Annotated in this window: 114 protein-coding genes and 1 tRNA gene (1 of these 115 only partly in view); 61 read left to right on the forward strand and 54 right to left on the reverse strand. The window is 66.2% G+C overall.

The genetic code is table 11. The features are described 5' to 3' along the window. Positions 1 to 154: the 3' portion of a DUF2200 domain-containing protein gene (locus tag LSI54_RS08885; RefSeq protein ID WP_241465085.1), read on the forward strand. It extends 197 nt beyond the left edge of the window; only the last 154 of its 351 coding nucleotides appear in the window; its start codon lies off the left edge, out of view; the stop codon is at positions 152 to 154. Here the strand turns inward: LSI54_RS08885 and LSI54_RS13280 are convergent. The 9 genes from LSI54_RS13280 to LSI54_RS08925 all read right to left on the reverse strand — a co-directional run bounded on the left by LSI54_RS13280 (position 45) and on the right by LSI54_RS08925 (position 10521). After that, positions 45 to 503 carry an aldehyde dehydrogenase family protein gene (locus LSI54_RS13280; protein ID WP_446740424.1) on the reverse strand — a complete coding sequence of 153 codons (459 nt, stop codon included), beginning with the start codon at positions 501 to 503 and terminating at the stop codon, positions 45 to 47. The genes LSI54_RS08885 and LSI54_RS13280 overlap by 110 nt on opposite strands. 16 nt (positions 504 to 519) lie before the next feature. After that, a complete protein-coding gene (locus LSI54_RS08890) occupies positions 520 to 2415 on the reverse strand; it encodes an FAD-binding monooxygenase (RefSeq protein ID WP_241478175.1) in 1896 nt (631 codons plus the stop codon). 10 nt (positions 2416 to 2425) lie between these two features. Next, entirely contained in the window at positions 2426 to 3211 is a 786-nt protein-coding gene (locus LSI54_RS08895; RefSeq protein WP_241476156.1) for an HpcH/HpaI aldolase family protein, read from the reverse strand. Then, on the reverse strand, positions 3196 to 3981 hold the full coding sequence (hpaH, locus tag LSI54_RS08900) for a 2-oxo-hept-4-ene-1,7-dioate hydratase (RefSeq protein WP_241478176.1): 786 nt from the start codon (positions 3979 to 3981) through the stop codon (positions 3196 to 3198). Before hpaH ends, LSI54_RS08895 begins: the two co-directional genes overlap by 16 nt. 63 nt (positions 3982 to 4044) lie before the next feature. Beyond that, positions 4045 to 5154: a 3,4-dihydroxyphenylacetate 2,3-dioxygenase gene (gene hpaD / locus LSI54_RS08905; RefSeq protein ID WP_241464695.1), complete on the reverse strand. Its 1110-nt coding sequence runs from the start codon at positions 5152 to 5154 to the stop codon at positions 4045 to 4047. A 48-nt stretch (positions 5155 to 5202) separates the two neighbouring features. Further along, on the reverse strand, positions 5203 to 6708 hold the full coding sequence (gene hpaE, locus LSI54_RS08910) for a 5-carboxymethyl-2-hydroxymuconate semialdehyde dehydrogenase (protein ID WP_241464694.1): 1506 nt from the start codon (positions 6706 to 6708) through the stop codon (positions 5203 to 5205). 15 nt (positions 6709 to 6723) lie between these two features. Continuing rightward, on the reverse strand, positions 6724 to 7386 hold the full coding sequence (locus tag LSI54_RS08915; protein ID WP_241464693.1) for a GntR family transcriptional regulator: 663 nt from the start codon (positions 7384 to 7386) through the stop codon (positions 6724 to 6726). Further along, the gene (locus LSI54_RS08920; RefSeq protein ID WP_241478177.1) at positions 7383 to 8870 is read right to left on the reverse strand and encodes a fumarylacetoacetate hydrolase family protein; all 1488 of its coding nucleotides are present in this window, start codon (positions 8868 to 8870) and stop codon (positions 7383 to 7385) included. The genes LSI54_RS08915 and LSI54_RS08920 overlap by 4 nt, the downstream gene beginning before the upstream one ends. Positions 8871 to 9039: 169 nt before the next feature. Further along, positions 9040 to 10521 (reverse strand): APC family permease, encoded by a 1482-nt coding sequence (locus LSI54_RS08925; protein WP_241478178.1) that lies wholly within the window; start codon positions 10519 to 10521, stop codon positions 9040 to 9042. A gap of 293 nt (positions 10522 to 10814) precedes the next feature. On the opposite strand from LSI54_RS08925, the gene LSI54_RS08930 reads away from it, so the two are divergent. Both LSI54_RS08930 and LSI54_RS08935 read left to right on the forward strand, forming a co-directional pair. Continuing rightward, positions 10815 to 11813, forward strand: a complete 999-nt coding sequence (locus LSI54_RS08930; protein ID WP_241478179.1) for an AraC-like ligand-binding domain-containing protein — start codon at positions 10815 to 10817, stop codon at positions 11811 to 11813. A 27-nt stretch (positions 11814 to 11840) separates the two neighbouring features. Continuing rightward, entirely contained in the window at positions 11841 to 12458 is a 618-nt protein-coding gene (locus tag LSI54_RS08935; RefSeq protein ID WP_241478180.1) for a TetR/AcrR family transcriptional regulator, read from the forward strand. A 40-nt stretch (positions 12459 to 12498) separates the two neighbouring features. Here LSI54_RS08935 and LSI54_RS08940 read toward each other — a convergent pair whose 3' ends face one another. After that, positions 12499 to 14496, reverse strand: coding sequence for a primary-amine oxidase (locus tag LSI54_RS08940; protein ID WP_241478181.1), 1998 nt, complete (start codon positions 14494 to 14496; stop codon positions 12499 to 12501). A gap of 74 nt (positions 14497 to 14570) precedes the next feature. Between LSI54_RS08940 and LSI54_RS08945 the strand changes: the two genes are divergently transcribed. Together LSI54_RS08945 and LSI54_RS08950 are read left to right on the forward strand one after the other, a co-directional pair. Beyond that, positions 14571 to 15182, forward strand: coding sequence for a hypothetical protein (locus tag LSI54_RS08945; RefSeq protein ID WP_241478182.1), 612 nt, complete (start codon positions 14571 to 14573; stop codon positions 15180 to 15182). After that, positions 15179 to 16588: an aldehyde dehydrogenase family protein gene (locus tag LSI54_RS08950; protein ID WP_241478183.1), complete on the forward strand. Its 1410-nt coding sequence runs from the start codon at positions 15179 to 15181 to the stop codon at positions 16586 to 16588. Before LSI54_RS08945 ends, LSI54_RS08950 begins: the two co-directional genes overlap by 4 nt. A gap of 155 nt (positions 16589 to 16743) precedes the next feature. Here the strand turns inward: LSI54_RS08950 and LSI54_RS08955 are convergent, their stop codons facing one another. From LSI54_RS08955 to LSI54_RS08965, 3 genes are read right to left on the reverse strand one after another with little or no spacing between them, the layout of a single operon-like run. Further along, a complete protein-coding gene (locus LSI54_RS08955) occupies positions 16744 to 16911 on the reverse strand; it encodes a zinc transporter permease (RefSeq protein WP_241464685.1) in 168 nt (55 codons plus the stop codon). Next, positions 16904 to 17242, reverse strand: coding sequence for an ArsR/SmtB family transcription factor (locus tag LSI54_RS08960; protein ID WP_241464684.1), 339 nt, complete (start codon positions 17240 to 17242; stop codon positions 16904 to 16906). Before LSI54_RS08960 ends, LSI54_RS08955 begins: the two co-directional genes overlap by 8 nt. A gap of 40 nt (positions 17243 to 17282) precedes the next feature. Next, positions 17283 to 17621, reverse strand: coding sequence for a biopolymer transporter Tol (locus tag LSI54_RS08965; protein WP_241464683.1), 339 nt, complete (start codon positions 17619 to 17621; stop codon positions 17283 to 17285). Between the two features lie 100 nt (positions 17622 to 17721). Here LSI54_RS08965 and LSI54_RS08970 point away from each other — a divergent pair, with 100 nt between their 5' ends. The 7 genes from LSI54_RS08970 (at position 17722) to LSI54_RS09000 (ending at position 25646) form a co-directional block, all read left to right on the forward strand. After that, positions 17722 to 19107 (forward strand): cryptochrome/photolyase family protein, encoded by a 1386-nt coding sequence (locus tag LSI54_RS08970; RefSeq protein ID WP_241478184.1) that lies wholly within the window; start codon positions 17722 to 17724, stop codon positions 19105 to 19107. 281 nt (positions 19108 to 19388) lie between these two features. Further along, positions 19389 to 20732: a DEAD/DEAH box helicase gene (locus tag LSI54_RS08975; protein ID WP_241469454.1), complete on the forward strand. Its 1344-nt coding sequence runs from the start codon at positions 19389 to 19391 to the stop codon at positions 20730 to 20732. A gap of 124 nt (positions 20733 to 20856) precedes the next feature. Beyond that, positions 20857 to 22002 (forward strand): PP2C family protein-serine/threonine phosphatase, encoded by a 1146-nt coding sequence (locus LSI54_RS08980; RefSeq protein ID WP_241478185.1) that lies wholly within the window; start codon positions 20857 to 20859, stop codon positions 22000 to 22002. Further along, complete coding sequence (locus LSI54_RS08985) at positions 21999 to 23957, forward strand: glycosyltransferase family 2 protein (protein WP_446740425.1); 1959 nt, start codon at positions 21999 to 22001, stop codon at positions 23955 to 23957. Before LSI54_RS08980 ends, LSI54_RS08985 begins: the two co-directional genes overlap by 4 nt. Next, complete coding sequence (locus LSI54_RS08990; protein WP_241464680.1) at positions 23954 to 24286, forward strand: STAS domain-containing protein; 333 nt, start codon at positions 23954 to 23956, stop codon at positions 24284 to 24286. Before LSI54_RS08985 ends, LSI54_RS08990 begins: the two co-directional genes overlap by 4 nt. Next, a complete protein-coding gene (locus tag LSI54_RS08995) occupies positions 24279 to 24695 on the forward strand; it encodes an ATP-binding protein (RefSeq protein ID WP_241478186.1) in 417 nt (138 codons plus the stop codon). The genes LSI54_RS08990 and LSI54_RS08995 overlap by 8 nt, the downstream gene beginning before the upstream one ends. A gap of 207 nt (positions 24696 to 24902) precedes the next feature. Continuing rightward, the gene (locus LSI54_RS09000; protein WP_241478187.1) at positions 24903 to 25646 is read left to right on the forward strand and encodes an MBL fold metallo-hydrolase; all 744 of its coding nucleotides are present in this window, start codon (positions 24903 to 24905) and stop codon (positions 25644 to 25646) included. A 33-nt stretch (positions 25647 to 25679) separates the two neighbouring features. Here LSI54_RS09000 and LSI54_RS09005 read toward each other — a convergent pair whose 3' ends face one another. Then, positions 25680 to 26165 (reverse strand): TetR/AcrR family transcriptional regulator, encoded by a 486-nt coding sequence (locus LSI54_RS09005; RefSeq protein WP_241478188.1) that lies wholly within the window; start codon positions 26163 to 26165, stop codon positions 25680 to 25682. 165 nt (positions 26166 to 26330) lie between these two features. On the opposite strand from LSI54_RS09005, the gene LSI54_RS09010 reads away from it, so the two are divergent. Next, the gene (locus tag LSI54_RS09010; RefSeq protein ID WP_241476164.1) at positions 26331 to 27890 is read left to right on the forward strand and encodes an APC family permease; all 1560 of its coding nucleotides are present in this window, start codon (positions 26331 to 26333) and stop codon (positions 27888 to 27890) included. Next, complete coding sequence (locus LSI54_RS09015) at positions 27890 to 29122, forward strand: saccharopine dehydrogenase family protein (protein ID WP_241478189.1); 1233 nt, start codon at positions 27890 to 27892, stop codon at positions 29120 to 29122. Before LSI54_RS09010 ends, LSI54_RS09015 begins: the two co-directional genes overlap by 1 nt. A gap of 37 nt (positions 29123 to 29159) precedes the next feature. On the opposite strand, the gene LSI54_RS09020 is transcribed toward LSI54_RS09015, so the two are convergent. Beyond that, entirely contained in the window at positions 29160 to 29717 is a 558-nt protein-coding gene (locus tag LSI54_RS09020; protein WP_241464674.1) for a flavin reductase family protein, read from the reverse strand. Between the two features lie 107 nt (positions 29718 to 29824). Here LSI54_RS09020 and LSI54_RS09025 point away from each other — a divergent pair, with 107 nt between their 5' ends. Continuing rightward, on the forward strand, positions 29825 to 31348 hold the full coding sequence (locus tag LSI54_RS09025) for an acetyl-CoA hydrolase/transferase family protein (RefSeq protein ID WP_241478190.1): 1524 nt from the start codon (positions 29825 to 29827) through the stop codon (positions 31346 to 31348). Continuing rightward, a complete protein-coding gene (locus LSI54_RS09030) occupies positions 31345 to 32739 on the forward strand; it encodes an ASCH domain-containing protein (protein ID WP_241478191.1) in 1395 nt (464 codons plus the stop codon). The genes LSI54_RS09025 and LSI54_RS09030 overlap by 4 nt, the downstream gene beginning before the upstream one ends. Here LSI54_RS09030 and LSI54_RS09035 read toward each other — a convergent pair. The 4 genes from LSI54_RS09035 to LSI54_RS09050 form a co-directional block, all read right to left on the reverse strand. Then, a complete protein-coding gene (locus tag LSI54_RS09035; protein ID WP_241464672.1) occupies positions 32732 to 33106 on the reverse strand; it encodes a hypothetical protein in 375 nt (124 codons plus the stop codon). The genes LSI54_RS09030 and LSI54_RS09035 overlap by 8 nt on opposite strands. 5 nt (positions 33107 to 33111) lie before the next feature. Then, complete coding sequence (locus LSI54_RS09040; protein ID WP_241469457.1) at positions 33112 to 33759, reverse strand: hypothetical protein; 648 nt, start codon at positions 33757 to 33759, stop codon at positions 33112 to 33114. Positions 33760 to 33907: 148 nt separating this feature from the next. Then, a complete protein-coding gene (locus LSI54_RS09045; protein WP_241478192.1) occupies positions 33908 to 34792 on the reverse strand; it encodes an EamA family transporter in 885 nt (294 codons plus the stop codon). Next, positions 34789 to 35220, reverse strand: a complete 432-nt coding sequence (locus tag LSI54_RS09050; RefSeq protein WP_241464669.1) for an RDD family protein — start codon at positions 35218 to 35220, stop codon at positions 34789 to 34791. Before LSI54_RS09050 ends, LSI54_RS09045 begins: the two co-directional genes overlap by 4 nt. A gap of 238 nt (positions 35221 to 35458) precedes the next feature. Here LSI54_RS09050 and glnA (LSI54_RS09055) point away from each other — a divergent pair, with 238 nt between their 5' ends. Further along, positions 35459 to 36883, forward strand: a complete 1425-nt coding sequence (gene glnA / locus LSI54_RS09055; protein ID WP_241464668.1) for a type I glutamate--ammonia ligase — start codon at positions 35459 to 35461, stop codon at positions 36881 to 36883. Here the strand turns inward: glnA (LSI54_RS09055) and LSI54_RS09060 are convergent. Then, positions 36880 to 37971 carry a site-specific integrase gene (locus LSI54_RS09060; RefSeq protein WP_241478193.1) on the reverse strand — a complete coding sequence of 364 codons (1092 nt, stop codon included), beginning with the start codon at positions 37969 to 37971 and terminating at the stop codon, positions 36880 to 36882. The two genes, glnA (LSI54_RS09055) and LSI54_RS09060, sit on opposite strands and share 4 nt — an antisense overlap. After that, positions 37971 to 38774: a helix-turn-helix domain-containing protein gene (locus LSI54_RS09065; RefSeq protein ID WP_241478194.1), complete on the reverse strand. Its 804-nt coding sequence runs from the start codon at positions 38772 to 38774 to the stop codon at positions 37971 to 37973. The genes LSI54_RS09060 and LSI54_RS09065 overlap by 1 nt, the downstream gene beginning before the upstream one ends. Positions 38775 to 38887: 113 nt before the next feature. Between LSI54_RS09065 and LSI54_RS09070 the strand changes: the two genes are divergently transcribed. The 11 genes from LSI54_RS09070 (at position 38888) to LSI54_RS09120 (ending at position 44558) form a co-directional block, all read left to right on the forward strand. After that, complete coding sequence (locus LSI54_RS09070) at positions 38888 to 39103, forward strand: helix-turn-helix domain-containing protein (RefSeq protein WP_241478195.1); 216 nt, start codon at positions 38888 to 38890, stop codon at positions 39101 to 39103. Beyond that, on the forward strand, positions 39100 to 39381 hold the full coding sequence (locus LSI54_RS09075; RefSeq protein WP_241478196.1) for a hypothetical protein: 282 nt from the start codon (positions 39100 to 39102) through the stop codon (positions 39379 to 39381). Before LSI54_RS09070 ends, LSI54_RS09075 begins: the two co-directional genes overlap by 4 nt. 104 nt (positions 39382 to 39485) lie before the next feature. Next, positions 39486 to 39779: a hypothetical protein gene (locus LSI54_RS09080; protein ID WP_241478197.1), complete on the forward strand. Its 294-nt coding sequence runs from the start codon at positions 39486 to 39488 to the stop codon at positions 39777 to 39779. Between the two features lie 223 nt (positions 39780 to 40002). Further along, a complete protein-coding gene (locus LSI54_RS09085) occupies positions 40003 to 40242 on the forward strand; it encodes a hypothetical protein (protein ID WP_241478198.1) in 240 nt (79 codons plus the stop codon). Beyond that, positions 40239 to 41669: a DUF3631 domain-containing protein gene (locus LSI54_RS09090; protein WP_241478199.1), complete on the forward strand. Its 1431-nt coding sequence runs from the start codon at positions 40239 to 40241 to the stop codon at positions 41667 to 41669. Before LSI54_RS09085 ends, LSI54_RS09090 begins: the two co-directional genes overlap by 4 nt. Beyond that, the gene (locus LSI54_RS09095) at positions 41662 to 41910 is read left to right on the forward strand and encodes a hypothetical protein (RefSeq protein WP_241478200.1); all 249 of its coding nucleotides are present in this window, start codon (positions 41662 to 41664) and stop codon (positions 41908 to 41910) included. Before LSI54_RS09090 ends, LSI54_RS09095 begins: the two co-directional genes overlap by 8 nt. Positions 41911 to 42060: 150 nt before the next feature. Beyond that, complete coding sequence (locus tag LSI54_RS09100; protein ID WP_241478201.1) at positions 42061 to 42384, forward strand: hypothetical protein; 324 nt, start codon at positions 42061 to 42063, stop codon at positions 42382 to 42384. After that, positions 42381 to 42695, forward strand: coding sequence for a hypothetical protein (locus LSI54_RS09105; RefSeq protein ID WP_241478202.1), 315 nt, complete (start codon positions 42381 to 42383; stop codon positions 42693 to 42695). Before LSI54_RS09100 ends, LSI54_RS09105 begins: the two co-directional genes overlap by 4 nt. Beyond that, complete coding sequence (locus LSI54_RS09110; RefSeq protein ID WP_241478203.1) at positions 42692 to 43138, forward strand: hypothetical protein; 447 nt, start codon at positions 42692 to 42694, stop codon at positions 43136 to 43138. The genes LSI54_RS09105 and LSI54_RS09110 overlap by 4 nt, the downstream gene beginning before the upstream one ends. Positions 43139 to 43297: 159 nt before the next feature. Continuing rightward, positions 43298 to 44128, forward strand: coding sequence for a phage major capsid protein (locus LSI54_RS09115; RefSeq protein WP_241478204.1), 831 nt, complete (start codon positions 43298 to 43300; stop codon positions 44126 to 44128). A 277-nt stretch (positions 44129 to 44405) separates the two neighbouring features. Next, entirely contained in the window at positions 44406 to 44558 is a 153-nt protein-coding gene (locus LSI54_RS09120) for a hypothetical protein (protein WP_241478205.1), read from the forward strand. Between the two features lie 235 nt (positions 44559 to 44793). Here the strand turns inward: LSI54_RS09120 and LSI54_RS09125 are convergent, their stop codons facing one another. Next, on the reverse strand, positions 44794 to 45552 hold the full coding sequence (locus LSI54_RS09125) for a hypothetical protein (protein WP_241478206.1): 759 nt from the start codon (positions 45550 to 45552) through the stop codon (positions 44794 to 44796). Between the two features lie 476 nt (positions 45553 to 46028). After that, complete coding sequence (locus tag LSI54_RS09130) at positions 46029 to 46460, reverse strand: VOC family protein (protein ID WP_241464667.1); 432 nt, start codon at positions 46458 to 46460, stop codon at positions 46029 to 46031. Positions 46461 to 46519: 59 nt separating this feature from the next. Here LSI54_RS09130 and LSI54_RS09135 point away from each other — a divergent pair, with 59 nt between their 5' ends. From LSI54_RS09135 to LSI54_RS09145, 3 genes are all read left to right on the forward strand, one after another. Then, positions 46520 to 46930: a hypothetical protein gene (locus LSI54_RS09135; protein WP_241464666.1), complete on the forward strand. Its 411-nt coding sequence runs from the start codon at positions 46520 to 46522 to the stop codon at positions 46928 to 46930. 440 nt (positions 46931 to 47370) lie between these two features. Then, the gene (locus tag LSI54_RS09140) at positions 47371 to 48402 is read left to right on the forward strand and encodes an LLM class flavin-dependent oxidoreductase (protein ID WP_241464665.1); all 1032 of its coding nucleotides are present in this window, start codon (positions 47371 to 47373) and stop codon (positions 48400 to 48402) included. A 55-nt stretch (positions 48403 to 48457) separates the two neighbouring features. Then, the gene (locus LSI54_RS09145) at positions 48458 to 49138 is read left to right on the forward strand and encodes a type 1 glutamine amidotransferase domain-containing protein (protein ID WP_241469463.1); all 681 of its coding nucleotides are present in this window, start codon (positions 48458 to 48460) and stop codon (positions 49136 to 49138) included. A gap of 76 nt (positions 49139 to 49214) precedes the next feature. On the opposite strand, the gene LSI54_RS09150 is transcribed toward LSI54_RS09145, so the two are convergent. Continuing rightward, a complete protein-coding gene (locus LSI54_RS09150; protein WP_241478207.1) occupies positions 49215 to 52331 on the reverse strand; it encodes a bifunctional [glutamine synthetase] adenylyltransferase/[glutamine synthetase]-adenylyl-L-tyrosine phosphorylase in 3117 nt (1038 codons plus the stop codon). Positions 52332 to 52333: 2 nt separating this feature from the next. Then, positions 52334 to 53674, reverse strand: coding sequence for a type I glutamate--ammonia ligase (gene glnA, locus LSI54_RS09155; protein ID WP_241464662.1), 1341 nt, complete (start codon positions 53672 to 53674; stop codon positions 52334 to 52336). Between the two features lie 103 nt (positions 53675 to 53777). On the opposite strand from glnA (LSI54_RS09155), the gene panB reads away from it, so the two are divergent. Next, positions 53778 to 54596, forward strand: coding sequence for a 3-methyl-2-oxobutanoate hydroxymethyltransferase (gene panB / locus LSI54_RS09160; protein ID WP_241464661.1), 819 nt, complete (start codon positions 53778 to 53780; stop codon positions 54594 to 54596). Between the two features lie 298 nt (positions 54597 to 54894). Here the strand turns inward: panB and LSI54_RS13285 are convergent, their stop codons facing one another. Next, positions 54895 to 55647, reverse strand: coding sequence for a LamB/YcsF family protein (locus LSI54_RS13285; protein ID WP_446740426.1), 753 nt, complete (start codon positions 55645 to 55647; stop codon positions 54895 to 54897). Positions 55648 to 55897: 250 nt separating this feature from the next. On the opposite strand from LSI54_RS13285, the gene LSI54_RS09170 reads away from it, so the two are divergent. Beyond that, on the forward strand, positions 55898 to 57382 hold the full coding sequence (locus tag LSI54_RS09170) for an amidase (RefSeq protein WP_241464659.1): 1485 nt from the start codon (positions 55898 to 55900) through the stop codon (positions 57380 to 57382). A 180-nt stretch (positions 57383 to 57562) separates the two neighbouring features. Here LSI54_RS09170 and LSI54_RS09175 read toward each other — a convergent pair whose 3' ends face one another. Continuing rightward, a complete protein-coding gene (locus tag LSI54_RS09175; RefSeq protein ID WP_241464658.1) occupies positions 57563 to 57742 on the reverse strand; it encodes an SPOR domain-containing protein in 180 nt (59 codons plus the stop codon). A gap of 76 nt (positions 57743 to 57818) precedes the next feature. Between LSI54_RS09175 and LSI54_RS09180 the strand changes: the two genes are divergently transcribed. The 8 genes from LSI54_RS09180 (at position 57819) to LSI54_RS09215 (ending at position 64019) form a co-directional block, all read left to right on the forward strand. After that, positions 57819 to 59063 carry an MFS transporter gene (locus LSI54_RS09180; protein WP_241478208.1) on the forward strand — a complete coding sequence of 415 codons (1245 nt, stop codon included), beginning with the start codon at positions 57819 to 57821 and terminating at the stop codon, positions 59061 to 59063. Positions 59064 to 59073: 10 nt separating this feature from the next. Next, positions 59074 to 59976 carry a type I methionyl aminopeptidase gene (map, locus tag LSI54_RS09185; RefSeq protein WP_241478209.1) on the forward strand — a complete coding sequence of 301 codons (903 nt, stop codon included), beginning with the start codon at positions 59074 to 59076 and terminating at the stop codon, positions 59974 to 59976. A 41-nt stretch (positions 59977 to 60017) separates the two neighbouring features. Further along, positions 60018 to 60881: a polyphosphate--glucose phosphotransferase gene (gene ppgK / locus LSI54_RS09190; RefSeq protein ID WP_241469471.1), complete on the forward strand. Its 864-nt coding sequence runs from the start codon at positions 60018 to 60020 to the stop codon at positions 60879 to 60881. Positions 60882 to 60948: 67 nt separating this feature from the next. Continuing rightward, positions 60949 to 61021, forward strand: a tRNA-Val gene (locus LSI54_RS09195). 180 nt (positions 61022 to 61201) lie between these two features. Next, positions 61202 to 61816 (forward strand): hypothetical protein, encoded by a 615-nt coding sequence (locus tag LSI54_RS09200; protein WP_241464654.1) that lies wholly within the window; start codon positions 61202 to 61204, stop codon positions 61814 to 61816. Between the two features lie 193 nt (positions 61817 to 62009). Further along, complete coding sequence (locus LSI54_RS09205; protein ID WP_241478210.1) at positions 62010 to 62666, forward strand: GyrI-like domain-containing protein; 657 nt, start codon at positions 62010 to 62012, stop codon at positions 62664 to 62666. 23 nt (positions 62667 to 62689) lie between these two features. After that, positions 62690 to 63154 (forward strand): DUF2243 domain-containing protein, encoded by a 465-nt coding sequence (locus LSI54_RS09210; protein WP_241464652.1) that lies wholly within the window; start codon positions 62690 to 62692, stop codon positions 63152 to 63154. A 31-nt stretch (positions 63155 to 63185) separates the two neighbouring features. Next, positions 63186 to 64019, forward strand: coding sequence for a cytochrome c oxidase assembly protein (locus tag LSI54_RS09215; protein WP_241478211.1), 834 nt, complete (start codon positions 63186 to 63188; stop codon positions 64017 to 64019). A gap of 34 nt (positions 64020 to 64053) precedes the next feature. Here the strand turns inward: LSI54_RS09215 and LSI54_RS09220 are convergent, their stop codons facing one another. The 4 genes from LSI54_RS09220 to LSI54_RS09235 are packed head-to-tail and all read right to left on the reverse strand — an operon-like array spanning position 64054 to position 66493. Then, positions 64054 to 64473: a DUF302 domain-containing protein gene (locus LSI54_RS09220; protein ID WP_241469486.1), complete on the reverse strand. Its 420-nt coding sequence runs from the start codon at positions 64471 to 64473 to the stop codon at positions 64054 to 64056. A 60-nt stretch (positions 64474 to 64533) separates the two neighbouring features. After that, positions 64534 to 65529 carry a M56 family metallopeptidase gene (locus tag LSI54_RS09225; protein ID WP_241478212.1) on the reverse strand — a complete coding sequence of 332 codons (996 nt, stop codon included), beginning with the start codon at positions 65527 to 65529 and terminating at the stop codon, positions 64534 to 64536. Then, on the reverse strand, positions 65526 to 65915 hold the full coding sequence (locus LSI54_RS09230) for a BlaI/MecI/CopY family transcriptional regulator (protein WP_241464648.1): 390 nt from the start codon (positions 65913 to 65915) through the stop codon (positions 65526 to 65528). The genes LSI54_RS09225 and LSI54_RS09230 overlap by 4 nt, the downstream gene beginning before the upstream one ends. After that, positions 65912 to 66493 carry a hypothetical protein gene (locus tag LSI54_RS09235; RefSeq protein WP_241469490.1) on the reverse strand — a complete coding sequence of 194 codons (582 nt, stop codon included), beginning with the start codon at positions 66491 to 66493 and terminating at the stop codon, positions 65912 to 65914. Before LSI54_RS09235 ends, LSI54_RS09230 begins: the two co-directional genes overlap by 4 nt. 95 nt (positions 66494 to 66588) lie before the next feature. On the opposite strand from LSI54_RS09235, the gene LSI54_RS09240 reads away from it, so the two are divergent. The 5 genes from LSI54_RS09240 to LSI54_RS09260 all read left to right on the forward strand — a co-directional run bounded on the left by LSI54_RS09240 (position 66589) and on the right by LSI54_RS09260 (position 70551). Next, entirely contained in the window at positions 66589 to 67374 is a 786-nt protein-coding gene (locus tag LSI54_RS09240; RefSeq protein ID WP_241478213.1) for a DsbA family protein, read from the forward strand. Further along, on the forward strand, positions 67374 to 68246 hold the full coding sequence (locus tag LSI54_RS09245; RefSeq protein ID WP_241464645.1) for a cytochrome c biogenesis CcdA family protein: 873 nt from the start codon (positions 67374 to 67376) through the stop codon (positions 68244 to 68246). Before LSI54_RS09240 ends, LSI54_RS09245 begins: the two co-directional genes overlap by 1 nt. Further along, complete coding sequence (locus LSI54_RS09250; RefSeq protein WP_241478214.1) at positions 68243 to 69514, forward strand: hypothetical protein; 1272 nt, start codon at positions 68243 to 68245, stop codon at positions 69512 to 69514. The genes LSI54_RS09245 and LSI54_RS09250 overlap by 4 nt, the downstream gene beginning before the upstream one ends. Before the next feature lie 27 nt (positions 69515 to 69541). Then, positions 69542 to 70165 (forward strand): class I SAM-dependent methyltransferase, encoded by a 624-nt coding sequence (locus LSI54_RS09255; RefSeq protein ID WP_241478215.1) that lies wholly within the window; start codon positions 69542 to 69544, stop codon positions 70163 to 70165. An 83-nt stretch (positions 70166 to 70248) separates the two neighbouring features. Further along, complete coding sequence (locus LSI54_RS09260; RefSeq protein WP_241464642.1) at positions 70249 to 70551, forward strand: rhodanese-like domain-containing protein; 303 nt, start codon at positions 70249 to 70251, stop codon at positions 70549 to 70551. A 121-nt stretch (positions 70552 to 70672) separates the two neighbouring features. Here the strand turns inward: LSI54_RS09260 and map (LSI54_RS09265) are convergent, their stop codons facing one another. Both map (LSI54_RS09265) and LSI54_RS09270 read right to left on the reverse strand, forming a co-directional pair. Further along, positions 70673 to 71458 carry a type I methionyl aminopeptidase gene (gene map / locus LSI54_RS09265; RefSeq protein WP_241464641.1) on the reverse strand — a complete coding sequence of 262 codons (786 nt, stop codon included), beginning with the start codon at positions 71456 to 71458 and terminating at the stop codon, positions 70673 to 70675. After that, entirely contained in the window at positions 71455 to 71769 is a 315-nt protein-coding gene (locus tag LSI54_RS09270) for a hypothetical protein (protein ID WP_241464640.1), read from the reverse strand. Before LSI54_RS09270 ends, map (LSI54_RS09265) begins: the two co-directional genes overlap by 4 nt. Before the next feature lie 121 nt (positions 71770 to 71890). Between LSI54_RS09270 and LSI54_RS09275 the strand changes: the two genes are divergently transcribed. Together LSI54_RS09275 and LSI54_RS09280 are read left to right on the forward strand one after the other, a co-directional pair. After that, on the forward strand, positions 71891 to 72592 hold the full coding sequence (locus LSI54_RS09275; RefSeq protein ID WP_241464639.1) for an ion transporter: 702 nt from the start codon (positions 71891 to 71893) through the stop codon (positions 72590 to 72592). Between the two features lie 53 nt (positions 72593 to 72645). Next, positions 72646 to 73413 (forward strand): NYN domain-containing protein, encoded by a 768-nt coding sequence (locus LSI54_RS09280; RefSeq protein WP_241464638.1) that lies wholly within the window; start codon positions 72646 to 72648, stop codon positions 73411 to 73413. 38 nt (positions 73414 to 73451) lie between these two features. Here LSI54_RS09280 and LSI54_RS09285 read toward each other — a convergent pair whose 3' ends face one another. The 3 genes from LSI54_RS09285 to LSI54_RS09295 all read right to left on the reverse strand — a co-directional run bounded on the left by LSI54_RS09285 (position 73452) and on the right by LSI54_RS09295 (position 75484). Next, the gene (locus LSI54_RS09285; protein ID WP_241469509.1) at positions 73452 to 73658 is read right to left on the reverse strand and encodes a hypothetical protein; all 207 of its coding nucleotides are present in this window, start codon (positions 73656 to 73658) and stop codon (positions 73452 to 73454) included. 171 nt (positions 73659 to 73829) lie between these two features. Beyond that, positions 73830 to 74627: an SDR family NAD(P)-dependent oxidoreductase gene (locus LSI54_RS09290; protein ID WP_241465081.1), complete on the reverse strand. Its 798-nt coding sequence runs from the start codon at positions 74625 to 74627 to the stop codon at positions 73830 to 73832. Between the two features lie 80 nt (positions 74628 to 74707). Beyond that, positions 74708 to 75484: an SOS response-associated peptidase gene (locus LSI54_RS09295; RefSeq protein WP_241478216.1), complete on the reverse strand. Its 777-nt coding sequence runs from the start codon at positions 75482 to 75484 to the stop codon at positions 74708 to 74710. Positions 75485 to 76383: 899 nt separating this feature from the next. Here LSI54_RS09295 and LSI54_RS09300 point away from each other — a divergent pair. From LSI54_RS09300 to LSI54_RS09325, 6 genes are all read left to right on the forward strand, one after another. Continuing rightward, positions 76384 to 77487 (forward strand): ATP-grasp fold amidoligase family protein, encoded by a 1104-nt coding sequence (locus LSI54_RS09300; RefSeq protein WP_241478262.1) that lies wholly within the window; start codon positions 76384 to 76386, stop codon positions 77485 to 77487. A 54-nt stretch (positions 77488 to 77541) separates the two neighbouring features. Further along, a complete protein-coding gene (locus LSI54_RS09305) occupies positions 77542 to 77778 on the forward strand; it encodes a hypothetical protein (RefSeq protein WP_241464634.1) in 237 nt (78 codons plus the stop codon). A gap of 95 nt (positions 77779 to 77873) precedes the next feature. Further along, positions 77874 to 78845, forward strand: a complete 972-nt coding sequence (locus tag LSI54_RS09310; RefSeq protein ID WP_241478217.1) for a DMT family transporter — start codon at positions 77874 to 77876, stop codon at positions 78843 to 78845. Between the two features lie 160 nt (positions 78846 to 79005). Then, a complete protein-coding gene (locus tag LSI54_RS09315) occupies positions 79006 to 79185 on the forward strand; it encodes a hypothetical protein (protein ID WP_241478218.1) in 180 nt (59 codons plus the stop codon). 33 nt (positions 79186 to 79218) lie between these two features. After that, positions 79219 to 80943, forward strand: coding sequence for a DNA-3-methyladenine glycosylase 2 family protein (locus LSI54_RS09320; RefSeq protein ID WP_241478219.1), 1725 nt, complete (start codon positions 79219 to 79221; stop codon positions 80941 to 80943). Next, a complete protein-coding gene (locus tag LSI54_RS09325) occupies positions 80930 to 81526 on the forward strand; it encodes a methylated-DNA--[protein]-cysteine S-methyltransferase (RefSeq protein WP_241478220.1) in 597 nt (198 codons plus the stop codon). The genes LSI54_RS09320 and LSI54_RS09325 overlap by 14 nt, the downstream gene beginning before the upstream one ends. On the opposite strand, the gene LSI54_RS09330 is transcribed toward LSI54_RS09325, so the two are convergent. Together LSI54_RS09330 and LSI54_RS09335 are read right to left on the reverse strand one after the other, a co-directional pair. Then, the gene (locus LSI54_RS09330) at positions 81444 to 84749 is read right to left on the reverse strand and encodes a DNA polymerase III subunit alpha (protein WP_274617592.1); all 3306 of its coding nucleotides are present in this window, start codon (positions 84747 to 84749) and stop codon (positions 81444 to 81446) included. The two genes, LSI54_RS09325 and LSI54_RS09330, sit on opposite strands and share 83 nt — an antisense overlap. Further along, positions 84746 to 85096 (reverse strand): hypothetical protein, encoded by a 351-nt coding sequence (locus LSI54_RS09335; protein ID WP_241464628.1) that lies wholly within the window; start codon positions 85094 to 85096, stop codon positions 84746 to 84748. Before LSI54_RS09335 ends, LSI54_RS09330 begins: the two co-directional genes overlap by 4 nt. Positions 85097 to 85373: 277 nt before the next feature. Here LSI54_RS09335 and LSI54_RS09340 point away from each other — a divergent pair, with 277 nt between their 5' ends. Further along, a complete protein-coding gene (locus LSI54_RS09340; RefSeq protein WP_241464627.1) occupies positions 85374 to 85883 on the forward strand; it encodes a DUF805 domain-containing protein in 510 nt (169 codons plus the stop codon). On the opposite strand, the gene LSI54_RS09345 is transcribed toward LSI54_RS09340, so the two are convergent. From LSI54_RS09345 to LSI54_RS09365, 5 genes are all read right to left on the reverse strand, one after another. Continuing rightward, the gene (locus LSI54_RS09345; RefSeq protein ID WP_241478222.1) at positions 85866 to 86189 is read right to left on the reverse strand and encodes a hypothetical protein; all 324 of its coding nucleotides are present in this window, start codon (positions 86187 to 86189) and stop codon (positions 85866 to 85868) included. The genes LSI54_RS09340 and LSI54_RS09345 overlap by 18 nt on opposite strands. Before the next feature lie 95 nt (positions 86190 to 86284). Beyond that, positions 86285 to 86797 (reverse strand): flavodoxin family protein, encoded by a 513-nt coding sequence (locus tag LSI54_RS09350; protein WP_241464626.1) that lies wholly within the window; start codon positions 86795 to 86797, stop codon positions 86285 to 86287. Between the two features lie 279 nt (positions 86798 to 87076). Next, positions 87077 to 88567 (reverse strand): NCS2 family permease, encoded by a 1491-nt coding sequence (locus LSI54_RS09355; protein ID WP_241464625.1) that lies wholly within the window; start codon positions 88565 to 88567, stop codon positions 87077 to 87079. 64 nt (positions 88568 to 88631) lie between these two features. Next, positions 88632 to 89906 (reverse strand): ion channel protein, encoded by a 1275-nt coding sequence (locus LSI54_RS09360; protein WP_241478223.1) that lies wholly within the window; start codon positions 89904 to 89906, stop codon positions 88632 to 88634. 50 nt (positions 89907 to 89956) lie between these two features. Then, positions 89957 to 90361, reverse strand: coding sequence for a phage holin family protein (locus LSI54_RS09365; protein WP_241476188.1), 405 nt, complete (start codon positions 90359 to 90361; stop codon positions 89957 to 89959). Between the two features lie 201 nt (positions 90362 to 90562). Here LSI54_RS09365 and LSI54_RS09370 point away from each other — a divergent pair, with 201 nt between their 5' ends. After that, positions 90563 to 91828, forward strand: coding sequence for a phospholipase D-like domain-containing protein (locus LSI54_RS09370; RefSeq protein WP_241464622.1), 1266 nt, complete (start codon positions 90563 to 90565; stop codon positions 91826 to 91828). A 4-nt stretch (positions 91829 to 91832) separates the two neighbouring features. Here the strand turns inward: LSI54_RS09370 and LSI54_RS09375 are convergent, their stop codons facing one another. From LSI54_RS09375 to LSI54_RS09385, 3 genes are read right to left on the reverse strand one after another with little or no spacing between them, the layout of a single operon-like run. After that, positions 91833 to 92726 (reverse strand): oxidoreductase, encoded by an 894-nt coding sequence (locus LSI54_RS09375; protein WP_241478224.1) that lies wholly within the window; start codon positions 92724 to 92726, stop codon positions 91833 to 91835. 55 nt (positions 92727 to 92781) lie between these two features. Then, on the reverse strand, positions 92782 to 93516 hold the full coding sequence (locus tag LSI54_RS09380; protein ID WP_241464620.1) for a response regulator: 735 nt from the start codon (positions 93514 to 93516) through the stop codon (positions 92782 to 92784). Further along, positions 93513 to 95141 (reverse strand): ATP-binding protein, encoded by a 1629-nt coding sequence (locus LSI54_RS09385; protein WP_241464619.1) that lies wholly within the window; start codon positions 95139 to 95141, stop codon positions 93513 to 93515. The genes LSI54_RS09380 and LSI54_RS09385 overlap by 4 nt, the downstream gene beginning before the upstream one ends. A 204-nt stretch (positions 95142 to 95345) precedes the next feature. On the opposite strand from LSI54_RS09385, the gene LSI54_RS09390 reads away from it, so the two are divergent. Further along, entirely contained in the window at positions 95346 to 96821 is a 1476-nt protein-coding gene (locus tag LSI54_RS09390) for a CitMHS family transporter (protein WP_241476191.1), read from the forward strand. A 43-nt stretch (positions 96822 to 96864) separates the two neighbouring features. On the opposite strand, the gene LSI54_RS09395 is transcribed toward LSI54_RS09390, so the two are convergent. Beyond that, positions 96865 to 97422, reverse strand: a complete 558-nt coding sequence (locus LSI54_RS09395) for a dihydrofolate reductase family protein (protein WP_241464617.1) — start codon at positions 97420 to 97422, stop codon at positions 96865 to 96867. A 178-nt stretch (positions 97423 to 97600) separates the two neighbouring features. Here LSI54_RS09395 and LSI54_RS09400 point away from each other — a divergent pair, with 178 nt between their 5' ends. Both LSI54_RS09400 and LSI54_RS09405 read left to right on the forward strand, forming a co-directional pair. Beyond that, the gene (locus LSI54_RS09400; protein ID WP_241478225.1) at positions 97601 to 98029 is read left to right on the forward strand and encodes an ArsR/SmtB family transcription factor; all 429 of its coding nucleotides are present in this window, start codon (positions 97601 to 97603) and stop codon (positions 98027 to 98029) included. Then, on the forward strand, positions 98026 to 99672 hold the full coding sequence (locus tag LSI54_RS09405) for a SulP family inorganic anion transporter (RefSeq protein WP_241478226.1): 1647 nt from the start codon (positions 98026 to 98028) through the stop codon (positions 99670 to 99672). Before LSI54_RS09400 ends, LSI54_RS09405 begins: the two co-directional genes overlap by 4 nt. Before the next feature lie 28 nt (positions 99673 to 99700). On the opposite strand, the gene LSI54_RS09410 is transcribed toward LSI54_RS09405, so the two are convergent. Beyond that, on the reverse strand, positions 99701 to 100981 hold the full coding sequence (locus tag LSI54_RS09410) for an MFS transporter (protein ID WP_241464614.1): 1281 nt from the start codon (positions 100979 to 100981) through the stop codon (positions 99701 to 99703). 7 nt (positions 100982 to 100988) lie between these two features. Beyond that, entirely contained in the window at positions 100989 to 101462 is a 474-nt protein-coding gene (locus LSI54_RS09415; RefSeq protein ID WP_241464613.1) for an Lrp/AsnC family transcriptional regulator, read from the reverse strand. 464 nt (positions 101463 to 101926) lie between these two features. On the opposite strand from LSI54_RS09415, the gene LSI54_RS09420 reads away from it, so the two are divergent. Then, a complete protein-coding gene (locus LSI54_RS09420) occupies positions 101927 to 102709 on the forward strand; it encodes a LysM peptidoglycan-binding domain-containing protein (protein WP_241478227.1) in 783 nt (260 codons plus the stop codon). Positions 102710 to 102801: 92 nt separating this feature from the next. Then, positions 102802 to 104277, forward strand: coding sequence for a glycoside hydrolase family 26 protein (locus tag LSI54_RS09425; protein WP_241478228.1), 1476 nt, complete (start codon positions 102802 to 102804; stop codon positions 104275 to 104277). A gap of 53 nt (positions 104278 to 104330) precedes the next feature. Here LSI54_RS09425 and LSI54_RS09430 read toward each other — a convergent pair whose 3' ends face one another. The 5 genes from LSI54_RS09430 to LSI54_RS09450 all read right to left on the reverse strand — a co-directional run bounded on the left by LSI54_RS09430 (position 104331) and on the right by LSI54_RS09450 (position 111765). Continuing rightward, positions 104331 to 105959 carry an esterase/lipase family protein gene (locus LSI54_RS09430; protein WP_241478229.1) on the reverse strand — a complete coding sequence of 543 codons (1629 nt, stop codon included), beginning with the start codon at positions 105957 to 105959 and terminating at the stop codon, positions 104331 to 104333. 1291 nt (positions 105960 to 107250) lie between these two features. After that, complete coding sequence (locus LSI54_RS09435) at positions 107251 to 107691, reverse strand: SRPBCC family protein (RefSeq protein ID WP_241469549.1); 441 nt, start codon at positions 107689 to 107691, stop codon at positions 107251 to 107253. 287 nt (positions 107692 to 107978) lie between these two features. Continuing rightward, entirely contained in the window at positions 107979 to 108158 is a 180-nt protein-coding gene (locus LSI54_RS09440; protein ID WP_241469553.1) for a hypothetical protein, read from the reverse strand. Further along, positions 108155 to 109762 carry an FGGY-family carbohydrate kinase gene (locus tag LSI54_RS09445; protein ID WP_241478230.1) on the reverse strand — a complete coding sequence of 536 codons (1608 nt, stop codon included), beginning with the start codon at positions 109760 to 109762 and terminating at the stop codon, positions 108155 to 108157. The genes LSI54_RS09440 and LSI54_RS09445 overlap by 4 nt, the downstream gene beginning before the upstream one ends. Before the next feature lie 23 nt (positions 109763 to 109785). After that, positions 109786 to 111765 (reverse strand): glycoside hydrolase family 127 protein, encoded by a 1980-nt coding sequence (locus tag LSI54_RS09450; protein WP_241469557.1) that lies wholly within the window; start codon positions 111763 to 111765, stop codon positions 109786 to 109788. Positions 111766 to 111789 lie beyond the last annotated feature (24 nt).

The raw sequence follows: 111789 nt of genomic DNA on the forward strand, positions 1-111789 counted from the left end.
CATGAACCCCTCGCGCTCACTGATCACCGGGGTGATCTGCGGAGTCAGGGTGGAGGAGATCGAGGAGCCGCTGATGCGCGAGATCCGCTACCTGGACAAGCTGATCGACGAGATGGCCCGGGGCAGGGCGATGGAGAAGGTGCTGCGCGGGTGAGCCCGACCATGCCGGCCTCGAGCCGCTCGGCGATCTTCGTCGCGGTCTGCAGCTTCCCGGCATAGACGTACCCGGAGAGCCGGACCTCGACCGCGTTCGCCCGCCCGATCACCGCGTCCAGACCGGTCCAGGCCACCACCGGCGCGACCGGTCCGAAGCTCTCCCCGCTGCGGATCTCCGCATCCACAGGCACCCCGGTGAGCAGGGCCGGGGCGAGCAACGCTGCATTCGTGCCCTCCGGCAGGGCAGCTTGCGCGGCCGCGGCGTCGGTCTTGGACTTTCCGTTCCCGGCAACGATCAGATCGCGCAGCCGCTCGGCCTGCTCCTGCATCCGGAAGTACGCGGCCATGAGCACCTCGAACGGTTCATCGGGTGGCCTCCAGGAAGATCGGGGCGAAGAACTCTGCCAGCGCGGCGGTGTCGGTCAGCGGCAGAACATGCGCCACGTACTGATCCGGTCGCACGACGACGACGCAGCCGTCCCGGCTGATCCCGCGCTCGCTGAAGATGTCATGCTCGGGGTGGGTGCCGAAGATCCGATCCCGGGCGGTGAGTCCGAAGGGCCCCACCGTGGGCAGGAACGCGCGCGGCGCGTGGGTGACGTCGAACTGGTCATGTGGCTGCTGGTAGATGACCTTGATGTCGAAGAGCGTGTCCTCGTCCTCGCCTCGCGGGGTGTGGCGCAGCACCGGTGAGCCGGGGTCGGTGTGAAGCCAGTGGGCCCAGTCGGCCAGCGCCGAGGGCTCTCCGGCGGCCGGGGCATCAGCGAAGACGTAGATCCTCCAGCGGCCGTCGGCGGTGGCCAGGTGTCCCAGCTGCAGCGGGTTGCCGTCACAGACCCGGGAGGCCAGCGCTGACTTGAACCGCTTGCCCACCGGGTATCCGGTGGCGAGCTGCTGATGGGTGGCCTCCCCGGTGACCAACGACGGGGTGTACTCGGTCATGAATCCAGCGGGGAATTCGATGGTCTTGACGTAGAAGTCCTCCAGCGCAGACGGGTCCTCCATCTCTTCGGGCTTCTGCGCCATCAGCGTGGACCACTCCTTGTCGAAGTCGATGAGATTCTGCGCGATGACCTGGCGTTCGCCGGAGTAGGTGTCCAGAAGCGCCGCCGGACTGCGGCCGGCCAGCACCTGCCCGAGCTTCCAGCCCAGGTTGAAGCCGTCCTGCATGGACACGTTCATGCCCTGGCCGGCCTTCGCGCTGTGCGTGTGGCAGGCGTCCCCGGCGATGAACACCCGCGGGGTGCGCTGACCGGTGAGCTCGGCGGGCACGTCGTCGAACTTGTTCGTGACCCGGTGCCCGACCTCGTAGACGCTGTGCCAGGCCACGTGCTTCACGTCCACCGTGTAGGGGTGCATGATCCGGTTGGCGTTCTCGATGATCTGCTCGATGGTGGTGCTGCGGACCTGTGCGCCCTCACCGGGCTGGACCTCACCGAGGTCCACGTACATCCGGAACAGGTGTCCGCCCTCGCGCGGGATCAGCAGGATGCTGCCGCCCGAGCGTGACTGGACGGCGCACTTGCGTCGGATGTCGGGGAAGTCGGTGACGGCCAGGACGTCCATCACGCCCCAGGCGTGGTTGGCCCGGTCCCCCTCCATGGTGCAGCCGATGGCGGTGCGCACCCCGCTGCGCGCCCCATCGGCGCCGAGCACATATTTGGCCCAGACGGTGCGCTCCTGGCCCGCCTCATCGCCGGCGGCGCGGCGCAGGGTGACCTCCACCGGGTGCTCCCCGGTCTCGTGCACGGTGAGGCCGAGGAACTCCCAGCCGAAGTCCGGGGTCATCCGGGAGGGAGAGTTCTCCATAGATTCCGCGAAGTAGTCCAGCACCCGGGCCTGGTTGACGATCAGGTGCGGGAATTCGCTGATCCCGTGCGGGTCATCGGCGGGACGGGCGGTGCGCACGATGTTCTCGGGCGCCTCCGGGTCGGGCTTCCAGAAGGCCATCTCGGTGATGTGGTACGCCTCGTTGGAGATCTCGTCGGCGAAGCCGAACGCCTGGAAGGTCTCCACGCTGCGGGCCTGGATGCCGTCGGCCTGACCGACCTCGAGTCGGCCGTCGCGCTTCTCGATGATCCGAGTGTGCACCTGCGGGAACTGGGCCAGCTGGGCGGCGGCGATCATCCCCGCCGGGCCGGTGCCCACGATGAGCACGTCCATGTGCTCGGGGAGCTCCTGCGGGCGGTCGAGTCCGACGCCGGCGGGCGCCTGGACACGAGGATTCTTGGAGACGTAGCCGTGATGGTGGAACTGCATGGATGACTCCTCAGTGAGCGGTGCGTGGGATGAAGTCCGCGGCGAGCTTCTCCGAGCCGCGCGCCACGAGCGAGACGTCGGCGCCCACGAGCACCCAGGACGCTCCGGCGTCGAGGTAGTCACGGGCGGCTGCCGGGTCGAAGGCGTTGACGCCGGCGGTCTTGCCGGCGCGGGCTGCGGCGGTGAAGGTGGCCTTCACGGCGTCGACCACCTGGGGGTGGGTCTGCTGACCGAGCAGCCCCATCGAGGCGGAGAGGTCGCTGGGACCGGCGAAGATCCCGTCGATGCCCTCCACCGCGGCGATCGCCTCGGCGTTCTCCACACCCTGGACGGTCTCGATCTGCAGGTGGATGCTCACATGCGAGGCGGCATCGTCGAGGTAGTTCGGCACCCGGTTCCAGCGTCCGGAGCGGGCCAGCGCGTTGCCGATCCCGCGGCGCCCCGCGGGCGGGTACTGCGTGGAGGCGGCGACCTGGCGGGCCTGCTCGGGCGTGGAGATCATCGGGATCAGCAGGTTCTGCACGCCGAGGTCCAGCACCTGCTTGATGGTCACGGGGTCGTCGGAGGAGAGCCGGACCAGCGGGGTCACCGGGTACCCGGAGAGCGCATGCAGCTGGGCGAGCACGGATTCAAGCCCGTTGGGTGCGTGCTCCATGTCGATGAGCACCACGTCCAGCCCCGAGCCGGCCATGATCTCGGCCATCACCGGGGACCCGGAGCAGACCCATCCGCCGATCAGCGGGCGGTCGGCGGCGGCCAGGTCCGCGCGCAGGGTGGGGTTCAGTTGAAGCGGCATGTCAGGGTTCCCAGCTCTCCATAGTCACAGGTGACGGTGTCTCCGGGCTCCACCCACATCGGGCGGGTGAAGGAGCCGGCGAGGATCAGCTCCCCGGCCTGCAGGCTGTCGCCGTGCTGGGCCAGCTTGTTCGCCAGCCAGACCACGCCCATGGCGGGGTGGTTGAGCACGGCGGCGGCCACGCCGGACTCCTCGATGGTCTCGTTGCGGTAGAGCAGCGCGGAGACCCAGCGCAGATCCACCGCGTCCGGGGCCACCGGGTTGCCGCCGTAGACCATGGCGCCCATCGCGGCATTGTCGCTGATGGTGTCCACGATCGTGCGGCCCTGCATCTCGATCCGGCTGGAGAGGATCTCCAGCGCGGGCACCACGTAGTCGGTGGCGTCCAATACGTCGAAGATCGTGACTCCGGGGCCCTTCAGCGGCTTGCCGAGCTTGAAGGCGAGCTCCACCTCGATGCGCACGTTGGAGAAGCGGCTGTGCTCGATCACCGAGCCGTTCTCGAAGACCATGTCGTCGAAGATCGCCCCGTAGTCGGGTTCGGTGATCCCGGTGGCCACCTGCATGACCTTGGAGGTGAGCCCGATCTTGCGGCCCACCAGCCGGCGTCCGGACGCCACGGCGCGGCGTCGCCATTCGTTCTGCACCGCGTAGGAGTCCTCGATGGTCATCTCGGGGTGGCGGGTCGTGAGCCGCGGGATCATGCTGCGCTGCGCCTCGGCTTCGGCGAGCTCGTCGGCGATGGTGGTGATCTGCTCTGGTGTCAGCATCGTGCTCTCCGGATCATGGCGCTCCTGATCATAGGTCTCCCGGTCATAGGTCTCTGGACAGCCTCAGAGCTGGTGGCCCAGCTTGTACTCGCCCTGTTTCCAGGAGGGCATGGAATCCTCGTCGTCCTTGCGGGTGTAGGAGAACCCGTCGGCGCCGATGGTCACGTCCATCTCGGAGCTCTCCGTGCGCTCCACCGAGGGCACCGGGCGTCCGTGCAGGTCCAGCACGGTGGAGGCCTCGGTGTACCAGGACGGGACCACCGGGTTGCCCCACCAGTCGCGGCGCTGGTTGTCGTGCACGTCCCAGGTCACCACCGGGTTGTCCGGGTCTCCGGTGTAGTAGTCCTGGGTGTAGATCTCGATCCGGTGCCCGTCGGGGTCACGGATGTAGAGGTAGAAGGCGTTGGAGACCCCATGCCGGCCGGGGCCGCGCTCGATGTGGTCGGAGAGCCGCAGCGCGCCGAGCTTGTCGCAGATCGCGAGCACGTTGTGCTTCTCATGGGTGGCGAACGCGACGTGGTGCATCCGCGGTCCCGCGCCGCCGGTCATCGCGGTGTCATGGACGGTGGGCTTGCGCCGCATCCAGGCCGCGTAGGTGGTGCCGTGCTCATCCTGGATGTCCTCGGTGACCCGGAAGCCGAGGTCCTCCATATAGGCCACGGCCTTGGGCACGTCCGGTGTGACCTGGTTGAAGTGGTCCAGCCGGACCAGGGCGCCAGGGGTGTAGAGGTCATAGCGCCAGGCCAGCCGCTCCACGTGCTGCACATCGTGGAAGAACTCGTAGGGGAAGCCCAGCGGGTCCTGGACCCGCACCGAGTCGCCGATGCCGCGGGTGAAGCCCTCCTTGCGCCGAATGACCTCGCAGCCGAGCTCGCGGTAGAACGCCTCCGCCTTGTCCAGGTCCTCCGGTGCGCGCACCCGGTAGGAGAAGGCGGCCACGGCGGCCTGCTCCCCGCGGCGCAGCACCAGGTTGTGGTGGATGAACTCCTCCATGGAGCGCAGGTAGATCGCGTCCTCGTCTTCGGCGGTGACCGTGAGGTCGAGGACATCCACGTAGAAGTCGCGGGAGCGCTGCAGATCGGTGACGATCAGCTCCATATAGGCGCAGCGCAGGATGTCCGGCGCCGGTGAGGAGGGGGTGGGAATCCGACCCGGGATGGGGTTGTCATTCATCAGAAGCGTCCTTGCTCGATGGTGGAAGGTGTGGGGTGCGGTGAAGCCTCAGTCGGCCTTGCCGAAGACCGGGTTGTGGACCTCGCCGAGGTTGATGTGCACGGCCTGCTGGTCGGTGTAGAAGTCCAGTGAGCGGTAGCCGCCCTCGTGGCCCAGTCCGGAGGCCTTGACCCCTCCGAAGGGGGTGCGCAGGTCGCGGACGTTGTTCGAGTTCAGCCAGACCATCCCGGCCTGGACCGACTGGGCGAAGTTGTGCGACCGCTTGAGGTCATTGGTCCAGATATACGCGGCCAGCCCGTACTTGGTGTTGTTGGCCAGTTCCAACGCCTCGGCGTCAGAGTCGAAGGGAGTGATGGCGACCACCGGGCCGAAGATCTCCTCCTGGAAGATCCGCGCCTCAGGCGCGACGTCGGCGAAGACCGTGGGTGCCACGAAGTTCCCGCTCGGGAACCCCTCCGGGCGACCGCCGCCGGCAAGAAGCCGCGCCTCGGTCTTGCCGATCTCGATGTAGCTCATCACCTTCTCGAAGTGCTCGGGGTGCACCAGCGCGCCGACCTCGGTGCCGGGCTCGTGCGGCAGTCCGACCTTGACCCGCTTGGCCTGGGCGGCGTAGCGCTCGAGGAACTCGGGGTAGATGCTGCGCTCCACCAGGATCCGGCTGCCGGCGGTGCAGCGCTCGCCGTTGAGCGAGAAGACCCCGAAGATGGTGGCGTTGACGGCCGCCTCAAGGTCAGCGTCGGCGAAGACGACGGCGGGCGATTTCCCGCCGAGCTCCATGGAGAGGCCCTTCAGCGCCGGTGCCGCGTTGGCGAAGATGGTCTGCCCGGTGCTTGATTCACCGGTGAAGGAGATCAGCGGCACGTCCGGGTGCTTGACCAGGGCGTCACCGGCCTGCTCACCGAGCCCGTTGACCAGGTTGAACACGCCCCTGGGCAGTCCGGCCTCTTCAAAGATCCCGGCCCACAGGCTCGCCGAGAGCGGGGTGAACTCGGCCGGCTTGAGCACCACCGAGTTGCCGGCGGCCAGGGCGGGAGCCAGCTTCCAGCTCTCCAACATGAAGGGGGTGTTCCAGGGGGTGATCAGTCCGGCCACACCGATCGGCTTGCGGCTGACGTAGTTGATCTGCCGTCCCGGCACCTTGTAGACGTCATCGGCCTGGGCGACGATCAGATCGGCGAAGAAGCGGAAGTTCTCGGCAGCGCGGCGGGCCTGCCCGAGGGCCTGGGTGATGGGCAGCCCGGAGTCGAAGGACTCCAGCTCCGCGAGCCGGGCGCCGCGCTCTTCGACGAGGTCGGCGATCCGGTGCAGCACCCGGGAGCGTTCCCGGGGCAGCGTCTCGCGCCAGGTCCCGGTCTCGAAGGCGCGGGCCGCGGCGGCCACGGCGAGGTCGACGTCGGCCTTGGTGCCGGCGGCGGCGCTGATGTAGACCTCGTTGGTCACCGGGTTGAGCACCTCGAAGGTGCCGCCCTCTGCGGAGTCGAGGAACTCGCCGTCGATGTAGTGCTGGATGCGTTCCGGCAGATCGGCCGGGACGGGGCTCTGGTAGTCGTTCATCTCTGGTGGGTCTCCTTAGGAGTCGGTGCGCTGCTGGCGGTAGGCCTCGACGGTGCGCCACTTGTGCTGGCGCACAGCCATCTCGATCTCCAGCGGCTCGGCGTTCTCACGGATGAGTCGAAGGATGTCGTCGTGCTCCTGGACCGAGCGGGGCGCCCGGTCCGGCACGAAGGCGAAGGTGGAGCTGCGCAGCCCGGACATCCGGTTCCAGCCGCGGTCGGCGAGCTCGGAGATGTGCGGATTGGGGCAGCGCTGGAAGAGCGCCCGGTGGAACTTCTCATTGAGCGAGGTGAAGGCCACCGGATCGAAGTCCTCGAGCATGGCGCGCATCGAATCGTTGATCGCCTGGGCGCGGGCGAGGTCGGCGTCAAGCATCAGCGGCAGCGCCAGCGCGGTGGCCGCACCCTCGAGCACCCCGAGTGTCTGCATGGTGTCGATGTACTCGTCCTGGTTGACCATGGCGACCCGGGCGCCGACATTGCGTTCGAACTCGATCAGGCCCTCGGCCTCGAGCCGGCGCACCGCCTCGCGGACCGGGACCACGCTGATGCCCAGCTCCTTGGCGATGGCGCCGAGGACCAGCCGGTAGCCGGGGTTGAACTCGCGGCCGACGATGCGCTCGCGGATCCAGTCGTAGGTCAGCTCGGACTTGCTGATCCGCTCATCGATCCGGATCACGGGCCCTCTCCCTTGACGAGGGGGGCCTCGGCGCCGGCGCGTCCCTGTTCGGCCTCGTAGCGGGCGCGCCAGGTGGAGTTCATCGGGAAGAGTCCGTCCACCGGGTTCCCGGCCTTGACCTGTTCGGCGACCCAGGCGTCCTCGGCCTCCTTGACCAGCGCCGCCTCGGCCACCTCGTCGGCGATCGAGGGCGGGAGCACGATGACGCCGTCGTCGTCGCCGACGATGATGTCGCCTGGCTGCACGGTCGCTCCCCCGCAGGCCACGGTGAGATCGGCGTCCCAGGGGACGTGCTTGCGGCCGAGCACCGCCGGGTGTGGGCCCTGACTGAACACCGGGAGTCCGATCTCGGCCACGGTGGAGTAGTCGCGCACCCCGCCGTCGGTCACGACACCGGCGGCACCGCGATGCAGCGCACGCAGCGCCAGGATGTCTCCCAGGGTTCCCGAGCCGCGCTCTCCGCGGGCCTCGATCACGATGACCTCGCCGGAGTGCACGGAGTCGAACACCTGCTTCTGGGCGTTGAAGCCGCCACCGCGGGAGGCGAAGAGGTCTTCGCGGTGGGGCACGAAGCGCAGGGTCCGGGCAGTGCCGATGAGCTTGTGGCCGGGGCGGGTGGGGCGCACGCCGTCGACGGTGACGTTGTTGTACCCGCGTCGGCGCATCTCCTGGGAGAGGGCGGCGACCGGCACCTGTTCCAGCGTGGCGCGCAGCTCGGGATCCAGTCCGGGGGCCTGCTTCGGGGGCAGGCCGGCGGCCTCCCGGGAGCCCCAGGCCTCTTCGCGCTGGGTGTCGTCCACGCTGGGCAGCGAGCCCAGGGCGGGATCGAACACCCCTGGTCCCTCCGTCACCGGGCTGACCAGTCGGCCGCTGGCGAGCCCGCGGGCGGCGTCGACCTCGACTTCGATGGTGTCCCCCGGCTCCGCCACCGAGGCGCCGGCGGGAGTTCCGGTGAGGATGATGTCTCCGGGCTGCAGGGTCATGTGCTGGGACAGGTCGGCGATGAGCTGGGTCAGCGGAAAGATCATGGAGCCGGTGGCGCCGTCCTGGACGAGGTGACCGTTCTTCCAGGTGCGCACACGCAGCTTCCTCGGGTCCACCTCCGCGGCATCGATGAGTTCGGGGCCCACCGTGGTGTAGCCGTCGCGGCCCTTGTTGCGCACGTTGGAGCCCTTGTCCGCGGCGCGCAGATCGTAGAGCCCCCAGTCATTGGCCGCGGTGACCGCGCGGACGTGGCTCCAGGCGTCATCGGCGGTGACCTGACGTGCGGCGGTGCCGATGATCAGCGCGATCTCACCCTCGAAGGCGAGCAGCTCGGTCCCGCCGGGACGCTGCACGGAGTCCCCGGAGACGCCCAGCGAGCTGGTCGGCTTGAAGAAGTAGGAGGGGGTCGCCGGGCGCCGGCCGCGCTCCGCGGCGCGGGACTCATAGCTGATGTGCACGGCGACGATCTTGCCGGGTGTGCCCAGTTCCTGCGCAGTCATATGGTCTCCTCGACGATCCGGCCCGGATCCCTCCGGTAGATGATATTCCAGATCGTATACGGTATGTGATGCGACGCACAACCCCTTCGCGTGGTTGTTGCCCGGGGAGCCGCGATGCGCTGGGCCGCGCAGCGCGGAGTGCACTGCAGGGTCTGAGCCCGGCTGTGATTCACCCGATGTCTGCTCCGCTCACGCTGGCGTAGAGCTCGGGCCGCCGGGTGCGCAGGTATTCGCCCCAGATGAGTCCCAGGATGCCCGCCCCGACGATCACACCGGGAAGCACGACCACCAGCGGGGAGAAGGCGTCGGAGTCGATCATCACGTCGAAGTTGAACATGATCAGCACCGCGATGATGCCGAGTCCCACGGCTGAGATCAGCGGCGCTATGGTGCGGACGAACAACGGGTGCTGCTGCGGATCCCGATTGAAGTAGCGCATGATGGCCACCGAGGTCAGGCACAGCAGCAGCACCAGACCGAATCCCGCCGCGTTGGTCAGCCAGGGGAACATCGTCATCACCGGGAAGAGCGGACCGAAGTCGGAGCCGACCCCGGCCACGGCGAAGATCAGGATGAAGACCACGCCGATCACGCTCTGCGTCAGCGAACCTGCCACCGGGGCTCCGTTGGAGGCTCCGGTTCGCCCGAGGATCTGTGGCAGCACCCGAGCCCGGCCCAGCGAGAAGAAGTACCGGGCAGCCGCATTATGGAAGGCCACCATGGCGGCGATGATGCTGGTCATGAACAGCACTGCGGCGAGGTTCACCAGCAGCGCAGGCAGATGACCGTCGAGGAAGATGAAGAGCAGGTCCGGGCCCCATTCCTGGGACTGGGCCACGATCTGCGAGGGGCCGATGCCCACGGCGAAGGCCCAGGCGGAGAAGGCGTAGAAGACGGCGATGATCGAGACCGCGATGTAGGTCGCGCGCGCCACCGATCGCTCTGGGTTCTTGGCCTCCTCCGAGTAGATCGCACCTGATTCGAACCCCATGAAGGCTGCGATGCCGAAGGCCAGGATGGCCCCGAGGCTGCCGTTGAACCAGTTCTCCAGCTGCAGCGGTGCGGCACTGATCCCTTCCGGGGACGTCGAGAGCGAGAGCACGCTGACCACGATCACGACCAGGAACTCCAGCAGCACGATCACTGCGAGAACCTTCGCCGAGAGGTCGATGCGATTGACCCCGAGCGCGCCGACGATCACCCACCCCACCAGGGCGCAGATCCACCAGGCGACCTCCAGGCCGAAGAGGTCATTGACGATCGACGAGGCGGTGAAGCCGAAGACTCCGTAGAGGCCCACCTGCATCGCGTTGTACGTCACCAGAGCCAGGAAGGAGCTCCCGATCCCGATCCGGGTGCCCAGCCCGGCTGTGACATAGGCGTAGAAGGCGCCGGCATTCTGCACGTAGGTGCTCATCCGCCCATAGCCCAGCGCGAAGAACACCAGGATCACACCGAGCAGCAGGTACCCGACGGGCACTCCGATCTCAGCGGTGACGGCGAAGCTCGCGGTGGCTCCCCCGGCCAGGACCGTCAGCGGTGCGGAGGCTGCGATGATCAGGAACACCAGGGCCGGGACTCCCAGTGTTCGTCTGGCCAGCGTGGTGTCCTCGACCGCCGTGGGCCGGGTGGGGGCAGTGTGCTCAGTCATCAGGGTGCTCCATCTGCTCGCAGGTGCCGGCGAGGGTGTCGTTGCAGGTGCAAGTGCCGGTGCCGGTGCCTCGAAGTATCTCGAGCCGAAGCCCAGCGTGTCTTGCATCACGGTGCAGCGGCCTTGCGCATCCGGGCGGAGATTCTCGAACCCCGTCAGCACCGACCCTTTACAGCCTGTGTGAGCACTGTCACACTGAAGGGCCACCAAGGTTCACGTGTTCGGAACGCCTGTGTCCTCGATCTTGAGCACGTGCTCAATAACCTGGTGTGAACCCCTGCACAGGAGCGACGATGCACACGATCAACACGACGAACACCGATCTCGAGCCGCTCTCCCCTGACCTGCCCCTCCCGGCCTCCGATCTCGCGACGTGGCGCGAGGCCATCGCAGCCGCCGTCGTGCCGCTGGAGATCCAGGCGAAGCCGGGCACCACCTTCGCCGGACACATCCGCAGCTCTGCCGTTGACGGCGTGGGGGTCTACGAGCTGCTCACCACGGCCCACACGGTGCGCCGCACGCCGAAGCTAATCTCCAAGGACGATTCCCAGTTCTACAAGCTCAGCCTGCAGCTCTCCGGCCGCGGCATCCTGGAGCAGGATGGCCGCCGCGCCGAACTGGGCCCCGGGGATCTGGCCATCTATGACACCCACCGCCCCTACGCCCTGCACTTCCCGGAGCCCAGCCGGACCATGGTGATGGTGATTCCGCGGGAGCCGGTGGAGCTCACGGCGGAACAGATCGCCCGAGTCACCGCGACCTGCTTCTCCAGCGACCGGGGCTTCGGACGACTGATCAACCCGTTCTTCGTCGAGCTGTGCAACAGCATCGAGCAGCTGCCCGGAGCCTATGGCGCCCGGCTGGTCCATTCCGCGCTGGATCTGATGGTGACCATGCTCGCCCATGAGCTCGACACCCGCAGCGGCGGACCCAGCTCCCCCACCGGAAGCCTGCATCGGGAGATCCGCGAGTACATCCTGAACCACCTGGGTGATGAGACGATGACCCCGGCATCGATCGCCGCGGCCCACTTCGTCTCGCTGCGCTACCTGTACACGATCTTCGCGGAGGAGGGCGAGACGATCTCCGCCTGGATCCGGGCGCGGAGGCTGGAACACATCCGCCGAGATCTGGTGGATCCGATCTACGCGCAGCGACCGGTCTCCTGGGTGGCGGGGCGCTGGGGACTCCATGACGCGGCGCACTTCTCCCGGCTGTTCAAGGCCGAGTACGGAGAGTCCCCGAGCGTGTACCGGCGTCAGCGCCTGGCCGGGGGGTCACTGGCCGCCTGAGCGCGCACGATGCGGGAGAATCAGCTCATGCCGAAGAAGATCGATCGTGAAGACCGCCGCCAGCAGATCGTGCGGACCTATCTGCGCATCGCCGATCGCGACGGCCTCGAGGCTGCGACCTCCCGCGCCGTCGCCACGGAGCTGGGCGTCTCCACCGGATCGCTCTGGCACTACTTCTCCGGGTTCGACGACGTCGTCTTTCGCGCCTTCACGCTGATCTTCGAGCGGACCAACACGCGGATCACCGAGGGGGTCGGGTGCCATTCAGGACTGCGCGCACTGATGGCCCTGCTCGAAGAGGTCCTTCCGGTCGGCGAGGAGACCGAGCGTGAGGCGCTGATCGTCACCAACTTCTGGGGCCGCGCCTCCTCCAAGCCGGCGCTGGGTCAGTTCCAGACCGAGGTGGGAGTGAAATGGCGCCAGCAGATCACCCACCACCTGAGCGAGGCGATCGACGCCGGGGAGCTCACCGCCGCTGCGCCGGTCGAGGAGATCGCCGATGTGCTCATGGTGCTGATCACCGGGCTCCAGGTGGAATGCGCGCTGCGCACCCCGCTGGCAGACACGCAGAGGCAGTGGCGGACTGTCCGCCACTGCCTCTCCTCCTGGCTCACCCAAGCTGGCCGCGCCGCCGTCGAGCTCTGACGGACTCCCACGTCAGGTCCGGGCGGAAGAGCAGGTCAGCTCAGCTGCAGCCGCACCCGCAGGACTTCTCCTGCCCGGATTCTCCCGACTCCCCCGCGACGCCGGACTCCCCGGTGGCGCAGTGTCCGGAGGTCTCCGGTGGCACGTCCAGGGTCGGGTTACGGTCGAAGAAGCCGTAAGGCGTGAGCTTGAACCCGGCATAGTCCACCGGCATGATCGGCCAGTCCTCGGTGCGCGGGAAATGGGTCAGCCCGAAGGTGTGCCACAGCACCAGATCCTGTCCCTCCAGGGACCGGTCCTGCTCGATGTAGCTGGACAGGCCGCCGAATCCAGGATTGAGGTTGACCTGATCCCCCGCGGGGAACTGCTCATCGGGGTGATGCTGGGTGACCCACAGATGGTGCCCGGCGAAGGCGGCGCGGCGCCGGATCGAGGAGTCTTCAGCCGCCAAGAGGGTGGGACTCTCCTCGGGATGCAGCAGATAGGAGGTGGGGGCCCCGACTCGGTTGGTCTTCTCCGCACTGCTGATCTGCCAGACCCGACCCACCGACCCCTTGGCATCGCGGACGGCCTCCTTCTCCGAGCGCAGCCGGGTGAAGCTGCGGGTGAAGGCGTTGCCCCAGGGATTCTCCTCGCTGGTGGGCACCCTGACGGCGTCGATCTCATCGACGGAGTTGCTGATCCCGTCCACGGTCATGTCCAGCCTCGCGCAGAAGAGGTGCTGGTGGACCGGCCCGCCCAGGCCCGGGGCGAGCTGCGTGGCGTAGGGGTAGTCGGGCGAGGGCATCCCGGAGGTGAAGACGATGCCGGTGGCCTTGGACTCGAGCTCGATCTTTCCGTCCAGATAGAGGTACCAGTAGAAGCCATAGTCGTAGTTGCCCACGGTGACGAAGAAGGACACCACGAGGCGGCGCTGGCGGCGGACCTCGCTGGTGCCGGAGAAGTCGTCGGTGTGCTTCCAGAGGATGCCGTAGTCCTCCTCGTGGATGCAGATCGCGTTGGGCAGCGTCTTGGGCTGGCCGTGGTCATCGACGACGACGGCGTCCACGTAGGTGATCTCACCCTTGCAGTCGCAGCCGAGCTCCAGCGCGTTGGCGAGCCGGCCGAACTGGTACTCCCCGACGTCGAAGTAGTTCTGCCAGGCGTGGGAGGGCGAGGGGTCGCCGTAGTTGACCACCATCTCGGCGATCGAGCCGCGGTAGAGGATGGGCCTGTCCACGCCGTGGTCGTGGAAGCTCAGCTGGTGCAGCGTCAGGCCTTCGCGGCCGTTGAACCCGACCCGGACCTTCCAGTTCTCCCAGGCGAGCACCCCGTCCTGGAGGCTGAAGCTGACGCCTTCGGGCTGGGTGATGGAGATCGGCTTCAGCGAGGTGCGGTGTTCACCGCGCACGGCAGGGTCCAGGTAGTCACCGGACTCCTCCGGCACGTGCATGACCTCGGTCTCGACCACACGCAGGACCTTCTTGTGGGTCAGGTCCACGTGGGCGACCACTCCGTCGATCGGATGCGCCCAGATCGAATCGCTGGGGTAGTCCTGGCGGAAGGCGAGCGCGCGGACCATCCGCACACCGACCTCATCGGCGTAGCCGAAGATCCCGGCGGAGAGCCCGACGACGACGACCTTGTCCAGATCGGTCACGCCGCGCTTGGCGATCGCCTCGACCCAGCGCGGATCAGCCTTCACGATCGGGTCCGCGCCGGCGAGGTCCTCGTCGAAGCTCGGTGCGGATCCCTTCTCCACGGCGTCGACGTCGCGGCGCGCCACGATGGCCTCACGATCCAGGTCCAGCACGAGCTCGGTCAGTGTCAGCGTGTTCAGGTCGGTGAGCAGCAGCGCCACCTCCCGCGGCAGATGCACCCCGGGCGTCCAGGCCATGACGTCGTGCTTGGCGGGTTCGCGCAGCGTCACGTAGGAGATGCGGGTCGCATCGTTCAGCAGCGTTTCGCGCTCCAAGACGCTTCGCATCGCGTCGATCTCGGAGACCGAGAGGGGCGTCAGGGGGTGGCGGTCCTGCTGGTCTGGGGTCTTGTCAGCCATGGTGATCCTCCTTATAGTTGAGCGCACGCTCAACAATAAATATGACACATCTCACATGGGTTCGGAAGGGTCAGATGGAAAAGATGACCATGATCCGCAGGGCGGCGGCCGGTGGCGCCGCCCTCTCGGGCCTGCTGCACCTGCTGATGCTCAGCCACGGACCCCACCTCGGCTGGGCCCTGGCGATGGCCGTCATGGCCATCATCTGCCTGCCGTGTGCCGGACACCTCTGGCGAGTTCCCAGTCCGCGCTCCTGGATCACGATCGCCGCGATGAACGCCACCATGCTGGGCATGCACCTCTGGGTGATCGCCGGGCCTGAAACGGGTCACCCTGAACCTGCGGTTCTGACTTCTGCCGACGAGGCGCTCGTGGCGGGCCATCCCCACGGTCCGGCCGGCAGCGTGGCGGCCGGCGTCGCCCCGGATGCCGGGGCGGCCACCACCAGCTCAGGAACCCCCGCAGAACACTTCCACCACGTGCTGCTGCCTCTGGCCTCCGGTCTGGCAGCCATGGAGATCGTCTTGGCAGTCGCGGCACTGATCGTGCTGCGGCGACGAGACGGCGGTACGCCGAGCATGCAGGCAGGCAGAAGAGCCCTGCACGCGGAGTCAACATCCAGGCGCACGGGCGGGCCCATTCTGATCACAGCACCATCCGCCACTGACGAAGGAGTCACCCGATGAGCACCCAGACCACCGACCTTCTTGACCGCGTCCAGGATCCCGAAGATGGGCGAGAGATCCTCGATCCTGCCACCGGTGAACGGGTGGGCTTCGCCCCGCAGGCCACCGCTGAGGACCTCGATGCCGCCGTCGCAAGGGCACTCGCAGCCCAGCCAGGCTGGGCCGCCACCGGCGAGGACTCGCGCAGACAGGCTCTGCACGCGGCCGCCGACGCGGTGGAGGCCCACGCCGAGGAACTGGCGAGGCTGCTCTCCCGGGAGCAGGGCAAGCCGCTGAACGGACCCAACGCCCGCTTCGAGGTCGGCGCCTGCGTGGCCTGGCTGCGCACCACCGCGGACCTTCCGCTGGAGCCCGAGGTGGTCGTCGACGACGAGTCCGGCCGCGCAATCCTGCACTATCGTCCGCTCGGCGTCGTCGGGGCTATCGGTCCGTGGAACTGGCCGATGATGATCTCGATCTGGCAGATCGCGCCGAGCCTGCGGATGGGCAACACCGTGGTGATCAAGCCCAGCGGCTACACCCCGCTGAGCGTGCTCGCCCTGGTGGAGGTGCTCAACTCTGCACTGCCGGCCGATGTGCTCATCGCCGTTCCCGGCCGCGGTGATATCGGGGATCGGCTCTCCCGGCACCCGGATGTCGCGAAGATCATGTTCACCGGCTCCACGGAGACCGGCAAGTCCATCGTGAAGGCTGCCTCGGACACCATGAAGCGGATGACGATGGAGCTCGGTGGCAACGACGCTGGGATCGTGCTTGACGACGCTGACCCGCGGGCGCTCGCCGAAGGGATCTTCTGGGGCGCGTTCATCAACACCGGGCAGACCTGCGCGGCGCTCAAGCGGCTCTATGTCCCGGAATCGATCTACGCGCAGGTCTGTGACGCCCTGGTCGAGGTCGCCAAGACCATGCCGATGGGCGTCGGTCTCGAGGAGCAGAATGTGCTCGGTCCGCTGCAGAACCGTGCGCAGTGGGAGATCGTGGACCGGCTGGTGCGGGCCGCCAAGGACTCCGGCGCACGGGTGCTGCTCGGCGGCGACCCGGACGCTCACGCCCCCGGAAATTTCTATCCGACCACCCTGGTGGCCGACATCGACCCGCAGAACCCGCTGGTGGTTCAGGAGCAGTTCGGTCCGGCGCTGCCGATCATCAAGTACACCGATCTGGATCAGGCCATCGAATGGGCCAACGCTCTGGATGAGGCCCTGGGCTCCTCGGTGTGGTCAGCGGACACCGACCGGGCGATCGAGGTGGCGGCGCGGCTGGTGGCCGGCACCACCTGGATCAACAAGCACGGCACCGTGGACCCGCGGATCCCCTTCGGCGGAGCCCGCGAATCCGGCTTCGGGATGGAGTTCGGCGTGGCAGGCCTGAAGGAGGTCGCCCAGCCGCACGTGATCAGCCAGTAGCGCCTCCTCCGTCAAGGAACGGACGCGAGCAGAGAGGGAGCCGCCCATGATCGGGGGCTCCCTCTTCTGCCTTCACGCGGCGGACAAGCGCCACCGGCTCAGACTCAGCGCTGGTCGAGACTCAGTGCCGGTCCAGACTCAGTGCTGGTCGAGACTCAGTGCTCGTCGTAGTGGTCGCCATGAGCTGCATGGCGGTGGCCGTCGTGGACGTAGTCCACGTGGTCACCGTGCTCCACGGCCTCATGCCCGCAGTCCTCGCCGTGGGCGTGGTCGTGGTGGTTGTGCTCAGCAGTCTTGTGCTCGGCGGTAGGGTTCTCAGTCATGATGATGCTCCTTCGCGGCGGATTCGGCCGCCGATCGCTGGGGTACGGGTTCCTGTGCGTGCGCGATCGCGTCGGCGATCACATGGGAGACATGCTCATCGGCGAGCCGATGCTCGATCTCTCGGCCATGCCGATCGGCCAGCACGAGACCCGCCTGCTTGAGCGTCCGCAGATGCTGGGAGACCAGCGGTTGAGACATCGCTGTCAGCGCCACCAGCTCGTTCACCGTCTTCGGAGACTCACCGATCAGACAGAGCAGCCAGAGCCTCGACTCGTGGCCGAGAACCTTGAACAGCTGGGCCGCGCTGATCACCGCCGGGTTGTCACGCACAACCTCAGCACACCAGATAGATAAAGATATTGCAATGTATTTATTGCGACGCACTCTCATCTGGGTCGTCAAGCGACTCGAGCTCGGCCAGCGACTGCTTCGCCGCGGCGATCCGCTGCGCCTCAGGCCGCTCCCACCAATACGGGCCGCGCTCCCCCAGCCCGGTCTTGGCCAGGCCGACCCGCCTGCGAGAGGCGGCCACCCGCTCGTCGTCGCCGGTCTTCTTGCCCGCCCCGACCCCGGATCGGCCGCGGCCCAGGTGGGATTTCAGCGCAGCGACCAGCTCCTCGGGCAGCGCCGGATCTGTCCGGCGCCAGCGCCGCCCCTTGATCACCAGCCAGCGTTCGGACTCCTCGGCGGACTGTGCACCTTCAGGCATCGACATCTCCCTCACCAGCTCAGTTGACGCGCGGGTTCCCCTGCTACTGTGCCAGCCAGGACGGCCGCTCGCGCGGCGACGCTTCCCCGAAAGGGCCCTGATGACCCGCACGCTCCTCTGGTTCCGCGACGACCTGCGCACCGCAGACCATGAAGCACTGCTCACCGCCTGCCAGCGCGTGGAGAACCCGGGCGACGTCGTCGCACTCTATCTCTTGGACGAGGTGAGCCCGGGAGTGCGCCCGCTGGGCGGGGCGGTGAAGTGGTGGCTGCACCACGCACTGGAGTCGCTTGCGACCGATCTCGCCGAACTGGGCATCCCGCTTCTGCTGCGCGCGGGAGACCCTGCCGAGATCCTGCCCGCTCTGGCACAGGAGCTCGGCGCGCAGAGGGTGCAGTGGTCGCGGCGCTACGGCGGTCCCGAGCGCTTGGTGGACGCCGGGATCAAGGCGGCGCTGCCCGAGCATGGAATCGAGGTGGAGAGCTTCAACGCCTCGCTGCTGCATGAGCCGTGGACCGTGGAGACCAACACCGGTGGCCCGTACAAGGTCTACACCCCCTTCTGGAAGCAGATCAGCGTCCGCGATCCTGGCACCCCGCATGCCCGCCCCGCCGCGCTGGGCACGCTCGAAGATGCGGCAGCCGCACTTCCCACCCTGGCCCTGGGCGCCGGGAACCTCGAGGACTGGGAGCTGCTTCCCACCCGACCGGACTGGGCCGGTGGTCTGCGCGAGAACTGGACCCCCACCGAGGCCGGGGGCCACGAGCGGCTGCGCGAGTTCCTGGCACATCAGGTTCAGGACTACGACGACGCCCGGGATGCCCCTGCCGGGGACGGCACCTCGCGGATCTCGCCCTATCTGCGCTTCGGGCAGCTCAGCCCGCGCCAGGTGTGGGACGCCGCACACCAGCAGACCGAGGAGGCGGTGGACAAGTTCCTCTCCGAGATCGGCTGGCGCGAGTTCTGCTGGCACCTGCTCTTCCACTTCCCGCAGCTGCCGCACACCAATCTGCGCGCCCAGTTCGACGCCTACCCCTGGAAGTCCCGCCGCGACGCGCCCGAGGACTTCCATGCCTGGGCCACGGGGCAGACCGGGTTTCCCTGGGTGGACGCCGGCCAGCGGCAGCTCTGGAAGACCGGGCATATGCACAACCGGGTACGGATGGCCTCGGCGAGCCTGCTGATCAAGAACCTGGGCATCGACTGGCGCGAGGGCGAGGCCTGGTTCTGGGACACGCTGGTGGACGCCGATTCCGCCTCCAACCCGGCGAACTGGCAGTGGGTGGCCGGCTGCGGCATGGACGCCGCCCCGTACTTCCGGATCTTCAACCCGGAGCGCCAGCGGGAGCGCTTCGACCCCAGGGGCACCTACGTCAGCGCCTGGATCCCGGAGCTGGACTCCCCCGAGTACGCGGCCCCGATCGTGGACCTCAAGGCCTCGCGCGAGGAGGCGCTGGAGCACTACAGCCAGATCAGCGGGAAGTGATCGGCGCTCCCATGGGGTAGAGTGATGAGTCTGGTGCCCACCTCGTGTGGTTGCCTGCGTCGTAAGAACGCCTTGATCAACGGGGCCGTGTTTTCCACCGGCCCACGTTTCAGCAGTGATTTTCTCGCGGCGACCGAGTGCATCAACCGATGCCTTCGCCCTTTGCCAGACCAGTCCCAGGCGGGTACCCCCTTGCCTTCTCTGCGTCTGGCGCTTTCCGAAAGGCTCCCGCCATTTCTGAGACCCAGACCTTCGCCGACCTCAACGTTCCCGCACCGCTGGTGCGCGCTCTCGCTGCAGACGGCAAGATTGACGCTTTCGCCATCCAGGAACAGACCCTGGCCGACACGCTGAACGGACGCGACGTCCTCGGCCGCGGCAAGACCGGCTCCGGCAAGACCCTCGCCTTCTCCATCCCGATGGTCGCCCGCCTCGGCGAGAAGGACGCGGCCAAGCGCCGCCGTCCGGGCCGCCCGCTGGGCCTGATCCTGGCTCCGACCCGCGAGCTGGCCACCCAGATCAACGCGGTGCTCGAGCCCCTGGCGGCCTCGTACAACCTCAAGACCACCACGATCTTCGGCGGCGTCACCGCTTCACGCCAGATCAACGCGCTGAAGTCCGGCGTGGACATCGTCGTGGCCTGCCCCGGCCGCCTCGAGGACCTGCTGAACCAGCGCGCCCTGAGCCTCGAGTCAGTCGAGATCACCGTGCTGGACGAGGCCGACCACATGGCCGACCTCGGCTTCCTCCCGGTGGTCACCCGGCTGCTGGAGAAGACCGACCCCAAGGGCCAGCGGCTCTTCTTCTCCGCCACCCTGGACAACGGTGTGGACAAGCTCGTCAAGCGGTTCCTGAACAACCAGGTGCTGCACTCCGTGGATGAGGCCACCTCCCACGTCTCCGCGATGACCCACCATGTCTTCGAGGTCCACAACGACGACAAGCGTGACCTGGTGAAGCAGCTGGCCTCCGGCACCGGACGCCGCATCCTCTTCACCCGCACCAAGCACCAGGCGAAGAAGCTGGCCAAGCAGCTCACCGATCAGGGCACCCCCGCGGTGGACCTGCACGGCAACCTCTCCCAGTCCCAGCGTGACCGCAACCTCGCCGCCTTCGGCGAGGGCGACATCAAGGTCCTGGTCGCCACAGACGTCGCAGCCCGCGGCGTGCACGTGGACTCGGTGGAGCTCGTGGTCCACGTGGATCCGCCGGCCGAGCACAAGGCATACCTGCACCGCTCGGGTCGCACCGCCCGCGCCGGCAGCGCCGGCGACGTGGTCACCGTGATGCTTCCGGAGCAGCGCCGCGACACCCAGGCGCTGCTGCGCAAGGCAGCCATCGCCGTGCACCCGATCCGGGTCAACTCCGAGTCCGAGGCCGTGAGCGAACTCGTCGGTGCCACCGCCGAGTTCGTCAAGCCTGCCCCGCGCGCTCCTGTCCAGCAGCAGCAGCCCCGCCGTCGTCCAGGGACCTCCGCGCCTCGCGGCGGCGGCCCAGCACGCGGCGGTCGCGGCGGCTCCGGCGGCCCAGCACGCGGCGGCCAGGCCGGACCCGCCCGCGGCGGTCGCCCCTCGGGACGCAGCGGCGCAGGCTCAGCAGGACGGTCCCCGCGCCCCGCACGCTGAGAACCCCGCACGATGACATCTGAATGACAACACCGCAGATGGGTGGGCCCTAGGGCCCGCCCATCTGTGCATTAGGCTGATCCTAAGCAGCTGCTGTACGCGAGCTTGGGAGGAGCTGAAAATCTTGGACGAAGAGAGTCGACAAAGTGCGCTCGACGCCCTGAAGGTCCTCGACACTCCGCCCGACGAACGTGTGGACCGGATCACCCGTCTGGCCCAGCAGATCTTCGGCGTCCCCATGGTCAGCGTCAATCTCCTCGACCGAGATCGCCAGTGGCGCAAGTCGGAGATCGGCCTCGGCGTGAGAGAGGTGCCCCGGGCCGACGCGTTCTGTGAGGCCACGATCGCCCAGACCGGCACCCTCGTCATCGAGGATGCCGCCCAGGACGCGTTCTACGCCTCCAACCCCTTCGTCCTGGGTGATCCGCACCTCCGGTTCTATGCCGGACACCCGCTGCAGGCACCCTGCGGCGAACATGTGGGCACCCTCTGCATGCTCGACACCGAGCCGCGGACCCTCGATGCGAGCCAGCGCGACCTCCTGAAGGACCTCGCCGTCTGGGTCCAGACCGAACTCGCCCAGCAGCAGGAGCTGGACCACGCCGCCGTCGTCCAGCGCGCGCTGACCCCGCGAGACCTCCCGCAGCCTGCCGGCTACACCGTCACAGCCGGCTCGGCCCCGGCTGGCAGCGTCTCCGGGGACTTCCACGACGTGAGGCTGCGAGATGATCAGCTCCGCATCACCCTCGCCGATGTGATGGGCAAAGGCACCGGGGCCGGCATCATCGCATCCGCCGTGCGCGCCTCGATGCGCACTGCCCCTGAACGTTCACTGCTCACCACCGTGGCCGAGATCGACTCGATCCTCGAACACGACATCGGCGACCTGCACATGTTCGTCACCCTCTTCTGCGCCGACGTCGACACCCGCACCGGAGTCGTCAGCTATGTCGACGGTGGGCACAGCCTGAGCTTCATCCTGCGCGCCGATGGCACCTGGGAGCACCTGAACTCCACCGGACTGCCGCTGGCCATGGGCATGGGAGACGCCCACGGACTGGGCACGGTGCAGCTGAATCCCGGAGACGCCCTCATGAGCTGCAGCGACGGCCTGCTGGACCTCCTGGACCTGGAGGATCCCTTTGGCCAGGTGGATGAGATCCTCGCCGAATATGGGATCGACGGTGCCGTGAAAGAGGCCCTGCGCCGCGCCCTCGCGGTCAAGGCCGCCGATGATGTCACTGTGCTCGTGGTCAGGAGAGATTCTTGACTCGTCGTCTGATCCTGATCCGGGTCTTCGCGGTCCTCGCAGTGCTGACCGGGGTCAACTACCTCACCTGGCGCTGGATGGAATCCCTCAACTGGGACGCCTGGTGGATCGCGGTGCCGCTGGTCATCGCCGAGACCTACAGCCTGATCGACACCTTCCTCTTCGCCACGACCATGTGGCGGGCCAAGGAACGGTCCGGCCCCGAGTCCCCTCCCACCGGCACCGTGGACGTCTTCATCACCACCTACAACGAACCCGTCGCCATGGTCATGGCCACCGCGCGGGCCGCGAAGAACATCGCCTACCCGCACGAGACCTTCGTCCTCGACGACGGCGACCGCCCGGAGATGGCCGCGGCAGCCCGGGCCGAGGGCCTGGGCTACATCACCCGGTCGGCAGACTGGACCGACAAGCCCCGCCACGCGAAGGCCGGGAACCTCAACAACGCCTTGTTCGAGACCGACGGCGAGTTCCTGCTGATCCTCGACGCCGATCAGATTCCGGACCCGCTGATCCTGCACCGCACCCTGGGCTACTTCGCCGACGACGAACGGGTCGCCCTGGTGCAGACCCCGCAGTGGTTCATCAATGTGGACGAGGCAGACCCGCTGGGCAGCCAGGCGCCGCTGTTCTACGGACCGATCCAGCAGGGCAAGGATGGCTGGAACGCCGCCTTCTTCTGCGGTTCCAATGCCGTGCTGCGCCGCGAGGCGCTGATGCAGCTCGGCATCGTCGGCTACGTGCGCGAGCTCGAGGACTCCACTCGCCGGACGCTGCGCGCGGCTGAGCGGCTGCTCGCCCGCGAAGCAGGCCGCCACCGGGCCATGCCCGAGCTCCACAAGGAGCTCACGCGTCTGCGCGAAGAGGTCACCGGAGCCAGGTTCGTCGTCTCCGCCGGCGAACCGATCGCTGACGTCACCCACCAGCTTCGCACCCAGATCGACGCCGCCTCCCGCCGGCTGGTCAAGAACGACATGGACCTGATGGCCGAGGACCTCGCCGCGATCCACGCGATGCCGGTCCAGCACGACGCCGAAAGAGACGTGGTCGTCGTCGATGAGGTCGGCCTGGACGCGCTGACCACCCGTGAGCTCTCTCCGCTGGCCGCCGTGAAGTCCGTCGGAGCTCTGGTGGATGCGCTGCGCGTGGACCGCCCCGGCGAGGCCCAGCCGATCCAGCCGCTGGCCACCATCTCGGTGACCGAGGACATGGCCACCGCGATGCAGCTGCACAGCATGGGATGGCGAAGCGCCTACCACCACGAGATCCTCGCCCGGGGACTGGCGCCGGAGGACCTGCAGACCATGCTCAAGCAGCGCCTGCGCTGGGCGCAGGGCACGATGCAGGTTTTCCTGCGCGACAACCCCATGGTCAAACGGGGACTCTCCGCCGGTCAGCGGCTGATGTACTTCGGCACCATGTGGAGCTACCTCGCCGGATTCGCCGCGATCGTCTACCTCTCCGCACCGATCATCTACCTGATGTTCGGAGTCATGCCGGTGACCGCTTGGAGCGGCGACTTCTTCGCCCGCTTCCTGCCGTACTTCCTGATCAATCAGCTGTTCTTCCTGATCGTGTCACGCGGGATCCGCACCTGGCGCGGCCAGCAGTACTCGCTGGCGCTCTTTCCCGTCTGGATCCGCGCGTGCACGTCGTCCTTCGCCAATGTGGTCTTCAAGAAGCCGCTGAGCTTCGTGGTCACCCGCAAGGACGGTCGTGTGGGCGGCTCCCTGCCGCTGCGCGAGGTCTGGCCCCAGCTCACCGCGATCGCACTGTTGATCATCGCGCTGATCACCGGAGTCGTGCGGGTCCTGATGGGCACCGCCGATGGCACCGGCACGTTGGTCAACATCGTCTGGGTGGCCTATTCGCTGGCCGCGCTGAGCGTCGTCATCCAAGCCCTTCGCTATAAGGGCCCTGCAGCACACGCCGAAGAGGCAGAAGGAGCATCATGAATCTCAACGTCACCACCCATACACGGCATGCCGTCGTGCGCCCCGAAGGTCGGCTCACCGCCTCGGGTGCACCCCGGCTCAAGCAGGCGATCAAGAAGCTCATCGATGAGGGCAGCCCGCGCATCGTGGTGGACCTGGCCCAGACCGAGTTCATCGACTCCTCCGGGCTGGGCGCCCTGATCGGCGGGTTGAAGGCTGCGCGGCTCGCCGAGGGTGATCTGCGGCTCGCCGCCGCCAGTGAATCCGTCAAGAGCATCCTGAGGCTCACGAGCCTCGATCGAGTCCTGCGCGACCACCCCACCGTCGAGGCGGCGTTCGGCGATGGGTGATGGGGTCTCGCGGGTCTCCTTGACCGGCACCGCCGAGCTGACCTTCGTGGACCAGGTGCTGGACGCGTTGGAGCGGCTCTGCCGCGCGGCCGATGGCATCTCCGAGGAGGATCGCACCTTCTTCTCGCTGGCGGTCAGCGAGATCGCCACCAACATCGTCACCCACTCAGGCTGTGAGGGCGACGCCGAGGTCACCGTCATCGCGGATCTGACGGTCGACGACGCCGCGCTGTCCGCCCGTTTCCAGGACGACGCCGCACCGGTCGCCGTCGCGCTCGAAGAGGCCGAGCTTCCCGATGAGCTGGCCGAGTCTGGCCGCGGCCTGGCGATCGCGAAGATGGCCCTGGACCAGCTCAGCCACGAGGTCAACAATGGACACATCTGGACTCTGGTCAGAAAGCGCCGCTGAGGAGCCGTACACACAGGTCCGCTCTCGCCCCGCCTTGAGGGACTGCTCGATGCGCTGCCGGTGAACCCTGGACTCCGGGGGCTCGAGATCGGCGGGGGCCGGGTGTCGCCGCCAGAGAGGTGGCGCAGCTGACCCGCGTCACGCTTGACCAACCCCCGTGTGGACACCCAGGATTGTCGGAACCCCCACGGATCGGAACTCCAGCTCATGATCGAATATGGCGTCGCCCCTGGCATCCACCTCGTGTCGCAGGCGAATGTGAACTGCTACGTCGTGGAGGCGAAGGACGGCATCACCCTGATCGATGCCGGGCTGCCCCGGATGTGGCACGAGGTCATGGAGGTGCTCAAGACGCGCCAGCGGCTCCCCTATGAGATCAAGGCGTTGGTGCTGACCCACGGTCACTTCGATCACCTGGGGTTCGCGCTGCGAGCCCAGCAGAGCCTGGGGATCCCGGTCATCGTTCATCACGACGACGCGTGGCTGGCGGCCAACCCCTACCGCTACGCGACCGAACGAAACCGGCTGCTCTACCCGCTGGGCCACCCCCGATCGTTGCCGCTGCTGGGCCGGATGGCGGCCTCCGGCGCACTGACCGTCAAAGGGGTCCACGGAGTCCAGCTGATGACGGCAGGGTCCGTGCTCGAGGTGCCGGGCTTTCCGGTCCCGGTGCACACCCCGGGTCACACCGACGGACACTGCATCCTGCATTTCCCGGACCGCCGGGCGGTCTTCACCGGAGACGCGCTGGTGACCCTGGACCCCTACACCGGTCAGACCGGTCCGCAGATCGTCGCGGGGGCGGCCACCAAGGACACGGCGCAGGCGATCAGCTCTCTGGACGCGATCGCACTCACCGAAGCCGACCACCTGCTGCCCGGCCACGGAGCGGTGTGGTCCGACGGCGCGGAGGCTGCAGTGGAGGCCGCCCGCGAGGTCGGTCGGCACTGAATCGGGCCGCCACAGAGAGCGTGTTCAATCGTCTCAGTATTCGATCGTCCCGATCAGGCCGACGATCCGGTCGATCGTGGCCGGATCGGTTTCCGAAGGCATGGCGCCGGTGCCGGTGAGCGAGGCGTTGAAGTAGATCCCGTCCCCCAGCAGCATCACCAGGTGGACCATGTCTTCGTTTCCCACGGCGTCCATCAACACGTCGAACCATTGGGTGCGGCATCTGGCGAGGAGTTCGTTGGCCTCCGGATGCGACCCCTGGGCCAAGCGGGTGACCGCCATGTTGCAGCGTTCCAGTGGACTTTCGACGTCGAGTGAGCTCTTGACGTAGTAATCGGCAGCCTGTGCAGGTTCCGCACGCATCACCGCCAGATCGGCCTCCACCAGGCTCTGCAGCCGATCGAACAGCGCAGCCGCCAGCTCGTCCTTGGACTTGAAGTGGTAGGTCAGCCCACCCTTGGAGACGCCCGCGCGCTGGGCGATGGCTTCAAGGGTGGCGCTGCGTTCGCCGTCGGACACCAGGATGTCCTGATACGCGTCAATCAGCCGCTGAACGGTGCTCGGAGCATGACCCATGAGAGCGAGTGTAGGGCCTACCCGAAAAACCGACTAGTCGGTATAGTGACGTGCGTTACATCGCTTCGGGTCGCCGACGCCGACCCGGCCGGACATCGGAGGAGCACCATGAGCCATGCCACTCTCGGGAAGAATCCCCGCGGCTCGCGGTCGGGCCAGGGGAAGGGCCTCTCCACCGGCACACTCGGCGTCTGGGGATCGGTGGTCATCGGGCTCGCGTCTACGGCCCCGGTCTATTCGCTGGCGGCCTCCCTCGGATTTGTGGTCCTCGCGGTCGGAGCACAGGCGCCCATCGCGTTCATCCTGGCGTTCATTCCCATGCTGTTCATCGCCTTCGCCTACCGAGAGCTCAACCGCGAAATCCCCGACTGCGGCACGTCCTTCACCTGGGCCACGAAGGCATTCGGCCCGTGGGTGGGCTGGATGGCCGGCTGGGGTGTGGCCGTCGCGGGCATCATCGTGCTCGCCAACCTGGCGCAGATCGCCGGGATCTACCTCTGGCTGCTGATCGGTGACGGGTCCCTCGCCGAGAACTCCCTGCTGGTGACCGCCACCGGGGTCTTCTTCATCGCCTCCATGACATACGTCAGTTACCGCGGGGTCGAAATCGGCGCGAAGCTCCAGAACGTCCTCCTGGGAATCCAGTACCTCGCGCTGGGCCTGTTTGTGGTGTTCTCGCTGATCGGGATCGCCAATGGATCCGCCGAGAACGCCACCACGCCGTCGTTGGACTGGTTCAACCCGTTCGCCTTCGAGAGCATCGAGGGCTTCACCGAGGCGGTGCTGCTGGCCCTGTTCATCTACTGGGGCTGGGACGCCTGCCTGGCCCTGAACGAGGAGACCCGCGATGCCCGTCGCATTCCCGGCCTGGCCGCCCTGATCTCCACGGTGCTGCTCCTCATCACCTATGTGGGGGTGACCGTCGCAGCGATGATGTACGCCGGGGTGGGCGAGGAAGGGGTCGGCCTCGGGAACGAGGGCAACGCTGAGGACGTGTTCTTCGCGCTGAAGGATGTCGTCCTCGGCCCTGCCGCCTGGCTGCTGGTGGTGGCGGTGCTCGTCTCTGCTGTCTCCTCGACACAGACCACCATCCTGCCCACCGCCCGGGGCACCCTGTCCATGGCCGTCTACCAGGCGCTCCCGCGCCGGTTCAGCACGGTGCACCAGCGGTTCAAGACCCCCTCCTTCTCCACGCTGGTCATGGGAGTGGCAGGGATCGGGTTCTACGTGGTGATGACGCTGATCAGCGAGAACATTCTGGCTGATTCGATTCTGTCGCTCGGATTGGCGATCGCCTTCTACTACGCCATCACCGGGTACGCCTGCGTCTGGTACTTCCGCCGGGAGCTGTTCACCTCCCGCCACAGCTTCATCTTCCGCTTCCTGCTCCCCCTGCTGGGCGCACTGCTGCTGACCGCGGCGTTCATCAAGTCAGCGATCGACATGGCCGACGTCGACTACGGGTACAGCGTGCTCCTCGGCGTCGGCGGCACCTTCGTCGTCGGCATCGGTTCCCTGGCCCTGGGCCTTGTGCTGATGCTGCTCTGGCGGACCCGATCCGGGTCGCTGCCGTTCTTCCGCGGGGAGAGCCTGAACGCCGACACCGCCGTGCTGGTGCCCGACTCCCCCACTGACGACCGACGCTCAATCGATGGAGGCTTGACCTGATGCGCATTCTCATTGTCGGAGCCGGCGGCGTGGGATCCGCCGCCGTCCGGATCGCGGTCCGCCGCACGTTCTTCGACCTGCTGGTGGTCGCGGACTACGACCCCGCCCGGCCCCAGGCCCTGGTGGGATCCCTCGACGACGACCGCTTGGTGGCCACGCAGGTGGACGCCTCATCGGCGGAGGCGGTGGCCGCCGTCGTCCGCGAATACGGGATCACCCATGTGCTCAACGCTGTGGATCCGCGGTTCGTGATGCCGATCTTCGATGGCTGCTTCGCCGCGGGGTCGACCTACCTCGACATGGCGATGAGCCTGTCGGTCAAGCACCCGGAGGAGCCGTACTCGAAGACCGGGGTGATGCTGGGAGATGAACAGTTTGCCCTGGCCCAGCAGTGGGAGGACGCCGGACGGCTCGCTCTGGTGGGAATGGGCGTGGAGCCGGGATTGTCGGACGTCTTTGCCCGCTACGCCGAGGATGAGCTGTTCAGCTCGATAGATGAGCTGGGCGTGCGTGACGGCGCCAACCTCGTTGTGGCAGGAGCCGATGGCGAGCCGGCGTTCGCGCCTTCCTTCTCGATCTGGACCACGATCGAGGAGTGTCTGAACCCTCCGGTGATCTTTGAACGTGAAACCGGCTGGTACACCACCGAGCCGTTCAGTGAAATGCAGGTCTTCCACTTCCCCGAAGGGATCGGGGAGGTGGAGTGTGTCAACGTGGAGCACGAGGAGGTCATCCTCATGCCTCGCTGGACCAAGGCCCGGAGGGTGACTTTCAAGTACGGGCTCGGCGACGAGTTCATCGACGTGCTCAAGACCTTGCACAAGCTTGGACTCGACTCCACCGATCCGCTGATGGTGAAGGGAGTGCCGGTGTCGCCGCGCGACGTCGTCGCAGCGGCACTGCCCGATCCCGCCACCCTGGGCGACCGGATGACGGGAAAGACCTGCGCAGGCCTGTATGTGACGGGGGTCGGCAAAGACGGTGACCCCCGGGCCGTGTACCTGTATCACGTGGTGGACAACGAATGGTCGATGGCCGAGTTCGGCTCGCAGGCGGTGGTGTGGCAGACGGCGGTGAATCCGGTGATCGCTCTGGAGCTGCTCGCGAAGGGAACCTGGCAGGGCACCGGCGTCCTGGGTCCGGAGGCCTTCGACTCCCGGCCGTTTCTGGAGCTGCTCGCCGCAGACGCGCCGGTCGGCTACGGGTCACCGTGGGGACTTGAGGAGCGCTAGGCCGACCCACCCTGTCGCTGCGACTCATGGAGCGGCTCTAGTTCGTGAAGTACTTCCACTTCGTCATCTCGTCGCTCAGGTCGTGCAGCTCGCCATTGGTGGAGAAGGTCCCGTTGCCGCGGTGGTGGAACTCCGGGGTGGGTGCAGCGTCGGGTCTGATCCATGCCGCGGTGGTGCGCAGCAGCCACAGCGAGTAGTCCTCCACCAGCGAGTCGTCCTCGACCTTGCACTCGATGTTGGCCACACACTCGCCGATCAGCGGCGCCGCGACGCTGACTCCGGGCACTCGGGTCAGTCCGAAGTGCTCCCACTTGTCGAGGTCGTCGCCGGAGCAGTTGCCCAGCTGCACCGTGGTGCGCATCAGCTCGGCGCCGGGAATGCCGATCACGCATTGCCGGGTGGACTGCAGCGTCGCGAAGCTGGCGTCCCAGGTGCCCACGATCACTGCCAGGATCCCGTCGTGGCGGACCGGCATGTTGAACGCGTTGGTCATGATGTTGTCCCGGACACCGTCGGAGGTGGAGATCAACACCGTGGGTCCCGGCTCGATCAGCCGGTAGGTGTCTCGGACCGGATAGGGCACGAATCCATTCATAGTGCGTCCTCCCACTTGAGATGCAGGGATGAACCTGCGTCGTGTCACCCAGCCTAGCGCCAGGCCCCGAATCCCGGCAGGGCCAGCGGTCGCCTAGGCTGGGGTGAATGAACGCTGTTCCAAGTCGAATCACCTGCCCCACGCTGGCCGCCAAGGTCACCTCCGCCGTTGAGGCCGCCACCCACATCAATGACGGCGACCGGGTCGGGATGAGCGGGTTCACCGGCGCCGGATACCCCAAAGCAGTCCCAGCAGCGCTGGCGGAGCGGGCCAAGGACGCCCACGACCGTGGCGAGGAGTTCGGCATCGACCTCTGGACCGGTGCCTCCACCGCGCCTGAGCTCGACGGCGTGCTCGCCGACGCCCGCGCCGTCCGCCGTCGGCTGCCCTTCCAGTCAGATCCCACCATGCGTGAGGCCATCAACACCGGCGAGACCGAGTACGTCGACACCCACCTGAGCCACTCCGCCCAGCAGGCCTGGTTCGGCTTCTACGGCAAGCTCAACGTCGCCGTCATCGAGGTCGCCGCGATCCTGCCCAACGGACTTCTGGTCCCGGGCAGCTCGGTGGGCAACAACAAGACCTGGCTGCAGCTGGCGGACAAGGTCATCCTGGAGGTCAATGACTGGCATCCGCGAGCCTACGAGGGCTTCCACGACATCTATTACGGGACCAAGCTGCCCCCGGAGCGCCGCCCGCTCCAGCTGACCGACCCGATGCAGCGCATCGGGGATCCCTACCTGCGCGTGGACCCGGAGAAGGTGGTCGCGGTGGTCAAGACCGACGCGCCGGACCGGAACCTGCCCTTCAAGCCCGCCGATGAGCAGTCCAAGGCCATGGCCGCGCACGTGGTGGACTTCCTGCGCTACGAGATCAGGCAGGGGCGGCTGCCGGAGAACCTGCTGCCGCTGCAGTCAGGGATCGGCAACGTCGCGAACGCGATGATGGCCGAGCTCGCGCACAGCGAGTTCGAGGATCTGCTGGCCTACACCGAGGTCATCCAGGACGGCATGCTGGACCTGATCGACACAGGGAAGCTGACCGCGGTCTCCGCGACCTCCTTCTCGCTCTCCGCCGAGCGCGCCGCGCAGTTCAACGCCCGCGCTGCGGAGTACAAGGGCCGGATCCTGCTGCGCACCCAGGAGGTCTCCAACCACCCGGAGGCCATCCGACGGCTCGGCGTGATCTCGATCAACGGCATGGTCGAGGCGGACATCTACGGCAACGTGAACTCCACCCACGTCATGGGCAGCTCCATCATCAACGGCATCGGCGGCTCCGGCGACTTCGCGCGCAACGCCTACCTGAACTTCTTCGTCTCCGGCTCGACGGCCAAGGAGGGCGCGATCTCCGCGATCGTGCCGTTCGCCAGCCACATCGACCACACCGAACATGACACCCAGATCCTGGTCACCGAACAGGGACTGGCGGACCTGCGTGGCCTCTCCCCCGCGGCCCGCGCCCGCACCATCATCCGCAACTGCGCCCACCCGGACTTCCAGGACCTGCTCCAGGACTACTTCGACCGCGCAGTGGCCCAGAACGTCCGCGGACGGCACACCCCGCACCTGTTGGGCGAGGCGCTGAGCTGGCACGGGAACTACCAGCGCACCGGAAGCATGAAGCCGTGACACCTCAACAGACCCTGACTCCGCAACAGATCAACTCCCTGCCTGCGATGGACCTCGCCTCCGGGGAGCTGCGCGCGCGCCTCACCGGCGCCGTCATCACCGGGGTCAAGACGATGACCACCAGCCTGCACCGCTCCTACGTCGCCGACGCCGATCCGCTGCCGGCGCCCGGGCTCCAGCGGCTGCTGGGCGTCGAGGATGAGAGCCTCGGCGTCGTCGAGGTGGTTCAGGTGTCCCTGGTGCCGCTGGGTGAGATCACCCAGATGGTCGCCCGCGGAGAAGGTGAGGGCTACGCCTCCGTGGCGGCCTGGCGTGAAGCACATGAAGATTTCTGGCGCAGCACCGGCGAAAGCGGCGACGGCGGGTCGCAGAAGCCGGGCCTGGGCGAGGATGAGCTCATCGTCGTCGAGCGGTTCCGCTGGCTTCCCGAACACAGCCTGGTCCCCACGCCGCGGCCGCGCCGGGTCGGGATCGTGGTCACCGACGACTACCCGCTGGCCCCTGACCGGGACACCGATCCGCTGATCGCTGCGCTGCAGCGGCTGGGCATCTTCGCGGAGCCGGTCATCTGGCACCGCTGGGAACCGGCCCCGGAGTACGACCTGCTGGTCATCCGCACCCCCTGGGACTACCCTGCCCGCGCGCAGGCGTTCCTGGGGTGGTTGGAGCGGGCGCAGGCGCAGGTCCGCGTGCTCAACAGCCCCGAGCTGATCCGCTGGAACCTCGACAAGGTCTACCTGCGCGAGCTCGAAGCCCAGGGGCTCGCCAGCGTCCCCACCAGTTGGGCCGACGACGACGACGCGCTTCGCCGCGGGCTGGCCGAGCACGGCGATGGCTGGGTGGTCATCAAACCCACCATCTCCGCCGGCTCCTTCGACACCGAGCTGCTGCGCGCGGACTCCGCGGGGGCGGTCACCCTGGGGGAGCGGATCCTCGCCCGCGGCCTCACCGTGATGATCCAGCCCGAGGTTCCCGAGCTCAGTGAGGGCCGGGAGAAGGCGCTCTATTTCATCGATGGCCACCATACGCACACGATCTCCAAGGGCGCGCTGCTGGCCCGTGGCGGGGGTCTGCGCGGCGGCACCTATCTGGAGGACCCGCAGCTGGTGCAGGCCTCGGCCGACGAGGTCAGCTTCGGAGAGCGGGCGCTGGCCGCCGCGGCCCGGGCGACTGCGACAAAGACCACCGAGCCCGAGCTGCCGCTCTACGGCCGGATCGATCTGGTCCGATCCGCCGAGCATGGGACGGTGCTGCTCGAGGCGGAGCTGTTCGAACCGGCGCTGAACCTTCACCGCGCGCCCTGGGCCGCCGATGAGCTGGCTCGCGCCATCGATCACCGGCTGGCGGTCGGCGCGGAGTCGCCGAGTGGAAGGGGCCGAGCGATCAGCTGATCGCTCGGATCACGGCCAGACCGATCAGGCCCAGCGCTCCGGACCAGATATAGCTGGCCAGGGTGCCGATGATGAACCGCTCGGTGGCCTTTGCGCGCTGGTCAGCCTGCCAGGAGCGCAGCTCTGGGTAGCGGCCCAGGCCCTTGACGGCGAGCACCACCGCGATGGCTTCGGGGTAGCCGCCGAAGACCGCGCCGGTGATCGCGAGTCGTTCCAGGATCCCGATCCAGGTGCCCCCGCGCAGGATGCCCGGACCATAGCCCTCAGGTTCCACCCGGCGCAGCAGCCAGCCCACCAGCACCGCGCCCAGGAATGCCGAGAGGGCGAGGGCGAGCAGCACCACCGCGGTGATCGCGAGCCATGTCATGGGTGTCAGTCCTCCTGGTCCTGGGGCGGGGCGACCTTCCAGCTGCCTTCCCCGGCGGCGGCGGAGATCAGGGCCGCCGCCACGGGACGGCTGCGCCGCTCCTCCTCAAGCATCGCAGAGCGCGCGCGCTGGCTGACCGCTGACACGGTGATGCCCAGCTCTGCGGCGATCTGGGCCCGGGTCAGTCCCTGCTCCGTGAGGTCGCTGACCTCCCAGCCGGTGTCCGCGCGGCGTCGCACCACCCCGCCGAGCAGCTGCAGCACCGCAGTGGCGGCCACGGCTGCCTCCGGGTGATCACCCTGGACCACCAGCGGGACGGGTTCGGTGCGGCTGCGGGCACGCTCCACGGCGTAGCGGGCCTGGATGAAGGCGCTCCCGGAGCTGGCCCGGGCGCTGGCGCCGAGCGGATGCTCCACGGCTCCGGCCCCGATGCCCACGGCCCACTGTTCGGTGCGACACAGGGTCAGCGCGAGATCCACCGCGGCCTCCGCGCCGCCCAGCAGGATCTGGACCTCATCGCCCACGGTGCGTTCCAGCGGCAGCACGATCTGAGCCTCCCACCGGGCGTTCCAGGGCGCGAGCTCAGCGAGGAGCTCGTCCACCCGCTCCCCCATCTCGGTGCTGCGATGCTGATCAGCGGTGACGACGAACATAGATGCAGGCTACAGCCTTCAAAAGCTACTTTCAAGGCTAAAACCTGGAAACAGATTGCATTGAGGGGCGGATTCTCCGATCACCTGGACCCGAAGACGCCCTCACCACCCGGAGGCTCCGCCCCGCAACGCGAAGGTGCGCCGCTTCTCAACGAGAGGGGAGGCGCCGGGATGGGCCGCTGAGCGTGAGTGCGTTGCTCAGCACCACCAGCACGATGCCGGCCCAGGCCACCAGCGGAAGGTGCTGCGCGAGGAAGCCTGCCCCGATCAGCGCCGCAAAGAGCGGGTGCAGAGACATGCCGAGGCCGAACACCACCGGGCTGATGTGGCGCAGCACGATCAGGTCCAGCGAGTAGGGCACCGCGGAGGCCAGCACCCCGGCGACGGCGGCGAACAGGAAGGCCTCCAGCGGCGGCTGCATGTGCCACACGATCACGGCAGCGATCGGCAGCAGCCCCAGCGCCGAGATCGCGGTGCCGACGGCGACCCCCTGGACGCCCTCCAGGCGCTGACCCACGACCCTGTTGGTCAGGATATAACCGGCCCAACAACCTGCCGCGAGCACGGCGAAGCCCAGTCCGAGCAGGTCGCTGGTGGGTCCGGGTCGGGTCAGCAGGACCACCCCGGTCAGCGCCATCAGCGCGCAGAGCCCGTCGCGGGGGCGCCGCGAGGAGAGCACGGCGACAGCGAGCGGACCGAGGAACTCGATGGTCACCGCCGTGCCCAGGCCCACCCGCTCCAGGGCTGCGTAGAGCGCGGTGTTCATCCCGGCGAAGAAGAAGGCCAGCAGCAGCACCGGCGACCACTGGCTGCGGGTGAAGCGCCAGAACTTCGGGCGGGCGATCGAGAGCAGAACGGTGGCGGCGACCAGCTGACGGGCCGCGACCACACCGACCGGGGTGAGGCTGCTGAAGGCCAGCGATCCGACGGCGGCGCCGGACTGGGTGCTCAGCGCGCTGGCACAGATGACTGCCAGGCCGCGGCCGGGGTGATCGGCGAGTCGGCTCACCCGCGCGGGTCGGGGGGCACTCACATGCGCAGCTGGACGGTGCCTGCCGCCCGATCGTGGGCTCCGCGACCGTCGGCGCCGATGAGGATCACCGGCAGGAGCAGGAGCAGCAGGAGCGTGCGGACCGTGGACCAGATCGGTCCCGGGACGTTCTGGCCGCGGACCACCTGGATCCGCATCAGCCGCTTGCCGATCGTGACACCGAGCAGGCCGATCAGGATGATGTGGCTGGCCACGAAGATCCCAAAGGTCACCAGCTCGTCGCCGCCGAAGAAGGCCATCGAGATCAGGGTGGCGATCCCCCAGTCGATGAACAGGGCCAGGATGCGTCGGCTCCAGGGCGCCATGCTGCCGGGACCAGACTCCGGCAGGCCCAGGTGTTCACCGGCCCACCGAGGCTCTCCGGAGTCCGCGGCGGAGCCGCTGGGGGATGCGCCGTCGCTCTTCGCCACAGATCTCCTTCTGCCTCGGATATGAGAGAGTGATGTAGAACATGTGGCCGTGCGAGCACGGCCCCGGTCAGTCTATTCCTTCCACCGGGGACGCCTTGTCACAGGCCCATGAGCAACTTAAGTTACATGACGGAAACATTTGCGTGATGGCCGGGAAATGCCCGGCCCATAGCGTGGGACCGAGCGTTCACCCCAGTTACGCACGCAAGCCCAGACACCTGACGAGGAGCACGGACGTATGTTCAAAAGCCCTGACGAAGTTCTGAAGTACATCGAGAAAGAGGATGTCGTATTCGTCGACGTCCGCTTCACCGACCTTCCCGGCCTTCAGCACCACTTCAACCTCCCGGCAAAGACCGTTGACCTCGACTTCTTCGAGAACGGACAGCTCTTCGACGGCTCCTCCATCCGCGGGTTCCAGGGCATCGCCGAGTCTGACATGCAGCTCATCCCCGATGTGACCACCGCGTACATCGATGAGTACCGCGTGGAGAAGACCCTCGTGATGACGTTCTCGATCGTCAACCCGCGCACCGGCGAGCCCTACGCCCGTGACCCCCGCGGCGTCGCCCAGAAGGCCGAGGAGTACCTCGAGGCCTCAGGCATCGCTGACACGGCCTTCTTCGCCGCCGAGGCCGAATTCTTCCTCTTCGACGATGTGAAGTGGCAGTCCAGCCCGGACACCTCCTTCTACTCCCTCGATTCCGATGAGGCTTCCTGGCAGTCCTCCGAGGAGATCCCGGGCGGCAACCTCGGTCACAAGATGGCCACCAAGGGCGGCTACTTCCCGGTCAGCCCCCAGGACAAGAGCGCCGATCTGCGCGATGCGATCTGCGTGGCCCTGGACGCCGTCGGCCTGGAGGTCGAGCGCTCCCACCACGAGGTCGGTGGCCCCGGTCAGCAGGAGATCAACTACAAGTTCAACACGTTGACCCACGCCGCAGATGACCTGATGAAGTTCAAGTACATCGTGAAGAACACCGCGGATCAGTTCGGCAAGTCGGCTACCTTCATGCCCAAGCCGATCTTCGGTGAGAACGGCTCCGGCATGCACTGCCACCAGTCGCTGTGGACCGACGGCACCCCGCTGTTCTTCGACGAGAAGGGCTACGCGAACCTCTCCGACACCGCCCGCTGGTACATCGGTGGTCTGCTCAAGCACGCCTCGGCCGTGCTGGCCTTCACCAACCCGACGGTGAACTCCTATAAGCGCCTGGTCAAGGGCTATGAGGCCCCGGTCAACATGGTCTACTCGCAGGGCAACCGCTCCGCCGCGATCCGCATCCCGATCACCGGGGCGAACCCGAAGGCCAAGCGGCTTGAGTTCCGCGCACCGGATCCCTCCTCCAACCCCTACCTGGCCTTCGCGGCGCAGCTGATGGCTGGCCTGGACGGAATCCGCAACCGGATCGAGCCCGCAGATCCGATCGACAAGGACCTCTACGAGCTGCCCGCCGAAGAGGCCGCCAGCATCCAGAAGGCTCCCGGCTCGCTGGAAGAGGCCCTGCTGGCACTCGAGGCTGACCACGAGTTCCTGCTCGAGGGCGGCGTCTTCACCGAGGACCTGGTCAAGGCCTGGGTCGAATACAAGCGCGAAGAAGAGATCGCACCGCTGAACCTGCGGCTGAACCCGTACGAGTTCGAGCTCTACTACTCGGTCTAGCTAGATGACGCGGAACTAGCCGCGTCTGGCCCCTCAGAGGCCCCATTTGCCGCGAAGAGCTTGCTCACCGCCGCACGTGGGGCCTCTGCCGTGTCCGGCCAAAAGTGCCCGTAAGTGTTCAATGTGGTCGACGCCTTGGCATGGCGCATACAGTGCTGCACCGCGACGACATCGAGCCCCGCAGCGATCAGCGCGGAGGCGTAGAAGTGCCGCAGATCGTGGAACCTGAACCCGTCGTAGAACTTCAGCCGCTCAGCTTTCTGGCTGACGTGCACCTGCAACCGTGTCGGCGTGATCCGCTTACCGTAGGCGGACTGAACGAAAGTATCCGTGAAGCCGGTGTCTACGTAGCGCGAAAGCTCCAGCGCCAATTCATCCGCAATGGGGATAGTCCACCGTGACGACTCTGTCTTCAGCACTCCCCCACCGTGTTGGATCTGCGGCGTAATCTCGCCCCGCATGAAATCGACGTCCTCGGTTCGCAGCGCAACCGCTTCGGCGTTCCGCAGCCCCGCAAACGCACCCAGAAGGATCGCAGGCCGCAGCCCTTCAGGCATGGCACTATGCAGCTCCCACACCTGCTCAGTCGTCGGCAACTGAAACTGTCTCGACGGCAGCTTCGGGGCCGTCTTACGGCCCACTGGCGACTTCTGCAAAAGGCCCTCATCTACAGCGGCTTCCATGATCTGCTTCAAACGGGAGTGCCTGGCATAGACCGTGGACGGTGCAAGCCCCTCGACCTGCATCGAGCCCACCCAGGCTCGCACCAGCGAGACCGTGATCGAGCGCAGTGGCTTATCCCCGAACGCCTCCTGGAGCCGCTTCAGGTCCGACTCGGCTTGCCTAAAAGTTGAAGCTCGGTGCATACGTTGACCTTGCAGCCACAGCTCCGCCCAATGAGAGAACGTCATCTTGGACTTGCGAAGATCAACATCCACTCCGGCATTCAGCTCAGTCTCTACCTGAGACTTAAACGCCTTAGCCTTGCGCTTCTCATCTGGCCCGAATGTCTTGGAGCGCTGCTTGCCGTTGAGGTCCCACCATCGAACCTGAACGTTGCCGTTGTCGCGAGTCCTGAGATATGCCATCAGGAGGGCCGCTTCGCCAAAATATTCGACAAGGTGTCGTCCCCTACGTGGAACGGATTAAGCTCCCGGGGGACATCTTCGAGGCACTTGTTCCCCTTGTCCATCAGAACGTCAAGAAACTGTTTCAGTTCCCCGTAGACCAGATCATCGTCCCCGAGGTACCAGGCGACCTCCTGCATCAGATCATTGGATGACGTCTCTGGCGGCCGAGACGGCAACTCTTCGGCGCATAATTCATAGTTCACGAGACCAATCCAATTCATTATTTCCTGAGTGGAGTTCACCAACCGGACTGCCACCGCCCAGCACCATAGAGTCACATCATTAGGCGCTGCGTCCTCCTGCTTGACTGCTTCCATGACCGGCTCTCGCACCTCATAGAGCAGGGCGGAGACGTGGTGACACCAGTCCGCGAATTGCTCGGTTAGTGACTCTCCCATGAGGTAGCTATCCCGCTGGATTCGGTCTGCATAGAGAGAGACGCTTAATTCAGGCGTGGAGGACTTCGCAGGTTGGAGCAGCGTCTGTAACTCCACGCCGAGTACCTGCGCGATTACAAACGCCTCATTTAGGCGAACGGGTCTCCCGTCCTTGCCGCCCTTCTCAATCCGCTGAACCGTTTGCTGGTGGAACGGAAGGCCAGCAGCCTTCAGCGACTTAGCAAGTCCTGTCTGGCTTATGTCAGACATCTCCCGGATACGCGCCATGTTCACGCGGAAGTTGTACTCCCACGGACGGTTGATCACCTCCATCGCTTCCTCGGGGTCCATATCTTCGGGCAATTCAGGTATTTCGCTTCGCATACAAGGCACTCTACAACATGTTGTTGCGGGCTGGGCATCACCACGCTGAACTATGCTAAGCTAATGATGTGCTGGTACCCCACCATCACCACGTAGCAGAACAGGAAGCGCACATGGCACCTATCACCATCGGCGGCGAACGACTGGTTTCCGTCAAAGAGTTCGGAGAGTGGACCGGAAAATCTGAAGGCTCCGTGCACTGGATGATCCACACCAAAAAGGCTCCACCTTCGGCCCTCATTGGGGGAAGGCGCATGTTTAAGGAATCCGACTGCGCCCGGTGGCTGGAGCACCAGTTCGAGGCCGAGGAGCAGAAGGTCAGCGCATGATCCCAGCAGTAGAAACCAAGTCGCCGTCCGGCGCAGGTCGAGAGACCGGGAACAGGAGAGAAGCTATGCCCAATTTTGTGGCAGTGAAGAAGTGGATTAGAGAAGCAGCAGCGGAGACCGGGGCGCAGGTCAGCGAACGTCACGCCAAGGCTCTCGCAGGGTCCTACATGACAACGGTGGAGGCCGATAGCGCTTTGCGGTTCTCCTCTACAACCTATGTGGACCCGACTGCCGAGGCAGCCGTTAAGGCGTGGTTCCGAAGGAAGGTCACACCTTGAGTAGACCGAGTAACCACCCGCAAACAGAAAACGACCCGGTGCCTGTCGCCAAACAAGTACACCGGGCCGAATCAGATACAGACACCCTCGAAGGGGCATCGAACATGGAACAGAATACAGCTGAGAAGCCGTCGAGCCAAGAGAACGCCGATGACCAGGAGATCGCCGAGACCGTTGAACAGGTCGCCTGCCTTGTCGTCCCCACGCCTCAGAGGCAGAGCAACGTTCGCCTGACCACTTCAGACGTCTTCCAAGACGGCGTAAAGGTCAACCCGCGCCTCACGATCATCGACGCAGACGGACATGATGTCTGGCTAGATCTCCCGGCAGAGGACATCGAGGCCATCGGGGAATGGCTGACCCTCAAGGCACAGGAGATGCAGGACGGTGCCCTGTGATCGAGGAACAGTTGATCGACAGCATCGCCCGTGAACGACTGACCGACGTGTTCGCCGTGGTCTCAGAAGTCCGCAGCAGCGCCGAAACGCCTCAGTACCGGCGCAGGGTACACCTCAGCTTGGTAGCGGCACAGAAGGCCGCTCAGCGGGCACGGGACCGAGGTCTGGACGCTCGCGTGATCCTCTGCCAGCTCCGACCAATGGAGGACACCGGGGGGCACGCATGAACGGCATCGACTTCTACTGTGACGGCTCCCCCGGCGAAGTCCGCTCCTACCAGGCCGGATATCTCGCCGGGGTCCACGAAGGCGTGAAGCTGGGCCGCGAGGAGCTGATCGCGGAACAACTCGAAGCGCAGCGCAAATACGCCGAGGCACACGATTTCGCCCGGCTCATGGACGCCGCCGTAGTCGGGATGAGAGTCCGCAAGGCACGCGCGCAGTCGAAGGGGGTGGCCGCATGAATCACAGTGAACGCACCTTGGACAACGTCACCGATTACGTCCGGCGCTTCGTCTCCTTCCCAGGAGATCACTACGCGCCAGTCGTCACGCTCTGGATCGCCCACACTTACTTGATTGCCGAGTTCGACAACACAGGACGGCTCGCTGCACTCAGCGCCGAACCCGCGTCAGGCAAGTCCCGACTCACCGAGATCGTGGGAGACCTCTCCCGCAACACCGTCGCATCGGTGAACGCTTCGCCGGCAGCCATCTTCAGGCATATCGAGAAGGTCGAAGGTGACACGACGCTGATATTCGATGAGATCGACACGGTCTACTCCAACAGCAGCGACGACAAGGGCGACCTGACCGGGCTCATCAACTCCGGCTATCGACGCGGCGCGAGCGTTCTGCGGACAGTGGGGGAAAACCACGACTCGAAGGCGTTCCCCACGTTCGCACCCGTGGCGCTGGCAGGACTCTCCCGGGCGAAACTCCCCGACGCGCTCCTGAGTCGTTGCTTCATCGTGCCGATGAAACGACGGGCACCGGGGCAGATGGTGGAGCCCTATCGGCAGCGGCTGGAGAAGGTCGCCATTAACGATCTCCGAGAGTCACTGGAGGCCCTTGCCGAGGAGATCCGGCCCGGAATTGCCGACTACTTCCCCGAGCTTCCTGAAGGGGTCCAAGACCGGCAGCAGGACATCTGGGAACCACTGGTCGCCATCGCTGACAAGGTCGGCGGACATTGGCCCGAGACCGCCCGCGAAGTCTGCAAGCAGCTCGCCGCAGAATCGTCGCACTCGAAGCCGAGTCTTGGCACTCAGTTACTCATGGACGCCCAGGACATCTTTGACCGGCTGGAGGTCTCTGAGATCTCAACCAGCAGTCTCATCGATGAACTGGCCGAGATCGAGGAATCGCCTTGGGGTGATTGGTACGGCAGGCCAATCCCTGCCCGCAAGCTCGCGGAGATCCTGAAGGAATATGAGATCCGCACGGCGCAGTTCAGAATCCCCGGTCACCCGTCGCCCATTCGCGGGTTTCGTGTCCGTGATTTTCAGGACGCATTCACGCGCTACTTGGGGGCACCCCTGGGAAAAGCGGTACACGCGGTACACCCGTTACAAGGCCCGGAAACACGGGGATCTGACGTACCGGATCGTGTACCGCATCGAGTTTCGGACGCGGGACACGGTACGGAACCCGGTACAGAACAGGTCCGGAAACATGCGGATGTACCGCGTGTACCGGATGTACCGGATTCTCAGGGGGGTACCCCGAGGGGTGGCGACGTAGCCCAGCTACTCGCACTCGATCCGGTACCGGTGACCACGTCAGAGATCCAGGTGGCAATGGGCTGGAACCTTCAGCGGGCAGGCCGCGCAGCCCAGGCTCTCGCCATCGCCCCGAACTGGACCGCGCAGGAGGTGAGCACCAGTGGATGACGACCAGGACAGACACCTCGCAGCCATCGGCTGGATGCTCCTGCACCTCGCAGGCGACACGAAACGGGTGGAACTTCTGGAGTCCCCAGACAACCTGGGCATCGTCGCCGCACTCTCCGAAATGTGCATCGGGGTGCTCTCCACCAGCGGTGACCGTGACGCCAGAAAAAGTCTTCTGCGGTGGCAGCGGGACCAACTAGAACTGCTCGCGACTCAGGAGGTTAATCACGATGACCACTAAGACGACATCAGCGAACGGCAAAGAAGAAGGCCCATTGCCGAGTGGTTTGGCAGCCGACGAGGACCACATCTGCAATCCACGCGATAAGCGCGCCGAATGGCTCGCGCACCTCGCATCGAAGAACACGAAAACTACTCAAGGAGGCTCACCGTGAGCAATCTCTATGAAGCCGAGGTCGAGTACTTCAACGACAGCCCGAAAGAGGACACGACGAGCCAGCGGTCCGCGTTCGCGGGACTCAAAGCCCGGAACGTGACCCTCCGAGCAGACCGCGACTTATGGCGGGCGAGGGCACAGGAGAACTCGCTGCACCTGGAACAACTCAAAGTACAACTCCGCACCTGGGAAGCACGGGCCAAAGAGAACCATAAGCAGGTCATGGGAATGAAGGACGCTCACCGGAAGCGACTCTCTGAAACACGGGAACTCCGGGCCGAAGTCGAACAGCTACGCAAGGAACTGGAGAACCGATGACAGAGACACCGAAGATGAGCCCCGCGAAAGCGGAAGCACTAATGAGACTCATCAAACACGAGAACAAGCAGACCGGGCCAATAGTCGAGCAGCGGCTCATCGAGTCCCCGGACGGCACCCCCGCGGGAATCAGTCACGAGGAGGCCCCAGGCGCTCATATGGGCCGCGTCCAACTCACAGAACAGCAGTGGGCCGAACTCGCGCACTACGCGGCTGAAAAGCTCTCCGGCCCCGTCAGCACCACGGCATACACGAACTGGGAAGAAGCCGCCCGGGCACTCATCAACGAAACCACTAAGGAGCAGTCATGACAGACCAGGAAGCCCAGACCGCGACCGAATCATCCGAGGTCGAGAACAACACCTCTGAGAACGTGCCTGACCACGGTGCGGGACGCGGCAACGAAGCAGCCCGCTACAGGGTCAAGCTGCGCGAGACCGAAGCAGAACGGGACACCCTCAACACCAAGATTCAGCGTTACCAGTGGGCCGAAGTAGAACGCCACCTGGACCGCATCGAGAACCCCGAGATCCTCCAGCGCCTAGGCCACACGCTCGACGACTTCCTCACCGAAGACGGAGACGTAGACCCCGTGAAGGTCGCCACCGTCTCAGGACAAGCAGCCGACGACCTTGGACTCAAGGCCGAGACACACGGCCCCAGGATGCCCCTGGAAGGCCGCGCACCCAGCTCAGGAGCGGACACACCTAAGGACGTTCAGCAGGCCCTCAGAAAGGCACTGGGAATCCAGTAAAACAGTCTAAGAATAAGGTATAATGGTGACTGGTAGTTGATGCACAAAGGCCAGCGGCTTTAACGTCAACTACCAGTCACAGCCCCAGGCGGGCACCCAGTGTCGAGGCAGAGCCTCCACCGGCAGCAAATATCTCGCTACCCGCCTCAGGAGGCACAAATGGCTATGTACACCAACACCGATACCGTCAGCGGCATTCTTCCCCGCGATCACGGTGACCTCATCGTCGAACCGGTCACGCAGAGCGCACTCGCGTTCAACCCGCTTATCGCGACAATCGCGCGAACCGGGTCCAACGAGTTCTCAGTCCCCGTCGTTCGCGAGGACGCTGGAGCCGCATGGGTCGCTGAAGGTCAGGAAATTGACGAGGACGACGCCACCCTCGACGAGCTGCTAGTGCGGCCCTCTAAGGTCGCGGGGCTCACCGTCGTCAGCTCCGAGCTGGCCCGGGACTCCTCCCCCTCTGCTCAGAAGGTCATTGCAGACGGCCTGGTCCGCAGCATCGTGGATCAGGTAGACCGGGCGTTCTTCGGCAACCTCGTCAGCCCTGCACCCTCAGGTCTCGAAGGGCACACCCCAGCTGAATCCCTGACCACTGACCTGAGCAACCTGGACGCGCTCAGTGAAGCCGTGAGCCTCGCAGAGACTGGCGGCGCGAACGTCACGGCATTCGTCGCTGACCCGGTCACCGCTCTTGCACTGGCAACACTGAAGCAGGCAACAGGCAGCAATCAGGCGCTGCTCGGCAACAACCCGCGACAGATCATTGGCCGCGAAGTTCTCGTCTCGCGTCATGTGGCAGCAGGAACTATCTGGGCGATTGATGCAAGCCGCATCGTGACCGTGCTGAGGACCGATGCTGAACTGGCTGTCAGCGACCAGAGCCACTTCTCATCTGACCGCATCGCCGTCCGCGCGACACTTCGCACAGGCTTCGCGTTCGCCTCCGCATACTCGGCGCTCCCGATCCGGGTGAACACCGCAGCCTGACACGTTGCACGCGCAACGTGACCCCCGTGACCCAACCAGGCGCGCGGGGGTCGCGTTGGGTCAGCCCCACCCCGGGGGACCATCCCCCACCCCCACCCCGCGTTCGCACCCAGAGGCATTGCGATATATCCCCCCGCGAAAATGCGACGTTATCGCGGTGCGCTGACCTGGGGTTTCCTGTCGCGATCCCCGTGTGTCAATTGGGCGACTTGGTCAGACTTCCACTTCCCTGTAATGACGGGGCAATACCCGTTACAACTCTAGAAGGAGAAACACCATGGCAACTCGTCGAATCAAGCAGTACCAGTCCGGCGCAAAGAAGGGCTCACTTCCTGGAATGGCGAACCGTGCAGCTAACGCCGGTAACGCCGTCATTTACCCCCTCAACGTGGCGGAGCAGGTAGTCAAGAACGTCAAGAAGCGTAAGTGACTAGGAAGCCGCCGAAGCGGGAAGTTCCGCCCAAACGGCCACCAAGGTCACCGCGAGATCCCTATTGGGCCCAACGGCCCACGAGGAACCCGCTCGATCCTTGATCACTCTGGAACGGCCCTCATCTGACACGCTCAGGTGAGGGCCTTCCCGTGTTCACGCACCGGTACCTGAGGGGGACGAACGTCACACCCTGCCGGGTGTCCCGTCGCGTCGGGCGCGCTCTTGCCTACCTCTAGGGGCTTGCTACCTCGCCACCCCAGTCAGCGTCTGCGATCTCGTAGACCTCGTCAATTGCTGGGTTGTCACCGTTCGCTGACTCGTCCGGCACCTCTAGATAAGCCTCGATCATCCCCGTGCCATCCACGTGTACTAGTTGGCCGCCACGCTCCGGCAGCACCATCTCCTCAATCAGGTTCGACTCCGTGACCCCGGGCGTGAACGGCCCCGAATACATGTGCTGCACATAGCCGCCCCAAGTGTTCGACCAGTTGCCTATCAGGTTGTAGAGCGATTGCATCTCCCCATCGGCGGTGACGTAATGCCAGCCGCCACCATCAATCGGGGCGGGCAGCTGGACCGGCATGTCACCCTCTACCGCGACCGAGAACAGCGCCATCCCATAGTTCTCCTCACCAGCCACGCGCTCGGGTTCAACCCACTCGAACCCCTCATAGGTGATCTCAGCAGTTCCCATACCGTCCATGCTTGCCAGGCGAAAGGTTTCGCCAACTTCGTATGTGATTGAGTCGAGGCTGTCGTCGGGTTCGCCTGGATCTTCCGCTGCCATGTCCTCATTGACTGGCTCGTCCGTCTCTGCTTCTAACGGTTCACTGTCGTCCTCTGCGGGCTCTCCGGCCTCCTCGACGGGTGCTTCTGTCTCAGCCTGCTCGGGTGCCTCCTGAGCCTCTTCTGCGCCCTCGTCGTTGCCACCGCAGCCAGCAAGTGCCAACAATGCGACCAGACCAAGCCCGGTAATAGATTGCGCCCTCATGATTGCCTCCGAGTTTCGAGTTGGTTTATACCTCGAAGTATCAAGTAAGGCGCAGCTTTCGGCAACGCCTTCCTGAAATGTCCGACCGTCAATCTTTGACCGGAGAGGGACTGTCCTATGCACGCTGGGAGGCCCAGCGGGTGCGGGACAGGGGCACCGGGAGGGCTTCTACCGGAACTCGTCGGGCAGGTGAGACCCCAGGCCCCAGTGCGGCCCCAAATGCCGCTAAGAGGCCCCACGCCAAGCTATAGCCCACTATGCCTAGTTCCCCGGAATGACGGGGCAGGCTGGCCCCTACTATGTCCCGCTATACCTGGTTTCGCTTTCGAGCTCTACTACTCGGTCTGATCACTCACCGAGCCTGAACAGCAAGCGGCCCCGCACCGAGTCAGCGGTGAGGGGCCGCTTGCTGTGTCCGGGCATCCTGCGTCCGGGACATGTTCGCCCGGGACAGGCGTGTTGGAGAGGGCGGGAGATCAGCCCAGGGGCGCGGTGAGCTCCAGGTTGATCCCGTCGGGATCCTGGAAGGAGAGGATCGCGAGCCCGGTGTCGTGCAGGTCGTTGATCTCGCCATGTTCGATGCCGGCCCCGGCCAGCGCCTGGGCGGCGTCCTGGAGCGCGGCGCGAGAGTCCACGGCGAAGCTCAGGTGATCGAGTCCTGTGGTGTCGGCGTTGAACGAGGCCTCCCCCACCGGCCGAAGACCCACCAGCGTGCCCTGAGGCGTCTGGTAGATGACGCCGCCGTAGAACTGTTCCTGAGAGGCAAGGACCGCGGGGTCATCGGCGTGGGCCGAGGTGTCCACCACGGAGGGCCAGCCGAAGACCTGGTCGTAGAACGCCTTTGATCGCGCGATGTCGGTGACGGTGAGCCGGACATGTGCCAACCCATTGCTGTTGATGAGAGCCATGGCCTCACCGTAACCCGGACACCCTTACCTGACCAGCCTCTGCTCACTAAAATACATCCATGACACGGCTGGGACCCCTGGATGTGATCGACGTCTTCGTCTACACGGTGGTGCTGGGGCTCTTCGTCCAGTTCTTCCCGGCAGTGATCTCGGAGTCGTTTTCGATCACGCTGCTCACCGCAGTGCTGCTGAAACTCGTGCTCGAGCTGGTGACCTGGGCGAAGAAGTCACTGGTGGCCCGGCTCCGGGCACGGCGCGGCGCTCGTCGAGCCCTCAACGTGGCGATGCTGATCCTGGTGCTGCCGGGCAGCAAGTTCCTGGTCCTGGAGCTGACTGCTCTGATCTTCCGCGGCGAGGTCCAGCTCGGCGGCTTCTTCCTGGTCACGGCGCTGATCGTCGTGCTGATGCTCGCCCGTGGGGGCACGCGGAGACTCTTCAGCCCCCGTGAGTCTGTGACCGAGCCGGGATGAAGGGTCAACACCCCTCGGCTGTGTGGAAGCTCCGAACGTCACTCGAGAACGCAGCTATACCGTCGGTCGCACAGTTCGACCAGATGAGGAATCCGTAGACCAGCGCCGTGAGAAGCAGAGAGCCTATCGCCAACGAGATGCGGAAAGACCTCGCAGGGTTCTCGCCCTCCGGAAGGGGCTGCTCGGCCTGCGCCACGGCGGGACTCCCCCTTCATGTCTCTGATGCCAGGCGGGAGCAATGGGCCTGGTCCTGCATTCCGCAGACGGAATCGTCACATCTGCCACGCTCGGTCCTGCTTGATCATTGGGACTCGAACATATCATCATCGTTCAGAGTGTCAACCAATTCTGGGCGCCTCTGCCCCCGTGGCCAGGTCCCGAACCTGTGCCGGTGCACACCTCGCGGAATGAGATCGCTCCCTCATGCTGTTGCACCAGGTATGCCCAACACCGCCTCGCGCCCGCTGTCCCTGCTTGACCTCGCGTTTGTGCGCCCACCAGAGACAGTCGCCGACGGCATCGCCCGCAGCGTCCGGCTGGCCAGGACCGCAGACAAGCTGGGCTATACACGCATCTGGTTCGCCGAGCACCACAACATGCCCAACATCGCCTCCAGCGCCACCGCCCTGCTGATCCAGCATGTGGCCGCCGCCACGGAGAACCTGCGGGTCGGCTCCGGAGGCATCATGCTTCCCAACCACGCACCGCTGATGATCGCCGAGCAGTTCGGCACCCTGGCGACTCTCTACCCAGATCGGATCGACCTGGGGTTGGGCCGCGCACCCGGCACCGACGGACCGACCATGCGCGCACTGCGCCGCGACGGCACCGAGGCCGACCGCTTCCAGGCCGACGTCATGGAGCTCAGCGGCTACCTCACCGGATACAGCCGCATCCCCGGAGTCAACGCCTACCCCGGCTTGGGCACCAATGTGCCGCTCTACATCCTGGGGTCCTCGCTCTTCGGCGCCCAACTGGCCGCGCAGCTGGGTCTCCCCTACGCGTTCGCCTCACACTTCGCGCCGCAGATGCTCAACCAGGCGGCTCACATCTACCGCGAACATTTCGACGCGACCAACTCCCTGCTGGGCCCGGACGCGCAGCCCCACTTCATCGCCGCGGCCAATGTCATCGCCCACGACGACGCCGCGGTCGCCCAGGAACAGAAGACCCTGGCGGAGAACGCCTGGATCAAGAACCACCTGGGCCGGAACCGGCAGATCACCGACGAGGATGTGGTGATGCTGCGCGACCACCCCGCGGGTCAGCAGGTGCTGAGCATGCTCTCCCGCGTCGCCGTCGGGACCCAGGCCGACGTCGTCTCCTGGCTCGACGCCTTCGCCGAGGAGGTCCAGGCCGATGAGCTGATGCTGGTGAACCTGGCCCCCGAGGAAGCGGTCCAGCACCGCACGCTGGAGCTGCTCGCCCCCAGCATGGCCGCCGCCCAGGAGTCCCCCGCCCGGGTCGCCTGAGCACTCGCCGCGCGGCACACCACGCCACAAGATCGTCTACATCAAGGAGATCCACATGAAGGTCCTGATCGTTCTCACCTCACACGACGAGCTCGGTGACACCGGCAAGAAGACCGGCTTCTGGCTCGAAGAGCTCGCGGCCCCGTACTACCGCTTCAAGGAGGCCGGCTACGAGATCACCCTGGCCTCACCCAAGGGCGGCCAGCCGCCGCTTGACCCCGCGAGCAACACGCCCGATTTCCAGACCGATGACACCCACCGGTTCGAGGCCGACGCCGACGCCACCGCCGCCCTCGCAGACACGGTGCGCCTGGACACGGTCTCAGCGGCGGACTACGACACCGTGTTCTACCCCGGTGGCCATGGCCCGCTGTGGGATCTCGCCGAGGATCCGGCGTCCATCCGCCTGATCGAGACCACGCTGCGTGCCGGCAAGCCTCTCGCGCTGGTCTGCCACGCCCCCGGAGTGCTGCGCCATGCCACCAACGAGGACGGAACTCCCCTGGTGAACGCCAAGCTGGTCACCGGGTTCACCAACACGGAGGAGGTCGGGGTCGACCTGGTCGATGTCGTGCCGTTCCTCGTCGAGGACGAGTTGACCAAGCTCGGCGGCAGGTACTCCAAGGGTGAGGACTGGAGCTCCTACGTGGTCGAGGACGGCCTGCTGATCACCGGTCAGAACCCGCAGTCCTCCGCGGAGACCGCAGAGGCGCTGATCGCCAAGCTCGCAGCCTGAGCGAGGTGGCACCTGCCCCTTGCCGGGCGGGTGCCACGGGGCCTCCCCTCCAGTTCAGCGATGCTCGGCTCCCCCGCTACGCCTCGTCGTAGAACAATCGCTCGTAGACCTGTCGGCAGCGCCGGGTCGTGCGCAGGTAGTGATCCTCGAAGTCCGCGCTGCCGCCGGAGGGGAACCCGCACCAGCGGGCGACGGCGTCGAGATCCCGGCGCGCTGAAGGCAGCACGTCGGCAGTCTTGCCGCTCCAGACCGTGGTGGCGGAACGCACCCGGGTGCACAGCTTCCACGCCTGGGTGAGCTGTTCCGCGTCGATCGGGCTGATCAGCTCCTCATCGACCATCGCGTCGAGCGCGATCAGCGTGGAGCTGGTGCGCAGGCGCGGCAGCGCATGGGCGTGCTGGAGCTGGAAGAGCTGCACCAGCCACTCCACATCGCTGAGACCGCCGCGGCCGAGCTTCACGTGCCGGGACGGATCGGCCCCACGGGGCAGCCGTTCGGACTCCACCCGGGCCTTGATCCGGCGGATCTCACGGGTCTGCGAGGCACTCGGCGGGGCGCCATAGCGGACGGAGTCGGCGAGCTCCATGAACCCGTCCAGCAGGTCGTCGTCCCCGCCGATGGGCCGGGCGCGCAGCAGCGCCTGGCGCTCCCAGACATCCATCCAGCGCCGGTAGTACTCGGCGTAGGAGTCCAGCGACCGCGAGAGCGGACCCTGCTTGCCCTCGGGGCGAAGATCGGCGTCGAGCTTGAGCGGGAACTCGCCGCGGATCGCGGGCTTGAGCGGTTTGGAGAGCTGGGCGCTGATCCGCATCGCGAGCTTCTGCGCCTGCGCATCGGCGAGCTTCGGATCCCCGCCCTCGGCGACGTCGTGGACGAACATGGCGTCCATATCAGAGCCGTACCCGATCTCGCGTCCGCCCTGGCGTCCCATGGCGATCACCGCCAGATCGGCGTGCCGACCTTCGGTCTCCCAGACCTCGGACTCTGCCACGCGCATCGCGCCCAGGGTTGCGGCGCGGTCCACATCGGAGAGTGCGGTGCCGACCTCGGAGATCTCCAGCAGCCCGACGGCGTCGCCGATCGCCACCCGGAGGGTCTCGCGCTGGCGCACCAGGCGGGTCAGCCGCATGGCGGTCTCGAGGTCGCCCTTGTGCCGGGTGATCTTGTTGCTGATCTCCTTCCACAGCGCCTCGTAGCTCAGTGGGGTCAGCGCCGCATTGTCTCCGAGCCATTTGGTGGACTCCGGGGAGTGTTCGAGCATGTCGGAGATGAACCGGGAGCCGGAGAGCACCAGGCACAGACGTTCCGCGGCCACCGAGGAGTCCCGCAGCATGGTCAGATACCAGGGGCTCTGACCCAATGACTCGCTGAGCCGGCGGAAGGCCAGCAGCCCGCCGTCGGGGTCCACCCCTTCGCCGAACCAGCCCAGCATCATCGGCAGGATCCGCCGCTGCAGCTTCGCCCGACGCGACAACCCCGAGGTCAGCGCGGAGATGTGCCGCATCGCGCCGGCCGGGTCGTGATAGCCCAGCGCCGCGAGACGGTCCTGGGCGGCCTTGGCGGTGAGTCGGACCTCCTCGTCGGAGAGCACCGCAGTGGTGGAGAGCAGCGGGCGGTAGAAGATCCGCTCGTGGAAGCTGGCGACCTCCTTGGCGATCTCGCGCCACTGGGTCAGCACCTCTTCTCCGGCAGGACGACGACGCCGGTTCGGCGGGTGGACCGCGTGGGCCAGCGCACGGATCTCATCGGCCTTCACCGGCATCAGATGGGTCCGTCGCATGTTGCTCATCTGGATCCGGTGCTCATAGAGGCGCAGCATCCGGTAGCAGCGGGACATCGCGTCCCGGTCTGCGCGGGCCACGTACTCCCCGGCCTCGAGCATCTCGATGGCGGTCAGCGAGTCCCGCACCCGGAGGGACTCATCGACCCGTCCGTGGACCAGCTGCAGCAGCTGGACGGTGAACTCGACGTCGCGCAGCCCGCCGCGGCCGAGCTTGATCTCTCGGTCCACCTCGTCGGCGGGGATGTTGTCGAAGACCCGCCGGCGCATCCGCTGGACGTTCTCCACGAAGTTCTCCTGGGCTGAGGAGGTCCACACCTGGGGCCAGATGGCCTCGATGTAGTCATTGCCCAGGCTGCGGCTGCCGGCGATGGGCCGGGCCTTGAGCAGCGCCTGGAACTCCCAGCCGTGGGCCCAGCGCTTGTAGTACTCCAGGTGGGATTCCAGGGTGCGGGAGAGGTCGCCTTCGCGGCCCTCGGGGCGCAGGTTCGCATCCACCTCCCAGAGTCCGGGCTCGGGACCGGTGCCGTTGATGACCTTGGAGATGCCAGACGCCATGGCCACCGCGGTGTTGCGGGCAGCCGCGGAGTCGATGTCTTCGGAGGCGCGGTGGACGAAGATCACGTCCACATCGGAGATGTAGTTCAGCTCGCGGGCGCCGCATTTGCCCATGCCGATCACCGCGAGCTCCACGATCTCCGCGGTGCGCCCGTTGCGGTCGGTGAGTTCGGCCCGGCTGACTGCCAGGGCTGCGTCGATGGCCGCGCCGGCCAGATCGGAGAGCTGCCGGGAGGCCAGCGGCTGATACGCGGCGGGATCAGCGGCACTGAGGTCGCGCAGCGCCAGGGAGGTCAGTTCGCGCCGGTAGGCTCGGCGCAGCGCGACGCCGGCCGCTTTTGCGTTGAACTCGGAGTCCAGCGCCGCGGTGGGCAGCTCCGCTGTCGGGTCGGCATGGACGGCCTGGATCAGCCGGGTGCGCAGCACCTCGGGCTCGGTGACCTCCGGAAGGGCGATGGCCGCAGCGTCGTCGGGGGCGTGGTTGTGCTGGTGCTCATCACGGTCCGCCTCCAGGGTGTCGGCGACGCTGAACAGCAGGTCGCAGTTCTCTGGGCGGCGGACGAGGAACTCGCCCAGCGCCTGGGAGGCGCCGAGCAGCCGGATCAGCGGGACCGCGCGCAGGTAGACGCCGTCGGTGACCACTTCGAAGAGGTCACAGACGTCGCCGGCGCGCTCCACCAGCCGGATGAGCAGCAGCAGCGCCTGATCCGGGTTGGGTGCATAGTGCAGGGTCTTGAGCAGCACGGCCGGCTCCAACCCGGCGAGGTGCTCGTCGGCCAGGAACCCGGAGGCGCGCTCCAGCTCCTGGAACCCGGCAGCGATGAGCTCCCGGCGGGTCAGCGCAGTGTCGGCCACGATCAGATCAGGCCGAGGTACCGTTTGATCTCGAAGGGCGAGACGTTCACCCGGTACTCGTCCCACTCCTGCTGCTTGTTCCGCAGGAAGTTCTCCAGCACCTGCTCGCCGAGGATCTCGGCCATCAGCTCGGAGTCTTCCATCTGGCGCAGCGCCTCGTGCAGGGTGCCCGGCAGCGGCTTGATGCCCAGGGCCTTGCGCTCGGAGGTGGTCAGCGACCACACGTCCTCACCCACCGGCTCCATCAGCTCGTAGCCTTCGCGGATGCCCTTGAGTCCGGCGCCGAGCACGGCGGCGTAGGCCAGGTAGGGGTTGGCGCCGGAGTCGATCCCGCGGAACTCCACTCGTGCGGAGCCGCCCTTGGTGGGCTTGTACAGCGGCACCCGGACCAGGGCGGAGCGGTTGTTGTGTCCCCAGGAGACGTGTGAGGGGGCTTCTCCCCCGCCCCAGAGGCGCTTGTAGGAGTTCACGAACTGGTTGGTCACCGCGGTGAACTCCGGCGCGTGGCGCAGGATCCCGGCGATGAACTGCCGCGCGGTGGTGGAGAGGTTGTACTCGGTGTTCGGGGCGAAGAAGGCGTTGGTGTCGCCCTCGAAGAGCCCGAAGTGGGTATGCATGCCGGAGCCGGGGTGCTCGGAGAAGGGCTTGGGCATGAAGCTTGCGTACTTGCCCTGCATGATCGCCACTTCTTTGATCACGGTGCGGAAGGTCATGATGTTGTCTGCGGTGGTCAACGCGTCGGCGTAGCGCAGGTCGATCTCATTCTGACCCGGGCCGGCCTCGTGGTGGCTGAACTCCACCGAGATGCCCACAGCTTCGAGCATGTTGACGGTGTGGCGGCGGAAGTCCTGGCTGACGCTGCCGGTGACGTGGTCGAAGTAGCCGGCACGGTCCACCGGGATCGGCTCGCCGTCGGAGTTGAGGTTCTGGGACTCGAGCACGTAGAACTCGACCTCGGGGTGGGTGTAGCAGGTGAAGCCCATCTCCCCGGCGACGTCGAGCTGGCGGCGGAGCACGTTGCGCGGATCCCCGGCGGCGGGTTCCTGATCGGGCGTGAGGATGTCGCAGAACATCCGCGACGTCGGCTCTTCCTCACCGCGCCAGGGCAGGATCTGGAAGGAGGAGGGGTCCGGGCGCAGCAGCATGTCGGATTCGAAGACCCGGGAGAGTCCTTCGATCGAGGAGCCGTCGAAGCCCAGCCCTTCGTTGAAGACTCCCTCGACCTCGGCCGGAGCCAGCGCCACGGACTTCAGCGAGCCCACCACATCGGTGAACCAGAGGCGCACGAAGCGGACGTCGCGCTCCTCGATGGTGCGCAGTACGAATTCCTGCTGTCGATCCATACGTTGAAGCCTCCTGAAATGCAGTGGGTGTCGCCGGGACCACTCTACCCAACTCCTCCTGCTCCTAAGCCTGGGCCTGGGCGGAATTGGGTAGCCTGATCACATGTCCGAGCCGATCAACCCTAAACGGGTCCGCACCGTGCACCTTCAGCAGTTCAAGGATGCCGGCCAGAAATTCTCCATGTTGACCGCCTATGACGCGCAGATCGCGTCGATCTTCGACGAGGCCGGGATCGAGCTGCTCCTGGTGGGCGACTCCGCCTCCAACGTGATGATGGGCCACTCGTCAACGCTGCCGATCACCGTCGAAGAGATGCTGGTCTTCACCAAGTCAGTGGTCAACGGCGCCAACCGCGCGCTGGTGGTCGCCGATGTTCCCTTCGGCAGCTATGAGAGCTCCCCGGCGCAGGCGGTGACCACGGGAGTCCGGTTCATGAAGGAAGCCGGCGCCCAGGCTCTGAAAGTAGAGGGCGGCGCGGCGATGGCCGGTCATGTCCGCGCGATGGTCGCCGCGGGGATCCCGGTGATCGCCCATATCGGCTTCACTCCGCAGTCCGAGCATGCCCTCGGCGGGTACCGGGTGCAGGGTCGCGGGGAGACCGCGCAGGCACTGATCGATGACGCACTGGCGCTGGAGGCCGCCGGAGCGTTCTGTGTGCTCATGGAGATGGTGCCCGCCGAGCTGGCCACCCAGGTGGATCGAGCGCTGCGCGTGCCCACCATCGGCATCGGTGCCGGCAACGGCACCACCGGTCAGGTGCTGGTCTGGCAGGACATGCTAGGCCTGGGCTCGGGTCGGGTGCCGCGCTTCGTGAAGCAGTACGCGAACCTGCGCGAGGTGGTGACCGAGGCGGCTGCGGCGTACCGCAAGGACGTCAGCGCCGGAAGCTTCCCGGCGCCGGAGCACAGCTTCGAGGATTAGGGCCACCCGCTCGTGCGCAGAGGCGAATTCCTCCGAAGTGCAGAACTCCCATCAGATGGCATTTATCGAATCATGATGAAGGTTATCCAAGATCGATTAAAAAGACGTATCTGAATGGCTTTACCGTTGAGTTTGCCTCGTGAAGTTCTAACAGGTCTAGACGAATCTCTATCGGAAGATCATCAATCAGTTCGCCGCATAGAGAGTCAGGGCCTGACGAGGCTCGGCACACAGCTGCCCGATACGGTGACCTCCTTGCTGCGGCATCACGGCAAGGGCATATGAGAACGGGCCAGCTTCACGGACTTGGGGGACGCACAGCGATCCCCAGAGCAGCGACTGTCCTGGTCACAGCGTGGGCGTTTGCCTCGGCTCCTGGTCGATCCGAGTGGAGGCAGACAGTGTCTGCCTGAATGGGCATCACTGAGCCATCTGCGGTACGAACATGCCCGCCGAGGATTGCTTGGACCTGCTCGGCGCACCATTCAGGATCCCTGCGACGATTCTCCGGGTCTATGACTATCCGCCCATCATCGGCGTACTCCAAGTCCGCGAAAGCCTCTGCCGCGACCCGGTGGCCCCGTCTGCGCTGTCGATCGGCCGCGTGGCCAGCCGGGAGAAATTGGATCAACGTGGAATCCATCTCGCCAATCGCATCAGCGACGGCGTCCGACACATTGTCATCCCTCATCAGTAACCCATAGAGACTTCCGTGGGCCTTGACGTGGGCCAGCGCTACTCCCTGCTGATCAGCGAAAGCTCGCAGTGCACCCGTCTGGTAGAGGACCGCCTGCGCGGCATCGTCTGGCGAGAACGCCATTTCGCGACGGCCGAACCCGATCAGGTCCGGGAAGCCAGGGTGGGATCCGAGCGCCAAGCCGTGGTGCTTCGCCAGTCGAACAGAAGCTGCCATAGTCCCCGCGTCGCCAGCATGCCAGCCGCAGGCGACATTCAGAGAAGAGACCAGCGGGGCCAGGGCCTCGTCCGCTCCCAGTCGCCATCGTCCAAGACTTTCTCCACCGTCTACGTTGAGATCTATAGTTCCGGTCATCACAGCCTCCTTTCCAGAGCTCCTTGGGAGCCTACCCGCGAGCTCCACCTGCCCGCTCCCCACGGGACTCCTGATCCTAGACTCGTGGCGTGCACCGGACAGCCATCGGCACTCCTCTGCGAAGAAACAACCGCGTCCTGGGTAGGCTGTTGGGTGGTGTGCTAGACCTCACATGGGGCAGAGAGTCTCATCCTCGCCTGCACCTCGACGACGCACTCGCGACACTTCCCACTTCTAAGGAGCCCGATCGATGTCCACGGAAGATTCTTTCTCGCTGCACGAAATCTCAATTCCTCAACTGCTCGATGCTTACTCCTCAGGGGATATCAAGGTCCAAGATGTCGTACGGCACTACTTAGACCAGATAGAAGCGATTGACCGTTCTGGACCAAGCCTGAACTCGATCATCACCACCAATGATTTCGCCCTCACTCGGGCCGAAGAGCTCGACGAACACCTGAGAAGCACGAATACCCTTGCAGGTCCGCTGCACGGAGTTGTCATTGTGGTGAAGGACAACATCGATACTGCGGAGATGGATACGACGTGTGGAAGCGAGGCCCTCTTGGGCTTCCGTCCCGAGAAAGACGCTGTCGCTGTTGCCAGGTTGAGAGAGGCTGGGGCTGTCATCCTCTCGAAATCCACCCTTCCAGACTTCGCAACCTCCTGGTGGTCCTACTCTTCGGTCAGCGGCGAGACCAAGAATCCATACGCCCTGGATCACGATCCTGGCGGTTCCAGTGCTGGATCTGCGGCAGCGGTCGCGGCCAACCTGGCTGTCGCCGGACTCGGAACCGACTGTGGCGGATCAGTCCGAATCCCGGCCTCCTTCTGCAATCTCGTTGGCATACGTTCCACTCCAGGGGTCGTACCACGCACCGGCACCGGATTCCTCGTCGCTTTCCAAGACACCGTCGGGCCGCTTGCACGGTCGGTTCAAGACGCGGTCGCGATCTTCGACGCTATGGCGGGCTATGACAACGGCGACCCCTTCTCCGTCTCCGCGACAGTCGGGAATCCGCCGACCTCCTACCTGGAGTCGGTGAACGGTGGCATGCAGAATGCGCGGGTGGGACTGGTCACCAACGCTCTGGGTGACGAATCTGATCCGCGCGGAGCAGCCATGAATCTGCTCATGCGGAAAGCGGTCGAGGATCTGGAGGACGCTGGGGCCGAGGTCGTCGACGTCCAGATTCCCAATCTCATGGACTATCTGATCGACACCAGTCAGTACGTGGCGTGTTCGCGCCACGACGTCGACGTCTATCTGCGGGAGCGTGAGCCACTCAACCACCTGCGGATCGCGGACATCGTCGCTGAGGGCAGGTACCACAAGCAGCTTGACTTGCTCGAAGCACTTGTCGAAGGCCCTGAACAGCCCGAAGACGACCCAGACTACTCCCGCCGCTTCGTCGTGCGGGAGGAGTTCACGCGGGTGATTCTGGACGTGATGGCACAGAATTCACTGGATGCACTCACCTACCCGGTAACTCGAGTTCCTGCGCCCTCAAACACAGAACGCGATGAGTGGACCGTGCTGAGCTTCCCGACGAACACACTGATCGCCTCCCAGGCGCTTCTGCCGTCGGTGACAGTGCCAGCAGGATTCACCGAGGACGGCATCCCCGCCGGCATCGAGCTCGTAACCCGCCCGTATGATGAGGCGTCCGGCTTCCGGATCGCTGCCGCGTTCGAGGCGCAGAGCAAGCAGCGGCGCGCACCTAAGTTCACCTGAGCCGCCGACCCAGGACCGAACCATCGACGTCAGAACATGCGCCCCGGGGTCTCTTGGAGCACCACAGACAGCTGCAGTCTCCGGGGCGCATGGTGACGACTCAGATCGACCGGAGATGCTGCCCGCCGAGCTGGCCACCCAGGTGGATCGAGGGCCGGCGTCGGCGGTCAGTTCTGACGGTCAGCGCTTCTCGTGCTTCTCGGTCTCTTCATCCCAAGCCTCGTTGTTCTCCTGCACGCGTTTGAGCGCCTCGGAGGCGGCTTCGCGAGTGGGATAGGGGCCCAGCAGCTGACTCCAGGAGGACTGCGCGCCCTCCTCGACCTGGCCGGTGCGGACGTTGAACCAGTATTCGGTGCTCATGGCCCCAGAATACGCCCCGGCCTCGGCTGACACATCCTGAAGTTCAGCGCGGCGGCAGCGTGTCAGACTTCTGCCCATGCACGAGAGCACCCCGCCGACGGCGACCTCCGGATCAGCACGACGACGGCGCGCCCCCTCCCTGCGGCGCAGCCGGGCCGCGACAATGGCCGCCTTCGCCACCAATGGGGCCCTCCCTGCCTCGCTGTTGGCCCGCTACGCCGAGGTCAAGGACGCACTGGAGCTGAGCCCGGCGATCTTTGGACTCGTGGTGGTGGGCTTCGGGCTGGGCGGCGCACTGGCGCTGCACATGCCCGGGGTGATCAACCGGTGGCTCGGAGTCGCGCGCACCGCGAGCTTCGGCACCCTCTTGATGGGCGGTGGACTGACCCTCGCCGCGGCCGGGGTGGCGCTGGGCAACCCCTGGGTGGTGGTGGCGGGCCTGCTGATCACGGGCTTCGGCGATGCCGCGGTGGATGTGTCGCAGAACTCCCAGGGGCTGCGTGTCCAGACGGCGTATCGACGGTCGCTGTTGAACTCGATGCACGCGGGCTGGAGCATCGGCGCTGCTCTCGGCGGCGCCGTCGGGATCCTGGCCGCGGTGCTCGGCGTGCCGCTGGCCACCCATATGGCGGTGTGGGCGCTGATCTGTGTGGCCGCGATGACCCTCTCAGCACGCGCGTTCATGCCCGAACCTGACGCGGAACCGGAGGACGCCGAGCCCCCGGTCAGGCCCTCCGGGTGGTCCACAGTCAAGATCCTGCTGCCGCTTGCGCTGATCGCGCTGGCCGGGATCTCGGTCGAAGACGTGGGCAACAACTGGTCCGCCGTGCTGCTCTCGACCGAACGCGGCCTGGACGCGGCCTCGGCCGGCGTCGGACTCACCGTGCTGCTTGCCGCCCAGTTCATCGGGCGGATGATCGGTGACCGGGTGATCGACCGGCTCGGGGAACGGACCTCGCTGATCCTGAGCCTCTCGGCGGTGATCATCGGTCTGCTCGGCGCCGCCTGGGCACCGGGAGTCGCGCTGACCCTGGTCGGCTTGGCAGTGGCCGGTCTGGGCTGCGCGGTGACCGTGCCGCTGGCCTTCGCCCGGGCGGACCGGGTGCCGGGACTGCCCGCGCACAGCGGGGTGACCTGGATCAGCTGGGCGATGCGCGCGGTGATGCTCAGCCTCTCCCCGGCCATCGGAGTGATGACCCAGGGGTCCTCGCTGCCGGTTGCGATCAGCGTGATCGTGGGCATCGCGGCGCTGGCGCTGGCGCTGCAGCTGCGGCCGCGACCCCAGCTGCAGCCCGAGCCCCGGGCAGCAGCAGACCGATAGGATGAACCTCATGGCTACCCCGCAGTCCGCTCCCCTGTCTTCCCGTGCCCCCGTGGGCACGCTCACCAAGGGCACGGTGTCCCCTCAACGTCCGGTCCCGGCGCACATCGATCGGCCCAACTACGTGGGCCTCGAGGCCCCGCCGGAGTACACCGGTGAAGACGTCTACGACGCCGAGACCGTCGAGCGGATCCGACGGGCGGCCCAACTCGCCGCCGACGCCATGGTCGCGACCTCCGAGCTGATCCGCCCCGGGGTCACCACCGAGGAGCTTGACGCCTACGCGCACCAGTACCTGACCGACCGTGGGGCCTACCCGTCCTGCCTGTCCTACCGCGGGTTCCCCAAGGCCATCTGCACCTCGGTCAACGAGGTCATCTGCCACGGCATCCCGGATTCCACAGTGCTCGCCGAGGGTGACATCGTGAACCTCGACATCACCGCCTATATCGACGGCGTGCACGGGGACCACAACCGCACGATCTTCGTCGGCGAGGTCGATGAGGAGACCCGGCTGCTGGTCGAACGCACCGAGGAAGCGATGATGCGTGCCATCCGGGCGGTGAAGCCGGGCCGGCCGATCAATGTGATCGGTCGCGCCATCGAGTCCTATGCGAGGCGTTTCGGCTATGGTGTCGTACGCGAGTTCATCGGCCACGGCGTGGGCAAGGCGTTCCACACCGGCCTGGTGATCCCGCACTTCGATGCGGCACCGGACCACGCGCGCCTGATGGAGCCGGGAATGGTGTTCACCATCGAACCGATGCTCACCCTGGGCACGCGCCACTGGGACATGTGGGAGGACGGCTGGACAGCCGTGACCCGCGACCGGAAGCGCACCGCGCAGTTCGAGCACACTCTGGTCGTCACCGATGACGGCGCCGAGATCCTCACGCTGCCTTCGGGCTCCTGAGTCCGGTCCCCTCCCCCACAGCACGGAGATACTGCACCACTATGAGCTCTTCTCACGAGCAGCCACTGGCTGCCCAGTCCCTCGGTTCCGCCAGCGAGACCATCACGGATCTTCCCAAGCGGGCCATCGGCATCGATGTGGGCGGCACCGGGATCAAGGGCGGTCTGGTCAACCTGCACAAGGGCACCCTGACCGGTGAACGGTTCCGGATCCCGACCCCGAAGCCTGCGACCCCGGAGGCGGTGGCCGAGGTGATCGGTCAGATCCTCGATGAGCTGCTCAGCCGGGAGAAGGCCCCGGCGCTGGAAGAGCTGTCCGTCGGCGTGCTGTTCCCGGCGATCGTGGACAAGAACATCGTGCTCTCTGCGGCGAACATCGATCAGTCCTGGATCAACACCGACGCCGCGAAGCTGCTGCGCCACCTGCCCGGGCAGATCCACACCCTGAACGACGCCGACGGCGCCGGTCTCGCCGAGGCCCGCTACGGCGCGGGCAAGGGGCTCGAGGGCACGGTCATGACGATCACCCTGGGCACCGGCATCGGGTCAGCCCTGGTGCACGACGGCGTGCTGGTCCCCAACAGCGAGATGGGTCACCTGGAGTTCGAGGGCGAGGTGGCGGAGAAGAAGGCCTCCGCCGCGGCGCGTGAGCGCACCGACATGCCCTGGGATGAATACGGCCAGCTGCTGAACCGGTTCCTCAAGCATGTGGAGCGGCTGCAGTCGCCCGAGCTGTTCATCATCGGCGGGGGGATCTCCAAGCGCAGCGAGGATTTCCTGCCCGAGATCAAGGACCTGCGGGCGAAGGTCGAGGTCGCCGCGCTGCAGAACAACGCCGGTATCGTCGGGGCGGCGCTCTACGCCGCCGAGCAGACCCGGCTGAACCAGTCCCGCGGGCGGTCCTGAGCCTCACGCACAGGTTGCTACACTTCTTGCTGCACCAGATCGCGCCGTCACGGCGGTGACTGGGCACGGGCCTTTAGCTCAGCTGGTAGAGCACCGCGTTTACACCGCGGTTGTCGTCGGTTCGATCCCGACAGGGCCCACCCACCGTGGATGTTCACACGCCACGCCTTCCCCGCGACCTGGCTGCGACCAGGGGCGGCGGCGCAGGGCACCCGGTTTCGGATTCGGCGAACCGGGCTCTGGAGCGGGTGCTGTGGGGACGTTTATCCTACAGATATGGCGCTCTCGTCACGGAGCCTGACCACAGGGCCCGTCCGGCCATGACCGGCCCTCACCTCGACCTGTGGTGGATTCCGGTAGGCGCCGGTGGGCACGTCGTCGTCCATACAAGCAGGTGGTGGGAGTCGCTGCGCGCGCTCAGGGCCCGCCGTCGAGCCTGTCGGTTGTTCCATGCCGCGCTCGAGGTGTTCGACGGCACCAGCAAGTACGTAATCGAGATGACTCCGGTATGGGGCCAGCCCTCCGGACCTCGCGGCGTGGTGGGCCAGGGGCCTGTCGGTATCCGTTGGTTGGGCGCCTCCCGCTTCTTTCGTTATGAGATCCGATGCTGGAAGGGCGGATCCATACCCGATCGAGACTGGGCGATCGGCCCGCCGGTTCGCTTCCTGCTCGCTCCCGGCGAAGTCGACGCGCTGATCGGACGAATCCCCACGACCCCGCAGCTGACCTGGGGGCGCGACATCTATGGGATCGGAGACATGTGGAACTCCAACTCGCTGATCTCCTGGCTCCTCCAGTCCTCCGGAATCGATGCCGGTCGGCTCGCTCCGCCGGAGGGGGGAGACGCTCCCGGGTGGGACACCGGAATCGCCGCGGCCCGTGTGCCGGATCAGTCCGACTTCGCAGACCAGAAGGACGACGACGCTGGAGCCTGAGTCGATTCCCAGGCAGCTGGCACCGGCGCTAATCTGATCCCATGGCTTCCATCGCATGCACCACCGGCCCGGCATCCGGCTTGGTCGGGATCGGACTGGGCACGGCACTTCTGGCTTCCCGCAGACACCTGGTGCGGCTCTCCTACCAGCCTGCGCTCATCGGTCTCGCCGTGTGGTCAACCCGACAGCCGTCATGACCGAGAAGATCGACTTCAAGAAGACGCTGCCCAGCTATCGGGCCAGGCCCGGAATGCACCAGGTCCTCGAGCTGCCCGAGATGCAGTACCTGATGATCGACGGCCACGGTGACCCGAACACCTCGCCCGAGTACGCGGGCTCGCTGGAGGCGCTGTATCCGCTGGCCTTTGCGCTGAAGTTCTCCAGCAAGCGCGAGCTTGAGAGAGACTATGTGGTCCCGCCGCTGGAAGGCCTGTGGTGGGCCGAGGACATGTCGGTGTTCACCAGCGCGCGGGACAAGTCGAAGTGGCAGTGGACGCTGATGCTCCTGGTTCCTGAGTGGATCGACCAAGAGATGTTCGCCCATGCGGTCACCGCGGTCCGGGCGAGGTCCTCCCCCGCACGCCTGGACGCCGTCCGCCTGGAGGCCCTCACCGAGGGCCACTGCGTACAGACCCTGCACGTGGGCCCCTTCGATGAGGAGCCCAGGACCATCGAACCGATGCACAGCGAATTCATGCCGAGCCATGGTCTTGAACCCACGGGTAAGCACCACGAGGTCTATCTCAGCGACCCGCGCAGGGTCGCGCCTGAGAAGCTGCGCACCATCATCCGCCAGCCCGTCAGACGTTCTCCCGCTTCGGCGGCCGCGATCGTCGTAGAACCCAGGTGACGTGGAGGTCTAGGCTGGGCCCTGTGAGTACAGATCCGAAGGCGCAGCTGGACCGGCGAACGGTGCTCTCGGGGGTGCTGTTCGGGTCCGGGATCGCGGCCTCGATCATCGACCTGTTCATCTTTCACCTGGCGCTGCAGTGGCATCACTTCTACGACCTCTCCACCACGGAGGTGGCCCTGACTGCCGATGGCTTCTTCCACGCCTTCGGCTGGTTCATCACCGTCTGGGGCCTGTTCTTGCTCGCCGATGTGCGACGCCGGACCGAGGTCGCGTGGAAGCGCTGGGCCGGGGCGGTGCTTGCCGGGGTGGGAGCGTTCCAGCTGTTCGACGGGGTGGTCTTCCACAAGCTGCTCGGGATCCACCAGATCCGCTACGGGGTGGACCTGTTCGTCTATGACCTGACCTGGATCGGCTCCGCGGTGGTGCTGCTGGTGATCGGTCTGGTCATGCTGCGCCGCACCCGTCCAGCCGCGGTCCCGGCCTGAACGTCGGGACGGACAAGCCGATGAGCCGCTGATGGGTCACCAGGAGGATCACCTCGGTGCTCCGACGGGTCTCGCGCCGGCGGACCCCTCGGTCTGGGCCGCGCTCGACGTCGTCGTCGTTCTCATGCTGCTCACCGCGGCGCTGGGTCATGCCGCGGCACTCTGGGCCTCCCGCCGACGTACTCCCTGGCCGTTGCACCGCAGCGTGTTGTTCTACCTCGGGCTGGGCTGCGCGGCCACCGGGCTGCTCGGGCCTGTCGCCACCGCGGCGCACACCAGCTTCACCGCGCATATGGCCGGGCACCTGCTGCTGGGCATGATCGCCCCGCTGCTTCTGGTCTTCAGCGCACCGGTCACCCTCGCCCTGCGCGCGCTTCCGGTGCATGCCGCCCGAGGGTTGACCCGGGTCCTGCGCAGTCCCGGCGTGCGGGTGCTCACCCATCCGGTGGTCGCGGGCGTGCTGAACGCGGGCGGACTCTGGCTGCTCTACACCACGGACCTGTTCCAGGTCATGCACTTCTCCCCGGTGGCCTATGCGCTGGTGCATCTGCACATCTTCGTGGCCGGCTATGTGTTCACAGCCTCGCTGGTGGGCGTCGATCCGGACCCGCACCGGGCGTCGATGCCGATGCGGTCGACAGTGCTGATCCTGTTCATCGCGGCGCATTCCATCCTGGCCAAGTGGCTCTATGCGCACCCGCCCGAGGGTGTGGCACCCGGTGACGCGCAGGCCGGCGCGCAGCTGATGTACTACGGCGGAGACGCCGTGGACATCAGCCTGCTGGTGCTGCTCTTTGCCGGCTGGTATTCCACCACGCGTCCTCGCAGCAGTCAGGGCGCGGAGCTCAGCCCACGGCGAGGCTGAGCCCTGCGACCACTCCTGCGGTCAGTTTCTGCGTTCAGTCCTTCGCGGCGGCGCTGATCGCGTCCAAGGCTGCGCGCAGGCGCTGCTCAGCGTCCTCGGCCACCTCTCGGACCGCGGCTGAGTCGCTGAGCTGGACCATGGTCTGCGGGTCGATCGCGTCGATGGTCGCGTGGTCCTCGGTGGCGCCGCGGCGGACCACCACGTTGCAGGGCAGCAGCGCCCCGAGCTCGGGCTCTGCCGCCAGCGCCTTGCTGGCCAGCGTGGGGTTGCAGGCGCCCAGGATGATGTAGTCTCCGACCGCCTCACCGGACTCGGCGCCGAGCTTCTTGGTGAAGGTGGCTTTGACGTCGATCTCGGTGAGGATCCCGAAGCCCTGCTCGGCCAGTGCCGCGCGGGTGGCCTCCACCGCCTGGGTATAGGGCATCGGGACGGTCGTGGTGTGGGTGTAGCTCATGGCCTGCTCCTTCGACTCACAGTTCACCGACCCCTGGCGGGGTCGGCACGTTTTCGGTTCTCAGATGACGCATCCCGAGACGACGGCGGCCAGCGCGGCGCCGTGGGCGGTGGCGCTGGTGACGATCAGCACCGCCATGATCGCGGTCATCGCGACCGCCCCCAGTATCCCCTGGCGGGGGCTCACCGGGGAGATCAGCTGGCGCACGCGCTCCGGTCCCGCTGCCAGCATCATGCGCTGCGCTCCTGTCTGGCTGCTGGCGGTGCGCTGGGCGCTGCTCGCCTCCCCCATGACCAGCAGGGCCGAGGCGAGCGCCCGGGTGCCTGCGCGGCGCTGGGCCGCGTTGTCCGCCGAGACCTCCAGGTAGTGCGGCACCGCGTCCGCGATGGCGCCCGCGAAGGGCACCCAGCGCAGGGGTCCGGTGATGCTGCCGATGAAGTCCAGGACCAGGTGGTGGCGTTCACGCAGATGCGCCGCCTCGTGGGCGAGGACAGCGCGCAGCTCCTGATCGTTCAGCGCCGCGAGCAGGCCCGTGGAGACGACGATGCCCCAGCGGTCCCTGCCCAGCGCGAACGCCGAGGGGTGGGGATCTTCGACCACGGTGACCAGATGACCGTCGATGACCTGGCGTCGTCCCACTGGCAGCAGGGAGCGGCAGGTCTCGCGCAGCAAGGACTTCCGCTTGGCCGCAGCCCGCAGACCCAGTGCCGCGACGAGCAGCACCGCAGCAGCGGGCGCGAAGAGGAACGCGGCTGTGGGGATGCCGGTCTCCATCGCAAAGCCGGTGGAGAAGGGGTTCGACGCCTCCAGGCAGCGCTGGCAGACCTCCGCAACCGGGGCGGGCAGCGGGCTGGGTCCGGTCAGCGCCCAGGCCAGGAACAGTCCAGCCGCCATCACCGATGTCAGCCAGAGCACCAGGCTCGCCCCGAGACCCAGCACAGCCAGGCGTGGGAACCGGATCAGCGCCGGTGCCGCGGCGCGGATCAGCGGACGACCCAGCACGGCTGCGGCGAGCACCGCGAAGACCATGAGCAGGGAGAGCAGCAGGGGGTTCACGGTGAGTCCTGGGAATTCTCACCAGCGAGATAGGCGCGCAGCAGATCTCGCTCCTCGTCCGGCATGGTGTCCACGAAATGCAGGATGGAGGCGGTTCGGTCTCTGCTGACGCCCAGTGCGTGGCGCATCAGGCCTGCGGTGTGTTCCTCGCGGGTCCGCTGCGGGAGGTAGCGCACGGAGCGTCCCACGCGGGTCGGCGCCACCAGAGCTTTGCGTTCGAGGTTGCCCATCACGGTGGCGATGGTGGTGTAGGCCGGGCGGCTGGGCAGCTGGTCCATGACCTCACGGACGGTGTGCCCGGAGTGGTCCCAGAGCAGGTCCATGACCTGCTGCTCCAAGGGGCCGAGTCGTTCGGCGGGCGTCCCGGGCGGGCGTTCTTCGCTCATGTGTTGACCAGGTCCTTCCGCGGGCGCACGGTGCAGGCGACCTGCCCCTTGAGTCGCCAGATCAGCGCGACGCCGGTGAGCAGCATGGCGCCGAGCGCGAGAATCGGCTGGAGCGGTGTGAAGTAGGTGATGGCTCCAGAGTATCCGAGGGCGACGAGCGCGATCTTGTTGCAGACCGGGCAGCCCACTGCGAACCAGGCCAGCACCATGCCGATCATTCCGAAACGGCTGCTGCGCCGATCCTCGGCGGGCGAGATGCCGTCCTGCGCCTCGGCGGTCGCCGGATCATCCTCCGACCCGGACTCCACCGGGCTCGACGCCCGCACATAGGTGGCCATGAGCATGCCGCTGAGCACCGAGGTCAGAATCCACACCGGGTAGTTCCACCACACCGGCGGGATCTCCCGAGCGAAGAACGAGTTGGGAATCAGCACGGTCGCGACTCCCACCAGCAGGCCGACGACGACGGCGGCGATCGCGGCAATGATGATCTGCCGGGGCGTCCAGGAGCGCAGGGCCTGGACCGCGAGCGCGGTGGACGCCTTCCAGCGGGCAAGTCGGATCGAGAGGGAAGTCATGGGACCACTATGCCGCAGATCGACTATCTTGCATAGTTACTATGTTTCGTAGTTACTATGGTCCGTAGTAGATTGTCCGTCCTTGAAAGGCCACGATGTCCCACCCCTTGCCCGCAGAACCGAAAACCCGCTCAAGAAAGAACACCCTGCTGCCGCTGTTCGTGATCATCATCGCCGCCGCGCTCATCGGCTTCGTGATCTGGCAGAGCATCGGCGACGACACTCCTGAGTCGACGCAGGATGGCATGGAACAGGGTGGTGTGGAAGGCGAGTCCCAAGGTCAGGGGCCGGTCGCCGTGCCTGAGGAAGGCGCCCAGCCTGAGCAGTCAGATATGAGCGACATCGAACGCCGAGATCCCGAGGACCTTCTGGCGGTCGGTCCCGCGGACGCTCCAGTGGCGATCGTGATGTTCACCGACGCCCAGTGCCCCTTCTGCGCGGCCTGGCACGACCAGACGCTGCCCACGATGATGGAGTACGTCGAGGAGGGCGATCTGCGCATCGAGTGGCGCGACGTCAACGTCTTCGGCGAAGCCTCCGAACGCGCGGCCCGGGCCACCTACGCAGCGGCGATGCAGGACGCATTCACCGAATACCACGGGCTGCTCTTCGCAGATGGGGAGACGCTTCCCGAGTCCGGGCTCACCGATGAGGGTCTGCTGGATCTCGCCGAGCAGGCGGGACTCGATACCGCGCAGTTCCAAGAGGACATGAACTCCCCTGAGGTCACCGAGCAGATCGCCGCCAATGCGCAGGAGGGCCTCGACATCGGAGCGTACTCCACACCGGCCTTCATCGTGGCGGGGGAACCGATCATCGGCGCCCAGCCCACCGAGGTCTTCGTCACCGCCGTCGATGACGCACTGGCACAGGACCGCTGATGGAGATCAGCCTGGTCACCGCATTCCTCGGAGGAATGCTGGCGCTGTTGAGCCCGTGCAGCGCCTTGTTGCTGCCAGCGTTCTTCGCCTCCACCGTCGGAGCACGACTCAAGCTGCTGGTCCACGGGTCTATCTTCTACCTGGGCCTCATCCTCACGCTGGTCCCGCTGGGACTGGGACTGGGCGCGGTCGGCACCCTGTTCATCGACCACCGTCAGGCGCTGATCGTGGGGACCTCGGTGATCCTCATCCTCCTGGGTCTGGCCCAGATGGTCGGCCTGGGCTTCGACTTCTCCAAGGCGCTGCCAGGGACTCAGCGGCTGCAGCAGCAGGCCCACACCAGAAAAGGTCTGGTCCGCACCTTCCTGCTCGGCGCTGCGAGCGGCGTGGCAGGCTTCTGCGCCGGACCGATCCTGGGAGCGATCCTCACCCTGGCTGTGGCTCAGGGAAGCGTCCCGCTGGCGGGTCTCATGCTCGCCGTCTACGGCGCCGGAATGGTGGTGCCCTTGATCATTCTTGCCGCACTCTGGGGACGCATCGGCACCCGTTCGATGAGGTTCATCCGCGGACGTGGCTTCACCGTGCTCGGGCGTCAGCTCCACACCACCTCCGTGATCGCAGGTGCCCTGATCGCCGGCGTCGGAGTCCTGTTCTGGACCACCAACGGCCTGGTGACCGCGCCCTCCCTGGTCCCCAGTGAAACCCAGGGGTGGCTGCAGGCGATGAGCTCCTCGGTCTCCGGGCCGGTGGCAGACATCCTTCTGATCCTCGGGATCTCAGCAGCCATCCTTCTCGTCTGGGCGGTGAACCGTCGCTCCAGCGTCCGCGCTCAGGAGCGCGCTCCAGACACCCGGAAGGAGACACTGCGATGAGCGCCGGTCACCGTGGTCGCCCACAGCCTCGGGCAGCTGCACTCCTCGGTGTCCTCGCACTGACCCTGGGAGCCTGTTCGACTGAACCGAACCAGGAAGCCTCCGTGGAGCATGACCCAGCGGCGCCGCCGGTCGACATCGATGCAGACCCAGTCCAGGTGCAGTCATCGGCCGAGGAAGCTGACCTTGACGCCATCCACCTCCCAGTGAGCCTGACAGGTCTCGTCAGTGTGGATCCCCAGTGGGACACTCCCCCGCAGGTTCACGACGGCGTCTTTCTCGCCCCCGGCGAGCAGGACGGCAGACTGGTGTTCAGCGCCGTGTCCGCCGATGGGACCGTGCTGTGGACCGCAGAACGCCCGTTGAGCTGCTCCGGCTTCGCCCTGACGAGCGCGGGTGACCGTTCTCTCGCGGTGCTCACCGATCTCGCCGACCCGACCGGGTCTGGTGATTCATTCGGGACCACCACCGCGACGGCCTATGACTTGAACACCGGGGAGGAAGTCTGGGGTCCAGTGGAGGTCCCCGGACCGCATCAAGGCCCTGGGCTGGTCTTTGCCGAACGCGGTGACGAACCACTGGGCGGCACCGGACAGCGAGTCGCCCTGGACGCCGCCACCGGAGAACGCAGCCCGGAGGGCGCCGAGGTCATCGGGGAGTTCTTCGGAACGACGGTCATCGCCGACGATGGAGAGCTCGCCGCCTTCGCCAGCGGACGTTCCGGCGAGCTGTGGCGCGCGGCGTCACCGAGCGCCGCGACCGCCGCTGAAGGGGAAGTCCCGGTCAGTCCGGCGACGAACCGGCTTCCCCCTGGCAGCGCCCTCATCGGCTCATCGGAGGATGGTTTTGACCTATGGGACCTCACCGACGGCGAGCCCCTCAGCGGCGGCCTGGATGACGCGATGTTCGATGCGATGTCCGAGACCTGGGTCGCGATCCGCGAGGATGAACTCGCCGGATTCGACTCCGCAGGCGGGGAACTCTGGTCCGTGGACCTCGAAGCAGAACCCACACTTCTCGGCGTGGGCGGAGTGATGGCCTATCTCCTTGCAGACGGAGAGGACCTGGACATCTACAACGTGGTCACCGGCAACACCGCCCGGGTCTACGATCCGCTTGAGGATGGTGCAACTGCCATTCCGCTCGCGTTCACGGAGACTGGCGCCAGCGTCGTCGACACGGGGACGCAGATCCTCCTGGTCACCGAAGTGCCAGGTTCTGCGGAAGACTATGCGGGCGAGGGGGATCCATTTGAAGACCGACCGTGACGATGTCGACAGACGAGAGGTCCTACCGTGAGTGATGACAACCCGAGAGACTTCTGGGAGACCCGCTATGCCGACTCGGACCGGGTCTGGTCCGGTCGCGTCAATGCGACCATGAGCTCGTTGGTCGCTGATCTGCCTGCCGGACGCGCCTTGGACCTGGGCTGTGGAGAGGGCGGCGATGTCCTCTGGCTCGCGAAACAGGGTTGGCAGGCCTTCGGCGTCGACATCTCGGAGACCGCCGTCCTGCGGGCGCGGACACACGCGGAGCAAGAAGGGCTCGGGGGCGGCAGCGCGGAGTTCCTGGCCGCGAATCTGCCCGAGGGTATGCCGGAGGGGCCTTTCGATCTGATCACCGCCTCCTTCCTGCAGTCCCCGGTGGCACTCGACCGGCGGAAGATTCTTCGTGCCGCCGCCGACCGGGTCTCGGTCGGCGGGCACCTCGTCCTGGTCTCCCACGCCACAGCGCCCCCGTGGGCAGAGCACAACCACGGACCCGCGGAGATGCCGACCCTCGGCGGTGACCTGGCCGCACTGGAGCCGCGGAAGGCCTGGGAAGTAGAGGTGGGCGAGGTTCGCCACCGAAACGTGGTCGGACCGCACGGTGAAGACGCGATGCTTGAAGACCTGGTCATCGTGGCGAGGAAGTTGTGACAGATCACTGGCTCTGGGCTGAGTACCTCTCAGATCCGGATGTAGACCCACGACGAGCCATACTTGGAACTTAGGAGTTCACTATGCAGGAAGTTGCACCCTCGGCGGCCTTCGATCGTCTGGGAACAGCCCAGTTTGTTGACGTGCGAGAAGACTCGGAAGTCACGGGCGGCATGATCCCTGGGGCCTTCCATATTCCGCTCGGACAGCTGGGTGCGCGTCTGGCCGAACTTGATCCGGCGCGTGAGACGATCACCGTCTGTCGCAGCGGCAAGCGAAGCCTGACCGCCGCCCAGACGCTGGAAGACGCAGGGTTCACCGTTGCAAGCATGCAAGGTGGGATGAACGAGTGGAGTTCCCAGAACCGCCCGACGGCTCTGCCCTGAGAGCAGACAGCCGCGACTCACCATCGCGCCATCACAGGTGAATGCCGGACTGACCTTCGACTATTGAACGGGAGCCTGGAGCCCAACCACTCTGGTGGCAGTGACCCGTGGCTGAGTGCAACTAGTCGAACCTGCCAGGTGTCGGCAGGGTGAGGATCTCGGCTCCGTCCTCGGTGATCGCGATGGTGTGCTCGCTGTGGGCAGTGCGGGCTCCGGTGGCGCTGCGCAGCGTCCACCCGTCGGCGTCGGTGCGCAGTTCATCGGTGTCGGCCATGATCCAGGGCTCCAGCGCGAGCAGCAGGCCGGGCTGGAGCTGATATCCGCGTCCTGGGCGGCCGGTGTTCACGACGTGCGGGTCCTGGTGCATGGTCGATCCCAGGCCGTGTCCGCCGAACTGAGTGTTGATCGGATACCCAGCCTCTGTGAGAACCATGCCGATGGCGTGGGAGAGGTCCCCGATCCGGGCTCCCGGGCCGGCGGCGGCGATCCCCGCAGCCAGCGCCCGTTCGGTGGCCTCTATCATCGCCACGTCCTCGGGCGGCGCAGAGTTCCCGACGATGAAGCTGATCGCCGAGTCCGCGACCACCCCGTCCAGCGACACTGCGAGGTCGAGGGTGAGCAGGTCACCGTCGGCCAGCGTGTGGTCATGCGGCTTGCCGTGGAGCACCGCGTCGTTCACCGAGGTGCAGATGTAGTGGCCGAAGGGTCCGCGCCCGAAGGATGGCTCGTAGGCCACGTAGCAGGAGGTGGCGCGGGCCTCGAAGATCATCTCCCGGGTCCAGTCGTCGATCTCCAGCAGGTTCGTGCCCACCGTCGCGCGGCGCTTCATGGTCTGCAGAATGTCGGCGACCAGTGCGCCGGTGACTCGCGCGCGGGCAAGTCCGGTGGCGCTGAGGATCTCGATCATGAAGCACCTTCGGCGGCGGCTGCAGTGACCCGGCGGTTGTGCAAGAGGTTCCGCAGACAGCCCGGCAGCGTGCCCAGCAGGATCAGGATCGGACCGGCCGAGCGACCGTAGACGTCACTGAAGATCCAGGCACTTGCGAGGAAGCAGACGAACGCCAGGAGCCGCACCACAGCGACCTGTGGTGGATTGATCGGCGGTTTGCCGAAGAAGAACGGCAGCCGGGAGTCGGGATTCACTCTCCGGAGCATGTCGAAGGACGCGGTGAAGAGCACCGCTGCCAGAACCCAGAGGATGATCGCGAATAGCTCCATCGGATCATTCCATCGCCCAGGCCTGCTCCCGTCAATCTTCCTCGCGGCCAGAACAGCTCCGGCCGCCCTCGTAGAGTGGCGGGAGGGAACCCATCGCATCACCTATGGAGGTCAGCAGACCGTGAGAAGCCGATCCACGCGCGCACCGGCGCAGCAGGCAGAGCGGGAGAATGCCGCCGAACGCCTCGCGGCACAGCTGGACCGACCCATGGGCATGCTCGGCATCTTGTTCCTGTTCGTCTTTCTGGGCCAGATGCTCGTCACCGAGCCCGGATGGAGCCGGGCGCTGAGCGTCGCCGGCTGGGTGTTCTGGGCCGTCTTCGTCGCGGAATTCCTTCTGCGCGCGTATGTTGCCGGGTTCCAGAGGGCGTTCTGGCGGCGGAACTGGTGGCAGGTGATCTTCCTGCTGGTGCCGTTCCTGCGCTTCGTCCGCGCGCTGCAGGCAGTGCGGGTGCTGCGCGTGACGCGCGTCGCACGGGTGGGAGGGATCCTCTCCGCCGGGGTGCGCGGTTCCCGGTCAGCCGGGCGGCTGCTCTCCAGCCGCATCGGCTGGCTCGCCGCGGTGACCGCCGTCGTCATCCTGGCGGCGAGTCAGCTGCTCTACGCCTTCGAATCCCACACCGACTACACCACCGCGCTCTACGAGGCGGCGCTGGCCACCGTGACCGGCACCGGAATAACCACCGAGGACCCGTTCTCCAAAGTGGTACACCTGGTGCTGGCGGCGTACTCCGTAGGCGTCTTCGCGACACTTGCCGGGTCCGTCGGCGCGTACTTCCTGCGCGGGGAGGATCCGGTGGTTCAAGAGAGTGAAGATGGTTAGTTTCTTCCATCCTGAAAGCATGTTAACTCGTGTGAGAAGTTGACCACCAGAAGGTGGAGCTCCATGATCAACAAGTGAATAGTGACAAGAAGCGAATCGCGTTGCTCATAGATGTCGAAAACGCGCCAGCCTCAAAGGTTGACGTTGTGCTCGCAGAAGTCGCGCGCCATGGCGTTGCCACCGTCCGACGAGCGTACGGCAACTGGAAGAGTCCCCGGCTCCAGCAGTGGGAGGCCGCCCTCCATCCATACGCGATCCGACCGATGCAGCAATTTGCCTACAGCACCGGGAAGAATTCTGCCGATATGGCGATGGTGATTGATGCGATGGATCTGCTTCGTGCGGGCTCGATCGACGCGTTCGCCCTCCTGTCGAGCGACGCGGACTTCACGCCGCTGGTGATGCGGATACTGGCGGACGGCCTGAAAGTGTACGGCTTCGGCGAGAATAAGACTCCCAAGCCGTTCGTCAATGCCTGTTCTCAGTTCATCTACGTGGAAAGCCTGAGGCAGCTCTCCGGCAGCACACGCGCCTCGACGGGTGGTCCAAGCGTCGCGAAGTCCGTGGGCGGTGATGCCGGCCTTGTCCTCCTGATGCGCAATGCTGTCGAAGCTGCCCGCGGCGACGACGGTTGGGCGAATCTCGGTGCCGTGGGGCAACAGATCAGCAACCAGGCATCGCTGGACCCGAGAAACTACGGCTATCGAAAACTGAGCGATCTGATCGAGGCGACAGAACTGTTCCAGGTCAAACGTCAGAATCTGGGCGTCTTTGTGCGAGATAGGGGCCTAGCGGTATCGGGAGCTCCCCGTCGAGGCTGAGCACCCGGGTGAGAGTCAGCTGGGCTGGCGCGCCCACCTCAACTGCGCAGATTCACGCTGAGGTCCTGATCGGCCGTGGCCTGGAGTGACTCGCTATCGGCGGTCATCGTCTCCGCACCCGGGACCCGATCGGTGTTCTGCGCGCTGACGGCGAGCCAGGCGCCGTCGTCGTCCTCTGCTGTCCCAGGCTGCCGCTGGAAGGTGAAGCTGATGACACCCTGCCGGGTGCCGGAATCCGTAGTCATGCGCGGCCCGGATCCGCTTCCGGCTGTTCCACCAGAGACCGACCACGTCGACGAAGTTCGCATCCTCGACGAGGAGCGCGGCCAGGGCGTCGGCGTCAGCAGCCTTCCACGCCTGCGCGAAACCTTGGGCGACTCCTCCAGGGGTGCTGGTGCCACCGCCTTCCGCCCCGGTCACGGCAGGATCGAATCGACGTAACCACCGTCGACCCGCAGCGCGCCACCGGTGGTGGCCGAGGCCAGCGGTGAGGCGAGATAGGCGACCATGTTCCCGATCTCCTCGGGTTCGATGAGTCGGTGCAGCAGCGACTGGGCGCGGTGTTCCTGCATGAACTCTCGCTGCGCTTCGGCCCAGGACTTGGATGAATCCACCAGCTGGTAGACGAAGTCTTCGATGCCTGCAGTGAGGGTGGGCCCTGCCAACACCGAGTTCACCGTCACACCAGATCCGGCAGCTTCTTTCGCGAAACCGCGCGAGACGGCAAGCAGCGCCGATTTGGTGGCTCCGTAGTGGATCATCTCGGCGGGGATCACGACGGCGGAATCACTGGCGATGTTCACGACTCGGCCCCAGCCGCGGGCCATCATCTTCGGCAGTGTGGCGCGGATCAGCCGAACCGCGGAGAGGACGTTGACCTCCCAGAACCGCTGCCAGTCGGCATCGGGGATCTCCAGGGCCGGCTGGGCGCCGAAGATGCCGAGGTTGTTGACCAGAATGTCTACCTCGCCGACGGCCCCGAGGGCTTCGGTCAACCCCTCATCCGTGGTCACATCCCCGGGTGCGCCGATGAGAAGCTCTTCGGGCAGACCGTCCTTGGCGAGAATGAGGATGGCGGCCTCCACCTTGTGGGCGCTGCGGCCGTTGATCCCCACGCGAGCTCCGGCCTCGGCGAGCCGCTTCGCTATTGCGAAGCCGATGCCCTGAGTGGAACCACTCACGAAGGCTGTCTTGCCGGTGAGGTCCAACGCAATCATGGTCTGCTCCTGCTGTTCCCGGGGGTGCTTGTCGCTGCGGCGGAGCCGTGGTGACGCCAAGGCGGATCACCGCACGTTCATCTCCACAGAGTCGGTGTAGGTTCCAAGAGTTGCGGTCCGTTGTTGCGCACGTTGCCCACCGCCGGGTCCACCTCGTAGATCTCCCAGCCCGAGGCGGCCTCGGGGATCTCCCCGCGCAGCTGCTCAAGCAGCACCTCGAGCTCCTCAGGCGTCTTCTCCCCCGGGTGGATCCACTGAGCGGCGAACTCCTCGGTCATCGCCAGGGGGATGCGGTCATGCAGCGCGGCGAGCTCGCTGAGCACACCGTCGTCGGTGGTCTCCGGGGAGGGCCCGGTGAGGATGGTGCAGGAGAGGATCCAGGGGTCGGACTCGCCGCGGGCCTCGGCGTTCTTGTCCTTCCACCTTTCGTAGAGTCCGGCGAAGACCAGAGGTGAGCCATCAGCGGAACGGATCGCATGCGGTCGCTTCTTCGCTCCCTGCGCCTTCCACTCGTAGTAGGCCTCGGCGGGGACCGCACAGCGCCGAGATTTCGCCGCCGAGCGGAAGCTGGGTTTGGAAGCGACAGTCTCGGAACGGGCATTGAAGGTCCGGGAGCTGAATGTCATGTCCTTGGCCCAGACCGGAAGCAGTCCCCAGCGAGCAGGATGGAGTTCACGCAAGAGCTCCCCGGCGTCGTCATAGCGCTCCACCAGGATGGGCACCGTGGAGGTCGGGGCGACGTTCCAATTCGGCGCGATCTCGAAAGCCGGCGGCTGCACCGGCCCGAGCCGCGCCCGGTTCAGATCATCGGCCAGATCACCGGTGTCCTTGGCCATGACGTAGCGTCCACACATGCTCTGAGCTTTCCAGATCGGGGGTTCGGAGGGCAATTGTCGTGGCCTCCGGGTCTTCACCGACGTTGAAGGGACCCGCGCCCTCGACCACCGCCGACCTCGCGTCCGCACCGATGGCGATGGGGTCTGCGAAGAGCCGGCGGGTCTCGTGGGGAGGAAATCCGACGCCCGCGGCGCCGCAGCCTTCGAGAGCTCTGCATCGCGCGACAGTGCCACGTAGAGCGCAAGGAGCTCAGGCTCGAGAGTGTCGAGCCGCGCCAAGATGTCTTGGCCGCGGCGGGTCCGGGTGATTGCGGCGAAGTGCATGCGCCCGTCCGGTAGATCCACGAACATGTGGTCTACCCCGTCGGTGACCGCAACCTGTCGGAGGAGGGGGCCGGCTCGCGGGGCGCGCAGGCCCAGCCAGATGGGCTGCAAGGCTGGTCTCCTGACGACTGCGCCCAGACACTCAGACACGAACCACCAAGCGGCTGGCCGCTCAGTCCCAGATCGAGATTGCGCGTCTGCCCTTCTGAGCTTCGACGCCGTCGGGACCGCAATGAACAAGCAGCCGCAGAAGCCGATCTAGACTTCTGAAGCACGGAACAGGACTCGCTGTTGGAAATGACCCCACTACGGGATCACTAATCGCGACCACAACGTGTACTTCGGCGTCACAGAAACGCAGATGAGCCCACTCACATATACGGTTGAAACCGCAGAAAAGCGGGAGCTGCATCCTAGAACCCCTGACAACCTGATCCTCAGATCACGCGCGGGCAGGATCGCGGCCCATGCACCACTTCGGTGGTGGAAATCGACCAGCAGCTCTCAGGGCTGACTCATCACGACGCGCAAAGAACCGGTACCCCTACATGACATCCGCCATAACCGATACGAAATCACCCTTTTTGAATTTCGTGACGGCCGAGTTTTGGAACCGCGGCTCCCAGCATCGTCGTGACCTATCGAACAAGACCTACGTTCATCAGCTTCTCGCGGAGAAGACTCTCGGCGGGGAACGAATCGGATTGCCCAAGCAGCACGCGGTCCTCACCTCCACGAATCAGATCACCTCAGACGTCCTCGGGGACCGGGTGGCGCTCAAATTCGCGAATGGCTGGTCAGCCAAGGGAGTCATGCTGCTCGAACGCATCGACGCGGACCGGTACTACGACCATATGGCTCTGCGCGAATGGACGCTTGAGGGAATTCGGGAGAAGCAGGATTCGGTAGCGACAGCATTCCCAGGCAAGAAGGCCGAATGGATCGTGGAGGAGCTCCTTCGCGGAGCCCAGCCCGGTGCGGTGCCCTTCGACTACAAGTTCTACATGTTCCAGGGACAGATCGGCATGGTCGCGCAGATCGACCGGAACTACTCACCGCCCCGCATGGTCAAGCTGGACGGAGATCTGAAGCCACTCGTCGCAGGGCGGGACTACATCTTCAAGCCGAAGGACCTGCAGCCAGGAGTTCCGGTGGTCCCGCGCTCTGCGGTGATGCTCTCCCGGTGGGCCATCGAGCTCGCGAAGATGACCGATGCCCCGTTCGTCAGAGTCGACCTCTACGACACCGACGACGGCCCGTACTTCGGCGAATTCACGTTCTCATCAGGGGCGGAGTTCAAACGCACGATCACCTACAGCCAAGAGGTGCTCGACTACTTCGATGCGCTGTTCGCCGATGCGGAGAAGACCCTGAAGGGGGAGGCCGTCGAACCCCGGCGAAGCTGGAGCACTCTGCTGCAGTCCACCAACGCTGAGGTCCTGGCTGCACATCCACGGATCAGCCTTCAGCAGTACCAGCGCTTCGCCAAGTTTCTCTATCACCGAGGCAGCCTCGGAGGATTCCGGCTGGCACAGGCGCAGAAGAGCTTGATGGAAGACGGTGGAGACAAGGCGATCAATGACTACCTGTCCGAGGCACACAGCTCCGCCGGACGGCAGGCCTTAGCGCGCCGTCCACAACTTCCGCCAGGACTTCGGAAGATCGTCGGAAAAGTCTATAGAAGGCTCCGCCGGTAGCTCAGCTGGCGGGTCACGATCACAGCCCGTGATGAGGGACTGACCGCCCGCTGCATGGAGATCTCCCGTGTGAGCATTGCCTGGGTCGAGATCCTCTCGGTCGAAGAGGGTCCTGAGACAGGATTCGCCGAGGGAGCCGGGTATCGCGTTCTCGCAGATGGGAAAGCAGGGCTCCTCGTCGGTGGGCCATTCATCGAAGTCCGCGATGCGCGCAAGACCTGTCTGTTGAGCGCCCATGACTCTGAGGCCGTGGCGGAGGAGATTCGCCGGCGCCTCGTGACAGCGAGCTGAAGGTCACCACGGCGATAGTCTGAGTACCTGACCTCGCCGGTGTTCCGACACCGGACCACGCCTCCGCCCTCGATCATCGACCAGGAACCACTCTGATGCTCCCCTACCTGTTGATGGTCATGGTCGTGATCTTCTACGCGGGAAACATTCTGGTCGGAGAGGCGCTCAACGATCTGCCGCCGCTGACCATCGCGTTTTCACGACTGGCCGTCGCTTTTCTCTGCCTCGTGCCTCTGGCGGCCAGGACGGCGTGGCGATCCAGAGGCCTGTTCCTCCACGAGTGGAAGCCGCTGCTGCTGCTCACCCTGACCGGCGTCGCGTTCTTCAACACCTTCATCTACGCCGCTCTCCAGTTCACCTCCTCGACGAATGTCTCGGTGCTGGAGACCCTGATTCCCGCGCTGACTCTGGCGCTGAGCGCCCTGGTGCTGCGGGAAAGGCTGTATGCGCTGCAATGGTCAGGGTTGGCGCTGTCGATCCTCGGGGCGCTGTGGGTGATCACCGATGGTCAGATCTTCGCCCTGGCACAGCTGGAGTGGAACATCGGTGACGGAATCATGATCGGGGCGGTCGCGTCCTGGGCGGTCTATTCGCTGGCCGTCACGCGCTACCTCAGTCTGTTTCCCACCTTCAGCGTGCTTCTGGTGATGACCGGGCTCGCCGCGGTGATCCTGGCGCCGTTGGTCGTCATCGAATGGGCGGTGCTCGGGGTGCCGGCCTTCAGCGCGGCCGAACACCTTCCGGGTCTGATCTACCTGGGAGTCTTTCCCGGCCTGCTCGCCCTGTTCTTCTACAACCGCGCGGTCCAGCAGCTCGGTGCCTCCCGCGCCTCCATCTTCTTGAACTTCCTTCCGGTCGCCACGATGGCCGGCGCGGTGCTGTGGCTCGACGCCCAGCTGACGCTGCCCAAGATCACCGGTGCGCTCGTCGTCGTTCTGGGGGTCTTCATCACCACCCGGGCGGGCAGGCGCCCACCCCTTTCGCGGAGCCGGACTCACAGACTGGCGCATCCCAGCAGCCGCGAGGGACTGCGTGAAACCTTCAGACCACCAGAGGAGAAAACATGACCAACAGCGACCGCAGAGATGATCGGACCTTCTCCGAAGCGGCTCCGAAGTCGCCGCAGCAGCTGGCCTCGCCCAAGGCTTCCAGCGAGCCTGTGCCTTTGCGTCGCGCGGGAGCTGGGGCGGGGCAGGGACAGGAGGCGACGCTCCGACAGGCGCAGTGGTGGGCATATTCTTCACCGTCTTCTACGTCATGCAGTTCAGTCCAGCGGTGCTCTCCGAGGGGTGTCTCGAGGTCAGTCCCTTCGTCGATGCGGTGAGCTGCCTGGCCCTCGCGGCGCTGCCCCGCGTGTTCCTCCGCGCAGGATCGGGCAAGGCCACGGCCAGGTCCGATTCCCGCTAGCTTTCCGCGTGCGCGAGAGGTGGAATGGAAGACATGGACCAGGAGGAAGTATTCGAGCGCCGCTACCGGGCCGTGAGGTCCCGGGATCGCCGCTTCGACGGGCAGTTCTACACCGCGGTCTCCTCCACGAGGATCTACTGCCGCCCCTCCTGCCCGGCGCAGACCCCGAAGCCTGAGAACATCACCTTCTACTCCACCTCCGCCGCCGCGCACGAGCACGGCTACCGGGCCTGCAAACGGTGCCTGCCCGAGGCTGCCCCGGGCACCCCGGAGTGGAACACTCGCCAAGACCTGGCCGGCCGCGCCATGCGGCTGATCCGCGAAGGCACGATGAACGACGGCGGAGTGGAGGCCCTCAGTGCACGGCTCGGTTACAGCAGCCGTCACCTGCACCGAACCCTGAGCGCCGAACTGGGGGCGGGACCACTGGCGCTGGCCCGGGCCCACCGGATCCACCTGGCTCGCAGTCTGCTGGTCGGCACGTCACTGCCGATCACCGAGATCGCCTTCGCTTCCGGGTTCTCCTCGGTGCGCCAGTTCAACGACACGGCGCGAAGTGTCCTCGGCGCGGCGCCCCGGGAGATCCGCCAGCGAGCCCACCGGTCCGCCGGCACCGCCCGGGAGTCCGCAGAAGCCGGCGGGTCCAGCGGGTTCACCGAATCGAGTCTGGTCCGCCCGTTCGGCGCCGATTCGCCTCCTGCTCAGCGCCTTGCCCTGCGCCTCGCCCTGCCGGTGCGGGACCCCTTCAACGCGGTGGCGCTCTTCACCTTCCTGGCTGAACGTGCGATCCCCGGTGTGGAGTTCACCCAGCTCGACGGCGAGGCGCTGGTCTACGCGCGCACCCTGCGGCTGGCCCACGGACCGGCCGCGATCCAGGTCACCGCAACCCCGGCCAGCCCAGGCCAAGCCCGGGACGACCCTGCACCCTCATGCCTGCACTGGCGACTGCACCTGGAGTGTGAACTCAGCGCCTGGGCGGATATTCCCGCCGCCGTCGCCGTGGCGCGTCGGCTCTTCGACCTCGACGCCGACCCGCTCGCCGTCGGCGCCGCACTCTCCACCGACCCCGCGCTGGCTCCCCTGGTCGCCCGCTCCCCCGGGCTGCGGATCCCTGGCACCGCCGATGGCCCGGAATACCTGATCCGCGCCATCGTGGGCCAACAGATCTCGGTGGCGGCCGCCCGCACGCATCTGAGCCGGCTCGTCGACGCGCTGGGCACCGAGCACGCGTCGTCCTTCGCGGGGCTGTCCCGGCTGTTCCCCACCGCGGAGCAGATCTCCGCCGGGGTCCCGGCGCCGCCGTCGCGCGCCGGTTCCGACCCGCCAGCCCTGGACCCGGAACGGCCGCTGCGACTGCCCGCCCGCTCCATCACCACCGTGCGCACCGCGGCGGCGGCCCTGACCAGCGGAGCGCTCGGCGTGCACCAGGGGGCAGACACCCGGGAGCTGCATGATCAGCTCACCGCCATGCCGGGCATCGGGCAGTGGACCGCCTCCTACCTGATGCTGCGCGTGCTGGGCGACCCTGATGTCTGGATGACCGGCGACGTCGTCCTGCTCAACGGCGCCAAGAAGCTCGGCCTGCTGGAGCCGGGGCTGAACAAGGCTGCCGCGCATCGAACTCTGGAGTCTCATGCCCGGCGCTGGTCGCCCTGGCGGTCCTACGCCGCGATGCACCTGTGGCAGACGGCAGCCACCCCACCAGCTCACACCCACCACGTCATACCTGAAAGGACTCTTCAGCATGAGAATCCTTGACACAAGATTGCAGCATGTCAGTCTCACAACTCCTGATGGACCTTTCAGCTTGGTGGCTGATGACAGTCACGTCCTGGCCTCCGGATGGACCTGTGATATCACCTCCCTGGTTGAGCTGATCCATCCCGAGCTGCGGGAACGCACCGGCCACAGGGATCCCGCACCGGATGCTGAGACTCCGCAGCCACCTGGCCCTTCGGTGCTGGACCAGGCGGTCGAGGCGATGGAGGCCTATTACGCCGGTGACACCTCCGCCGTGGACAGCGTCCCGGTGCAGCAGCGCTCGGGACCCTTCCGTGAACACGCCTGGGAGGTGCTGCGCCAGGTGGCGCCGGGAGCCCCGCTGACCTACGCCGGGTACGCCCAGCGAGCGGGACGTCCTGCGGCGGTCCGAGCGGCGGCCGGGGCCTGCGCGATGAACGCGGCGGCGCTGTTCGTGCCCTGCCATCGGGTCATCCGCACCGACGGCGGGCTCGGCGGCTTCCGCTACGGGGTGCAGATCAAGCAGAGCCTGCTGCAGCGGGAAGCCGCCCCGGCACGGTCTCCCCACGCAGATCCCAGGCGCGGGTCGCCTGCACGGTGACCGCCCGCGGTCCGGTGCGCCGAATGGTGCCCTCGGCGATCAGCATCTTCGCCGCGAAGAGACACTCCCCGGTGTTGCGCTGGGCCTCCTCGAAGAAGCTCAGGTCCACGCAGCCGGTGCCGTCGTCGAGGGTGATGAACACGACCCGTTTGCCCGAGGCCATCGGCGGGGTCTGGGTGGCCACCCGGATCCCGGCGACCCGGACGGTGGCGCCGTTGCGCAGGGACAGCAGGTCTTCGGCGAAGGTGACCCCGGCGGCCTGCAGCACCGGGTGATGGAAGTCCATCACGTGCCCGCTGGTGTCCAGCGAGGTCAGGTCCAGCTCGGTGGTGACGATCTCCCGGGCCTCCAGCTCCCCCGCACCGGTGGGCATGTTCGCGATCTCCACGTCCCCGATGGGCAGCGACAGCTGACCCTGGACCTGGCGCACCGGCAGCTTCTTGGCGTACTCCAGGTTGGTGGACTCCACCCACTGGATGAGGTCCTTGCGGTTCTTCCGACCCTCCGGCAGCAGGCAGTCCAGGGCGCCCACCTTGGCCAGATCGCGCAGCGTGGAGCGTTTCAACCGGGACCGGTCGCGCAGGTCCGCCAGCGAGGCGAAGGGCTGCTCCGCCTCGATCCGGCGCAGCTCGGCCTTGGAGATCCCCTTCAGCCCGATCAGCGACATCCGGATACCCCACACCGGCAGCCCCGCCACCGAGGTCGCCTCCACGTGGTAGCTGCTGGTGGAGCGGTTGACGTCCATCGGCAGCAGCGGGATCTTCAGCCGGCGGGCCTCGGAGACCAGCAGCCGCAGCGGGTACATGCCCGGGTCATGTTCGAAGAGTCCACAGAGGAAGTGCGCGGGGTGATGGGTCTTCAGCCAGGCCGACTGGTAGGTGGGCACGGCGAAGGCCGCCCCGTGGGCCTTGCAGAATCCGAAGCTGCCGAAGCTGAGCAGGATCTCCCAGACCCGGTCGATCACCGCGGCGGAGTAGCCGCGCTTGACCGTCTCCTCGCGGAAGAAGATCTCCACGGGTCCTGACTTGTCCTTGCTCATCGCGCGGCGCAGCTCATCGGCCACGTCCAGGCCGCAGCCGGTCATGGTGTCGAAGATCCGCAGCACCTGTTCGTGGAAGACCACCACCCCGTAGGTCTCGTCGAGGATCTCGGCCAGATCGGGGTGCGGGTAGCCCACCGTCTCGTAGCCGTGGCGGCGTTCCAGGTAGGGCTTGACCATGCCAGAGCCCATAGGCCCGGGGCGGAACAGCGAGATGTCCACCACCAGGTCATTGAGCGTCTTGGGCACCAGCTTGCCGATCAGCTCGCGCTGCCCGGGGCTCTCGATCTGGAAGCAGCCCAGGGTATGGGTGGATTGGATCATCGCGAAGGTCGCGGGATCGGCATAGTCCACGTCTTTGACCATGTCGATCACCTCCCCGGTGGTGCGTTCGAGCTCGGTGAGGGCATAGGCGATCGCCGACTGCATCCGCACCCCGAGGATGTCGAGCTTGATGAACCCCATCGGGTCCATATCGTCCTTGTCGAACTGGCTCATCGGCAGCCCGTTGACGCCCGAGCGCTCCACCGGGGTGAGCTTGAGCAGGTTGTCGTTGCCCAGGATCACGCCGCAGGGGTGGGTGGAGATGTGCCGAGGCAGCCGGTCCAGGCGTTCGGAGAGGTCCACCAGCAGGTCCAGCTGCTGGCGTCCGGAGCTGCGTTCGGTCTCGATCCGCTCGGCCAGGCTCTGCAGCTCGGGCTTCTCCTGAAGGGCGCGGCGGAACTCCCGGGCGGGGAAGCGCCACATGATCTCCGCCAGCTGGTCGATCTCCTCCTCGGGGAGCCCCAGTGCGAGCCCGGCGTCCCGGACCGCGCCGCGGATCCGGTAGGCGTTCTGCATGCTCATCAGGGTGACCCGCTGGGCCCCGAAGCGTCTGAACACGGCTCGGTAGATCCGGTGCCGCTCGGAGGACTCCACGTCGATGTCGATATCGGGAAGGGTGGAGCGCCGGCGGGAGAGGAAGCGTTCGAAGATCAGTCCGTGCTGCAGCGGATCGATGGGGCTGATCCCCAGCGCGTGGACCACCAGCGAGGAGACCGCCGAGCCGCGGGCCGCGGCACGGACCCCCATCTCGCGGATCAGCCGGGCCACCTCGGCCACGGTCAAGAAATAGGGGGCGAAGCCGAGGTCGGCGATGATGCTCAGCTCGTGCTCCAGCCGCGCCCGGGCCACACCCGCGCTTCTCTGGTCAGCGCTCGCTTCGGCCGCGCTCTCCTGGGCGAGCATCTCCGCCAGGCCTGCTTCGCAGCGGGCGCGCAGCTCCTCATCCGGATCTCCCTCGATCCCGATCACGGAGGTCTCGGGCACCTTGGGCTGGCCCCAGCCCATGTCCGTGACCGGATCCAGCTGGCACTGGCGCCCCAGCGCCTCGGTGTTGACCAGCAGCTCCTCGGCCGGGATCGGGGTGCTGCTGGCCGCGCAGATCTCTGCGGCCAGTGCCTTCATCTCCGCGGCCGGTTTCAGCCAGCCCTGATCGGTGGGCTGCAGCGCCGAGGTGCTGTGCAGGTCCGAGAGCACCCGCACGGCGTCCAACACATCAGCGGTGGCGGCCTCATCGGTGCTCAGCAGCCGCACCGCATTGGTCAGCACCGGGGTGACCCGGCTGACCTGGGCCGCGCTGAGCATCCGGACCGCATGGGCGGTGGACAGCGGCTCCCCCGGAGGCGCCAGATGGGAGACGACCTCCACCCGCAGCGCCTCGCCGAGCACCTCACGCCATTGGCGCAGCAGTGCCCGGGTGCTGCGGTAATCCCGTGAGGCCGCGGCGGCACCGATCTCGCTCTCCGGCCCGGCCAGGACGAACAGCCGACGGCGCACCTGGCCCTCCCCGGGTGACCCGCACTCGGCCAGATCCTGCAGGGTCACCCGGGCGGCCTCGCCCTGCGGGCGTTCGTGGGCGAGGGAGATCAGCTGACACAGCGCCGCATACCCTCCGGAGGCATTGCTGGCGAGGACCACGGCCCGGCCGCGGTCCTCCACGGCAAGGCTGACCCCGAGGATCGGTGCGATGCCCAGGTCGATGCAGGCGCCGAGGTGCTTGACCGCCCCGTAGAGCCCGTCACGATCGGTGATGGCCAGCGCCGTCATCTCATCCGCCGCGGCGGCGGCCACCAGTTCCTCAGGCCGATTGGTGCCGTAGTGGCTGCTGAAGGAGCTGGCCACATTCAGGTGGGTGAAGGTCAATGGACCCGCACCAGACGCCAGCGCCCGGAGGCCAGATGCCGGCTGACATCAATGGTGTGCACCTCGGCGGCCTCGGTGCGGGATGTGGCTTCAAGCTGGACCTGCAGCCGCCAGATCTCATGAGCCACCAGTCCGGGGCGACCTCGCTCGGCACGGGGCTCCTCCAGCCACCAGCTGCGCCGCTGATACCAGCGGACAGGGGCTTCGACCACGAGGTGCCTCCGCTCTTTCCAGATCACCCGATGGGGCAGGAACTGCTCGTCGCATTCAACATCGATGGATTCGGTGAGCGTCACCGCTCCGCGGCGGGGTGCTCGGTCGGCTTCGGGACGAATAACAGTGGACATGGGCATGCTCCCTCTTTCATGTCTCCAAGAGGTATGACGAAGCCGATGGGAAGCCCGGAAGCCTCATCGTATTCGAACATACATTCGATAGCAACAGAGGTGAGCCTAGGACCGGGCACGGACACGGGTCACTGCACGGCAGCCGTCCCGCATGAGATCGGCCAAAAAAGTCAATAGGACCAAAGACTCTTTATTTCATGACAAAAAACGATCAGAGTGTGCTCAATCGAGACGGTCTCTCGACCCTTTCTCCGCATGAGCAGATCGAGGAGGTGCAATGCAGTCATACGCCGGTCAGACCACGTGGCCAGTGGGCGATGTCTACGGGCCAGACGCGACACTCTCGTCCTTCTTCGAGAACTACGTCCAGTTCAGGGGCTACTCCACCCGCCCGGAGTTCTGGTGGCCCTTCCTGTTCCTGATCCTCGTCCACGCCGCCATCGGGATGACGGCCATCATCACCATCAGCACACTGTTCGCCCAAGATATAGTGACCGACGCGCAGAACCTCTTCGGGATCGCTGGCTTCTCCCCCAGCGTCTGGCTCGAAGGCTTCGGCGCGGTCTTCGCAGCCGCCATCCTCTGCCTGCATCTGCTCATCGCGGCGCTCACCATCCCCCCGCTGCTCGCTGTCACCTGGCGCCGACTCCACGACTCCGGGCTCCCCGGGTCGATGTTCTTCCTCGGGTTCATTCCCATCGTCGGATGGTTCGTGGTGCTGGTCCTCCTCATGCGGGCCTCCGCCCCGGAGAAGCACCACGCAGAGTTCTCAGCCGCCTGGTATTGACGTCATCGTCCCGGCATGGACCTGGCCTGAGCCACTCACCGGGCCCGCGAGCAGGCGAGCTGGCGAACCAGCGGTGAAGACGATCGTCGGGATGAGCACGGCCAGCCACGGCAGGGCCCACCACCACAGACCCAGGGCCAGCAGTCCCAGTTTGAAGAGTACGACCCCGCTGAGGCCGAGGAGCCTGCGGCGTGGGTTCCGTGACAGCGCCGATACCCCGATCACGGCTTCATAACCCACGCCCAGCACAGCGCCCCAGACCTGCGGGTGCGCACCAAAGGTGCGGTCCCACAGATTGTGAAGCACGCCGAACCTCCAGGGCGAGAGGTCCGCGAGCCAGGTCCCGAGCATCGAATAGACCTCAGGCTTCACCGGGACCAGAAGCGCGAGGGACGCTCCGATCAGGCCACACGGGAGCTCTCCGGCAACCGCTGAGCCAGCTCGGCACCCCATTTCGTGGCTCGGTCGATCTCCCCGGGCAGGACGGGGCCCTCATAGCCCTCGACGTAGAAGCTCTCTGGTTTCGCAAGCAGCGAGGCGCCGCGGCTGCGCAGCAGCTTTGCGGCCTTCTTGCTGGCCGCACCTGGGAGGTTCGGATGGCGGACATGGGTGTCGAACACCGCGACCGGCAGGTGGACGTCGCCGGCGGCGCTGATCCACTCCCGAAGTCCCGTCTCCCCGGGGTGTCCGCCACGCCTAGCGGCCTCCTCGCGAGTCTGTGGTCGGCTCAGCCCGAAGGCATGGGTCGGGGCGCCGACGACGAGCAGGTCGGCTTTGACCATGTCGGCAGGCGGGGCGAAGCTGACATCGAGGACCATCCCGATATCAATGGTGGCGGCCAGTCCCTCCGCCACCGCCTCGGCGATGATCTTGGTGTTTCCCCACGCGGACTCGTAGACGATGACAGCATCCATGATGTCGTTCTCCTTTCAGGGCCCATCTTCTCGCCGCCGCTCAGGAGGGCACCAGGACCTTAAGTCCCATGTTCCGTGACAGCTGCGGATACGCGGCGCTGTGCCCGGTCGGGACTTCGGGAGGCTCGGATCTGGTGCCGGAGCCTCAGCGACCGTGTCGAAGACGCGATCCACCGACGCGTTGATCCGGATGCTTCCCGTGACCCGTGCCACGCTCACATGCCAGGCGAGCCGCACGCCGCAGGACCACGTTGCACGCATGCCCGTTCTGCAGCGGGGTCAGCCGACTCCCAGAGCCTCCTGGATGGGCCCGGAGATGAAATAGAGCACGAACAGCGCCGCGGTGACGTACATCAGCGGGTGCACCTCACGCCATTTGCCGCGGAAGACCTTGATCGCCACGTAGCTGATGAATCCTGCGCCGATGCCGTTGGTGATCGAGTAGGAGAAGGGCATGACCACGATGGTCATGAAGGCGGGGATCGCCATCTCCACATCGGTCCAGTCGATCCGCACGATCTGCTGCATCATCAGGAAGCCGACCAGCACCAGGGTGGCTGAGGCCGCCTCGGTGGGGATCACGGCGGCCAGCGGGGCCAGCACGATGGTGGCCAGGAAGAGCACGCCGGTGACCACGTTGGCCAGACCGGTCCGCGCGCCGTCGCCCACGCCAACGGTGGACTCGATGAACCCTGAGTTCACCGAGGTGGAGCCCACGCCGCCACCGATGGTGCCCACCGCGTCGGCGACCATGATCCGGCGGGAGTGCGGGATCTCGCCGTCGGCGTCCTTGATCCCGCCGGCGTTGGAGACGCCCACCATCGTGCCCAGCAGGTCGAAGAAGTTGGCCAGCAGCAGGGTGAAGATCGCGAGGGTGGCCGCGACCACGCCGATGCTCTGCCAGGAGCCCAGCAGGTTGAAGTCACCGATCAGGCTCAGGTCCGGCATGGTCAGCCAGTCCTGGTTCAGCGTCGGGACGGTCAGGCCCCAGCCGTAGGGGTTCTCGGTGCCGTCTGCGGCAGTCTGCGGACCGATGCGGAACACCGATTCCAGGGTGATCGCGAGCACCGTGGCGCCCACGATCGAGTAGAGGATCGCGCCGCGAACCTTCGCGGCCCACATGGCGAACAGGGCGAACATCGCGATGAGGAAGATGAAGATGGGCCAGCCGAAGAGGGAGCCGCCGACGCCGAGCTCCAGTCCGGTGCCCTGATTGTTCTGGATGAAGCCGGCGTTGACCATGCCGATCAGGGCGATGAAGAGCCCGATGCCCACGCTGATCGCGATCTTCAGCGCGCCGGGGACGGCGTTGAAGATGGCGGAGCGGAAGCCGGTGAGCACCAGGACCAGCAGGATCACACCTTCGATGACCACCAGTCCCATGGCATCGGCCCAGGTCATGCCCGGGAGCACGACGATGCCGTAGGTGATGAAGGCCGAGAGCCCCAGCGAGGAGGAGACGGCCATCGGGAACTTGCCGATCACGCCCATCAGGATGGTCATCAGACCAGAGATCAGTGAGGTCGCGGCGGCGACGGCGGGCAGGTTCGGTTCCGAGCCGCCGCCGAGGAAGTTCCCGGTGGAGTCGGCTGAGGCACCGATGATCAGCGGGTTCAGCACGATGATGTAGGACATCGCGAAGAAGGTGGCCAGTCCGCCGCGCACCTCCCGACCGATGCTCGAGCCGCGGGCGGTGATGTGGAAATACCGGTCGAGGGTCCCGAGCTGCCGGGGCGCGGAAGTCTGGGAGGCGGGGGTCTGAGTGCTCACGGAGCACTACCTTATTGCCCCGTGAGTAGTTCCGACCAACGGAACTCACCAGACGAGACCGGAGTCACGCGGATACCTGATGATCCGCCGTGGGAACCAGCATCTTCGGTGCGCCCATGACGAGGAGCCACACGGGCAGGACCACCACGCACAGGACGGCCAGAACCGAGATGTCCCCGACCACGACGACGGCGATGAACAGCGCGATCCACCCGTCGCGGGATTCGGCGAGCACGGCCCCGAGGATCCCGCAGGCGAGCGCCAGACCCAGCGGGACCTCGGGCATGAGCGACTGAGCCACGAGGCCCACCGCTGCTCCGATGAAGACCGCAGGGAAGATGCGGCCTCCGCGGAATCCGGCCGTGGCTGCCACGAGCAGCGCCGTCAGCTTGACCGCAACGATGAGCAGCAGCTCTGCGGTGGTCAGGTCCTCGGCACCTCGGATGAGATCTGCCATCTGCTGGCCGCCCTTGAACAGCGTCACCGGCCCGCCGAGCGCCCCGAGTCCCCCGAGGATGACTCCGCCCAACGTGGTGTAGAGCAGCGGGCTCCGCAGCCTGCGAAAACTCTCATGCAGCGCCCTGAAGACGGAGGCCCCTGCGAGAATGACCAGCGCGGCGGCACAGGCGACGAGCGCGCCGGTCAGGAGATCCGACGGATGCGGCGCCCCGAGGGGCGGCATGTCCGTGGCCCCGAACTGGGGGCCGTCGAGCATACGCACCGTCAGGGAGCCGGTCGCCGCGGCGAGGAGCGGCAGGAAGAGTCTGTCCCAGAGCGCGCCCCCGGTGTTGGCAGCCGCCACTACTCCGGTCAATACCAGCGCGGCGGCCACCGGCGTTCCAAACAGGGCCCCGATGGTTCCCGCAGCCGTCATCAGCATCACCAGCTTCACGTCGATGCGCGGCCAGAATCTCACGATCACCGCCACCAGTATGGCCGTGTTGATCGCGATGATGGGCGATTCTGGACCGAGGCTGACGCCTCCGGCCAGCACCAGCAGGCTCACGAGGATGAGTCCCGGCACGGCGGCGAGCGGCAGCGGCGGCGCCAGCAGCTCCACGGTGGCAGAGTCACGTCCGCCGCGACCAGGGGCGAAGGTACAGACCACCCCGACCGCCAGACCCACCCCGCTCAGGACCGCAAAGATCCACCAGCCCGAGTCGGGATCAAGGTTGAACAGGCCGGGGAGGTCCACCCATAGGACGTGTTCAAGCAGGTGAGCTGTTCCCTCCACGAGGAACAGCCCCAGCGCCGAGACGACACCGATGAGGATCGCCGGGACCGACAGTCTCAGCAGCGTGGTCGCGGTCGGCGTCGCCTGGCTGTTCACACCGGGCATCGCTCCGGGCTCCTTCTGTTCAGGACCACCGGTGCCACCGGCCGCTGGGCTCATGCGAGGGCTTGGCGGATGTTCTTCTCCTCAGCGCGCTTATCCCACCAGCGCTTGAGCACGAGGTACCCGAGGATCCATGTGCCCAGAGCCGTGATGATCCAGACCACCAGAGGCGTCAAGATCCACGCCATCGGCGTGGAGAGCGTGAGACCGTCCGTCACGAGGGTCGCAACCCATACGGCCAGAAGGGTTGAGACCAGGCCGACCGCGCCGAGGATTGCGGAGGCGTACTGGCGGGCCATGTTGAACACGAACGGACCCAGGATGGCCTGCGCCAGGACGAAGACGACGACGGCGGTGACGAATCCCGCCGGCTGGAGGGTCACACCATCGATCAAGGTTCCGGCCACCAGCATTGCGACGGCGGCCATCACCACATTGATCGCGGCCTGAAGCAACATGCGCACCATGACAGGCTCTCTTCCGGGTGCGGCCGGCTGGGTCCAACTGGCCGGAACCCTGTGTAGAAGGTGACACGGACCCAGTCGATGACTCCATGAGAGACCCTGGCGGCCACCAGGTCAAGAGGTGTCGGCTGGCGGGGCATCCAGTGTGACGCGTCCACCACGTGTGTGAATGCTCCGGCCAATTAGAGTGGCTCCATGAGCTTCCTGATGCACAAGCGACACCTCGTCAGCCGTCGGTCTCCGCGCAAGACTCTTCCGCTTGCGGTCGCGGCCTCCGCCCTGGCGGTTCCGACGGTGGCGGCACTCTCGGTGGTGGCGGTGGATCTCTTCAAGCACGGCCAGCGCAAGGATCGGGACGCTCCCCGCCCAGGAACGTTCCACACCGAGGTCGAAGAGTCCCCGATGCGCATCTACACCGATGGTGAAGCGCTCTATGGGGACATGCTCGAGGCCATCGGCGCGGCAGAAGATTCGGTTCTGATGAAGACCTATATCTGGAAGAACGATGAGGTCGGCCAGCAGTTCATCGACGCCTTCAACGCGGCGGCTCGTCGCGGAGTGGAGGTGTTCATCATCTATGACGGATTCGCGAACCTCGTGGTGCCGCGTTCCTTCTACGCGCAGCTCGATGAGGACATCCGGGTCTATCGCATGCCGGCGGCGGGACGAAGCTTCTGGAAGGCTCCCATTCGGTCCACAGGCTTCAATCACTCCAAGATCCTCGTCGTGGACGACGCGGTCGGTTTCGTCGGCGGATACAACATCGGCTCTCTCTACGCGAAGAAATGGCGCGACACCCACCTCCGCGAGGTGGGCCCCGCCGTCTGGGGGCTCCGTCAGACGATCGCGCGACTGTGGAACGAGGATCGACCCGCGGCGGAGCGGATTTCTTGGATCGCCCCGGACAGCTGGGATCCGTCGGTCCGCGTCGTCGCCAATCTGCCGGTGGACCTGGTGTACCCGATCCGCAACATGTACTTGAAGGCCATCGAGCGAGCCAACGAGCGGATCTGGATCTCGACCCCCTACTTCATCCCGGACCAGCAGATCCTGCGAGCATTGAAGCTCGCCGCGGAGCGCGGCGTGGACGTGCAGGTCATGGTGCCCAAGGATTCGAACCACGTGCTCGCGGACTGGGTGTCCCGAGGCTTCTTCGGGGAGATGCTCGATTCCGGCATCTCGATCCTGCTCTACGCGAGCAGCATGATGCATTCGAAGACCGCGACGATCGACGGCGAGTGGTCAACGATCGGCACGGCCAACATCGACAGGTTGTCGCTGTCCTTCAACTACGAGTCCAACGTCGAAGTCATCGACCCAGGGTTCGCCGCCGAGATGGAGAAGGTCTTCCAGAGCGACAGCGAGCACTGCGAGGTCGTGAGTGCTGATACCTGGCGGGAACGCCACCCGATGGCGCGCGCGACGGAGTGGGCGCTGATCCCGCTGCGGCCGGTGCTCTGATCCGCTACTCCGGGTCCAGACCGAAGCCGACGCCGGTGAGCTCCTCTGAGGCCTCCCAGAGCCTGTGCGCCAGAGCGGGGTCGCTGGCCTTCGATGAGCGCCCGACCAGGCAAGGACTGCCGTGCAGCTCCCATCGCCCGTCGGGACCGACGTAGCTGGCCCCTGGCAGGTCCTGAGTCGCGGCAAACAACGTGGGCACAGCACCTTGTTCGCTGGTCTGCGCCAAGAGCCGTCCGGCGAGATTGACCGTGGCCACCAGCGGCCTGCTGCGCCCCTGTATGCCGAGATTCGTGTCTGAATACCCGGGATGCGAGGCCTGCGACTGCACCGCGGACCCGGACCGGCGCAGCCTACGCTCCAACTCAAGGGTGAAGAGCAGGTTCGCAAGCTTCGACTGACCGTAGGTCTCGGCGAGCGAGTATCGGCGGGTGCGCAGCGCGAAGTCCTCGAAGTAGATGTCACCGGCCCGGTGCGCCCCGGAGGCGAGGGTGACGACCCGGTCGCGCAGATGCGGCAGCAGTAGATTCGTCAGCGCGAAATGCCCCAGATGATTCGTGCCGAACTGCAGGTCAAAGCCGTCCTTGGTCACCGCACCTCGACCTCCCGCGACCCCCGCATTGTTGATCAGCAGGTCCAGCGGGCCGTTCCAGGATCGAGCGAAGGCCCGCACCGAAGACAGGTCGGCCAGATCGAGATGGCGAACCTCGGTGCTGCCGGACATGGTCGCCGCAGCCGTGCGCCCGCGCTGAGTGTCACGCACCCCCAGCACCACATGGGCCCCGGCCTGGGCCAGGGCGGTCGCCGTCGCGAACCCGACCCCGCTGGTGGCACCGGTCACGACTGCCGTGCGCCCGTGAAGCACCGGAAGGTCTGCCGCGGTCCAGCTCTGCATGTCCATGGCTTGAGCCTAGTCAGCCCGGGATCAACTCAGACACCTCGGAGCAGCGACACCCTCAGGGCACCCACGTATAGCGGTGCTCCGGCCGCCCGGCCTGGCCGTAGCGCAGGGCGAGCTCCGCCCGGCCTTCCGCGCACAGATGCTCCAGGTACCGGCGGGCGGTGACCCGGGCGATCCCGGTGATCTCGGAGACCTCGACGGCAGAGACGTCGCCGTCTCGCGAGCGCAGCGCCTCCGCCACCCGCTCGGCGGTGGCGGGAGTCAGGCCTTTGGCCATGGACCGTGAGGCCATGGGCCGTGTCATCCCGAAGAGCGCGTCGACGTCGTTCTGGGTGACGGTGGACATCGCCGCCATCCGCTTGCGCGCGGCGGCGTATCGTTCGAGCTGATCACGCAGCTGGCGCAGCGGGAAGGGCTTGATCAGGTAATGCAGCGCACCCAGCGCCATGGCCGTGCGCACATGCTCGACGTCGCGCAGCGCAGTGATCAGCACGACGTCGACGACGCCCACCTCGCGCAGCCATGCGGAGCTCCTGAGCTCCTCGAGCACCGTCAGCCCTGTGCGATCGGGCAGGAAGAGGTCAAGCAGCACCAGGCCTGGCCGGTGCCGACGCACCGCTTCCAGCGCTTCCGCGGCGGTGTGCGCGGTGGCCACCACGGTGAACCCGGGCATCGAGTCGACCAGGTCGCGGTGGTTCCGGGCCACGCGCACGTCGTCATCGACGATCAGCACCGGAATCGGGGCGGCTGACCCAGGCCCGCCGGAGGTCATGCCGGTGGAGGTGCTCATGCGCTGATCACCTCCGCTCGCACCGGCAGGTAGGCGCAGAAGGTGGTCTCGTCCTCGTGTTCCACCGTCACCGACCCGCCGCGTCGCATGCAGGCCTGGTGCACCAGCGCCAGGCCCAGGCCGCGCCGTCCGGAGGGGTCCTTGGTAGAACGTCCGATGCTGAAGACCTCTTCGGCGATCTCAGGGGCCAGGCCGGGACCTGAGTCGATGACCCTGACCTCCACGAGCCCGTCGGTGACCCCGCCGTGGCGCCGGACCATCAGCTCCACCCGAGCATCCGCACGAGCGTCCGCGCCGGCCGCGTCCATGGCATTGTCGATCAGGTTGCCGATCACCAGCAGCAGGTCATCACGCAGATCCTGGGGCTGATCCGAGGGCAGCTGGGAAAGCTCAGAGAGGCTGAACTGCACTCCGCGTTCAGCGGCCTGGACCGATTTGGCAAGCACCAGCGCCGCCACGGTCATGTCCTCGATCCGGGCGGCGATCTCCGCGTCGGCGCCGGAGGTGGCCAGGGAGAGCTCGGAGAGGTATTCCTGGGCCTGGTCCACGCCGCCCAGCTCGAGCATCCCTGCGACGGTGTGCAGCCTGTTGGCGAATTCGTGCCGCTGGGCGCGCAGCCCGTCGGTGACGGTGCGGGCGCCGTCGAGCTGGTCGCTGAGCCGGGTGAGCTCGGTGCGGTCGCGCAGGGTGACGACGACGCCGCCGTCGTCCTCGCGCACCCGCACCGGCCTGCGGTTGCAGACCAGGATCAGCCCGTCCACGCTCAGCAGCAGGTCCTCCCCCGGCTCCGGACCGGTCAGCACCACCTGGGCCTCGGCGCTGAGGCCCAGCTGCGCGGGGGTGCGGCCGAGGTGATCGGGGGGCAGGCGAAGCAGCTCGCGGGCCGGGGTGTTGGCCAGCACCACGCGTCCGTCGCGGTCCAGGCCGATCACACCTTCGCCGATGGCATGCAGCAGCGCCTCCCGGCCGTCGAGCAGCGCCGTGATCTCACGCGGCTCCAGGCCATGGGTGTCGGCGCGAAGCCGTCGGGCGAGCATTCGGGCGCCGACCGCGCCGATGCCGACGGCGAGCGCCGCGGCCCCGAGGATCAGCGGGAGCTCCTGGATGGAGGCGAGCCGCACCTCGGAGGCGAGCACGCCCACCGAGACGAAGCCGATGACCTCTTCGGCGTCGTTGGTGATCGGCACCCGGGCGCGCATGGTGAGCCCGGCGTGGCCGTGCTCCACACCGGTCCAGGTCTGCCCGGCCAGCACGGGGGTGGGATCCAGCTCTGGGCGTCCGCCGATCGCCTCAGGGTCCGGGTGGGACTGCCGGATGCCGTCGGCGTCAGCGATCATGATGTATTCATACCCGCTGGCGACCCGCAGCGTCTCCGCCCAGGGCGCCAGGATCTCCGCGGGGTCTTGGGTCTGCAGCGCGTCCTGAACCGTGGCCATGACTGCCACAGATTCGGCCATGGTGAGCACCCGCTCCTCGTACTGCGCGCGGACCTCCAGGTACTGGTTGATCCCCCAGAGCAGGCTGACCAGGGTCACCGCGCCGACGAGCAGCATGATGTTCCAGCGGAAGAGCCGGTGGGCCAGGGAGACCTCACGGGTGGCAGCGGGCGCGGGCGATGACTCCATGGGCACTGCTCCCTCCTGGCGCTGCGGGTCTGTGTTGATCGTTGCGCTGATGGTGCCGCGCAACACCGATCCATGAGACCAATATGACCAATATTGCGTGGACATGCACAAAACTGTGGGCCCGATCACATCCGTTCCATGCTGTCACGTGGCTCACATCTCTGCCGCTGATCGATCCCCACACCCGCATCGAGGAGAAAAATCATGCTCAGCCTAATCGGCCTGGCAGTGATCGTCACCATGACGACGCTGCTGATCATGGGGCGCATCGCCCCGATCGTCGGACTGACCGTGATCCCCTTTGCGGGCGCGCTCCTGGCCGGCTTCACCTTCACCGAGATCGGTGACTTCTTCGGCGAAGGCATCGGTTCGGTGCTCGACGTCGCGGTGATGCTGATCTTCGCGATCTTGTTCTTCGGCATCATGAACCAGGCCGGGCTCTTCGACCCGCTGGTGCGGCTCACCGTGCGCCTGACCCGCGGCAACGTGATCGCCATCTGCGTGGGCACGGTCCTGCTTGCAGCGGTCTGCCACCTCGACGGTGCTGGCGCCTCGACCTTCCTGATCGTGATCCCGGCCCTGCTGCCGCTCTACCGGCACTTGGGCATGAGCCCCTACCTGCTGCTGCTGCTGGCCGGGATGAGCATGGGTGTGCTGAACATGCTCCCCTGGGGCGGACCTGTGGCGCGTTCCGCCGCCGTCGTCGACATGGATCCGATCGAACTCTGGCGCGGCCTGATCCCGGTGCAGATCCTCTGCCTGGTGATGCTCGTGGTGACCGCGGTCCTGCTGGGTCTGCGCGAGCAGCGCCGGATCGCCGCCCGCGGCGGAGCCCCGGTTGACGCCGAGACCCGCTCCGGTGGACAGAGCGAGGACCGGGTCGAGGAGCGCGAGCTCGTCTCCGCGTCGACCTCCAGCACCAGCAGCACCGCCGGTGGAACCCCTCGGGGCACGACCTCGGGCCGCACGAGCAACACCCCACCGGCCGGCACGGCCGCCGATCAGTACAGCGGCGAGGCCGATGACCTCTGGGGCGGGAACGAGACCGGCGTGACGACCCCGCGGTGGCGCATGATCGTGAACACGGTCCTGGTCCTGGGCATGCTCGCCCTGCTGGTCTCGGACCTGCTGCCGGCCCCGCTGGCCTTCATGCTCGGCCTCAGCGCCGCCCTGGTGATCAACCACCCCAAGGTCAGCGACCAGATGGAGGCGCTGAAGGTCAACGGCGGGGCCGCCGTCACCACCGGCGCGATCGTGCTCGCCGCCGGCTGCTTCCTGGGCATCCTCGAGGAGTCGGGCATGTTGGAATCCCTCGCCACCGACGCCGTCGCGATCCTTCCCGCCGCCCTGGTCCCCTACCTGCATCTGATCGTCGGAGTCTTCGGCCTGCCGCTGGAGCTGCTGCTCAGCACCGACGCCCACTACTTCGCACTGCTGCCGGTGGTGGAGGGCGTCTCCACCCAGGCCGGCGTGAGCACCATCGCAGTGGTCTATGCGGTGCTGGTGGGCAACATCATCGGCACCTTCATCAGCCCGTTCTCTGCCGCGCTGTGGCTGGCGCTCGGGCTGGCAGGCTGCGACATCGGCAAGCACATCCGTTACTCCTTCGTGCCGATGTGGATCTTCTCGGTGGTCGCCCTGGTGCTCGCCCTGGTGCTCGGCCTGATCCCCTGGAGCTGACCGGGTCCGCGGGGCAGGTCAGCAGGTCCGGCAGCGGGGCAGGTCAGCGGGTCCGGTAGCGGGCGTAGATGAGCCCGACGTCGAAGCTGCGCTGCTCCACCAGCTCCAGGTCCAGGCGGATGCCGTCGGGGAAGAACCGCTTGCCTCCGCCCACCACGCTGGAGGTGATGAACAGGTGGTACTCATCGACCAGGCCCGCCTTGATCGCCTGGGCGGCGAGGTTCGGGCCGTCCACGCTGAGGTCGTGATCTGACTCGGCCTTGAGCCGGCGCACCGCCTCGGGGTCGAAGCTGCGCTCGAGTCGGGTCTTCGCACTGGAGACCGACTCGAGCGTGGTCGAATACACGATCTTCTCGGCCGCCTGCCAGTCGAGGGCGTACTGGCGGATGTGCGGCGGGATGTCGGGCAACGTGTGGGCGGTCTCCCAGAAGAGCATCGTCTCGTAGACCCGGCGGCCGTAGAGGAACGTGCGCACCGGGCGGAAGAGGTCCCCGATGAAGGTGTGCACCTCCGGGCTCTCCGCTCCGGTGCCCAGATCCCCCTCTGCGGCCTCGGCGTAGCCGTCGAGTGAGGTGATCATCGAATAGATCAGCTTGGCCATGGTCCGCTCCGTGTCTGTGTCCGAGGCAGTGTCGGAGTCGAGGGAGTTGGGTTCCAGGCCAGACTGCGAGTCGGGCCGTCTCGAGTCAAGGGAGACCGGCCGTTCCCTCTCGTCACCCCAGCGCTATATGATGGATTTATAATTCAGTAAACTATCTGGCCGCTGCAAGGAGACGATCGTGGACGATCATGTCAATGGACGGGGCCCGCTGAACAAGGTCAAGGCGAACCTCTTCAAGGGGCTCTCCCATCCCGTGCGCATCCGGGTGCTGGAGCTGCTCTCCGTGCAGGCAGAGGTCTCGGTGACCGAGCTGCTCGCCGAGACCACACTGGAGGCCTCACACCTGTCCCAGCACCTGGCGGTGCTGCGGCGCTACGATCTGGTGGTCTCCCAGCGGCGCGGCCTGCAGATGTTCTACTCGCTGGCACACCCCCAGGTGGCGGAGCTGCTCGCCGTGGCGAAGGAGCTCCTCCAGGAGATTCTTCGCACCACCGAGCGGGACCTGGCCAGCGCGCTGTCCGCGGAACCATCAGCAGCCGCCACAGCGTCACCGGCGACTGTCACAGATTCATCCGTGGCCTCCGCCACCAGCAGCGGAACCCGATGAAGGCCGTGGCGTCCATCAGGGCGCTGTTGCCCAGGCGCGGCGACTACACGGAAGTCCCCCGCACCTGGAAGGGGGATCTCGTCGCCGGGGTCACCGTGGGCATCGTCGCCCTGCCGCTCGCGCTGGCCTTCGGGGTCAGCTCCGGCGCCGGGGCGGCGAGCGGCCTGATCACCGCAGTGGTGGCCGGATTCGTCGCCGCGGTGTTCGGCGGATCCAACGTGCAGGTCTCGGGCCCCACGGGAGCCATGGTGGTCGTCCTGGGCCCGGTGATCGCCTCCCAGGGCGTCGTCGCCCTGGCCGTGGTCACCGTCCTGGCCGGGCTGATGGTGATCGCGGCCGGGGCGCTGAAGCTGGGCCGGGTGGTCTCCTTCCTGCCCTGGCCGGTGATCGAGGGCTTCACCCTCGGCATCGCAGTCATCATCTTCCTGCAACAGGTGCCCGCCGCCTTCGGCGTGCTCGCTGGTCCCAGCGCCAACGCCGCGGTGTCCGCCGCGCAGAGCCTGGCCACCGTGCCCTGGCAGGAGATCGCAGCACCCGTGGGGCTCGTCGTGCTGGTCGCGGTGATCATGATCGGCGCCCCTCGCATCCACCCGCAGATGCCCGGTTCGATCCTGGCGATCATCGCCGCCACCGTCCTGGCCACCATGCTGGACCTGCCCACGGCCCGGATCGGGGCCCTGCCCGACTCCCTCCCCGCTCCGGTGCTGCCAGCCTTTGACGGCGCCACCCTCATGGCGCTGGCCGCCCCGGCAGCCACCATCGCAGCTCTCGCGGCGATCGAGTCGCTGCTCTCGGCTCGGGTGGCGACCTCCATCTCCGACACCGGCCCCTACGACGCCGACCGCGAGCTGGTCGGCCAGGGTCTGGCCTCGGTGGCGTCGGGCTTCTTCGGCGGCATGCCTGCCACCGGGGCGATCGCCCGGACGGCGGTGAACATCCGCTCCGGCGCCCGCACCAGGCTGGCCGCGATCATCCACGCGGCGGTGCTGCTCGGCGTCGTCTATCTCGCCACCGGCCCGGTCTCACAGATCCCGCTGGCCGCCCTGGCCGGGGTACTGATGGTCACCGCGGTGCGGATGGTCTCCACGGCCACCGTCCGCGCGATCGTGGGCTCCACCCGGGCGGACACCCTGGTCTTTCTCGTCACCGCGGTGATCACCGTGTCGCTGGACCTGATCGAGGCCGTACAGATCGGCGTCGTCATCGCTGCCTTCTTCGCGCTGCGCTCCATGGTCGCCACCAGCGGAGTGCATCGCGAGGTGATTCCTGGGCCGGCGCACTCCGGGGATGCACATATCGCGGTCTTCCGCCTCGACGGGGCGCTGTTCTTCGGCGCCGCTGAACGCGTCCTGGAGAAGGTCACCGAGATCCAGAACGTCGATGTGGTGATCATCCGGATGTCTCAGCTTCAGGTTCTGGACGCCACCGGAGCCCGTGTGGTGTCCGAGATGATCACGGCGCTGGAGCGGCGTGGCATCACTGTGCTGGTGAAGGGGATCCAGGAGCGACACCTGGCCCTGGTCACTCGGGTCGGGGTCCTCGAGTCCCTGCGGCACCACAAGCACCTGTTCGCCGAGCTGGGGCCCGCGGTTGAACACGCCCGCAGCCACGTGAACCGCAGCCGTGAGACCCGCTCGGACTGAGGTCTGCGCGCCCAAGTCGAGGTCAGCGTCAGAGCACGTCCACCCTGCGCCCGGCGAAGAGTCCCACCACCGCCATCACGACGATGGCGGCCACGATGATCCACAGCACCGGGGACCAGGAGCCGGTGAGCTCGAACAGCGTGCCGGCGAGCAGCGGACCCACGGCGGCGAGCAGATACCCCACGCCCTGGGCCATGCCGGAGAGGCGGCTTGCTTCCCCCGAGGTGCGGGCGCGCATGCTGATCAACGTGAGCCCCGCAAGGAGGTTCCCGCCGGAGGCGAAGCCTACGATCAGCGCCCAGGCCGGCATCGCCTCAGGCAGGAACAGGATCCCGAGCACTCCGACGAGCATGATGCCCGCCAGGGCCACGACGACCGCGCGCTGGTCCTGTGCGCGCTGCATGATCGGGCCCACCACCAGGCTCGCGACGATCCCGATGGCCTGATAGGCCCCCAGCCAGAAGCCGGCGGCCGCCTCGGTGACGCCGTGGGAGGTCTGGATGGCAGGGAACCAGGTCAGCATCAGGTAGAAGATCCCCGACTGCAGGGCGAAGTAGGCGGTGACCTGCCACGCCACCGCGGAGTGCCACATCGTTCCACCCGCAGACCCCGGCGCGGGCGCAGCCCCCAGCGCCGGCACCTCCGGCGCTGATGCCTCTGAGGCCGATACCTCTGAGGCTGCGAGGTCTGCCCCGGCCGGCGTGGGGGCTGACTCGGCGCGGCCGGCACGCGGGTCTTTGAACCGGACCCCCCACAGGGCGGCGGAGACCAGGGCGAAGACTGCCGTGACGCCGAGAGTGAACTCCCACCCCTTGGCCGCCGCCAAGGGCACCGCCGTGCCTGAGGCCACCGCCGCGCAGCCGACCAGCACCGCGGTGTAGAGCCCGGTCATGACCGGGACCCGGGCCGGGAAGTCGCGTTTGACCACCGCGGGAACCAGGACGTTGCCCACCCCGATGGCGGCACTGAGGATCACCGTGCCGGCGAAGAGCGAGAAGGCTCCCAGCGGAAGGGACCGCAGCAGCGTGCCGAGTCCGAGCAGCAGCAGCGAGACGAAGATGGTCCGCTCCAAGCCCCATCGGCGCCCGAGCGCAGCGACGAAGAGTGCGACGACGCCGAAGCCGAGGGCTGGAATGGCGCCGAGGAGCCCCAGTGCGGCCGGACCGAGCCCGGTGTCCTCGCCGATCCGCTCGATGAGCGGACCTACCGCGGTGATCGCGGGACGCAGATTGGCCGCCACGATCAGCACGGTGACGATCATCAGCAGCTGTGGATGACGCCCCGGAGGAGACGCGGGCGCCGCGCTCATGCGCGACTCACTCGTCGAAGGACTTCCCGGTGTCCAGATGCGGGCGCTGGCTCTTGATGATCTTCATCGGGAAGGCGGAGTCCGTGCCCTGCACCCCGGGGATGGTCAGCACCTTCTTGGTCAGGAACCGCTCATAGGCATGCAGGTCAGCCACCGCGACGCGGGCGAAGTAATCCGGTGAGCCGAAGAGTCGAAGCAGCTCGAGGACCTCCTCGTAACCAGCCATCGTGTCCTCGAAGCGTTCGACGGTCTCCCGGTCTCCCCATTTGAGCTCGATGTCCAGACCCACCTCGAAGGACTGTCCCAGCGATGCGGGGTTGATGTCTGCGGTGTACCCGAGGATGACGCCTTCAGCCTCGAGCCGCTGGACTCGGCGCAGACAAGGTCCCGCGGTGAGTCCGACCTTCTGGGCCAACGCCGCGTTAGAGATTCGTCCATCTTCACGCAGCGCGGAAATAATTGCGCGATCCACACCGTCCATCATCTGATTCTTGCACCAGATCTGACTCGATGCCGGTTCCGGCCTCAAAATTCCCACAATGTGGAAGCGGGGCCCCGGAGCGACATCACGGCGATGCGACGGCGGCTCCACCAGAATCTGGTACTCACATGTTATTCACAGGAACATTGATAACGAGAGGGTAACGCTGTGTCAACGCCGTGATTCCGGGGTTTTTGGGTGCGCGACGGCGCTGAAACCCCGGTTGACGCAATCAAACCGAGACCTTTTACTGGTTAACGGACATCTTCTGTGATGCCGCTGTAACGACTGGGCCTCCGTTCCCAGGCCCCGCACACAGCATCCAGAAGCACCGGAACCGGCTACCCACCACCGTCCATGCCGGTTCGGGTGAAATTTGACCGCCACACAAAATGAAGGCGGACGGTGACACGAGGACGGCCCGGGAGGGTCACGAGTGCAGGGACTTCGGGATTCAAACTCTCATGCAGACCAAGCAGACTTTCAAGAAGGTTCTCGGCGGCGGACTCGCTGCTGCCACGCTCGCCGGCGCAGCCGTCGTCGCCCAGGCTCCTGCCGCAAGCGCCTCCGGCCAGTGGGACCAGCTCGCAGAGTGCGAGTCCAATGGCAACTGGTCGATCAACACCGGCAACGGCTACTACGGTGGCCTGCAGTTCTCGCAGCAGTCCTGGCAGGCAGTGGGCGGCTCCGGTCTCCCCAGCGATGCCAGCAAGTCTGAGCAGATCAACCGCGCCCACGCTCTCTGGGAGATCCAGGGCTGGGGCGCATGGCCTTCCTGCACCTCACAGCTCGGCCTTTCCGGCACCCCGAGCAGCGGCGGCGGCTCCTCCGCTCCTGCCGTTGCGTCGGCCCCTCAGCAGTCCGCTCCTGAGCAGGAGGCCCCCGCGCCGGCTCCCGAGCCAGCACCAGCACCTGAACCAGCACCCGCTCCCGCTCCCGAGCCAGCACCCGCTCCCGCTCCCGAGCCAGCACCTGTCGAGCAGGCACCTGTCGAGCAGGCACCTGTCGAGCAGGCACCCGTGGAGCAGGCACCCGTGGAGCAGGCTCCAGTGGAGCAGGCACCACAGCAGGCCGAGGTCCAGGTCTCCGGTGAGACCTACACCGTGCAGGCCGGCGATTCGCTGTCCAGCATCGCCAATGCTCTTGGTCTCGACTGGAACGACATCTGGAACGCCAACACCGATACCGTCCAGGATCCCAACCTGATCTTCGTCGGCGATCAGCTGAAGCTGCCCGCCGCGGGCTGATTCAACTTGTGCCGCCAGGCACACCACTAGGGGGGCGTCAGCGTTTAGCTGACGCCCCCCTAGCTGTCTGTCCACCCGAGCGCAGGAGACCCGTGCGTCCACGTCTGCGATCCGACCGCCTGTCTCCCCTGCTGGCCACTGCCACCGCCTGCCCGCTGACGCTTGGATGCTCGGTCCCTGCCGGGGCGGAGACCGACGCAGAGGATTCCCCGGTCGCCCATCAGCGTCTCGCCGGTCCGACTCAGGCCCTTCCCATGGACCGTCCCACCATCGGACTCAACCCAGACTGGGGCGTGAAGGCGCTGGAGCAGTTCGCGACCACCACCGGGGTCTCCCCCGGTGCAGCCGTGTCCTTCATAGACATGCCGTTCTCCTCCACCGACGCACGGAATGTGCTCGGCGCCGCGGAACAGGTGGCCGGCATGGGCGGGGTGCTCATGCTCACCCTGGAACCGCACAAAGGACTCGGCGCCGTCACCGAGGAGTCAATCGCCGAGCTGACGGATCTCCTGGGGGAAGTCAACGCCTCCGAGGTCCCGGTACTGCTGCGCTTCGCCCACGAGATGAACGGCTCCTGGTATCCCTGGGCATGGCAGCCCCAGGCCTATGTGCAGGCCTTCCGGCAGGTCGCCGCCGCCGTGCGCGAGCAGACCACGGCCACCGAGATGATCTGGGCCCCGAACTACGGCGGCGGATATCCCTTCGTCGGCGGTCAGTACGCCCCAGATCCCGGAACGGAAGCGTTCGAGCTGCTGGACACCGACGCCGATGGCGAGCTCACGCAGATGAATGACCCTTACGCCCCCTTCTATCCCGGTGACGACGTCGTGGACTGGGTCGGGATGTCGCTCCACCACTGGGGAGATTCGTATCCATGGGGAAGCAACGACCTGCCCGAGCCCGCGAAGTTCGCCGAGCAGCTGCGCGGGACCTACTCCGGACTCGCCGGCGACGAAAGCATGCTTCCAGACTTCTATGAGCTCTATGCGGCGAACCGCGACAAGCCGCTGGCCATCCCGGAGACCGCGGCGTTCGTCACCGCGGACGCGGACCCCGAGCTGTCCCTGCAGATCAAGCGGCGATGGTGGCAGCAGATCTTCTGCTCCCGGGCCGTGTCGGTGAACTCCGCGGTGCTTGTCGCCCAGGTTGGACTCAGACGTCTGAGCCAACTGCTCAGACGGTGCCTTGTCTTCCCCCGGAAGTTCCTGCGCTGGGTCGCTCATCGCTGGACTCGTTCTCCCACTGGTGCGGAGCAGGATCCAGCTCAGCGGGCCCTTCCGGCGGAGGTCTTTGCCGATGCTCGAGATGCAGGCCCGCTCGATCACGTCCTTCCGCACGTTACCGGTGAGCCAGACACACAGATCGTGCCGGACAGCATAGTCGCGATCATCACCGTTCGTGATGGCGGATCGGTCCGACCCACCACCCATGCAAGGACTGCCCTGCCAGGTGAATCGACGAACCTTTCCTCGATACCGATCTACGGCTCCCCACGGAGTCGGTATCAGCCCTCCATCCCTGGCTGGACGCTCTGCGAGGTGTTGGGAATCGCAATTGATCGACGCTGACTGCGGCACGTTCATATGCCAGCTGCAACGCTGCCCTCCAAGAGGGCGAGTCTTCAGATCTGCGCGTAACTGGGGTCGTCGGCGGGTCGTCGGCCCTGCACGGTGAGGCGGACGGCCGCGGACTCGCCGAGGAACGACCCCGAAGGAGAAGGCAGCGGGACATGTCTGACCCAGCGCCCTGCGGTGTCGTCCTGATCCGTCAGCGCGGCATCCTCGGGTGGATCGTAGCCGCGGAGGGGAGACTTGATCTGGGATGCCCAGGTTGCCCACGCCCTAGGGACACTCCGCTGGGAATCGGGTGCCTCTATGTCGACGACCAACATATCGTCGAAATCGGCGGATTGCTCGAGGTGGTCTCCGAAGCTGAAGAGGCCATTGTTCTCCTGCAGCGAGAGCACCCGCAGGTGGAGGACGTACCGCATCTTCGTCGCGTTGTCGGGCCTGCCTTCTTGGGAGGACAGAAAGGTCGTGACCAAGGGTGTGGGACGATCGGCGGTGTCGGTGTCCTTGGGCCACTCAAGCTGAATGGGGCAGTGGTGCGCCGCCAGCTGCTCGTGCATGACAATCGGTAGTCCCCGCACCGAGAGCCGGGTCTCCGCCTGCCACGTCACGTTCTTGTTCGGCTCCCCCGGCAATCGATAGTGAACTAAGTCAGCGGTGACCTGTAGGTCCCCGAAGAGGAATCGCTTGAGATTCTGATAACCCTCCTCGGAGTTGACCATTCCGTACCGACCCGAGTGGCTGCGATGTACGAAGGCGAAGTTGGCATCGGAGATGTAAGCGGATTCGATCTGCACCAACCCGTCGCTCTTGGGTCCAACGGCCTTGGCCGACAGGCCCAGCGCCACGTCATAGTCGCTGGGGTTGGTACCGACCAGGCAGAACACCCGGTCTCCCGGAAACGATTGCGGGGGAATCCGATTGGCTTTCCAATCTGGTGGCGGCCTGTCGCCACGCTCGGCCTCCGGAGTGAGATAGGCGTACATCTCTCGACGACCGAAGATGTTGCCGCCCTGGATGTTCAGCGTGTCCCGCATCTTCTCGAGGAGCCCAAAACCCACACTGAAATGAATGCCACCATGTGGCGTTCCGTAGGTGAAGAATCGGTCCACGTGCTGCAGCGCATGTTCGCCCCGGTCTGGCAGCACCTTTTGGATGAGACAGCGGCAGATCAATCCGCCCATTGAGTGGGCCACCAGATGCACTCGGGGTGCCCCGGTGCGGTCCTTGATCAACATGACGAACTCACGCAGAGACTCCGCGGCCGACTCGAGGTCAAACTCCCGGTAGGCCTCAGAGCCATCGATGTCGTCTTCATCGCCCCCCGCAAGAGCCCTGCTAGGCAGGCTGCGCGCAGAGGTGTCATAAAATCGGTGCACCCAGATCGATGCGGGCTCAACGGATCCCGACGCAGCATCTCTAAGATATTGTTCTTGACTTCCACGAACAAAGACTTCGTAACCGCCGCCCCTAACATCGCCTGGAGAATGATCGGATCGGCCCTCCCCCATGAGTCGCAACAACGGGCTCTCGAACTGATAGAAGCTCGGTTTCCCAGACAATCCGACTCGGATATGGACCGACCCATCATTGAACCCGTAGAACGGGTCCTCCACCGCCCGATCGATCCCAGCATCACCCCCAGCGAAACCGCGAACGTACACGATCGGCAACTTGTTCATGACGCCTCCGTCTCACAAGTGCTGCATGACGCTTTGATTGTTCATCTGATGACTGCTCGCGGTCAACGACCACCAACCGACGTCTCTGTTGCCGACAGCCAGTCCTCGTGGATTTCGCCGATCAGGTCCTCATCCCTAAGTTCGACTCCCAGAAACAATCGCTCAGCCGCTCTCAGGCCGAGGTGAACAGCGCCAGGTCGACCCCTCGTACCAATTTGCACTGTTCGCGATGAGTTAACCTATATTGAGCGCGGTAAAAGAGTTTTTCAGGTTTAACGAATCGACTTGAAGCGACTCATTTTTGGTGCAACATCTTTTTGAGCTAAATGGATGCGGCCATGTCTCGTCGAACAGCTCCTGCTCTTCTCGTGGGGTACTCGACACTGGCATCCGCTGCTGCATGCGCACCAGGGCGGGGCGGATCCGGGCCAGCTGATCAGTCATTCCAATGCTGGGTCTTATTGCGCATGGCGCAGTCAACAAGGACTTCGTCTGGCGGACGACCGCATCGGGAGCGCCACGATCTCCCTCGGAGCCAAGGATCTCGTCCTGCTTGCCGCCCGAACTGGGAACAGTACCTTCGGTTCGATCGAGTTTAAGGTCGAGAGCCCCCTCATCTCCGGGCGGGGTGCCTCTTATAAGGCGTATCTGGGCGTGGTGGCAGCGTGAGGCAGGACGACGCAAGGAGACACGTGACTAGGGCGTGTTTCCAAAGGAGCTTCATCCATACTGTGATGGCGTTTGGGTTGCGCCACGGTTTGAAGGTGTGAGGCAGAGTCCCCCGACGTTTCGGTTCCTGTAGGCGAGCGAGTCGAAGGCCGGCGGGTGAGGACCGCGATGTCTGCAGTCGAGGCCCTGGTCCGAGCGTTCTGGATCACTGCCTTGACTTCTCCCTATCCGCGAACACCACTGACCCGGATGCCCTTCAATCGGAGTCAGGACCGCCGCCAGAATCCTCACCGAAGTCGTGGACAAGGACTTCAGAACCGCGAACCACGTGGCCCCCTCCGCGGAAATCGCGCCGGACGTGCGTAGCCGTTCTCCACCCGGCAGTTGAGAACCTTCCGCAGCGATCCCTCGCGCCCTTCGAGCATGGATTTCAAATTTCCGGGTGATCAGAAGCCTCGGCATCAGGAGCCAGAAGTTTCACGAGGCTGGAGCGCCGTGTGGGTCGCTCCGGTCGTGGAAGTGGTGGATGAAGAGTGCTACCCGATGCCCCTCGGGGAGCCACCGGTACATCTCTGGCGCACCTCGGCACCGAGACCGACCCAAGCCGATCCAGGGACAGCGATCATCCCTCTTCGAGAATAGCTTTCAGGTTGGCGAGGTTGCTGTTCATATCGCGTTGATACATGTGCGCCACCAGAGGATCGGCCAATTTGCCGAAGAAGCCGCCCATCGCCTCTGTGGATCCGTCGTAACGAACCTCCGTGGAGTCGCCGACCTGCAGAAGCGAGAAGGATATATGGAACGGGAAAGGTGCTTTGACACTCCGGAAAACGAATGTTTCTGGTCGCTTGATTTCGACGACTTCCGTCTCCCACTGCAGCTTCTTACCCGCAACCTTGACGGTTCCTCTCGAGCGATCACCCACCGTGGGTTCATCACTCCAGTCAGCATCGAACTCCTGCAGTCCCGACTGCCAGATCACCTGAGTCTCTGAGTTCACGATATACGTGAACACCTCCTCACGCGGTAGGTCAATGGTCACTTTGGAATGGAACTCAGGCATACGGTCCTCCTAGACACGACTGGTTCAACCTGACCAGAGTCACTGCACCGGCATCGAAGTCTGCACTCTGGATCCATCGTGACCCGCCGAGCTCCCTCATGCAAGGGTGGACGAGCCGCACCAAAGTGCGGAGCGCCTCCGTCGAAAACCGAGGCGCAGGTGTCGGTGGGAGAGCACCTGCCGACGTCCAACCCGCTTCTAGTTATGAGGTCATCTGTCTCGAATGGGGCTTTGTGAACAATGCCCTGGCTTCCGCAGACGACGCCGCGAATCTGGCGCATGTGCCGCTAGACGTCGGCGTGGGCGGCGGCCTGCTCGGAGAGCTCCACCCGCTGGGAGACGTAGCCTGTGGTCCAGGCCACCAGACCGTTGCGGGACAGCTCGGCATGCAGGCCGGATGCAGTCTCATACGCCGTCGCGATGGCCGGTTTGGCCGAGGCCGAGAAGACGTTCAGATGCAGGGTCATTTTCGCTCCTCGAGGATTTCACCCGCGGCGAGTTCCACCGGCAGACCCGTGAGCCACCGGCCCAGGAACTCCGCGTAGTCGGCGATCTCGACCTCCGAGGGCTCCACAGTCTCTGCCTCTGAGCCCGCGAAGGCCTCCTCATCGAGCCAGTCCGGGAGGCCACGTGACGCTGCGCTTCCAGTCGCCACCGCCCGGGCATACCTGGCCAGCACCGCGATGCCCCAGGCGCCACCCTCGGAAGCATCCTTCATCACCGACACCGGTGTCCCCAGAGCCGCCGCCAACGCCCGCTGGGCCACTCCACCGGTGCGAAGCAGACCCCCATGTGCGAAGAACCGGTCGACCGTCACGCCTTCCTCGGCCAGGACAGCCATTCCAACGCTGAGCGCGGCGAAGACCCCCAGCAGCTGGGCCCGGGCGAACCCGGCCAGGCTCAGCGGGGTCCCCGGGGTACGCACAATCATCGGGCGCCCCTGGGTCACGCCGATGATCGGCTCAGCGGCCAGCAGGTTGTACGCCAGCAGCCCGTTCTGTGATGCCTCGGCCTCCAGCGCGCCACTGAGCATCGCCTGGAAGACCTCATCAGCATCAGGCGTATAACCAAGTCTTGTGAGGAATTCACCGAAGACCCCGGCCCAGGCGCCGAGCTCGCTGGCACCGTTGTTGCAGTGCACCATCGCGACCAGCTTGGCATCCGGGGTTGCGACGATGTCAATCTCACCTCGCGTGCTTCGCAGCGAATCTTCGAGCACGAGCATCGCGAAGATACTGGTGCCTACGCTGACGTTGCCGGTCCGGGCGCGCACCGCGTTGGACGCGACCATCCCGGTGCCCGCGTCACCTTCGGGCGGGCAGAACATGATCCCTGGCTCCAGGGCCCCGGTGGCATCCAGCAGCTGGGCACCTTCCGGGGTGAGGAAGCCCGCCTGCATCCCCGCAGACGCCACCGGCGGCAACAGCTGACTCAGGGGCCTGCCGCTGTCGGGTCCCGCGGTGAGCTGGTCGAACCGGTCCAGCATTTCGGCGTCGTAATCCGCTGTGTCCGGATCGATGGGAAACATCCCGGAGGCATCCCCGATCCCGAGAACATGGGTGCCGGTGAGCAGATGGTGGACATAGCCGGCCAGGGTGGTCAGGGTGTGGACCCTGGGCACATGGGGCTCGGCGTCGAGGATCGCCTGGTAGTGGTGAGCCACCGACCAGCGCAGCGGGATGTTCTGCCTCAATTCCTCGGTGAGCCGAGCGGCTGCCTGCGTCGTGGTGGTGTTGCGCCAGGTCCTGAACGGGGTCAGTAGCTCCCCGGCCGAGTCCAGGGCCAGGTAGCCGTGCATCATCGCCGAGACGCCGATCGCCCCCACCACACGCAGATGTATGCCGTGGACCTTCACAACCTGCGCGGCGAGGTCAGCATAGGCCGCGGCCAGGCCCTCACGCACCGCCTCCAGGGAGTAGGTCCAGACGCCGTCAAGGAGTTCACTCTCCCAGGAGCTGGAACCCGTGGCCAGGGTCTGACCCGATTCACCCACCAGGCATGCCTTGATCCGGGTGGACCCAAACTCGATGCCTAGGGTGGTGCGCTCTTGACGTATCCGCTCATCGTTCATGCGCTTGTCCTTACTGATCAGCTCTAGGCTTCGGGGATCCACACGCGCATTGTTGAGGGCCCCCGGTTCGCCCACTCGTGATAGGCGACCAGTGCAACGTCATGACGCGGCCTCTCCACGGTTGAAGAATCCCGTGACTCCGTGGTCCCCATGTCTGGCGAGAAGTAGGGCCATTCGAGGTCTTGATTCTCGTGGATCAAGGTGGCCACTCGAGTCCCGGCGCCGTCCTGGACCGGAAGTTCGCTGGTGTCGACCCGCACGCCCGAGATGTCCGCACCCGGGACCGAAGACCGCAGGTCCACAGACTCCATGGCCATCACCAGCGGCCCTTGCTCAACGGCGACCTGTCCGCGGACAGCATCGATGCGCGGGTCAGCCCTCGTCCAACGCGCCTGAACAGGGATATCAAGGATCAGCGTCGAGCCTGGGCGAAGTGAACCGGTGACTCGCACGTACCCCGGATCCACGGTGACAGGCTCAGCGCCTGAATGCGAGAGAGTGGCTGAGTCGGCCCATTCCGGAACACGAAGATCCAACGTCCACTCCCCCGCTGGGGCTTCGAGGACCTGGATCTCAATGCGGGAATCCCTCGGGTACTCCGTGGACAGCTGGAGTGACACCTTCGAACCGCCCTTCAACTCGGTGGTGAGCGCCCCGGAGAAGTACTGGTGGATCTGCACGCCCTGGTCGCTCTTGGTGGCCATGTATGCCCCCAACGAGGCAAGGGTCCGTGTGAGGTTCGTCGGGCAGCATGAGACCTGGTACCAGGGAGCACGCGATGAGGATGCTGCTCGTGGGCTCGCTTCCTCCGCCGCGGGCGCGTCACCCTCCTCACGGTGGTGAAGAGTGTTGGTGTAGAAGAATGAACGCCCGTCGGCACCCACCGCCGTGGCAATGATGTTGTACAGGGTCCGCTCGATGGCATCACCATGTCTCGCATCTCCCGTGCTCAGCAACAGTCGATGATTCAACTGGACGGAGGCCACTCCGGCGCAGGACTCCGCATAGGCCCTGTCGGCTGGCAGCTCATAGTCCTGGCCGAATGACTCGCCCTCGTGGTGAGCGCCCATTCCACCGGTGATGTAGGTGCGGCGGGACAAGGTATTGATCATCTGAGTCTGCACAGATTCGAGCAGACTCTCGTCTTCGGTCTCGACGGCGACATCGACAGCCCCCGAACCGAGGTACAAGGCGCGTACTGCGTGGCCCCGAAGCACAGAAGCCTCCCGCACAGGAATATCGTCCTGGAAATAGGAGGGCCCGAAGTCGATCTCTCCCAGGTGCCCCTGGCCACGCCGAGCCACGAAGAGCTGCGCCTGACGCAGGTACGCTGCGTTGCTTGTCACCCGGTAGAGCTCCACGAGCGCCGTCTCGACCTCAGGGTGACCTCCGAGACGAGTGTCGGTCTCGGAGCCGAACTCCGCACAGATGTGATCGGCGGCCCCGATGGCGATTTCCACCAGTTGATCGACGCCGTGGGTTCGAGCTCGTGCCACACCCGCCTGGATGAGGTGCCCATAGCAGTAGAGCTCGTGACCCCACTCGAAGTCAGAATAGCGAGGCGCCTGCCCCGGTCGACCAAAGTTCGTGTTGATGTAGCCGTCGGACTCCTGTGCCTTGGCGACTCTGGTAGCGAGCTGCTTGAACCGTCGGTCGAGGTCCTGGTCGCCGGTCCGTGCAATCTCCCATGCCATGCCCTCGAGTAGCTTGTAGATCTCAGAGTCCGAGAACTCACGACCCTGGCGCTTCCCGGGCAGCTCCCCCGTGCCGGCGTGGTCGAAGTTCTTCGCCCACCCGCTGCGTTCGATCCATTCCTCTATATGGGGCAGCGTCACGTTGTGGTTGAGCGACTGCCGATGTCCCCAGAACCCGCCGGCGAACTCGATGTCAGTGAGCGGAAGCGGCTGCCAGTGCGACTGTGAGGGGGCAACTGGAACTGGGGACTGTGTCGGGACCAGACCGGTGATTGCACCGTCGGGTCTGGGCTGTGGAGTCTGTGCCAAGGGAAATCTCCTTAGAAGTGACGA

It is taken from the genome of Nesterenkonia sp. AY15, assembly GCF_022565855.1.
In the GTDB taxonomy this organism is placed as follows: Bacteria; Actinomycetota; Actinomycetes; order Actinomycetales; family Micrococcaceae; genus Nesterenkonia.

Excerpts from the sequence above, each read along its gene's own strand:
- LSI54_RS13280 (WP_446740424.1), bottom strand. The coding sequence starts at position 503 with ATGGCCGCGTACTTCCGGATGCAGGAGCAGGCCGAGCGGCTGCGCGAT.
- LSI54_RS08890 (WP_241478175.1), bottom strand. The coding sequence starts at position 2,415 with ATGCAGTTCCACCATCACGGCTACGTCTCCAAGAATCCTCGTGTCCAG.
- LSI54_RS08895 (WP_241476156.1), bottom strand. The coding sequence starts at position 3,211 with ATGCCGCTTCAACTGAACCCCACCCTGCGCGCGGACCTGGCCGCCGCC.
- hpaH (WP_241478176.1), bottom strand. The coding sequence starts at position 3,981 with ATGCTGACACCAGAGCAGATCACCACCATCGCCGACGAGCTCGCCGAA.
- hpaD (WP_241464695.1), bottom strand. The coding sequence starts at position 5,154 with ATGAATGACAACCCCATCCCGGGTCGGATTCCCACCCCCTCCTCACCG.
- hpaE (WP_241464694.1), bottom strand. The coding sequence starts at position 6,708 with ATGAACGACTACCAGAGCCCCGTCCCGGCCGATCTGCCGGAACGCATC.
- LSI54_RS08920 (WP_241478177.1), bottom strand. The coding sequence starts at position 8,870 with ATGACTGCGCAGGAACTGGGCACACCCGGCAAGATCGTCGCCGTGCAC.
- LSI54_RS08925 (WP_241478178.1), bottom strand. The coding sequence starts at position 10,521 with ATGACTGAGCACACTGCCCCCACCCGGCCCACGGCGGTCGAGGACACC.
- LSI54_RS08930 (WP_241478179.1), top strand. The coding sequence starts at position 10,815 with ATGCACACGATCAACACGACGAACACCGATCTCGAGCCGCTCTCCCCT.
- LSI54_RS08935 (WP_241478180.1), top strand. The coding sequence starts at position 11,841 with ATGCCGAAGAAGATCGATCGTGAAGACCGCCGCCAGCAGATCGTGCGG.
- LSI54_RS08940 (WP_241478181.1), bottom strand. The coding sequence starts at position 14,496 with ATGGCTGACAAGACCCCAGACCAGCAGGACCGCCACCCCCTGACGCCC.
- LSI54_RS08945 (WP_241478182.1), top strand. The coding sequence starts at position 14,571 with ATGGAAAAGATGACCATGATCCGCAGGGCGGCGGCCGGTGGCGCCGCC.
- LSI54_RS08950 (WP_241478183.1), top strand. The coding sequence starts at position 15,179 with ATGAGCACCCAGACCACCGACCTTCTTGACCGCGTCCAGGATCCCGAA.
- LSI54_RS08955 (WP_241464685.1), bottom strand. The coding sequence starts at position 16,911 with ATGACTGAGAACCCTACCGCCGAGCACAAGACTGCTGAGCACAACCAC.
- LSI54_RS08965 (WP_241464683.1), bottom strand. The coding sequence starts at position 17,621 with ATGCCTGAAGGTGCACAGTCCGCCGAGGAGTCCGAACGCTGGCTGGTG.
- LSI54_RS08970 (WP_241478184.1), top strand. The coding sequence starts at position 17,722 with ATGACCCGCACGCTCCTCTGGTTCCGCGACGACCTGCGCACCGCAGAC.
- LSI54_RS08990 (WP_241464680.1), top strand. The coding sequence starts at position 23,954 with ATGAATCTCAACGTCACCACCCATACACGGCATGCCGTCGTGCGCCCC.
- LSI54_RS08995 (WP_241478186.1), top strand. The coding sequence starts at position 24,279 with ATGGGTGATGGGGTCTCGCGGGTCTCCTTGACCGGCACCGCCGAGCTG.
- LSI54_RS09000 (WP_241478187.1), top strand. The coding sequence starts at position 24,903 with ATGATCGAATATGGCGTCGCCCCTGGCATCCACCTCGTGTCGCAGGCG.
- LSI54_RS09010 (WP_241476164.1), top strand. The coding sequence starts at position 26,331 with ATGAGCCATGCCACTCTCGGGAAGAATCCCCGCGGCTCGCGGTCGGGC.
- LSI54_RS09015 (WP_241478189.1), top strand. The coding sequence starts at position 27,890 with ATGCGCATTCTCATTGTCGGAGCCGGCGGCGTGGGATCCGCCGCCGTC.
- LSI54_RS09020 (WP_241464674.1), bottom strand. The coding sequence starts at position 29,717 with ATGAATGGATTCGTGCCCTATCCGGTCCGAGACACCTACCGGCTGATC.
- LSI54_RS09025 (WP_241478190.1), top strand. The coding sequence starts at position 29,825 with ATGAACGCTGTTCCAAGTCGAATCACCTGCCCCACGCTGGCCGCCAAG.
- LSI54_RS09035 (WP_241464672.1), bottom strand. The coding sequence starts at position 33,106 with ATGACATGGCTCGCGATCACCGCGGTGGTGCTGCTCGCCCTCGCCCTC.
- LSI54_RS09040 (WP_241469457.1), bottom strand. The coding sequence starts at position 33,759 with ATGTTCGTCGTCACCGCTGATCAGCATCGCAGCACCGAGATGGGGGAG.
- glnA (WP_241464668.1), top strand. The coding sequence starts at position 35,459 with ATGTTCAAAAGCCCTGACGAAGTTCTGAAGTACATCGAGAAAGAGGAT.
- LSI54_RS09060 (WP_241478193.1), bottom strand. The coding sequence starts at position 37,971 with ATGGCATATCTCAGGACTCGCGACAACGGCAACGTTCAGGTTCGATGG.
- LSI54_RS09065 (WP_241478194.1), bottom strand. The coding sequence starts at position 38,774 with ATGCGAAGCGAAATACCTGAATTGCCCGAAGATATGGACCCCGAGGAA.
- LSI54_RS09070 (WP_241478195.1), top strand. The coding sequence starts at position 38,888 with ATGGCACCTATCACCATCGGCGGCGAACGACTGGTTTCCGTCAAAGAG.
- LSI54_RS09075 (WP_241478196.1), top strand. The coding sequence starts at position 39,100 with ATGATCCCAGCAGTAGAAACCAAGTCGCCGTCCGGCGCAGGTCGAGAG.
- LSI54_RS09080 (WP_241478197.1), top strand. The coding sequence starts at position 39,486 with ATGGAACAGAATACAGCTGAGAAGCCGTCGAGCCAAGAGAACGCCGAT.
- LSI54_RS09085 (WP_241478198.1), top strand. The coding sequence starts at position 40,003 with ATGAACGGCATCGACTTCTACTGTGACGGCTCCCCCGGCGAAGTCCGC.
- LSI54_RS09090 (WP_241478199.1), top strand. The coding sequence starts at position 40,239 with ATGAATCACAGTGAACGCACCTTGGACAACGTCACCGATTACGTCCGG.
- LSI54_RS09105 (WP_241478202.1), top strand. The coding sequence starts at position 42,381 with ATGACAGAGACACCGAAGATGAGCCCCGCGAAAGCGGAAGCACTAATG.
- LSI54_RS09110 (WP_241478203.1), top strand. The coding sequence starts at position 42,692 with ATGACAGACCAGGAAGCCCAGACCGCGACCGAATCATCCGAGGTCGAG.
- LSI54_RS09115 (WP_241478204.1), top strand. The coding sequence starts at position 43,298 with ATGGCTATGTACACCAACACCGATACCGTCAGCGGCATTCTTCCCCGC.
- LSI54_RS09120 (WP_241478205.1), top strand. The coding sequence starts at position 44,406 with ATGGCAACTCGTCGAATCAAGCAGTACCAGTCCGGCGCAAAGAAGGGC.
- LSI54_RS09125 (WP_241478206.1), bottom strand. The coding sequence starts at position 45,552 with ATGAGGGCGCAATCTATTACCGGGCTTGGTCTGGTCGCATTGTTGGCA.
- LSI54_RS09130 (WP_241464667.1), bottom strand. The coding sequence starts at position 46,460 with ATGGCTCTCATCAACAGCAATGGGTTGGCACATGTCCGGCTCACCGTC.
- LSI54_RS09135 (WP_241464666.1), top strand. The coding sequence starts at position 46,520 with ATGACACGGCTGGGACCCCTGGATGTGATCGACGTCTTCGTCTACACG.
- LSI54_RS09140 (WP_241464665.1), top strand. The coding sequence starts at position 47,371 with ATGCCCAACACCGCCTCGCGCCCGCTGTCCCTGCTTGACCTCGCGTTT.
- LSI54_RS09145 (WP_241469463.1), top strand. The coding sequence starts at position 48,458 with ATGAAGGTCCTGATCGTTCTCACCTCACACGACGAGCTCGGTGACACC.
- glnA (WP_241464662.1), bottom strand. The coding sequence starts at position 53,674 with ATGGATCGACAGCAGGAATTCGTACTGCGCACCATCGAGGAGCGCGAC.
- panB (WP_241464661.1), top strand. The coding sequence starts at position 53,778 with ATGTCCGAGCCGATCAACCCTAAACGGGTCCGCACCGTGCACCTTCAG.
- LSI54_RS13285 (WP_446740426.1), bottom strand. The coding sequence starts at position 55,647 with ATGACCGGAACTATAGATCTCAACGTAGACGGTGGAGAAAGTCTTGGA.
- LSI54_RS09170 (WP_241464659.1), top strand. The coding sequence starts at position 55,898 with ATGTCCACGGAAGATTCTTTCTCGCTGCACGAAATCTCAATTCCTCAA.
- LSI54_RS09175 (WP_241464658.1), bottom strand. The coding sequence starts at position 57,742 with ATGAGCACCGAATACTGGTTCAACGTCCGCACCGGCCAGGTCGAGGAG.
- LSI54_RS09180 (WP_241478208.1), top strand. The coding sequence starts at position 57,819 with ATGCACGAGAGCACCCCGCCGACGGCGACCTCCGGATCAGCACGACGA.
- map (WP_241478209.1), top strand. The coding sequence starts at position 59,074 with ATGGCTACCCCGCAGTCCGCTCCCCTGTCTTCCCGTGCCCCCGTGGGC.
- ppgK (WP_241469471.1), top strand. The coding sequence starts at position 60,018 with ATGAGCTCTTCTCACGAGCAGCCACTGGCTGCCCAGTCCCTCGGTTCC.
- LSI54_RS09200 (WP_241464654.1), top strand. The coding sequence starts at position 61,202 with ATGACCGGCCCTCACCTCGACCTGTGGTGGATTCCGGTAGGCGCCGGT.
- LSI54_RS09205 (WP_241478210.1), top strand. The coding sequence starts at position 62,010 with ATGACCGAGAAGATCGACTTCAAGAAGACGCTGCCCAGCTATCGGGCC.
- LSI54_RS09215 (WP_241478211.1), top strand. The coding sequence starts at position 63,186 with ATGGGTCACCAGGAGGATCACCTCGGTGCTCCGACGGGTCTCGCGCCG.
- LSI54_RS09220 (WP_241469486.1), bottom strand. The coding sequence starts at position 64,473 with ATGAGCTACACCCACACCACGACCGTCCCGATGCCCTATACCCAGGCG.
- LSI54_RS09230 (WP_241464648.1), bottom strand. The coding sequence starts at position 65,915 with ATGAGCGAAGAACGCCCGCCCGGGACGCCCGCCGAACGACTCGGCCCC.
- LSI54_RS09235 (WP_241469490.1), bottom strand. The coding sequence starts at position 66,493 with ATGACTTCCCTCTCGATCCGACTTGCCCGCTGGAAGGCGTCCACCGCG.
- LSI54_RS09240 (WP_241478213.1), top strand. The coding sequence starts at position 66,589 with ATGTCCCACCCCTTGCCCGCAGAACCGAAAACCCGCTCAAGAAAGAAC.
- LSI54_RS09245 (WP_241464645.1), top strand. The coding sequence starts at position 67,374 with ATGGAGATCAGCCTGGTCACCGCATTCCTCGGAGGAATGCTGGCGCTG.
- LSI54_RS09250 (WP_241478214.1), top strand. The coding sequence starts at position 68,243 with ATGAGCGCCGGTCACCGTGGTCGCCCACAGCCTCGGGCAGCTGCACTC.
- LSI54_RS09260 (WP_241464642.1), top strand. The coding sequence starts at position 70,249 with ATGCAGGAAGTTGCACCCTCGGCGGCCTTCGATCGTCTGGGAACAGCC.
- map (WP_241464641.1), bottom strand. The coding sequence starts at position 71,458 with ATGATCGAGATCCTCAGCGCCACCGGACTTGCCCGCGCGCGAGTCACC.
- LSI54_RS09270 (WP_241464640.1), bottom strand. The coding sequence starts at position 71,769 with ATGGAGCTATTCGCGATCATCCTCTGGGTTCTGGCAGCGGTGCTCTTC.
- LSI54_RS09285 (WP_241469509.1), bottom strand. The coding sequence starts at position 73,658 with ATGACTACGGATTCCGGCACCCGGCAGGGTGTCATCAGCTTCACCTTC.
- LSI54_RS09295 (WP_241478216.1), bottom strand. The coding sequence starts at position 75,484 with ATGTGTGGACGCTACGTCATGGCCAAGGACACCGGTGATCTGGCCGAT.
- LSI54_RS09305 (WP_241464634.1), top strand. The coding sequence starts at position 77,542 with ATGGAGATCTCCCGTGTGAGCATTGCCTGGGTCGAGATCCTCTCGGTC.
- LSI54_RS09310 (WP_241478217.1), top strand. The coding sequence starts at position 77,874 with ATGCTCCCCTACCTGTTGATGGTCATGGTCGTGATCTTCTACGCGGGA.
- LSI54_RS09320 (WP_241478219.1), top strand. The coding sequence starts at position 79,219 with ATGGACCAGGAGGAAGTATTCGAGCGCCGCTACCGGGCCGTGAGGTCC.
- LSI54_RS09325 (WP_241478220.1), top strand. The coding sequence starts at position 80,930 with ATGAGAATCCTTGACACAAGATTGCAGCATGTCAGTCTCACAACTCCT.
- LSI54_RS09335 (WP_241464628.1), bottom strand. The coding sequence starts at position 85,096 with ATGTCCACTGTTATTCGTCCCGAAGCCGACCGAGCACCCCGCCGCGGA.
- LSI54_RS09340 (WP_241464627.1), top strand. The coding sequence starts at position 85,374 with ATGCAGTCATACGCCGGTCAGACCACGTGGCCAGTGGGCGATGTCTAC.
- LSI54_RS09350 (WP_241464626.1), bottom strand. The coding sequence starts at position 86,797 with ATGGATGCTGTCATCGTCTACGAGTCCGCGTGGGGAAACACCAAGATC.
- LSI54_RS09360 (WP_241478223.1), bottom strand. The coding sequence starts at position 89,906 with ATGCCCGGTGTGAACAGCCAGGCGACGCCGACCGCGACCACGCTGCTG.
- LSI54_RS09365 (WP_241476188.1), bottom strand. The coding sequence starts at position 90,361 with ATGTTGCTTCAGGCCGCGATCAATGTGGTGATGGCCGCCGTCGCAATG.
- LSI54_RS09370 (WP_241464622.1), top strand. The coding sequence starts at position 90,563 with ATGAGCTTCCTGATGCACAAGCGACACCTCGTCAGCCGTCGGTCTCCG.
- LSI54_RS09375 (WP_241478224.1), bottom strand. The coding sequence starts at position 92,726 with ATGGACATGCAGAGCTGGACCGCGGCAGACCTTCCGGTGCTTCACGGG.
- LSI54_RS09380 (WP_241464620.1), bottom strand. The coding sequence starts at position 93,516 with ATGAGCACCTCCACCGGCATGACCTCCGGCGGGCCTGGGTCAGCCGCC.
- LSI54_RS09385 (WP_241464619.1), bottom strand. The coding sequence starts at position 95,141 with ATGGAGTCATCGCCCGCGCCCGCTGCCACCCGTGAGGTCTCCCTGGCC.
- LSI54_RS09390 (WP_241476191.1), top strand. The coding sequence starts at position 95,346 with ATGCTCAGCCTAATCGGCCTGGCAGTGATCGTCACCATGACGACGCTG.
- LSI54_RS09395 (WP_241464617.1), bottom strand. The coding sequence starts at position 97,422 with ATGGCCAAGCTGATCTATTCGATGATCACCTCACTCGACGGCTACGCC.
- LSI54_RS09405 (WP_241478226.1), top strand. The coding sequence starts at position 98,026 with ATGAAGGCCGTGGCGTCCATCAGGGCGCTGTTGCCCAGGCGCGGCGAC.
- LSI54_RS09410 (WP_241464614.1), bottom strand. The coding sequence starts at position 100,981 with ATGAGCGCGGCGCCCGCGTCTCCTCCGGGGCGTCATCCACAGCTGCTG.
- LSI54_RS09415 (WP_241464613.1), bottom strand. The coding sequence starts at position 101,462 with ATGGACGGTGTGGATCGCGCAATTATTTCCGCGCTGCGTGAAGATGGA.
- LSI54_RS09420 (WP_241478227.1), top strand. The coding sequence starts at position 101,927 with ATGCAGACCAAGCAGACTTTCAAGAAGGTTCTCGGCGGCGGACTCGCT.
- LSI54_RS09430 (WP_241478229.1), bottom strand. The coding sequence starts at position 105,959 with ATGAACAAGTTGCCGATCGTGTACGTTCGCGGTTTCGCTGGGGGTGAT.
- LSI54_RS09435 (WP_241469549.1), bottom strand. The coding sequence starts at position 107,691 with ATGCCTGAGTTCCATTCCAAAGTGACCATTGACCTACCGCGTGAGGAG.
- LSI54_RS09440 (WP_241469553.1), bottom strand. The coding sequence starts at position 108,158 with ATGACCCTGCATCTGAACGTCTTCTCGGCCTCGGCCAAACCGGCCATC.
- LSI54_RS09445 (WP_241478230.1), bottom strand. The coding sequence starts at position 109,762 with ATGAACGATGAGCGGATACGTCAAGAGCGCACCACCCTAGGCATCGAG.